75 protein-coding genes are annotated in these 82,446 nt (G+C 72.5%); 35 read left to right on the top strand and 40 right to left on the bottom strand.

The window, feature by feature from the left end:
• Positions 1 to 12: 12 nt before the first annotated feature.
• Both ACFRCG_RS22625 and ACFRCG_RS22620 read right to left on the bottom strand, forming a co-directional pair.
• A complete protein-coding gene (locus ACFRCG_RS22625) occupies positions 13 to 591 on the bottom strand; it encodes a S1 RNA-binding domain-containing protein (RefSeq protein WP_380034068.1) in 579 nt (192 codons plus the stop codon).
• 125 nt (positions 592 to 716) lie between these two features.
• Entirely contained in the window at positions 717 to 2,402 is a 1,686-nt protein-coding gene (locus tag ACFRCG_RS22620) for an ABC-F family ATP-binding cassette domain-containing protein (RefSeq protein ID WP_380034066.1), read from the bottom strand.
• Positions 2,403 to 2,722: 320 nt separating this feature from the next.
• On the opposite strand from ACFRCG_RS22620, the gene ACFRCG_RS22615 reads away from it, so the two are divergent.
• On the top strand, positions 2,723 to 3,934 hold the full coding sequence (locus ACFRCG_RS22615; protein ID WP_380034064.1) for an LLM class flavin-dependent oxidoreductase: 1,212 nt from the start codon (positions 2,723 to 2,725) through the stop codon (positions 3,932 to 3,934).
• Positions 3,931 to 4,764: an SDR family NAD(P)-dependent oxidoreductase gene (locus ACFRCG_RS22610; protein WP_380034062.1), complete on the top strand. Its 834-nt coding sequence runs from the start codon at positions 3,931 to 3,933 to the stop codon at positions 4,762 to 4,764. Before ACFRCG_RS22615 ends, ACFRCG_RS22610 begins: the two co-directional genes overlap by 4 nt.
• A 734-nt stretch (positions 4,765 to 5,498) precedes the next feature.
• On the opposite strand, the gene ACFRCG_RS22605 is transcribed toward ACFRCG_RS22610, so the two are convergent.
• Positions 5,499 to 6,314 carry a histidine phosphatase family protein gene (locus ACFRCG_RS22605; protein ID WP_380034061.1) on the bottom strand — a complete coding sequence of 272 codons (816 nt, stop codon included), beginning with the start codon at positions 6,312 to 6,314 and terminating at the stop codon, positions 5,499 to 5,501.
• Positions 6,315 to 6,524: 210 nt separating this feature from the next.
• Between ACFRCG_RS22605 and ACFRCG_RS22600 the strand changes: the two genes are divergently transcribed.
• The 3 genes from ACFRCG_RS22600 (at position 6,525) to ACFRCG_RS22590 (ending at position 8,886) form a co-directional block, all read left to right on the top strand.
• On the top strand, positions 6,525 to 7,403 hold the full coding sequence (locus ACFRCG_RS22600) for a RimK family alpha-L-glutamate ligase (protein WP_380034059.1): 879 nt from the start codon (positions 6,525 to 6,527) through the stop codon (positions 7,401 to 7,403).
• A 172-nt stretch (positions 7,404 to 7,575) separates the two neighbouring features.
• Entirely contained in the window at positions 7,576 to 7,968 is a 393-nt protein-coding gene (locus tag ACFRCG_RS22595) for a hypothetical protein (protein ID WP_380034057.1), read from the top strand.
• A gap of 66 nt (positions 7,969 to 8,034) precedes the next feature.
• Complete coding sequence (locus ACFRCG_RS22590) at positions 8,035 to 8,886, top strand: hypothetical protein (RefSeq protein ID WP_380034055.1); 852 nt, start codon at positions 8,035 to 8,037, stop codon at positions 8,884 to 8,886.
• 41 nt (positions 8,887 to 8,927) lie between these two features.
• Here the strand turns inward: ACFRCG_RS22590 and ACFRCG_RS22585 are convergent, their stop codons facing one another.
• The 3 genes from ACFRCG_RS22585 to ACFRCG_RS22575 form a co-directional block, all read right to left on the bottom strand.
• On the bottom strand, positions 8,928 to 9,506 hold the full coding sequence (locus tag ACFRCG_RS22585; RefSeq protein WP_380034053.1) for a dihydrofolate reductase family protein: 579 nt from the start codon (positions 9,504 to 9,506) through the stop codon (positions 8,928 to 8,930).
• Positions 9,507 to 9,612: 106 nt separating this feature from the next.
• Positions 9,613 to 10,656: a phosphotransferase gene (locus tag ACFRCG_RS22580; RefSeq protein WP_380034051.1), complete on the bottom strand. Its 1,044-nt coding sequence runs from the start codon at positions 10,654 to 10,656 to the stop codon at positions 9,613 to 9,615.
• Between the two features lie 64 nt (positions 10,657 to 10,720).
• The gene (locus tag ACFRCG_RS22575) at positions 10,721 to 11,215 is read right to left on the bottom strand and encodes a hypothetical protein (RefSeq protein WP_380034049.1); all 495 of its coding nucleotides are present in this window, start codon (positions 11,213 to 11,215) and stop codon (positions 10,721 to 10,723) included.
• A gap of 264 nt (positions 11,216 to 11,479) precedes the next feature.
• On the opposite strand from ACFRCG_RS22575, the gene ACFRCG_RS22570 reads away from it, so the two are divergent.
• The gene (locus ACFRCG_RS22570) at positions 11,480 to 12,790 is read left to right on the top strand and encodes an MFS transporter (RefSeq protein WP_380034047.1); all 1,311 of its coding nucleotides are present in this window, start codon (positions 11,480 to 11,482) and stop codon (positions 12,788 to 12,790) included.
• 171 nt (positions 12,791 to 12,961) lie between these two features.
• Positions 12,962 to 14,317: an NAD(P)/FAD-dependent oxidoreductase gene (locus ACFRCG_RS22565; RefSeq protein WP_380034045.1), complete on the top strand. Its 1,356-nt coding sequence runs from the start codon at positions 12,962 to 12,964 to the stop codon at positions 14,315 to 14,317.
• A gap of 31 nt (positions 14,318 to 14,348) precedes the next feature.
• On the opposite strand, the gene ACFRCG_RS22560 is transcribed toward ACFRCG_RS22565, so the two are convergent.
• The gene (locus tag ACFRCG_RS22560) at positions 14,349 to 14,768 is read right to left on the bottom strand and encodes an SRPBCC family protein (protein WP_380034043.1); all 420 of its coding nucleotides are present in this window, start codon (positions 14,766 to 14,768) and stop codon (positions 14,349 to 14,351) included.
• 164 nt (positions 14,769 to 14,932) lie between these two features.
• Here ACFRCG_RS22560 and ACFRCG_RS22555 point away from each other — a divergent pair, with 164 nt between their 5' ends.
• The gene (locus ACFRCG_RS22555; RefSeq protein ID WP_380034041.1) at positions 14,933 to 16,069 is read left to right on the top strand and encodes a methyltransferase domain-containing protein; all 1,137 of its coding nucleotides are present in this window, start codon (positions 14,933 to 14,935) and stop codon (positions 16,067 to 16,069) included.
• A gap of 40 nt (positions 16,070 to 16,109) precedes the next feature.
• Here ACFRCG_RS22555 and ACFRCG_RS22550 read toward each other — a convergent pair whose 3' ends face one another.
• Both ACFRCG_RS22550 and ACFRCG_RS22545 read right to left on the bottom strand, forming a co-directional pair.
• The gene (locus ACFRCG_RS22550) at positions 16,110 to 16,808 is read right to left on the bottom strand and encodes a hypothetical protein (RefSeq protein WP_380034039.1); all 699 of its coding nucleotides are present in this window, start codon (positions 16,806 to 16,808) and stop codon (positions 16,110 to 16,112) included.
• Positions 16,809 to 16,970: 162 nt separating this feature from the next.
• Positions 16,971 to 17,747 carry an SDR family oxidoreductase gene (locus ACFRCG_RS22545; protein ID WP_380034037.1) on the bottom strand — a complete coding sequence of 259 codons (777 nt, stop codon included), beginning with the start codon at positions 17,745 to 17,747 and terminating at the stop codon, positions 16,971 to 16,973.
• A gap of 160 nt (positions 17,748 to 17,907) precedes the next feature.
• Between ACFRCG_RS22545 and ACFRCG_RS22540 the strand changes: the two genes are divergently transcribed.
• A complete protein-coding gene (locus tag ACFRCG_RS22540; protein ID WP_380034035.1) occupies positions 17,908 to 18,750 on the top strand; it encodes a helix-turn-helix transcriptional regulator in 843 nt (280 codons plus the stop codon).
• Between the two features lie 40 nt (positions 18,751 to 18,790).
• Here ACFRCG_RS22540 and ACFRCG_RS22535 read toward each other — a convergent pair whose 3' ends face one another.
• Positions 18,791 to 19,960, bottom strand: a complete 1,170-nt coding sequence (locus tag ACFRCG_RS22535; RefSeq protein WP_380034033.1) for a winged helix DNA-binding domain-containing protein — start codon at positions 19,958 to 19,960, stop codon at positions 18,791 to 18,793.
• A 255-nt stretch (positions 19,961 to 20,215) separates the two neighbouring features.
• Between ACFRCG_RS22535 and ACFRCG_RS22530 the strand changes: the two genes are divergently transcribed.
• On the top strand, positions 20,216 to 20,653 hold the full coding sequence (locus ACFRCG_RS22530; RefSeq protein WP_380034031.1) for a hypothetical protein: 438 nt from the start codon (positions 20,216 to 20,218) through the stop codon (positions 20,651 to 20,653).
• Here ACFRCG_RS22530 and ACFRCG_RS22525 read toward each other — a convergent pair.
• The 4 genes from ACFRCG_RS22525 to ACFRCG_RS22510 all read right to left on the bottom strand — a co-directional run bounded on the left by ACFRCG_RS22525 (position 20,590) and on the right by ACFRCG_RS22510 (position 25,570).
• Positions 20,590 to 21,948, bottom strand: a complete 1,359-nt coding sequence (locus tag ACFRCG_RS22525; RefSeq protein WP_380034030.1) for an acyltransferase — start codon at positions 21,946 to 21,948, stop codon at positions 20,590 to 20,592. The two genes, ACFRCG_RS22530 and ACFRCG_RS22525, sit on opposite strands and share 64 nt — an antisense overlap.
• A gap of 324 nt (positions 21,949 to 22,272) precedes the next feature.
• The gene (locus ACFRCG_RS22520) at positions 22,273 to 23,322 is read right to left on the bottom strand and encodes a hypothetical protein (protein WP_380034028.1); all 1,050 of its coding nucleotides are present in this window, start codon (positions 23,320 to 23,322) and stop codon (positions 22,273 to 22,275) included.
• Positions 23,319 to 24,971 (bottom strand): prenyltransferase/squalene oxidase repeat-containing protein, encoded by a 1,653-nt coding sequence (locus ACFRCG_RS22515; RefSeq protein WP_380034026.1) that lies wholly within the window; start codon positions 24,969 to 24,971, stop codon positions 23,319 to 23,321. Before ACFRCG_RS22515 ends, ACFRCG_RS22520 begins: the two co-directional genes overlap by 4 nt.
• Before the next feature lie 305 nt (positions 24,972 to 25,276).
• Positions 25,277 to 25,570 carry a YciI family protein gene (locus ACFRCG_RS22510; protein ID WP_380034024.1) on the bottom strand — a complete coding sequence of 98 codons (294 nt, stop codon included), beginning with the start codon at positions 25,568 to 25,570 and terminating at the stop codon, positions 25,277 to 25,279.
• A 465-nt stretch (positions 25,571 to 26,035) separates the two neighbouring features.
• Between ACFRCG_RS22510 and ACFRCG_RS22505 the strand changes: the two genes are divergently transcribed.
• Positions 26,036 to 26,308 carry a hypothetical protein gene (locus tag ACFRCG_RS22505; protein ID WP_380034022.1) on the top strand — a complete coding sequence of 91 codons (273 nt, stop codon included), beginning with the start codon at positions 26,036 to 26,038 and terminating at the stop codon, positions 26,306 to 26,308.
• 129 nt (positions 26,309 to 26,437) lie between these two features.
• Positions 26,438 to 26,971 carry a DinB family protein gene (locus ACFRCG_RS22500; RefSeq protein WP_380034020.1) on the top strand — a complete coding sequence of 178 codons (534 nt, stop codon included), beginning with the start codon at positions 26,438 to 26,440 and terminating at the stop codon, positions 26,969 to 26,971.
• Here the strand turns inward: ACFRCG_RS22500 and lipB are convergent.
• Positions 26,949 to 27,731, bottom strand: coding sequence for a lipoyl(octanoyl) transferase LipB (gene lipB / locus ACFRCG_RS22495; RefSeq protein ID WP_380034018.1), 783 nt, complete (start codon positions 27,729 to 27,731; stop codon positions 26,949 to 26,951). The two genes, ACFRCG_RS22500 and lipB, sit on opposite strands and share 23 nt — an antisense overlap.
• 45 nt (positions 27,732 to 27,776) lie before the next feature.
• Positions 27,777 to 28,466, bottom strand: a complete 690-nt coding sequence (locus tag ACFRCG_RS22490; protein ID WP_380034016.1) for a class I SAM-dependent methyltransferase — start codon at positions 28,464 to 28,466, stop codon at positions 27,777 to 27,779.
• A gap of 282 nt (positions 28,467 to 28,748) precedes the next feature.
• Between ACFRCG_RS22490 and ACFRCG_RS22485 the strand changes: the two genes are divergently transcribed.
• The 5 genes from ACFRCG_RS22485 (at position 28,749) to ACFRCG_RS22465 (ending at position 36,707) form a co-directional block, all read left to right on the top strand.
• Positions 28,749 to 29,552 carry an enoyl-CoA hydratase gene (locus ACFRCG_RS22485; protein WP_380034014.1) on the top strand — a complete coding sequence of 268 codons (804 nt, stop codon included), beginning with the start codon at positions 28,749 to 28,751 and terminating at the stop codon, positions 29,550 to 29,552.
• A 280-nt stretch (positions 29,553 to 29,832) separates the two neighbouring features.
• Entirely contained in the window at positions 29,833 to 32,796 is a 2,964-nt protein-coding gene (locus tag ACFRCG_RS22480) for an AAA family ATPase (protein ID WP_380034012.1), read from the top strand.
• 382 nt (positions 32,797 to 33,178) lie between these two features.
• The gene (locus tag ACFRCG_RS22475) at positions 33,179 to 34,102 is read left to right on the top strand and encodes a hypothetical protein (RefSeq protein WP_380034011.1); all 924 of its coding nucleotides are present in this window, start codon (positions 33,179 to 33,181) and stop codon (positions 34,100 to 34,102) included.
• Positions 34,103 to 34,365: 263 nt separating this feature from the next.
• Positions 34,366 to 35,115, top strand: coding sequence for a response regulator transcription factor (locus ACFRCG_RS22470; protein ID WP_380034009.1), 750 nt, complete (start codon positions 34,366 to 34,368; stop codon positions 35,113 to 35,115).
• On the top strand, positions 35,112 to 36,707 hold the full coding sequence (locus ACFRCG_RS22465) for a sensor histidine kinase (protein WP_380034007.1): 1,596 nt from the start codon (positions 35,112 to 35,114) through the stop codon (positions 36,705 to 36,707). The genes ACFRCG_RS22470 and ACFRCG_RS22465 overlap by 4 nt, the downstream gene beginning before the upstream one ends.
• A gap of 610 nt (positions 36,708 to 37,317) precedes the next feature.
• On the opposite strand, the gene ACFRCG_RS22460 is transcribed toward ACFRCG_RS22465, so the two are convergent.
• From ACFRCG_RS22460 to ACFRCG_RS22450, 3 genes are all read right to left on the bottom strand, one after another.
• A complete protein-coding gene (locus tag ACFRCG_RS22460; RefSeq protein ID WP_380034005.1) occupies positions 37,318 to 37,962 on the bottom strand; it encodes a response regulator transcription factor in 645 nt (214 codons plus the stop codon).
• A 56-nt stretch (positions 37,963 to 38,018) separates the two neighbouring features.
• Entirely contained in the window at positions 38,019 to 39,311 is a 1,293-nt protein-coding gene (locus ACFRCG_RS22455; protein ID WP_380034003.1) for a sensor histidine kinase, read from the bottom strand.
• Positions 39,312 to 39,506: 195 nt separating this feature from the next.
• Positions 39,507 to 40,814 carry an aminotransferase class I/II-fold pyridoxal phosphate-dependent enzyme gene (locus tag ACFRCG_RS22450; RefSeq protein ID WP_380034001.1) on the bottom strand — a complete coding sequence of 436 codons (1,308 nt, stop codon included), beginning with the start codon at positions 40,812 to 40,814 and terminating at the stop codon, positions 39,507 to 39,509.
• A 117-nt stretch (positions 40,815 to 40,931) separates the two neighbouring features.
• On the opposite strand from ACFRCG_RS22450, the gene ACFRCG_RS22445 reads away from it, so the two are divergent.
• Complete coding sequence (locus ACFRCG_RS22445) at positions 40,932 to 41,591, top strand: pyridoxamine 5'-phosphate oxidase family protein (protein WP_380033999.1); 660 nt, start codon at positions 40,932 to 40,934, stop codon at positions 41,589 to 41,591.
• A gap of 40 nt (positions 41,592 to 41,631) precedes the next feature.
• On the opposite strand, the gene ACFRCG_RS22440 is transcribed toward ACFRCG_RS22445, so the two are convergent.
• From ACFRCG_RS22440 to ACFRCG_RS22415, 6 genes are all read right to left on the bottom strand, one after another.
• Positions 41,632 to 42,309, bottom strand: coding sequence for an ABC transporter (locus ACFRCG_RS22440; RefSeq protein ID WP_380033997.1), 678 nt, complete (start codon positions 42,307 to 42,309; stop codon positions 41,632 to 41,634).
• A complete protein-coding gene (locus tag ACFRCG_RS22435; protein WP_380033995.1) occupies positions 42,306 to 43,133 on the bottom strand; it encodes an ATP-binding cassette domain-containing protein in 828 nt (275 codons plus the stop codon). The genes ACFRCG_RS22440 and ACFRCG_RS22435 overlap by 4 nt, the downstream gene beginning before the upstream one ends.
• Positions 43,134 to 43,308: 175 nt before the next feature.
• Positions 43,309 to 44,703: an alpha/beta hydrolase gene (locus tag ACFRCG_RS22430; RefSeq protein ID WP_380034072.1), complete on the bottom strand. Its 1,395-nt coding sequence runs from the start codon at positions 44,701 to 44,703 to the stop codon at positions 43,309 to 43,311.
• A 522-nt stretch (positions 44,704 to 45,225) separates the two neighbouring features.
• A complete protein-coding gene (locus ACFRCG_RS22425) occupies positions 45,226 to 45,987 on the bottom strand; it encodes a group II truncated hemoglobin (protein WP_380033993.1) in 762 nt (253 codons plus the stop codon).
• A gap of 561 nt (positions 45,988 to 46,548) precedes the next feature.
• A complete protein-coding gene (locus ACFRCG_RS22420; protein WP_380033991.1) occupies positions 46,549 to 48,219 on the bottom strand; it encodes an amidohydrolase in 1,671 nt (556 codons plus the stop codon).
• A complete protein-coding gene (locus ACFRCG_RS22415) occupies positions 48,216 to 49,757 on the bottom strand; it encodes an APC family permease (RefSeq protein WP_380033989.1) in 1,542 nt (513 codons plus the stop codon). Before ACFRCG_RS22415 ends, ACFRCG_RS22420 begins: the two co-directional genes overlap by 4 nt.
• A gap of 254 nt (positions 49,758 to 50,011) precedes the next feature.
• On the opposite strand from ACFRCG_RS22415, the gene ACFRCG_RS22410 reads away from it, so the two are divergent.
• Positions 50,012 to 50,644, top strand: coding sequence for a TetR/AcrR family transcriptional regulator (locus ACFRCG_RS22410; protein WP_380033987.1), 633 nt, complete (start codon positions 50,012 to 50,014; stop codon positions 50,642 to 50,644).
• Positions 50,645 to 50,853: 209 nt separating this feature from the next.
• Positions 50,854 to 51,528: a lysophospholipid acyltransferase family protein gene (locus tag ACFRCG_RS22405; protein ID WP_380033985.1), complete on the top strand. Its 675-nt coding sequence runs from the start codon at positions 50,854 to 50,856 to the stop codon at positions 51,526 to 51,528.
• Between the two features lie 167 nt (positions 51,529 to 51,695).
• Here the strand turns inward: ACFRCG_RS22405 and ACFRCG_RS22400 are convergent, their stop codons facing one another.
• The gene (locus ACFRCG_RS22400) at positions 51,696 to 52,568 is read right to left on the bottom strand and encodes a spermidine synthase (RefSeq protein ID WP_380033983.1); all 873 of its coding nucleotides are present in this window, start codon (positions 52,566 to 52,568) and stop codon (positions 51,696 to 51,698) included.
• Positions 52,569 to 52,729: 161 nt separating this feature from the next.
• Here ACFRCG_RS22400 and ACFRCG_RS22395 point away from each other — a divergent pair, with 161 nt between their 5' ends.
• The 3 genes from ACFRCG_RS22395 (at position 52,730) to ACFRCG_RS22385 (ending at position 54,945) form a co-directional block, all read left to right on the top strand.
• Positions 52,730 to 53,386: an MBL fold metallo-hydrolase gene (locus ACFRCG_RS22395; RefSeq protein WP_380033981.1), complete on the top strand. Its 657-nt coding sequence runs from the start codon at positions 52,730 to 52,732 to the stop codon at positions 53,384 to 53,386.
• Positions 53,387 to 53,469: 83 nt separating this feature from the next.
• Positions 53,470 to 53,859 carry a hypothetical protein gene (locus ACFRCG_RS22390; RefSeq protein WP_126640013.1) on the top strand — a complete coding sequence of 130 codons (390 nt, stop codon included), beginning with the start codon at positions 53,470 to 53,472 and terminating at the stop codon, positions 53,857 to 53,859.
• Between the two features lie 96 nt (positions 53,860 to 53,955).
• Positions 53,956 to 54,945, top strand: coding sequence for a hypothetical protein (locus ACFRCG_RS22385; protein ID WP_380033979.1), 990 nt, complete (start codon positions 53,956 to 53,958; stop codon positions 54,943 to 54,945).
• Here the strand turns inward: ACFRCG_RS22385 and ACFRCG_RS22380 are convergent.
• Positions 54,911 to 56,053, bottom strand: coding sequence for a winged helix DNA-binding domain-containing protein (locus ACFRCG_RS22380; protein WP_380033977.1), 1,143 nt, complete (start codon positions 56,051 to 56,053; stop codon positions 54,911 to 54,913). The genes ACFRCG_RS22385 and ACFRCG_RS22380 overlap by 35 nt on opposite strands.
• A 115-nt stretch (positions 56,054 to 56,168) precedes the next feature.
• Between ACFRCG_RS22380 and ACFRCG_RS22375 the strand changes: the two genes are divergently transcribed.
• From ACFRCG_RS22375 to ACFRCG_RS22365, 3 genes are all read left to right on the top strand, one after another.
• The gene (locus ACFRCG_RS22375) at positions 56,169 to 56,753 is read left to right on the top strand and encodes a TetR/AcrR family transcriptional regulator (protein WP_380033975.1); all 585 of its coding nucleotides are present in this window, start codon (positions 56,169 to 56,171) and stop codon (positions 56,751 to 56,753) included.
• Between the two features lie 147 nt (positions 56,754 to 56,900).
• Positions 56,901 to 58,400, top strand: coding sequence for an MFS transporter (locus ACFRCG_RS22370; RefSeq protein ID WP_380033971.1), 1,500 nt, complete (start codon positions 56,901 to 56,903; stop codon positions 58,398 to 58,400).
• A 72-nt stretch (positions 58,401 to 58,472) separates the two neighbouring features.
• Entirely contained in the window at positions 58,473 to 59,234 is a 762-nt protein-coding gene (locus tag ACFRCG_RS22365) for an SDR family NAD(P)-dependent oxidoreductase (RefSeq protein WP_380033969.1), read from the top strand.
• A 102-nt stretch (positions 59,235 to 59,336) separates the two neighbouring features.
• Here the strand turns inward: ACFRCG_RS22365 and ACFRCG_RS22360 are convergent, their stop codons facing one another.
• Positions 59,337 to 59,957, bottom strand: coding sequence for a TetR family transcriptional regulator (locus ACFRCG_RS22360; RefSeq protein ID WP_380033967.1), 621 nt, complete (start codon positions 59,955 to 59,957; stop codon positions 59,337 to 59,339).
• Positions 59,958 to 60,090: 133 nt separating this feature from the next.
• Between ACFRCG_RS22360 and ACFRCG_RS22355 the strand changes: the two genes are divergently transcribed.
• Entirely contained in the window at positions 60,091 to 61,041 is a 951-nt protein-coding gene (locus ACFRCG_RS22355; protein WP_380033965.1) for a zinc-binding dehydrogenase, read from the top strand.
• Positions 61,042 to 61,129: 88 nt separating this feature from the next.
• Here the strand turns inward: ACFRCG_RS22355 and ACFRCG_RS22350 are convergent, their stop codons facing one another.
• Complete coding sequence (locus tag ACFRCG_RS22350) at positions 61,130 to 61,942, bottom strand: alpha/beta fold hydrolase (protein WP_380033963.1); 813 nt, start codon at positions 61,940 to 61,942, stop codon at positions 61,130 to 61,132.
• Positions 61,943 to 61,968: 26 nt separating this feature from the next.
• The gene (locus ACFRCG_RS22345) at positions 61,969 to 62,832 is read right to left on the bottom strand and encodes a helix-turn-helix domain-containing protein (protein ID WP_380033961.1); all 864 of its coding nucleotides are present in this window, start codon (positions 62,830 to 62,832) and stop codon (positions 61,969 to 61,971) included.
• A gap of 145 nt (positions 62,833 to 62,977) precedes the next feature.
• Between ACFRCG_RS22345 and ACFRCG_RS22340 the strand changes: the two genes are divergently transcribed.
• Positions 62,978 to 63,454: a VOC family protein gene (locus ACFRCG_RS22340; protein ID WP_380033959.1), complete on the top strand. Its 477-nt coding sequence runs from the start codon at positions 62,978 to 62,980 to the stop codon at positions 63,452 to 63,454.
• A gap of 8 nt (positions 63,455 to 63,462) precedes the next feature.
• On the opposite strand, the gene ACFRCG_RS22335 is transcribed toward ACFRCG_RS22340, so the two are convergent.
• The gene (locus tag ACFRCG_RS22335) at positions 63,463 to 63,996 is read right to left on the bottom strand and encodes a DUF6817 domain-containing protein (RefSeq protein ID WP_380033957.1); all 534 of its coding nucleotides are present in this window, start codon (positions 63,994 to 63,996) and stop codon (positions 63,463 to 63,465) included.
• A 252-nt stretch (positions 63,997 to 64,248) separates the two neighbouring features.
• On the opposite strand from ACFRCG_RS22335, the gene ACFRCG_RS22330 reads away from it, so the two are divergent.
• Positions 64,249 to 64,794 carry a hypothetical protein gene (locus ACFRCG_RS22330; RefSeq protein ID WP_380033956.1) on the top strand — a complete coding sequence of 182 codons (546 nt, stop codon included), beginning with the start codon at positions 64,249 to 64,251 and terminating at the stop codon, positions 64,792 to 64,794.
• Positions 64,795 to 65,004: 210 nt separating this feature from the next.
• On the opposite strand, the gene ACFRCG_RS22325 is transcribed toward ACFRCG_RS22330, so the two are convergent.
• The 3 genes from ACFRCG_RS22325 to ACFRCG_RS22315 all read right to left on the bottom strand — a co-directional run bounded on the left by ACFRCG_RS22325 (position 65,005) and on the right by ACFRCG_RS22315 (position 67,532).
• Positions 65,005 to 65,427, bottom strand: a complete 423-nt coding sequence (locus ACFRCG_RS22325; protein WP_380033954.1) for a hypothetical protein — start codon at positions 65,425 to 65,427, stop codon at positions 65,005 to 65,007.
• A gap of 171 nt (positions 65,428 to 65,598) precedes the next feature.
• Positions 65,599 to 66,270: a response regulator gene (locus ACFRCG_RS22320; protein ID WP_380001489.1), complete on the bottom strand. Its 672-nt coding sequence runs from the start codon at positions 66,268 to 66,270 to the stop codon at positions 65,599 to 65,601.
• Positions 66,267 to 67,532 carry a sensor histidine kinase gene (locus ACFRCG_RS22315; protein WP_380033952.1) on the bottom strand — a complete coding sequence of 422 codons (1,266 nt, stop codon included), beginning with the start codon at positions 67,530 to 67,532 and terminating at the stop codon, positions 66,267 to 66,269. The genes ACFRCG_RS22320 and ACFRCG_RS22315 overlap by 4 nt, the downstream gene beginning before the upstream one ends.
• A 254-nt stretch (positions 67,533 to 67,786) precedes the next feature.
• On the opposite strand from ACFRCG_RS22315, the gene ACFRCG_RS22310 reads away from it, so the two are divergent.
• On the top strand, positions 67,787 to 68,170 hold the full coding sequence (locus ACFRCG_RS22310) for a type II toxin-antitoxin system PemK/MazF family toxin (RefSeq protein WP_380033950.1): 384 nt from the start codon (positions 67,787 to 67,789) through the stop codon (positions 68,168 to 68,170).
• A 25-nt stretch (positions 68,171 to 68,195) separates the two neighbouring features.
• Here ACFRCG_RS22310 and ACFRCG_RS22305 read toward each other — a convergent pair whose 3' ends face one another.
• Positions 68,196 to 69,059, bottom strand: coding sequence for a helix-turn-helix domain-containing protein (locus ACFRCG_RS22305; RefSeq protein ID WP_380033948.1), 864 nt, complete (start codon positions 69,057 to 69,059; stop codon positions 68,196 to 68,198).
• Between the two features lie 131 nt (positions 69,060 to 69,190).
• On the opposite strand from ACFRCG_RS22305, the gene ACFRCG_RS22300 reads away from it, so the two are divergent.
• Positions 69,191 to 70,489 carry a cytochrome P450 gene (locus tag ACFRCG_RS22300; RefSeq protein ID WP_380033946.1) on the top strand — a complete coding sequence of 433 codons (1,299 nt, stop codon included), beginning with the start codon at positions 69,191 to 69,193 and terminating at the stop codon, positions 70,487 to 70,489.
• 60 nt (positions 70,490 to 70,549) lie between these two features.
• Here ACFRCG_RS22300 and ACFRCG_RS22295 read toward each other — a convergent pair whose 3' ends face one another.
• Together ACFRCG_RS22295 and ACFRCG_RS22290 are read right to left on the bottom strand one after the other, a co-directional pair.
• Positions 70,550 to 71,968 carry an ATP-binding protein gene (locus ACFRCG_RS22295; RefSeq protein ID WP_380033944.1) on the bottom strand — a complete coding sequence of 473 codons (1,419 nt, stop codon included), beginning with the start codon at positions 71,966 to 71,968 and terminating at the stop codon, positions 70,550 to 70,552.
• Positions 71,965 to 73,692: an FAD-dependent oxidoreductase gene (locus ACFRCG_RS22290; RefSeq protein ID WP_380033943.1), complete on the bottom strand. Its 1,728-nt coding sequence runs from the start codon at positions 73,690 to 73,692 to the stop codon at positions 71,965 to 71,967. The genes ACFRCG_RS22295 and ACFRCG_RS22290 overlap by 4 nt, the downstream gene beginning before the upstream one ends.
• Before the next feature lie 208 nt (positions 73,693 to 73,900).
• Here ACFRCG_RS22290 and ACFRCG_RS22285 point away from each other — a divergent pair, with 208 nt between their 5' ends.
• The 3 genes from ACFRCG_RS22285 (at position 73,901) to ACFRCG_RS22275 (ending at position 76,126) form a co-directional block, all read left to right on the top strand.
• Complete coding sequence (locus tag ACFRCG_RS22285) at positions 73,901 to 74,098, top strand: hypothetical protein (RefSeq protein WP_380033941.1); 198 nt, start codon at positions 73,901 to 73,903, stop codon at positions 74,096 to 74,098.
• 106 nt (positions 74,099 to 74,204) lie between these two features.
• Positions 74,205 to 74,849 (top strand): ArsR/SmtB family transcription factor, encoded by a 645-nt coding sequence (locus tag ACFRCG_RS22280; RefSeq protein ID WP_380033940.1) that lies wholly within the window; start codon positions 74,205 to 74,207, stop codon positions 74,847 to 74,849.
• A complete protein-coding gene (locus ACFRCG_RS22275) occupies positions 74,846 to 76,126 on the top strand; it encodes an MFS transporter (protein WP_380033939.1) in 1,281 nt (426 codons plus the stop codon). Before ACFRCG_RS22280 ends, ACFRCG_RS22275 begins: the two co-directional genes overlap by 4 nt.
• 80 nt (positions 76,127 to 76,206) lie before the next feature.
• Here the strand turns inward: ACFRCG_RS22275 and ACFRCG_RS22270 are convergent, their stop codons facing one another.
• A complete protein-coding gene (locus ACFRCG_RS22270) occupies positions 76,207 to 77,517 on the bottom strand; it encodes a nitrate/nitrite transporter (RefSeq protein WP_380033937.1) in 1,311 nt (436 codons plus the stop codon).
• Between the two features lie 297 nt (positions 77,518 to 77,814).
• Here ACFRCG_RS22270 and ACFRCG_RS22265 point away from each other — a divergent pair, with 297 nt between their 5' ends.
• Positions 77,815 to 79,242, top strand: coding sequence for an FAD-binding oxidoreductase (locus ACFRCG_RS22265; RefSeq protein WP_380033935.1), 1,428 nt, complete (start codon positions 77,815 to 77,817; stop codon positions 79,240 to 79,242).
• Between the two features lie 51 nt (positions 79,243 to 79,293).
• On the opposite strand, the gene nirD is transcribed toward ACFRCG_RS22265, so the two are convergent.
• Both nirD and nirB read right to left on the bottom strand, forming a co-directional pair.
• Positions 79,294 to 79,653 carry a nitrite reductase small subunit NirD gene (nirD, locus tag ACFRCG_RS22260; RefSeq protein ID WP_380033934.1) on the bottom strand — a complete coding sequence of 120 codons (360 nt, stop codon included), beginning with the start codon at positions 79,651 to 79,653 and terminating at the stop codon, positions 79,294 to 79,296.
• A 56-nt stretch (positions 79,654 to 79,709) separates the two neighbouring features.
• Positions 79,710 to 82,220: a nitrite reductase large subunit NirB gene (gene nirB, locus ACFRCG_RS22255; RefSeq protein WP_380034070.1), complete on the bottom strand. Its 2,511-nt coding sequence runs from the start codon at positions 82,218 to 82,220 to the stop codon at positions 79,710 to 79,712.
• Positions 82,221 to 82,446: the final 226 nt, after the last annotated feature.

The following is an 82,446-nucleotide window of genomic DNA, read 5'->3' as shown; positions in this document are numbered from 1 at the left end:
CGCCCACGCGGGTCACCGGGGTTGTACGTCACCTGCCGACGGCGGGCCAAGGGCCGCGGGCAGCGTCAGCGCGACGCGACGGTGGGCCAGGTCCATGTCCAGGATTTCCACCCGCAACACGTCGCCTTCGCGGCGGATGGACTCCGGCGAATCGGCCGCGTGTTCCGGGAGTTCCACGTTGTGCAGCAGACCCTCGATGCCGTCGGCGATGCGGATGAACGCGCCGAACGGGACCACCTTGGTGACCGTACCCGACAGGATTCGGCCTCTGGTGTGGGTTGCCGCGAACTCTTGCCATGGGTCGGGCAGGAGTGACTTCAGCGACAGGGAGACGCGTTGTCGGTCGAGGTCGACGTCCAGGATTTCGACGCTCAGTTCGTCGCCGACCGAGACGATCTCCGAGGGGTGGGAAATGTGTTTCCAGGTGAGTTCGGCGACGCTGATCAAGCCGTCCACTCCGCCGATGTCGACGAAGACGCCGAAGTTCACAATCGCGGAGACGATGCCGGTCCTGATCTCGCCCCGGCGCAGACCGCGCAGGACGTGGAGCCGACTTGCCGCACTGACTTCTTCTCGGTTGTGGCCCGTCATACACCAGGCTCGCAGGGAATCATCACGTCCGGGACCGTATCCCGAGCAGGCGCGATTCGTCCACCGTCGACCGGGGCGGGCCGCGAACTGCCTTGCCCGCCCCGGGACTTGGTTGACCGTTCGACTCAGGTTCGGGCGCGTTCCACGCGGCCCTCGTCCCATACCGGGCCGTCCGTTTCGCGGACGTGGCCGTCCTGGCCGAAGACCATGAAGCGGTCGAACGACGAGGCGAACCAGCGGTCGTGGGTGACGGCCAGGACCGTGCCGTCGAAGGCCTCCAGGGCGTCCTGGAGGGCCTCCGCCGAGACCAGGTCCAGGTTGTCCGTCGGCTCGTCGAGCAGCAGCAGGTTGGCGCCGGAGAGTTCGAGCAACAGCACCTGGAATCGGGCCTGTTGGCCGCCGGACAGGGTGTCGAACGGCTGCTCCGCGCCATAGGCCAGCTCGTAGCGGTCGAGCACCCTGGCCGCGCCCTCCCGGCCCAGGCCGCCGCGGTGTTCGTCGCCCCGGCCGAGGATGTCGACCAGGGTCTTGCCCGCGAACTCCGGATGGTCGTGCGTCTGCGCGAACCACCCGGGCCGCACCCGCGCGCCGAGCCGGGCCCGACCCGTGTGCGCGACCGGCGCGATCACCGTGTCGCCGACCGGTTCGTGCTCGGCCTCCGGGTCCGTGCCACCGGCCGCGAGGAGCCGCAGGAAGTGCGACTTGCCCGAGCCGTTCGAGCCGAGCACCGCCACCCGGTCGCCGTACCAGATCTCCGTGTCGAACGGCTTCATCAGACCGGTCAGTTCCAGCGCTTCCGCGACCACCGCACGCTTGCCGGTGCGCGATCCGCGCAACCGCATCTTCACGTCCTGCTCGCGCGGGATGTTCTGCGGCGGGCCGATCTCCTCGAACTTGCGCAGTCGGGTCCGGGCCGCCTGCAACCGCGAGGCCAGGCCGTCGTTGTACGCCGCCTTGGTCTTGTACATCAGGACCAACGCCTTGAGCTTGGCGTGCTCTTCGTCCCACCGGCGGCCCAACTCCTCGAAGCGCTCGAACCGCGCACGCCGGGCCTCGTGGTAGGTGGCGAACGAACCCCCGTGGATCCAGACCGTGTTGCCCGCCGCGCCGAGTTCGATCGTGACGATGCGGTCGGCCGCGCGGGCCAGCAGTTCGCGGTCGTGCGATACCAGCAGAACCGACTTCTGGCTCTCCCGCAGCGACTGCTCCAGCCAGCGCTTGCCGGGTACGTCGAGGTAGTTGTCCGGCTCGTCGAGGATCAGCACCTGGTCAGGCCCGCGCAGCAGTGCCTCCAGGGCCAGCCGCTTCTGCTCGCCGCCGGACAGCGTGCGCACCTCGCGCCACTTGGCGACGTCGTAGGTCGTGCCGAGCGCCGCCTGGCAACACTGATCCCACGCCGGCTCGATGTCGTAGCCGCCGGCGTCCCCGAACTCGGCCAGCGCGCCGGCGTAGCGCATCTGGTGCTTCTCGTCGTCGTGCTCCATCAGCGCGAGTTCGGCGTCGTCGACGGCGCGCATCGCGTCGCGGATCCGCGGCGGGGCCAGCGAGACCAGCAGGTCGCGCACGGTGGACGCGTCCCGGATCCGGCCGACGAACTGCGGCATGATGCCGAGCCCGCCCGTGCGGGCCACCGCGCCGCCGTCCGGTTTCAGCTCGCCCGTGATGATTCGCAGCAGCGTGGTCTTGCCCGCGCCGTTCGCGCCGATCAGCGCCACGGTGCTGCCGTCGCCGACCCGGAAGCTCACGTCATCGAGCAGCACACGTCCATCCGGCAAGGTGAATGAGATGGCGTTGACATCGATGTAGCCCATGGCGTGCGCGCGTCCTTCGTCCTGCGGTCGGGTGGAGCGGTCGGGGGTGAGCGGTCGGAGTGGATCCGGGGTGACATCCCTTACTACCGGCTCGGCGCCGGACGGGCCAATACATTTCGGGCTCCGTCACCACCGTGGCGCCTCGGCGCGGCGCTCCGTACCCGATCGAGCGACCGACCGGCCCGCCGACCGGCGCCCGACTCGGAACACGCTTTTCGCATAGTGCGTCTCTTGCTTCGCGCATCGCGTCATGGAACGTTGACGGCCGATCGGTTTCCGGCCGATCGTCCGCTCCCACCCCGTCCAGTCAAGGAGTCGCAGTGGCGCACACGGAAGCGCAGCAGATCGCCCGGCAGGTGGCCCTCGGCGAGCGCGGTCCGCTGAAGTTCGGGGTGTTCCTGGCCCCGTTCCATCAGGCGGGACGCAATCCGACCCTGCTGCTCGAGCAGGATCTGGCCCTGGTCGAACATCTGGACCGGCTCGGCTACGCCGAGGCGTGGATCGGCGAGCACCACTCGGGCGGCTGGGAGATCGTCGCCTCCCCCGAACTGTTCATCGCGAGCGCCGCGGCCCGAACCCGGCACATCCGCCTCGGCACCGGCGTGGTCTCGCTGCCGTACCACCACCCGCTGCACGTCGCGGACCGCATGGTCCTGCTCGACCACCTCACCCGCGGCCGGGTCATGCTCGGCGTCGGCCCCGGCCAACTCGCCTCCGACGCGCACATGCTCGGCATCGACACCGCGCGCCAGCGGGCCATGATGGAGGAATCCCTGGAGGCGATCGTGGCCCTGCTCGCGGGCCGCGAGCCGGTGACCCGGGAGAGCGACTGGTTCACCCTGCGCGACGCCCGGCTGCAACTGCGGCCGTACACCCACCCGTCGTTCGAAATCGCCGTCGCCGCGACCTTCTCCCCCGCCGGACCGCGCACCGCCGGCCGATTCAGCGCGGGCATGCTCTCGATCGCCGCGAGCCAGGAGGGCGGCTTCGACGCGCTCGGCTCGCACTGGGGCATCGCGAACGAGGTGGCCGCGCGCCACGGGCGGACCATGGACCGGTCCGCGTGGCGGCTGATGGGCATGATGCACATCGCCGAGACCGAGGAGCAGGCGCGCCGCGAGGTCGCGTACGGCCTCGAAGGCATCCAGAACTACCAGGCCAAGGTGCTGCCGGTCCCGCTCGACGCGGACACCCCGCTCGCGCGGCGCATCGATCGGGGCAACGAGACGGGTTCGTTCATCTGCGGCACGCCGGAGATGGCGATTCGGCAGATCGAGCGGTTGTGGCAGAAGTCCGGCGGTTTCGGCACCTACCTGTTCATGGGCGCCGACTTCGCCGACCCGGCGGCGACCAGGCGGTCGTACGAACTGATCGCGCGCGAGGTGATCCCGTACTTCACCGGCGCCGCACACGGCCCGATCGCGTCGCAGGACTGGCAGGTCGGCCTGTCCGAGACCTGGCGGGACCAGACGGCGCAGGCGGTCGGCGGGGCCGTGAAGGACTACGAGAGCACGAAGGGGGCCTCGACGTGAGCGGGCGGACGAACGGAGCCGGGCCGGCCGGCGGGGGTCGGATCGAGGGCAGGGTCGCGTTGGTGACCGGCGCCGCGGCGGGTATCGGGCGGGCCGTCGCGCGGCGGTTCGTGGCCGAGGGGGCCGTGGTGGTGGCCGGGGACGTGGACGCGGACGCACTGGCCACCCTCGCCGAGGAGTTGGGCCCGGAGCGCTGCCGCACCCGGCTGTGCGACGTGACCGTCGAGGACGACGTGGCCGCGCTGGTACGGACCGCCGTGGACGATTTCGGCGGCCTGGACATCGCGGTGGCCAACGCGGGCGGCGGCACCGCGGCCGAACTGGTCGACCACGACTACGCGGCCTGGCGCCGGGTCGTCGACCTGTGCCTGAACGGCGCGTTCCTGACCGTCAAACATGCCGGCCGCGCGATGCGGGCCCGGCCCGGCGGGGGCGGCTCGATCGTCACCATGGCCTCGCTCAACGCGGTCCAGCCCGGCCGGGGCATGGCCGCGTACTGCGCGGCCAAGGCCGGCGTGGTCGCGCTGACCGAGGTGGCGGCGCTGGAGTTGGGGCCGGCGGGCATCCGGGTGAACGCGGTGGCGCCGGGCCTGATCCGCACGCAGGCCACCGCCGGCATGTGGCATGTCCCGGGCGTGGTCGAGGAGTACGTGGCCAACGCCCCGCTGGGCCGCTTCGCCGAACCGGAGGAGGTGGCCGCCGTGGTCCTGTTCCTGGCCTCGGACGAGGCGGGCTTCGTCTCGGGCAGCACGTACGGGGTGGACGGCGGCGCCCGGACCCGCCGCTACCCGGACCTGATCGCGGCACTGGAGCGGCTGTCGGGGACGTGAGCCGGGGTGGGGGCGGGCCGGGCCCGGCGAAGGCCGAGCGAGCGTCGACCGGGAGCCGATCGAGGACGGGCCGGGAGCCGATCGCGCGCCGGCCGGGGGCCGTTCCGACCGGCGCGCACCCTCCCCACCACATCCGCGATCAAGCGGCTGATCAGGGACGAAACGGATCCCGGGGGTTCCCGTTCCGGTTGCTGACGCAGCGTCAAGTTTCTGTTCGGTAATGGCGCTATCGCCTTCGAATGGTCGTCCGCGCGATCGGTTGGCAGCCTGGTCCGGCCGGGTTCGACCTCTTCGATCCGAGGCGGTTTTCCGGCCTCGAACCCGGGCAACCAAAGGGCACCGAACGGGAGCGGGAGGGGACCTGACACCCCCGATGCGCGACGGCGCACCCCCCACCCCGTGGGTATGAAGGGCGCCGGCGGCCGGGTCCACTCCCCCGTGCCCGGCCGTCGGCCGCCGGGTCGAGCGTGGTGACGAGTACCGCGCTCGGCGGCACCGGCGGCGCCCACCGCGAACGCCCCGGCGCAGGCGAACGAGGGTTCTCCGGGCCGGGGACGACGGTCGCACGAGATACTTTCGACGTGCACACACGGCACGGGTGGCACCGGCCGCACGGGCGCTAGGACGACGGCGATTCCGCGACGAAACCGCGCACCCCGACGCACCCGCTCGGCGCGCACCCGCGCCGGCCCATATCGGGCCTCACGTTGCCACCCGGAACGGCCCGACCGCCCTCAGTGCACGTCGATCCCCCGGAGATGCCGCATGTCGTTGTAGCGGATCCCCCGCAGTCGCCCGTCCCTGACCCGCCAGCGGGAAATGGACGCGTTGCCCACCGGGTCGGTCCGTACCAACCGGTCGACGTCGGTCTCGGTCAGCCCCTCCAGGACATAACGCAGCATCAGGACGGTCGAGTCGTGCCCCACGATCAGCACATGCGCGCCCGGCGCCTCGTGCCGGAGGTCGGTCAGCAGCGTGCGCAGCCGCAGCGCGACATCGGCCAACGATTCGCCGCCGGGCGGACGGTAGTACAGGTCGCCGACCCGCCGCCGCCGTTCGGCCTCGTGCGGGTAGAGCCGTTCGATGGCGGCGGCCGTACGCAGCTCCAGCACGCCCATCTCCCGGTCGCGCAACCGCTCGTCGCGTCGGGGCGGGGGCAACAGCAGGCCCACTCGGGCGGCTTCGCGGGCGATGATCCGCATCGTCGAGCGGGCCCGGCGATACGGCGAGACCAGAACCACGTCCGGGGTCTCCCCCCTGAGCGCGAGCCGCCGCCCGACAGCGCCGGCCTGGTCCTCACCGCGCGCGCTGAGCGCGACGTCGGCGTCGCGCCCGACCACCGACGGGTCGAACTCACCGTCCCCGTCCGGCTCCTTCGCCTCCCACCCGTCCGCCGGATCCGCCGCGACGCCGGCCGACCGGGCGGCGGCGGAGCGAGCGGCGGAGCGGGCCGCCGCCGCGGCGAAGGCGGCGTTCGCCGTGCTTTCGCCGTGACGTACGGCGACGATCTCGGCCGGCCCGAAGGGCGCGGTGTCCGATGCGCTGACCACATTCCCCCCAAAGCCTTGTTCCTCTCATCGTTCTCACCCCCGGCGCGGCCCCGAAACGCGCCGACCCGCCGAACGACCACACCGCGGCGCCGATCATCGCCCACGACTCCCGCCCCCTTCCGGCCCGAGCACGCGCCCGGCCGAGTCATCCCACGAAACACCGCCCGACTTGTGTGATCATCGATCAGGGTGTCCGGATAATCTGACGCCATGATCGAACCCCGCGTCGCCCTCGTCACCTGTGCCGAGCTGCCCGACCTCGACCCGGACGACCGTCTGCTCATCGCCCCGCTGGCCGCGCACGGCATCCGCGCCGAGGGCGCCGTGTGGAGCGACCCGACGGTCGACTGGGACGCCTACGACCTCGTGGTGCTGCGCTCGGTGTGGGACTACCCGCCGCACCACAAGGCGTTCGTGGAGTGGGCCGCGAGCGTGCCGCGCCTGGCCAACCCGGCGGCGGTCGTGACCTGGAACACCGACAAGACCTACCTGCGCGACCTCGCCCGGGCCGGCCTGCCCGTGGTCGAGACGATGTGGCTGGAGCCCGACTCGACCGTCACACTGCCCACCTCCGGGGTACACGTGGTCAAGCCGGCGATAAGCGCCGGGTCGCGCGACACCGAGCGCTACGACCTGGCCTCCCCGGAGGAACGCGCGCTCGCCGCCGGGCACGCCACCGCCCTGCTCGCCGACGGCCGCACCGTCATGGTCCAGCCCTACCTGGCGGCCGTCGACACCGTCGGTGAGACCGCGCTCGTCTACTTCGACGGCGTCTTCAGCCACGCCGTCCGCAAGGGCCCCATCCTCGACGGCAACGGCGGCGAGTTGATCGACGGCCTGTACAAGGCCGAGACGATCGAGCCGCGCGAGCCCTCCGCCGCCGAACTCGCGGTCGGGGCCCGGGTCCTGACCGAGATCCCGATCTCCCCGCTGCTCTACGCGCGCGTCGACCTGGTTCCCGCCGACGACGGCACGCCGACCCTGCTGGAACTGGAGCTGACCGAGCCGTCCCTGTTCCTGTCCCACGCCGAAGGCGCCCCCGACCGCCTGGCCGCCGCGATCGTGGCCGCCCTGCACACATACGCGTAGCCGCGGCGCACCGCCCGCGCGTAGCCGCGGTCGGCGCGTGCCACGGGCCCGGCCGCGCCGGTCGGGCCCGCCGAAAATCCGTCGCCGCGCGCCCCCGGCCTGCGTAGCGTCGGGACCGGCGGTCGAGGTCACCGCCCGAACCCGACGCACGCGGCGACGGAAAGGCGGCGTGATGGATCGGCGGACGCCGCAGGAGCGCAAACGCCTGAGCTACCTGAAGGACCGGCGCAACGGTTACGGCGAGAACGACAAGAGCAGTCGGCGCAACATCCGCCGCAACAAGGCGGCGGTCCGCAGCGCCAACCGCCGCCACGAGCACCTGGTGCTCACCGCCCTGGCCGGCGTGCGCGACGCCGGCGGGGCCGAGGCCGTCGCGGATCGCCTTTACGTCAAGCGCCCCAAGCGGTGGCGCAAGTGGCCGGACCAACCGCTCGCCGAGGCGGTCGAGTACGTCCTCGAACGCCGCGTCCGGCTCGGCATCGACGACGACGGCCGAGCCCGTCGCCGGATCCACCGCATCCACCGCCGCCTCGACCACCCGAACCGACCGGCTCCCACCGCATAAGCGCGCCGGCCGCCGCCCGGCCTGTCGCAACCCGTACGCCCGCGTCGATCGAGGGACGATGGCGCCATGAAGCGCGACATTTCCCTTGAATGGGACAGTGCCCCGGGTGCCGACCTCCGCACCGCGACAGAGGTGTACGCCGCCGCCGGGCTCCCTGCGCCGACGGCGCCCGCCGACGCCACCACCTCCGCCGACCCGGGCGATCCCGGCGACCGCATCGGCACGGTCCGCGCGCGCCGTGGCGGGCGGCTGCTCGGCTGGGTGAGCCTGTACGGGAACGGCGAGGCGGGTGTCACCGCCCAGGGCGAGCGCGCCGACCGGCTCGCCAGGCGGCTGGTCCACGGCTCCTACGGCGCGGATCCCGGTGCCACCGGCGAGGAGCGGGCCGCATTCGTGTCGATGTACCGCCGCGCCGCCCGACGGGCCCGCGCCGGCGGCGCGTCGATGCTGCACTGGAGCGGTACCGACACCGGCCCGGAAGGCGACGCCGCCCGCGCCCTCGGCGCCCGCGCCACCGGCGAGATCGCCCGGATCTGGACCGTGGACCCGCGCGGCTGGTGGGCCCCGGGCGGCCTGCCCGCGATCCGCGCCCGTACCCTCCCGCCGCCGCTCGTGGGGCTGATCGGCGAGGGCGCCGAACTCACCGTCGACGTCGCCGACGACCTGGCGTACCTCAACGCCGGCGAGGCGATCACCGCCCCCGGCGTCGCCCCCGACATCCTCGGCGCGCTGGTGGCCGCGCTGGTGGACCTGCTGCGCCGGGAGCGGCCCGACGTCCGCGAGTTGGCCGTGTTCGAATTCGACGGCGACACCGAGGGCGCCGTCCGCCTGGCCCTACCCCTCGCCGGCCTGCGCATCGCACACCGCGTGGTGGACTTCGAACTCCCGCTCACCCAGCCGCCCGACCCGACGTCCTGACCACCCGGCGATCGCACCGCGCCCCACCGACGCCTTCGCCCTCACGTGCGACTGTACGTCGCCACCGACGTCCCCCCGGCAAGCACCGTCCCACCCGTGCGGGTGAACGCGTGCGCCCCGAACACGCCCGACATCATGGGTATCCCGCTGCCGATCAGGACCGGATAGGTCTTGATCACCAGCTCGTCGATCTCGTCGATCAGACCGCCCGCCAGGCGCCCCCCGCCGGCCAGCCAGATGCCCTTGCCGGTCGGTTCGGCCTTCAACTCGCGCACCTTGGCGACCGGGTCGCCGGCGATCAGGGTCACCGCGGGGTCGAGGGTCTCGGTGATCGTCTCGGTGACCACATAGGTCCGGAGATGGCCGTACGGGTTGGGAAATCCCTCCCGAATACCGGGCTCGTAGGTGCCCCGACCCATCACGACCGTGTCGAAGTGCCGGAACTCCGTGTCCGGAGCGACCCCCACGTGCGGGGCGAGGTGCGTCGGCAACGTCTCCGGATACTCGGCGACCAGGTGTGCCACCACATCCTGCCCGACCGGGAAGAAGTCGTAGCCGCCGTCCTTGTCGGCGATGAAGCCGTCGATGGTGGAGGCGATGAAGTAGGTGAGCTTTCGCATGCGGTCTCTTTCCGTGGCGCGTTCCGAGCCGGACGACGGCTCGGCAAGATGACTACAGTTATAGTACTTCAGCTGTAGTGGTGCAAGCGGGAACCGGGAAATCGCCTCACCAGGGGCGCGAGTCCGGACCGGGCAGCGGACGCAGCCCCGGCCAGGACGCCAACAGCCGGCCGCGCAACTCCCTTGCCAACAGCCCGAGTTCGTGCAACGGCTCGGTCGCGGTATCGGCCACCACGCCGAGCCGGTGCACCAGCCGCTCGCGGGCCGAGATGTAGCCCCATTCGAAGTCCTGCACCGGGACCCGGTCCAGGTGGTCCACGCTGTCCCGGTGCGCCCGCTCGACCAGTGCGTCGCCCCGGATCAGCCAGCCCGCACAGGCGTCGGCGACGGACGCCTCCGGGTCCAGGTCGCGGCCGGTGTGCGCCCGCCAGGTCGCCGCGTAGACCGCCTCCACCTCGCCCGCCTGCGGTCCGGGCAGCGACATCGCGCACCAGCACGTGGGGAACCCGATCCGCAGATAGGCCAATTCGACCAGCCCGTCGCCCAGCGCGGCCTGCTCGAAGTCGACGAACCGCACCCCGTCGACGGTCCGCAGGTCGTTGCCCGGACACGGATCGCCGTGCAACAGCGCATACCGACCGGTCGGGTCGAGCCGGGTCAGCAGCGCGGCCAACTCGGCGGCCACGCCCGCGGGGATCGGTACGTCCAGCGTCGCGGCCAACCGCAGGAACGACTCGGCGTCGGCGGCGGTCGGCGCCCGCCAGGGCGGCAACGCGCCCGCGTCCGCCGGCCCGGTGAGCGCGTGCAACCGGGCCAACGCCTCGGCGTAGCCGGGCAGCCAGTCGTCGGTCCGCCCGAGGTCGTCCAGATACTCCAGCACCATCACGCACGCGTCGGGATCGGTGGCCAGTACCCGAGGCCCGACCGGCCCCCGCTCGGCCAGCCGCAACCCGGCCACCTCGCGGGCGAAGCGCGCCGACGCGCCGTCCCGGTTGTCGCCTCCGTCGGTGATCCGCTTGACGATCGCCCGCTCGCCGCCGAACTCCACCCGCCACACCCGCGAACGCGGGCTGCTGTCCAGCAACTTCACCCGCTTCGGCGCACCCAGGCTCGTCCGCAATTCGTCACCGATCGGCACCCTGAATCTCATGGGTCACACACCTACCCAGGCAACACCGCTCACGCAACCCGACCCGACCACCGCCGGGCCGGCCTCACGGATAGTCGAAGAACCGGATCCACCAGGTCGGCGCGTCCTCGACCGTGTAGTGGTCGGCGAGCCGGCTCGCCCCGTCGTACGTGGTCCGCAACAGGTCCTCCGGCACGACGGTGTAGCCGAGGTCGTCGAGCGCGGCGGCGACCCGTTCCGTCTCCTCCGGCGCCACGTACGCGGGCGCCGCGCCGACGGGATGGTCGTCCGGCGCGTCGACCCCGATCACCGCCAGGTCGCCGAAGTTGCTCACCACCAGGGTGATCCGCCCGGTCCCGGACAACGCGCTCGCGGGCACCACGATCGCCCCGTGCCGACTCGCCGCACCCGCCTCGCCCTCGACCGGGCACCGACAGTCGAAGTCCGCGTCCAGGCGCGCCACGAGCCGGTCGAACCGCTCGCGCGCGGCGTCGGGGTCGTAGTCCGCCGGGGCGGTCAGGTGCTCCGGGTCGTCCAGGGCACGCAACAGCGCCCAGGCGTGCTCGTCGTCCAGTGTCATCCTCAGCCGATCCGTATCCGATGCGCGGCGCCTGCCCGTACCCGACTCCCGAACCGCGCACACCCGCGCACACCCGGGCCCACCCGACCGCTCGGCCGCCGCCCATATCCACCCGGAGCCGCCGGTGCGATGATCTTCCTCCGCAGCGGTATACACCCCACCCGAACCGGTTCGCGAACGCCCCGCCCGGGGCGGGCCGGGCCCGTGCGGCACGCTGTGGATCCGTGCACCTCGTCCGACCCCCGATCTGGTGGTGAATCCGGCATGACCGCCCTGGACCCGGCCATACCCGAGTCGGCCCGTCCCGAGTCGGCCGATCCCGTGTCCGCCGACCCCGAGCGGGTCGACCGCTCAAACCTGCAACGGCGGACCGTCCGTACCCTGATCGCCGCGCAGGTCGTCGGCGGCGTGGGCATGGGCTCGGCGCTGACCGTCGGCGGGCTGCTGGCCGAGGACCTGTCCGGGTCCAAGAGCTGGTCCGGCGTGGCCACCACCGCGATCACCCTGGGCGCGGCGTTGTTCGCGCTCCCGATGTCGCGCGCCGCGACCCGGTACGGGCGTCGCGTCGCGCTCACCGCCGGGTGGGCGGTCGCGGCGGTCGCGGCCGGCGGGGTGATCCTGGCGGCGGTGCTCGGGTGGTTCCCGCTGCTGATCGCCGCGCTGCTCGTGTTCGGCGCGGGGACGGCCGCCAATCTCCAGTCGCGCTACGCGGCGACCGACCTCGCCGACGACGCCGGACGGGCCCGGGCGTTGTCGGTCGTGGTCTGGTCGACCACCGTCGGCGCGGTCCTGGGCCCCAACCTGAACGAGCCGGGCGCGGTGGTCGGGCGCGCCCTGGACCTGCCGGAGCTGGCCGGCCCGTTCCTGTTCTCGATCGTCTCGTTCGCCGGCGCCGGGATCATCCTGTGGGTGGCGCTGCGCCCGGACCCGCTGCTCGTCGCGCGCGCCGACCTGGGCGACCGGGTGCCGCCCCGGGCCGGCCTGCGCGGGGCGTTCGCGGTGATCCGCCGAGCGCCGCGCGCGCTGCTCGGCCTGGCGACGGTGGCGTTCGGGCACGTGGTGATGGTGTCGGTGATGGCGATGACACCCGTACACATGAAGGACCACGGCACCGCGTTGACCCTGGTCGGGCTGACGATCAGCCTGCATATCGCCGGCATGTACGCGTTGTCCCCCGTCGTCGGCTGGGCGGCGGACCGGTTCGGCCGGATCCCGGTGATCCTGGGCGGCCAGTTCGTGCTGCTGCTCGCGGTGTTCACGGCCGGCACCTCGGGCCACTCCACGTGGCGCACCATGGTCGGCCTGATCCTGCTCGGCCTCGGCTGGTCGTGCTGCCTGGTGGCGGGCTCGGCGCTGCTCGCCGAGTCGGTGCCGGCGGGTGAGCGGCCGGGCGTGCAGGGCGTGTCGGACCTGCTGATGAACCTGGCCGGCGCGGCGGGCGGCGCGGTCTCCGGATCGGTCCTGGGCATGGCCGGCTACGGCGGCCTCAACCTGGTCGCGGGCCTGCTCACCGCCCCGGTCCTGTGCGTGGCGGCCGGCTTCGCGCTCGGTCGTGGTCGCCGCCGAACCGCCTGAGCCCGCCCTCACCGCCGCGCGCCGGCGCTCTTCCCGGCCCGTCGCCGCCCGCCGCCGCTCCCCCCGGATGGCCCGTCCCGCTCGTGGCCTCCCCCGCTCGGCCATATGTTTGGACAAAATGTGCCAAATGGTCGCGGGTTTCCTGCCCGGGCCTTCCCGGAAGGGGCAGCCATGGTGCAGCGGGTGGTCGTCGTCGGAGCGGGGTTCGCGGGGTTCGAGACGGTGCGCAGGCTGGAGCGCTCCCTCGGCCCCCGCGAGGCCGAGATCGTGCTGGTCAGTCCGATGGACTACATGGTGTACCGCCCGCTGCTGCCGCAGGTCGCGGCCGGGGTGTTGTCCTCGCGCACCACGGCGGTGCCGCTGCACCGGATGTTCGACCGCACGCACGTGCTCCCCGGCGGCGTGATCGGCGTGGACCTGGCCGCGAAGGTCTGCGTGGTGCGCAAGATCTCCGGCGACATCGGCAACGAGCACTACGACAAGCTGGTCCTGGCCCCGGGCAGCGTCACCCGCACCTTCGACATCCCCGGCCTGACCACCTACGGCCACGGCATGAAGAACCTGGCCGAGGCGGTGTATCTGCGCGACCACGTGATCGCCCAGTTGGAGATCGCCAACTCCAGCACCGATCCGGCCGAGCGCGCCTCGCGCTGCCAGTTCATCGTGGTCGGCGGCGGCTACGCGGGTGTGGAGACCGCCGCGTGCCTGGAGATGTTGACCACCAAGGCGCTGCGGCACTTCCCGCGCCTGGACCCCGCGCAGGTGCGCTGGATGATCGTCGACATCGCGCCGCGCCTGCTGCCGGAACTCGGCGAGAACCTGGGCAAGGCCACCCTGCAGATGCTGGCCAAGCGCGGCGTGGACGTGCGGCTCGGGGTCAGCGTGCAGGAGATCACCGAGGACTCGGTCACCTTGACGACGGGTGAGAAGTTGCCGTGCCGCACGCTGGTCTGGACGGCGGGCGTCACCGCGAGCCCGCTGGTCGGCACGCTGGGCACCGAGTTGGTGCGCGGCCGGCTGGCGGTCGCCGCCGATCTGGCCGTGCCCGGGCATCCGGACGTGTTCGCGCTCGGCGACGCCGCGGCCGTACCGGACCTGGACAAGGGCGACGGCGCGATCTGCCCGCCCACCGCGCAGTACGCGCACCGCCAGGCCAAGATCGCCGCCGCCAACGTGGTCGCCACGCTGCGCGGTCAGCCGCTGAGCCCGTTCCGGCACAGGGACCTGGGGTTGGTCGTCGACCTCGGCGGCACCCAGGCGGTGGCCCGCCCGCTCGGCTACGAGATGCGCGGCCTGCCCGCGCAGGCGATCACGCGCGGCTACCACCTGCTGACGGTGCCGTCGATCCGGGCCCGCACCCGGGTGTTGTCCAACTGGATCCAGCACGCCTTCGCCGGCGACGACCTGGTCCGGCTCGGCTTCATGTCCGACCAGGACGGCCGGATGGGCAACCTGGAGAAGACCGACGCGTACCTGTCCGGCGACGAGATCACCGCGCGCACCGGCTCGCGCGCCGCGCACCCGTAGGCGAGGCCGCGGTGCCCGGCGCGCGCCCCGATCAGGCGTCGCGTTCGGCGCGCTCCTTCAGGCCCTCCGCCTCCATCCGCAGATAGCGCCGGGTCAGATTGCCCGCGACCAGGCCGATCAGTGGGGTGAGCAGGCCGCTCTGGCGCAGGATCAGCTCCACCGTGACGCCCTGGTCGACCCGGATGCGGTGGTCGGCGAGGGTGGTCACCCCGCCGCCGCGCGACGTCCAGGTGAACGATCGCCCCGGTTCGCATTCGGTGACCACCCACTGCGTGGCGGGCAGCCGGGGCTGCTTGACCCGCACCCGGCTGCCGACGCCGAACGGCTCCCGGTCCAGTCGGCGCACCTCGCTCATGGACGCGGTCCAGGTGGGCCAGCGCTCGACGTCCACCAGGATCTCCCAGACCCGCTCGGCCGTCGCCTCGACGCGAATGCTCTCGTGGTAGGTCATCGTGTCCCCATTCCACCGGCGAACGCGCCGGTCATCGTCGGCCCATGGTCCACACGAGGGGGCGGTGGGACAAGAGGGACGCGTGGGGATCCGGGGGGCGCGCGTTGCGCGGGCCGGGCGCCGTGCGGGGTGCCGACGGGCGCCGAGCTGGGTACACGGGGGCCATGAACGACGAGCGCACGTCTGCCCGGCTGCGGAACGCGCTGGTGGAGCGATTGCGGCTGGGCGGGAGTGTACGCACCGAGGCGGTCGCGAGTGCGATGGCCTCGGTGCCGCGCGAGGTGTTCATGCCCGGCGGCACCTCGCCGGCGCGTGCGTACGAGGACCGCGTGGTGGTGTTGTCGATCGACGCGCGCGGGTTGCCGGACAGTACGGTCAGCCAACCGGCGATGATCGCGCTGATGCTCGAACAGCTGGCCGTGCGGTCCGGGATGCGGGTGTTGGAGATCGGCACGGGCAGCGGCTACAACGCGGCGCTGCTGGCGCGTCTGGTCGGGGCGACGGGCGAGGTGGTCAGCGTCGAGGTGTCCGCCGAGTTGGCGGGCGCGGCGGCGCGGCGGTTGGCCGGGCTCGGGATACCTGTGGACGTGCGGGCCGGGGACGGCTGGGCCGGCGTCGCGGACCGGGCGCCGTTCGACCGGATCGAGGCCACGGTGGGTGTGCCGGATCTGCCGCCGGCGTGGGTGGAGCAGTTGGCCCCGGGCGGGGTGCTGGTCGCGCCGATGTGGTTGCGGCCCGGGTTGGAGTTGGCGGTCGCCTGGGAGCGGACCGGGGGCGCGGCGCTGACCAGCGTGTCGGTCGCACGCTGCGGATTCCTCCAGTTGCGCGGGCCGCACGCCGGTCCGGGGCGCACCCACGCGCTGACCGGCGATCTCGCGGTGATCGGCGAGGATCTGCCGCCGGCCGCGTTGGACGTGTTGCGCGACCTGATCGATCACGGCGCGGTGGACGCGGGTCCGGTGCTCGGCCCGGTGGACGCGCGGCTGACCGGGTTCGCGCTGGCCGAGCCGCGTTCGGTGTTGTTCCTGGGGCATCCGGGAGACGGCACGACGTGGGGGTTGTTCGACCCGGAGCGGCCCGCGCTGGCGGTGTTGATGCGTGATCGCATCCTGGTCTACGGCGATCGGGACGCGGCGGTCGATTTGTACTACGGGGTGGCGGGCGCGCCGGTGGTGGACGCCGAGCGGCTGCGGGTCGAGGCGGTTCCGGCGGGTACCGCCTTCCCGCCCGCACCGCGCCCGGACGGGCCGTCGTGGACGGTGGAGCGAGAGCGGTACCACTACCGGCTGACCGAGATGTAGGCCCCGCGCGCCGGGCGGCCCGGGGGGCGAGGTGTCGCGGCTACTGCCGCGGGAGTGCGCGAACGACCTGGCCGAAGCGGGCGGATCCGGTCAGGCTCGCGTGTTCGGGGCCCTTCCACTCGACCTCCAGCTCTTCCAGGATGCCCTCGTGCCACCAGAACATCCCGGTGGACAGGGGCTGTTGGTCCCGGGCCAGGCTCTGCGCGGTCTTCAGTACGAATCCGGCCATGCCCACCGTGCGCTGCGAATCGAGCGGCAGCGCGAGCAGACCGTTGTCCACCGGCGCGCACACCAGGGCGCCGGCGCGCAGCGGGTCGCCGATCGCCTCGCCGAGGCGGAACAGTTGCGCCGAGCCGGGCCAGCTCTGGCCGAGCAGCGAGTGCAGCGTGGCTCCGGGGGAGATCTCCATCGGCGTGCCGCCGTAGCCCTCCATCCGGAGGTTGGTCGCGCCCTGGAGCCACACGTCCTCGACGGCCATGCCCCAGTGCTGCACCATCGGCGTCTCGATCGTGACCGCGGTGCCGTCCGGCCCCTTCACGCACGCCACGGCGACGATCTCGCCGCGCACACCCAGCGGCCACACCATGCCCTGCGCACCCAGGTGCGGGCCGGGGCGGCTGATCATCAGCCGCAGATCCTGCCTGATCCGCTCCGGCGGCGCGCTCATCAGGACACCGCGCACGTCCTGTCCCCAGGCGGTGTTCTGCTGATTACGCGACTGGCGACGAAACAACGCCACGAAAAACTCCTAGCAAGGGGGTGCCGACCGGCCCTGACAAGTCATAGTCAACACCCGCCCCTCGACGCAACATCACCCGCACGCCCCCGCCCGTGGCCGAGGCGATGGCGGACCGCGGGGCGGGTCCCTTTCCGCCGGCCGTGGGTGGTGCGGTGGGCGGGGTCAGGCCTGGTGGGTGGGGAGGATGACGAGTTGGCGCAGGTTGATGTGGCGGGGGCGGGTTGTGGTGTAGACGATCAGGTCGGCCACGTCGGTCGGGGACAGGGCGCCGATCGTGTCGAACATGGCGCCGAGTTGGCCGGCCTCGCCGAGGGCGGCGTTGTCGATGTGCGAGCCGAGTTCGGTGTCGGTCAGGCCGGGCTCGATGTTGGTGACCCGGACGTCGCGCGGGCCCAGTTCGCTGCGCAGGGACGCCGACAGGTGGGTGAGCGCGGCCTTGGTCGCGCCGTAGACGGCGTAGTTCGGGAAGGTCACGTGTGCGCCGATGGAGGAGACGTCGACCAGGTCCGCGGTGCCGCCGTCGGCCGCCGCGGCGACCAGGTCGGCGGTGAACGCCCGGATGATCCGCAGCGCGCCGGTGACGTTGGTGTCGATCATCCGGGTCCACTCGTCGATCCGGCCGTCGTCGAGCGGGTTGGGCAGCATCACCCCGGCCGCGTTGACGACCAGGTCGACGCGGCCCAGCTCGGTCCGGATCCGGGCCGCGCCCGCGTCCACCGAGTCCTGGTCGGTGACGTCGACCGCGACGGCGAGCGCCGTACCCCCGCCGGCCTCGATCTCGGCGGCGAGGTCCTTCAACCGGTCCTCCCGGCGGGCGAGCAGGGCGACCCGCGCGCCGTTCGCGGCGAGCTGCCGCGCGGTCTCGGCGCCGATGCCGCTGGCGGCCCCGGTGACGACGGCGGTGCGGCCGGCGAGTGTGCTGGGTGCGGTGTGGTTCACGGGGTCTCCCTGGTTGATCCGTACTGCGTGACCTGCTGACTCGGATCACTGTGCCGCCGGGCCGCGCGGACACCCAGAGCACACGTTTACCTGGGTCCGGCCGTACCACCTTCGCGCCCGGTCGCCGCGTCGGCCGAGGGCCCGGCAGTAGAGTCCGAACATGAACACGACGTCCGCCGACACGTCCTTCGAGCAGCTGGGCGGGTTTCTGCGCGCCTGCCGCGCCCGGATCGGGCCCGAGGAGGTCGGCCTGCCCGTGTTCGGCCGCAAGCGCCGGGTGGCGGGGTTGCGGCGCGAGGAGGTGGCGCAGCTCGCCGGTGTGAGCGTCGACTACTACGTGCGCCTGGAGCAGGGCCGCGGGCAGCACGTCTCGGACGCCGTGCTGGACGCGATCGGGCGGGCGCTGCGGCTGGATCCGACCGAGTACGCGCACATGTGGGATCTGGCCCGGCCGACCCGGGTGAGTGTGCGCCGACCGGCGCCCTCGACCGCGCGGCCGGGCGTACAGGTGCTCCTGGACCGGATCGACGCGCCGGCGTTCGTGCTGGGCCGCTGCATGGACGTGGTGGCGTGGAACACGCTCGCCGACGCGCTGATGGGGCTGAGCGCGATGGCGCCGCACGCGCGGAACATGGCGCGGCACGCGTTCCTGGCCCCCGACGCGCACACCTTCTACCCCGAGTGGGAGCAGGTCGCCGCCGACACCGTCGGGTATCTGCGCCTGGACGCCGCACGGCACCCCGGGGACACCCGGATGGCCGCCCTCGTCGAGGAGTTGTCCGCCGGCAACCCGCGCTTCCGCCCGCTGTGGGACGCCCACCAGGTGGCCGAGAAGACGCACGGCACCAAACGCCTGCGCCCCGCCGGCGGCGATCTTGTGGACATCACCTACGAGACGTTGTCCCTGCCCGGGGATCCGGATCTGCTGCTCGTCGTCTACACCACCGGCCCGCGTGCCGAGCCGGTCCGCGCGCGGGCGGGCGCGGCGCTCGGGCGGGTCTGACCGCCGGCTCCGGCCCGACCCCGCCCGCCCCGGCGCCGACCTACGCGCTCAGTTCGCGATCCAGGGGGACGCGGAATCTCGGGGTGATGTGGGCGCCCGCCAACCACGAGGTGTGCCGGGCCACTTCGGCCTCGATCGCCTTGGTCGCCTCGGGGTCGAGGTCGACCAGGGCGCGCCAGACGAGGTCGCCGTCGGGGCGGGTGGACCAGCCGCCGACCACGCGGCCGTTCCACCAGACGGTCGGGCCGATGTTGCCCATGCGGTCGAACAGGTGCTCGCGCAGAGCGGGGGTGATGTACCAGTCGCGCGCCTTCCAGCCCATCGGGGTGGCGTCGAGTGCGGGCAGCAGGGCCGCCCACGGCTCCGGGGCCGGCTCGGGCTCCTCGTCGCCGGGCAGCACCCAGCCGGTCGTGCCGTCGTCCAGCCCCACCTCGACGGCCCGGACCGCGGCCAAAGCGTGCCGCACGTCGGCCTTCGTCCAGCCCGTCCACCACTTGAGGTCGTCGGCCGTGCCCGGCCCGAACGCGGCCAGCCAGCCGCGCACCAACTCGGCCTTCGCCTCGGTTTTTCCGATCTCGGGCAACGGCGGCATGGTCGTGTAGCGGAAGCGGCTGGAGAGCCACGACCCCTGCGGTTCGGCCCGGACGATCCGACCCTCGCAGGAGAGGGTGAACAACAAGCGTGTGGACACCCCCTGGTTCGCCTCGTACGGCTTGCCCACCGCGACCCGGATCTGGGTACGCAACAGCGGTACCCGCGCGCCCAGTTCGATCGCGGTGGCCTCGCCCATCCCGGCCAGCGCGGCCACCGTGTCCGCCTCGACCCGCTCCAGCCACGCCTCGTCGTAGCCGCCGGACGCGAGGAACTGCAGCAGCACCCGGCGCTGCGTGACCGCGACCGCGTCGGTGCTGGAACGCTGGACCACGTGGACGAGTTCGCGCGGGACCACGTAGACGGTGCGCCGCATGCCGGGCATCCGCACCAGGCTGCGGTCGGTGTACAACGCCCGCCGGACCTCGGCGACGGACGGTTCGGCCAGGCGCGCGCAGGTGGAGACGTACACCGTCGCCGGGTCGGTGGCGTGCAGCAGGAGCACGGACCGGACCGCGTCCTCCGCGTGCGCGGCGCGCGCGCCGGCCGCCAGTCGGTGCCGAGTGCCCAAACGCGCTCGTCGCTGGTCGTCGGTGATCCGTGGCAACGCAGAGGTCATGCGCCGACCATAGGGGTCCGGTGTGACATGTGGCCGGGAATCGTACGGCGCGGCGATTCCGGATCGCCTTACCGTGACGGGGTCGGGACACGAAAGAATCAAGCGTCGAGTTTTTCCGGTATCACCGCACGTCCGTGTGAAGGAGTCACCATGCCGTCTGCGGGGTCGTCCCGATTCGATTGGCGTCGCCTGACGCCCGCCCGTCGGGCGCCGAGCGCGGGAGGTCCGCCCCCACCGAAATCCGGGAACGGTCTGGTGATCGGGGCGGTGATCGTCGGGGTGATCGTGATCCTGGTGTGGTGGGTGCTCTCCGGCGACGACGACAAGAACGACAAGAAGAAGAACGCGTCGAGCACCGTGTCGCCGGGCACGTCCGGGTCGGCGCACCCGTCGGCGAGCGGGACGGCCGTGCCCTCGCCCACCTCGACGGTGAAGATGGCGGTGATCGCGCGCCAGGCGATCGGCCTGGAAATACGCGAGAAGCCGGGCAAGGGCAAGACCATCACCGAGGTCACCGCGGGCACCCAACTGACCGCGACCTGCCGGGCCAAGGGCGTTGCCCCCGTCTACGGCTGGCGTGGCGGCAAGAGCGACCAGTGGGTGCTGGTGACCACGAGCCAGGGCGCGGGTTACGCGCCCGAGGCGTGGTTGGAGACCACGGGGTCGGTGAAGGACCTGCTGCCCATGTGCTGAGCGTGCGCACGTCGGTGTGGGTCGGCCGGTGTCGAGCGCCGTACGGTCACCGACGCCGGCCGGTCGCCGCGCATGCGCTCGCGGCCGATCACCCAGGGGGCGACCGGGGTTCGCCCGACCAGCCAGGCGAACCCGGCCGACCCGGTGGCGACCACCACCACGAGCACGATGGTGTCCACCGCCGGCGACCACGGCAACGCGGCGGCGAATCCGCTCAGTTCCAGCAGCCGCAGGATCATCGGGTGCACGAGGTAGACGCCGAAGGCCAGTTGCGCCCCCAGCGCGGCGGCCCGCCGGCCGGGCACGGGTCGGCGGGCCCGTTCCCAGCGGCCGGCCAGGGCGTACAGCGCGATCACCGCGACCGGGCCCCACAGCAGGCTCACCGGCTGGGTGGCCATCGACGCGGTCGCGGTGTCCCGGCCGCCGGCGACGGTGTGCCGGTACCACAGCCAGGTCAGCGCGAGCATGCCGAGCGTGCCGGCCCACACGGTCCGGGTGTGCCCGACGATCCACGCGTGGAAGGCGTCCAGGTGCACCGCGGCCAGCGCGCCGGACAGCACGAAGAACCCGTAGGTCGGCAACAACATCCCGCCGTGCGTGCGGTACCACTCCAGCGGGCCGCTCAGCGGCGTGGGGTGGAACAGCACCACCAGCGCGGCCAGTTGCACCGCGGCGCTGACCACGAGCAGCGGCAGATGCCGGCCGGTGGTGACCCGGACCAGCTTGAGCAGGAGCGGGAACAACACCGCGATCTGGAGCGAGACGAGCAGGAAGTACAGGTGGTACCAGGACCCGCCCCAGACGATGCCGCCGCGCAGATCGCCCAGCGCGCCGGGCAGGTCGTCGCGGATGCGCGCGTGGTCGCCCAGTGCCCAGTAGGCGGTGGACCACAGCAGATACGGCGCGCCGAGCAGCTTGAAGCGCCTGCCGAGGAAGGCGCCCACGCGCAGCGGCCGGTGGTACGCGCTGTGGAAGAGCACGAAGGTGCTGACGAAGAAGAACACCGCGCGGGTCGCGTGCAGGACCAGCTGGGTGAAGGCGGGGCCCTCACCGGGGAACGGGTAGGTCACGCCGATGACATGCACCACGATCACGCACAGGAAGGCGATGTCGCGGATCAGGTCGACCCGGTGCAGGTGGGGCCGGCGGCCGGTCGCGGGCCGATCGGTCCGGGCCGTCGGGCCGGCCGGTTCGGCGGGCGGGTGTGGATCGGCCGGCTCGGCCGGCGGGCGCGCGGCGGGGGTCGGGCGGGCGGGTCGGGCGCGCTTGTCGAAGGTGCCGAAGGAGACTGACATCACCGGACGCCTGCCCCGACCACGCCGATCCGCTCACCGCCCGTCCGATGTTTTCCCCGGGGCGCGACCGGCGGTCGCGCCCTCCCCACCGGGTGCGAGCCGGATCGAACCGCAGGACGCGGGGTGCCACAACGCGGAAAGTCCATGTAGGCAGCATGGACGTGCTTCATGAGTGAATGATTAAAGCCGTCCGAGGGTGACCTTGACGTTGCGTCAGGTTCGGGCAAAGCCCGCCGGCGCGCCGCGAGGGCCGGGCGCGCCGGGGTGTGACCACCGGTATCGGTGCGGGTGGGGCGGTCGGCGCCGCGTTCGGGCGGTCGCCGGTCAGCCGCCCGGGGTCGGATCCGGGACGAACACGGCCCGGTCCCGGTGGAAGGTCATGGTGCCGGCGGTGGAGCCGTCCCAGCCCAGGCCGCCGGGTTCGTAGCGCTTGCTGACGGTGGCCCACCACAGGTTGGACGTCATCACGTGGCCGACCTCGTCGAGATAGGCGCGCATCCCCGGCTCCCCGCCGTGCGGGCCGGCCATGATCCGGTCGCGCAGGTCGAGGAACTTGCGTTCGGTGGCGTCGATCAGGCCGCAGATCTTGTTCATCGCCCCTTCGAGGTCGAGCCCTTCGGCCTCGCCGAGGTAATAGACCAGGTTCACCCGGTCGTCCATGACCAGCTCCTTGCGATAGGAGACCAGGTCGTTGATCAGCGTGTAGCCGTCGATCGCGGTGTCGTGGACGGCCACCATGTCGGCGGTCCGAAACGCCTCCTGGGACAGCGCCACGCCGGGCACGCCCTCCTCGGCGAACCCGAACAACCAGCGCACCCCCAGGCTGTGCCGGCGGTCGTCCATGTACGTGTCGTAGTCGGATATCCCGGCGTCGCGCCAGCTCTCCAACTCGGTGGTGAACCCGTGTGCGAAGTCTTCCATGTAGGAGACGAATCGGATCCAGCGCGCGGGCGGCATACGCTCGCGCAGCCAGGAGAAGTCCTCGCGCAGGGGCGTCGAGCCGTCCCCCCAGCCGAGCAGGTCGGCCATGAAACGGCCGAAGACGTTGCGGGTGGCGAACGAACTGCCGCCCAGGCCCGCCTTGTCCACGAGACTGTTCTCGATGCCGATCAGATAGTTCATCACCTTGGCCGTGGTCAGCGCGAGTTCGTAGTCGGCGTGCGGAACCGACAACGACACCAGCAGCGTTCCGTCCACGTTCTTGTCTATCCGGGCGGCGTCGCCCGCGTACGCGAAGCCGAGGTGGCGGTGGGCCCACCAGCGGGACTCGCGCATCAACCGGTCCGTTTCCGGATGGAACGTCATCGGCAACAGGTTCGCGAGCTTCGGCAGGTGGAAGCTGATCGGGAGGTCGACGACGGTCGGTGTGCTCACGCCGGGCTCCTTTCGCCGGTCTGCGTCGGGGTATTCCTGCCCCCACCGCGCGATCCGGCGGAACCGGGCGCGGGGGCACGCAGGGCTGAGGGGTACGCCGACTGCGCGCCGGGGCCCCGCGGGGCGCTCGGGCGGCGCGTCCGGGCGGCCAACCGACTGCCCAGGTGGCCGAGGGCCAGCAGGGTGAAGTGGTCGGCCAGGCTGGGGATCGCGTACAGGAACGGCCGGGTGCCCAGCATGTCCGGCACCGAGTCGATCCCGCCGTCGGCGCGTTGTGTGCTCAGCAGGTACTCGACGCCGCGCGTCGCGGGGTGGGGGTCGGCCTGGCGGCACAGCGCGATCAGCGCGTACGCCGTGCTGATCGCGTCGCTGGGGTCGCCGGGTTGTTGGCCCCAGCCGCCGTCGCGGTTCTGCCCCTCGCGCACCGCGGTCAGCGCCCGCTTGACGGTGGCCCGGTAGGCGTCGGGACCGCACGCGTCGGTGGCGAGCAGGGCGCGGAAGATCGCGTGGTAGCGGCTGCGGCTCCAGTCCGGTTCGAAGGTGCCGTCGACACGCTGCGCGGAGGCCAGGAACCGGCGTGCGGCGGTGATGCGTTGCACGTGCCGGGGCGCGCGTACGCTCAGCGCGTTGACCGCGGCCGCGGTCATGCACGCCTCCGAGGGCGCTCCCGCGATGTACGTGGGGAACCCGCCGTCGGCACCCTGGTAGGACCACAGGGCGCGTAAGCCGCAGTCGATCGTGCGCCGGTAGCGCAGCGGGTCGGTGGCGTGCAGGAACTCGATCGCCACCGAGGTGTCGTCGACGTCGGCGAGCGCCGCGGCGTCGGTGTACGACCAGCCGCCGTCCACCCGTTGGCGGGCCGCCAGGTGGTCGCCGATCCGGCGGCGGACCTCCATCGGGGCGCCCGACGCGTCCAGCGCGACACCCGCGGTGATTGCGCACCAGGTGTCCGTGTCGGTCACGAACGGCACCCCGCCGTCCACCCGTTGGTGGACCAGCGCCTTGGCCACGCCGTTGACCAGCACACCGTCCAGGTGCGGCCGCCCGACCAGCGCGTGCAGCACCAGGAGGTGCACGAGCAGATTGCCCTCCCAGACTCCCGACACCTGCTGGGTGTCCACGAGCAGGCGCACCTCGGACTCGGCGATCTCGTCGCCGTGACCGGTCAGATCGGCCGACGCGACCTTGAGCGCGATGGTCTGCACGTGCGCCCACGGGTGCAGGTTCCCGGTGTCGAACGCGCTCGGGTCGAACGTACGCCGAAGCACGCTCCGGGGTGGGCCGAGCAGGGTCAGCACCGTTTCGAGCAGGACCCGCTTGCGCGCGTTCAGAAACGCCGGCGCCCGCTGCAGGAAGCGGTCGAGCAGGGCGTCCGCGCCGTGCTCGGCGAGGCCGTCTGGATGGCGTAAAGCGATCGTCGCGAGCAGTCGATCGAGCGGTTCGAAGTCGTCGAGGCGATCGGCGAGGAACCGGGCGACCCGACGGTGGTGGTCGGATTCGATCCCGGTGCGCTCCAGCAGGCGCAGCAGCAGCGCCGATTCGAGCACGCGACTGCGGCACGGGCTGCGCACCGCCCCGTCGGGCTGCACCGAATCCGCGACCCGGCGACGCAGCCGCGCGGTGGCCACGGGGAGCTCCGGCACGAACATGTCCGCAGGCCACCCCGGCATCCGGGTATCTCGCACGCGCATCGGTCAACGCCTCCCCCATACGTCCTGTCGCAAGCTGTGCCGTTGTGTCGGTAGGGCGCCGAGCGGGGGTTGGGGTGACGAGATCGGGGTACTCGGCGCGGAATGCACGCCCCGGCGGATGAGCGCCCGGCGCCCGGTCCGGGTGTGTTCCCAACACGAAATCACCCGAAGGTGTGAATGCGGAAGCCTGTACTCGTTTGTTGTCTGAATTGGTGAGTAATCGCCATCAAATGTGCTGGAAATGAACGGCTATTGACGGCACTTCAGGCGGCCGGGAGCAGTCCTTCGAGCCCGGGAGCGGTCCTGGAAGGCGCGAATTCGACAACGTCGTAGGTGGCCGCGCCCGCCTTCCGGAACGGGTCCTCCGCGAGCACGGCGTCGAGCGCGGTCCGGTCGTCGGCGCGGGCCAGGATCACCCCGCCGGTGCGCGGGACACGACGCCCGGAGGCGAGCAGGGTGCCGTCCGCGTAGTACCGGTCGAGCCATTCGAGATGGCCGGGCATGAGCGCGTCGATGTCCTCGACGGGGACGACGTAGGTCAGCGTGATCACGAACATGACTCGATCGTAGGGCGTGGCGGGGAGCCGGGTGCGCGCTACCGCGGAAGAGGGTGGGGCGGGATTCGGGCGGACCGCGCGGGAGGGGCGGCGGGGCGAGGTGGGGCATATTGCGGTGCATTCCGGGGTGTTTCGACATGGTGGCGGCGATTCGGGACGCGGGGTGGAAGTTCCGCGTGAGGACGGGAATGTCGGGCGGGGCGTGCGGGTTGCCGGGGGCGGTCGGTGAGATCGGTGCCCCCGGGCCCACTCATGGCCACCGCGGACTACCGTTCGGCTGGAGCCGCGGTGAGCCTTTCGCCGCGAGGCGGCCCGTCTCACCGACCGTCGACGCGAGCGGTCCCCGTCGGGTTCGGTCGGCACGACGAAGGTCGCGGTACCGGGCGCGCGGGGCTCGACTTTGGTCGATCGGGATTGGCCGCTCGGCCGTTTCGAAGATCAAGAGGCGTCGATAGCGTGACACCCATGCGCAAGTTCCTGGACATTTTCGGATTGTTCCTGGTCCTCCAGGGCGTCGGTGGGATCGTTCACCACTTCGTCGGTTGGTTCCGAGCCTGGGGTCTGCTCGCCCGACAAACCTTTTTTCACGGCTATCAGCTGCCGGCGAGCTTCGCCCTGATCGTGCTCGGGTTCGTGGTGTGGATGCTCGGAGAAACGCTTTTTCCCACCGAGGAGGAGAAGCAGAAAAAGGCGTCCTCGAAATCCGCCGTCGAGGATGTACGGCGGAAGGAGGGCTGATAAAGGGGTCGACTCGCGTGGCGGGTGTGATCCGGTGGGCGGGAGGTGGCGGCGCACCGAGCGCGCGGGCGCGGGGGCTTCGAGGGAAACGCCTTGTTGGAGCGGGGGTGCGTGGGCCATCCTCGGCGCATGATCATTCCCGAGACCAAGAGTTGGACGTGGGTTCTCGACACGTCCTGTCCCGACTGCGGCCTGGACACCCCGGCCGTTCCGCTCGACCGGATCCCCGCGCTGACCCGCGCGAACGCCGCCGCGTGGCACGAATTGCTCGTCTCCGGCGGCGACGAGCTGCGGAATCGGCCGAATCCGGACACGTGGTCCCCGCTCGAATACGCGTGCCATGTCAACGACGTCTTCGTGCTGTTCGACGAGCGGCTACGGCTGATGTTGACCCGCGACGCCCCGGACTTCGCGAACTGGGACCAGGACGCGACGGCGATCGAGTCGCGCTACGCCGAGCAGGACCCCGTACGCGTCGCGGCCGATCTCGCGGCGGCGGGCGGCACATTGGCCGACGCGTTCGCGGCGGTGGCCGACGACCAGTGGTCGCGTACCGGCAACCGCAGCGACGGCACGGTCTTCACGGTGGAGTCCTTCGCCCGCTACTTCATCCACGACCCGGTCCACCACCTGTGGGACGTCACGGGCGTGCGGGCGGGTTGAGCCGCCGAAACCCGCGCGGGAGGTCCGCCTCCGTGTGCGGGGCGGGCGGGCTCGTCGGGGGACGCCGGGTGAGTTCGCGCAGCAGGGCCTCTGCCACCGCGTCGCGGACCGCCGCCTCGCTCGGGGCGGCGCGGCCGGCCTCGGCGGCGAGTTCGGCCAGCGAGGTCATCGTCGTGTCCGGGAGCGCACACGCGGTGAACGTGGTGAACGCGCTCAGGTCGGGGTCGATGTTGAGCGCGAAGCCGTGGCTGCTGACGCCCCGTCGGATCCGCATCCCGATCGACGCGAGCTTGCGGTGGTCCGGTGTCCAGATCCCGACCAGGCTCGGCGCACCCGCCGGGGTCTCGCGCCGTACCGCCGGGAAGCCCAGCGCGTCGAGCGCGGCGAGCAGGCCGTTCTCCACCCGCCGCACCAGGTCGCCCGGGCCCAGCGCGCGGACGTTCACCACCAGGTAGCCGATCAGCTGCCCCGGCCCGTGGTAGGTGGCGTGTCCGCCCCGGTCCACCTCGACCAGCGGGATCGGCGAGGCCGGGTCCGGCAGGTCCGCGGCGGGGGTGCGCGCGCTGTAGGTGATCACCGGGGGGTGGGTGAGCAGGAACAGCCGGTCCGGTGCGCGGCCTTGTTGCCGCTCGGCGACCCAGCGCGCCATCTCGGTCTGGGCGAAAGGGTAGGCGAGCCGACCCAGGTCGACCCGGACGGGCGCGCCGTCCTCGCGTGCCTGCGGCGACGCCGGTATGCCGTCCGCCGTATCGATCGACATCCGTGGTCTCCGATCGTTGCCAGTCGTGGGTCGGCCGGACAGGGCCTAGGAGCGACGGCGCCAGCGCATCGCGGTCGCGTCGGCCAGGTCGATGAAGTCGGCGTCGGGGAAGACCTCGGCGTAGCGCTCGCGGTACTGCGCGCGGGTGAGGTAGTGGTGGGACATCAGGTGGTCCAGCCAGGCCGTGCCGGTGCGGAAGCGGTACAGCCACCAGGCGTCCCGGACGCGCAGCCGGCGCAGGTCCCGGGCCAGTTCGCGGACGGCGAGGAGCACGTGTTGCCGGCGCGTCACGGCGGGCTCGGTGGCCACGTCGTCGACCAGGACGAGTTCGCCGCCGGGGCGGACCAGCGACCCGAGATGGGTGAGCGCGGCGGTCAGGTCCGGGAGGTGGTGCAGCGTGCCGATGCTCAGGACCAGGTCGAAGCCTTCGGCGTGGTGTACGTCCAGCAGCGAGGCGACCTCGTAGCGGACCCGCTCGTGCGGCCGGCGGACCCTCGCGACCTCGATCAGCGGCGCGCTCACGTCGGCGGCCACCACCTCGGCATAGGAGCCGGCCAGGGCGAGCGCGTGCCGGCCGGAGCCGCACCCGGCGTCCAGGGCACGCTCGCCGGCGAGTTCGAGATCGGCCAGCCACGCGCCGAGAGGGTCACACAGTCCGGCATATCGGTCGTAGTCGCCCGCGAACGCGTCGAACGATCGGGGATCGGCCTTGAGCGGTTTCATTGACTTGGTCAAGAATGGCTTGCGTGTCCCGAACCACGTACGGGTTCCGAACCGGCCATGGGCCCCGATCCGGGCACGCACCGCCGACCGGATCCGCGCCCCGAACCACCGACGCGCCACCGGACGTTCGTCCTCGACCGGCGTGCGGACGCTCGCCCGATCGGCGACCGGACGCGCCACGCCGATCGTCGGCGTCGGGATCGGATCCGCGCTCTTCGGCACCACGGTCGCCCGGCCGGACGCCGTGCGACTCGCAGTCCTTCGCCCCTCCATCATGCCGAGGATGACGCCCCCATGTCTTTCGTACTCGTCGACAAGCCCCGCCCCCACGTCACGCTCATCACCCTCAATCGACCGGACCGCATGAACGCCATGGCCTTCGACGTCATGGTCCCCTTCCGTGAGGCTCTGGAAGCAGTGAGTTCCGACAACGATACGCGTGTCGTCATATTGACCGGTGCGGGGAGGGGGTTCTGTTCCGGTGCGGATCTGGAGAATTCCGGACGCATCCCCGGGATCGAGGGCCTGACCCGGACGAGCATCGCGCGTCGGTCGATGGAGATCCTGGACGACGTGATCCTCGGGCTGCGCAGGCTGCACCAACCGGTGATCGGCGCGATCAACGGCCCCGCGATCGGCGGCGGGTTCTGCCTCGCCACCGCCACCGACATCCGCATCGCCTCCGACACGGCCTGCTTCCGGGCCGCCGGCATCAACAACGGACTGACCGCGAGCGAGCTCGGAATCAGCTATTTGCTCCCCCGGGCGATCGGGTCGTCTCGGGCATTCGAGATCATGTTGTCCGGGCGGGACGTGGACGCGACCGAGGCCGAGCGGATCGGACTGGTGTCGCGCGTGGTGCCGGGCGAGAAATTGCTCGACGACGCGTATCAACTCGCCGAGCGCATCATCGGGTTCAGCCGAGTGGGGGTGGAGGTGACGAAGCGGTTGCTGTGGTCGGGTCTGGAGGCCGGCAGCATGCACTCGCACATGGATCACGAGGGGCACGCCCAGTTGTACGTCCGGCTGACGACGGAGAACTTCGAGGAGGCCATTCGGGCGCGCCGGGACGGGCGGCGACCGGAGTACCGGGATTGAGGCGGGGATCGAGGCCGGATCGAGGCAGGGTTCGAGGCGCCGAAGGGCGATCGCGTCGAGGAGTCGGTGGATGTACGGCCGAGCGCGGGTGTGAGATCGACCCCATGTCGGTGTCACATGTCGGTAATTGGTTGGTGCGGACTTCACACGTTGAGTGAATGTTGAACATGTGTTGACCGGGAACGGGCAAGCTCAGGCTCATAGTGCGGCGGCCCGGTCGGATCCGGCGGGGCCGCCGGGCACACCACGGGGGTGTGAGCGAGAAGCGAGGAGATTTTCCGTGCCACACGGAAGGAACGACGAACTGGCCGCCGTCACGGCACTGCTGCAACGGACGCGCGCCGGTGACGGCGGAGCCGTCGTGCTGCGCGGCGCCGCGGGGACGGGCAAGACGACGCTCCTGGCCGAGGCGGTGTGGGCGGCCAAGGGGATGACCGTCCTGCGGACGAGCGGCCCGCGCGGCGGCGGCGCCCTCCCCTACACCGGCCTGCGCCAACTCCTCGCCACGCTGCACCCGCGCATCGGCCGGCTGCCGCACACCAGGGCCCAGGCATTGCGCACCGCCCTCGGCCTGGCCCCCGGCGCCGCCGACCGCACCGTGGTCGCCGCCGCCGCGTGCTCCCTGATCGCCATCGCCGCCCGCGAACAGCCGATCCTGGTCCTGGTCGACGACGCCCACTGGCTCGACGCGGCCTCGGCCGCGGTGGTGGCGTACATCGCCGCCCGCGCGGAGGGGTTGCCGATCGCGGTGCTGCGCGCCACGCGGGACGGGGCGGGCGCCGCGGCGGAGGACGCCGAGTCGGGTCCGGGAGTCGCCGGAGCGGACGACGCCGCGGGGGTCGGGCTCGCCGAAGCGGATGGGCAGCGGTCGGAGCGGGCCGAAGCGGGGGCGTCCGGCGGGGCGTTCCGAATGGGTGCAGCCGAGCGGGTGACCGACTCGGGGGCGCACGACGCGACGAAGACCGCCGGGGACGACCCGGCCGCCACACGAGGGGCCGAGCACGTGGCCGCCGCGGAGTCCGCGGCCGGTCCGGCCGGTTCGCGGGACGCGGGCACGGACGAGGCGACTCGTGCGGCCGAACAGACGATCGACGTCGAAGCCACGACCACCCACGACGGGGCCGCCCGGGCCACGTGTGACGCGGGTAGCACGTCCCGAGTGGCGGCGGAGGCCACCCGGGACGAACTGCCCGAGGACGCCCGGCAGGCGAGCGGGGCGGTGCGGGACGACGACGCCGGGACGCGGACCCGCGACCGGGAGGGTGACGTCGAGGCGGGCGCGCGTGACGCGGCCCGGGGTCGCGACGGCGACTTCCTCGTGGGTGCGGGCGACGGGGCGGCGGCCACGGATGGTCGGCGGGACGAAGCGGCCGACGGCGTGTTCGCGGCGTCGGCCGCGCGGCGTACGGCGAACGGGTCCCGTTCGGGTGCCGGCTTCGGGGCGAACGAGGCTGCCGGGCCGAAGGCTTCGGGTTCCGGCTCCGGTGTCGGTGGGCCGTCGGGGCGGGCCACCGGTACCGACGTCTTCTGGGGTGGCGGTCTCGATGCCGGCACGGACGCGGACGCCCGGGGCACGGGCGGCGGCACCGGTACCGGTGTCGGCAACGACCGCCGGCCCGAGTCCGCGCGGGCCACGCGGTCGGGCGTCGACCGTGACCACGATCGGGTGACGGCGGGTACCTCGTCCGGGTCGACGGTCCGCGGCGGCGAGCGATCGGGTGCCGGCCGCGTCGCGCACGGCGGCGGGCCGGCGGTCGGCCTGCCCGAGGAGGCGCGCCGACTGCTCGCGTTGGCCGCGCTCGAACCGGCCGCCGACCTCGACCAGTTGGCCGTCGCCGGACGGCGCATCGGCATCGGGCGCGGCGCACGCCTCGCCCTCCTGCGGGCCGACCTCGTCGACACCACCGAGCACCGGGTGCGCTTTCGCAACGCGTCGGCGCGCGAGGAGGTACGCCGTTCGCTCAGCGCCGCGGAGCGCCGCTCCCTGCACGGAGCACTGGTCTACGCCGCGAGCGGAGCCCTCGCGTACCGGCGTCCGTGGCATCTGGCCGCGCTGGCCACCGGGCCCGACGCCGATCTCGCCGCGGCCCTGGAGGCGGGCGCGGGTCGTACCCGCCGCGAGCTGGGCGCCGGTGCCGCCGCGGCGACGTGGGAGCAGGCCGCCCGGCTCACCGCCGACCGCCCGACCGCCCGGCGCCGCTTCGTCGCCGCCGCCTACGCCGCGTGGGAGGCCGGCTTCCCGGTCCGCGCCCGCACCCTGCTCGACACCGCCGACGCCACCGATGTCGAGGGTGTCGCCGACGAGGGCTCGTCGGCGCACTCCTCCGGTACCGCGATCCGGCTCCGCGCCGCCCTCCGGCACGCGGAAGGGCATCGTTCCGAGGCGGGCGCGCTGCTCCTGGACGCGGCCCATGGCCGCGCCGCCCTCCTGCTCGCCGCGACCGGCGCCGCGTGGGAGGCGGGCGACCGCGCCCGCACCAGCCAGGCCCGGACCGCCCTGGCCGCGCTCCCCCTCGCCTCCGACGACCCGCTGCGCACGGTGGTCGCCGCGCTCGGGGCCGACGGCGTCTCCCCCGCGATGGTCGCCCCGGCCACCCGGGCCCGGCTGTACGGCCTGGGCATCGCGCTCTGGGAGGTGACCCCGCTCGCGGTCCACGCGGCGGCGACCGACCAGGCGGCGTACGAGGTCCTGCTCGACGAGGCCGCCGTGCTGCGCACCCACGGCGCGCGGGGCGCACTCGCCGCGGCGCTGATGCCGCTGGCCGTCGCGGGCGCGCTGTCCGGCCGCGCGGTCGAGGCCGAGACCCACGCCGCCGAGGGCCTGCGCCTGGCCCGCTCCACCGGCCAGGGCACGCTGGCCGCCTGGTTCCTGGCCGCGCTGTCCATGGCCGCGACCACCCAGGGCCGCATCGCCGAGGCCCGCGACGGCGCCTGGCAGGCCCTGCGGTTGACCGGCACGCAGGGCCTGACCCCGGTCGGCGCCTACGCCCTGTACGCCCTCGCCGTCGTCGAACGCGCCGAGGGCCGCACCGAGGCCGCCTGCGAACTCCTGGCCACCGCCCTGGCCGCCCCCGCCGGCGCCCTGATGGAGGTGCGCATCCGCGCCGAGCTGGCCACCGCCGGTCCCAACCGCACCGGCCTCGCCGCCCTGCCCCCACGCCCCACCCACCCCCAACTCCCGGCCCTGACCCTGACCGGCCGCATCCCCAGAACCCCCCAACTGGCCGCCGGCAACGGCGCCTGAGCCCGCCCCGCTCGGCGGTCCGGGAACGGCCGCATCGATCGGGCGGGGGAACGGCTGATGCGGATCGTCGAGAAGAGCGTGGCTCGGCACCGCGCCGGCACACCCCGCGTGGCCACCGGCCGACCATCGCGCGGTCGTGTGCCCGAGGGGCGAGCCCGCGTCTCGGCGACCCGCCGCGCCGCCTCCCACCACGCCGGCGATCCGCTCGTAGGGTGGGTGGCGCGGCGATTTCGCGCGACCATGATCACGCCCGGTCCCGAGGAGAGCGAGAGCCAGGCATGCGCGACGCGACAGCGACGTCTCGCCGGACTTCGCGGCGAGTTCCGTGCGCCGGGTGCGGCGGGGCGGACTTGTTCGCCGGCCACGTGGGTAGATCGTCGGCGTGAGCGAACGAGGCGCGATCGAGGACTGGGACACCCGGCTGGGTTGGATGCGCGCGCTCGTTTCGGACGACGAGGTCGCCCATCGCCGCGCGCTGGACCGGTATCTGCTGGTGACGCGCGACATGCGCGAGGCGCGCGAGGCCTACGACACCATCGTGTTGCGGGTGCCCCGCTCGGTCTCCGCCGAGGAGGGCGCGTGGCGGCGATTTCGAGACGCGTGGCTGCTCACTCCCGACGCCGCGCTGCTCGCCGACTCGCCCCCGCCCGCCGAGGTCCCCGACTGGGGTGGGTTGCCGTACGCGCTGACGTATCTCGAATGGGAGGCCCGATTCCCCGCCGAGTGGACCCGGCACGCCAAGGTCTGGAGCAGCAAGCAGCGCCTGATCCGGCTGCTCGCCGTCCCCGGCCACCACGGCCCGGCCCGGGCCCGGCTGCTCGACCTGGTCGAACTCGTCGTCTACCGGCGCCACCGCTGCAAGGACCGCGACTACTCGCGGATCGCCCGCGTGATCGACGGCGACGACCTGCGCGCCCGGCTGGAGAAGGCCCGCGTCTCGGGTGAGTCGTGGACCCGCGACCAGGCGGGCCACGTGTTGTGGCTGCTGCGCAACCCGCAGGTCCCGATCAACCGGACGAACTGGTTCCGGTGGATGTCCGCCAAGGCCGACGCGGACGACCCGCTCGACATCGGGACGGAAGGCTTCATCGGACATCCGGAGCAATCGCGACACCGCGAACACCCGGAACACCCGGAACACTCGGAACACTCGGAACACCACGAACGTCCGAAGCACCCCGGACGCTCGGAAGACCCCGAACACCCGAACACCCCGCCCCCGAACGCGCCTTCGGACCCGCCCCCGAACCCGCCCGACACCCCGCCGAACCCTCCGCCCGCCACCCCTCCCCCCACACACAGCTGACGCACCGTCATTCCCGGTACACGGAGCGGCTTCCCGCCATAGGTTGTGCTGCAACATCGGCAACAACCATTCGGGGGCGACATGGGTCGAGCCGACCCACGCGCGACGCGCCGCGTCGTGATCCGCGACGAAGGTGCGTCCACCGGGACCACCCCGCGAACACCGACCCCGGGCAACCACCCCTATCCGCACCCGAATTCGTCCCCTCATCCGTACCCGGAGCCCCGTGAATCGGGGACTCCCGAAACGGAGGCCGCGATCCGGTGACCGAGGCTCCCGCAACCCCCACCCCGACCCCACCCCCCACCCCACCCCACGTCCTGGTCGTCGACGACGACCCCTCCATCCGCCGGGCCCTGGAACGCGGCCTGCGCCTGGCCGGCTATCACGTCACCCTCGCCGCCGACGGCACCCGCGCGCTGGACCTGATCGAGCCGGCCGTGCCCGCCGCCGCGCCACAGGTCGTGGTCCTGGACGTGGCCATGCCGGGGATCAGCGGCATCGAGGTGTGCACCGAACTGCGCGCCCGAGGCGCCGCGACCCCCGTCCTGATGTTGTCCGCACGCGACGAGACCGCCGATCGCATCGCGGGCCTGGAGAGCGGCGCGGACGACTACCTGGTGAAACCCTTCGATCTGCGCGAACTCGACCTGCGGTTACGGGCGTTGCTGCGGCGCAGACCGCCCGGGCCGGTGGGCGACGCGCCGCTGCGGGTCGGCCCGGTCACGGTGGACGTGTCCGCGCACATCGCCTCCTGTGCCGGCGTCCGGCTCGACCTGACCCGTCGCGAGTTCGCCCTCCTGGAGGTCTTCACCCGCAACCCCGGCCTGGTGCTGACCCGCGATCAACTCCTGGACCGGGTCTGGGGTTACGACTTCGACGTACGCACCGACGTGGTCGACACCTTCGTCAGCTATCTGCGCCGCAAGCTGGAGGCGGACGGTCGGCCGCGCGTGTTGCACACCGTTCGCGGCGTGGGCTTCGTACTTCGGGCCGGCGGCGGTCCCGGATGAAGCTCTCCACCCGCGTCGCGCTGTCGGTCGCCGTCCTGGTGCCCCTGCTCGTGCTGGGCGCAGGCACCCTCGTGGTGCACTGGGTCCGGGCCGATCTGTTGGCACGTCAGGACCAGCAGCTCCAGCAGCGCGCCGAGCGGTTGACCCCACCCGCCCGCGCACTGTTGCGGACCGACCTGGACGTGCGCCAACAGGCCCTCCGCACCCGCCAGTACCGCGTGCTCAGCATGGCGCTCGACGTCGGCGTGCGGGTGGACACCCCGGACGGGCCGCTGATGGTCGGTCCGCAACCGCCGCAGACCACGACGCTGCCCACCCGTGCGCCGAACCCGGTGACCGTACACGCCGGTCGGCTCTCGTGGCGGATGGTCACCCGGCCGCTGCCGACCGGGCCGATGTACGTGTTCCTGCCCTCGGGCGAACCCGAGGCGCAGGCCGCGCTGTTGCGTCGGCGGGTCTATGTGGTGACCGTGTTCGCCGTCCCGCTGTCCGCACTCGCCGGGCTGGCCGCCGGGACCGCGGCCACCCGGTCGCTGCGCGCGCTGCGCCGGCGCGCGGCCCGGCTGGATCCGGACGACGGCGCGCACGAGGCGGTACACGTGTCGTCGGGCGTGGTCGAGGTGGACGAACTCGGCCGCACCCTCGACGACGTGCTCGGCCGATACGCCGAGCAGACCGCGCGCACCCGCGAGGCCCTGGAGACCGCGCGCTCGTTCGCGGCGACCGTCGACCACGAGCTGCGCGGCCCGCTGACCGGGATGCGCACCGACCTGGAGGTGCTGACCACCTATCCGGACCTGGCCGCGGCCGAACGTGCGGACGTGCTCGCCGACCTGTGGGTGGGCCACGAGCGGGTGTTGTCCGTCCTGGCCGCGCTGCGCGCCCTCGCCCAGGGCGACCTGGTGGACGCGACGGCGTTCGAGGCGGTGGAACTGGGCGAGGTGGCGCACGCGTCGGCCCGGGGCGCGCCCGCCCACCGGCCCGGCGTCGAACTCCCGGTGGAGATACGGGTGGAGGCGCCGCACGAGGTGGTGGTGTACGGACTCGCCGCGGGGCTGCGGCTGTTGGTGGACAACCTGGTGGGCAACGCACTCGTGCACGGCGCGAGCCGGGTCCTGGTGAAGGTGCTTCCCGGGTTGGACTGCGGCGTGGTGTGCGTGGACGACGACGGGCCCGGGATCGCGCCGGAGTTGCGCGACGTGGTGTTCGAGCGTTTCCATCGCGGCCCCGGCAGCGGCGGCGCCGGGCTGGGTCTGACCCTGGTCGCCCAGCAGGTGGCGCTGCACGGCGGGCGGGTCACGGTAGGCGTGCCGCCGAGCGGCCGAGGCACCCGGATCGAAGTTGTCCTCCCCCTGCGCGCCGACCCGACCGCCGCCCGCGAACGCGCCTGGCTCGGCGTCCTGGGCCGCATGCGGAACCAAAGCCGAACGGCGGGCCGGGAGAAACCCGAACCCGCGCCCCCACCCCGCGCCGCTCTCCCCGCCCCCACCGTGCCGAGATCCCGATCCGCATCTCGATCCGGAACGGGATCCGCCGTGAATTCCCGCTCTCCGGCGGCCCATTCACAGGAAACCCACAAGGAACGCCCCTAGCCTCCTGCTACGCCGTGCCCGCCCGGGGTGGGGCGGGCCCGGCGTTTCGGGGAGGCCGCGGATGCCTGAACCCCACCGCAGGCGAGGAACGTTCCTCGCCGCCTCGACAACCTCGGGGGCGTGGTGCACCTCGCCCCCCGCGTATGCGGCAACGCCCGGTGGCGGCGGCCACCGGACGACCGCGCAGCCCTCGTGGCACACCGCGCGAGACCGACCTCGGGGCGGTCTCGCGCGGTGTGCCGAACGAGCGGTGAGTCCGGCCGGGTGAGTCGCGGCCTGGCGCTGCCCGGGACGGCGGCGTGCATGCTCGCGGCGGTGATCTCGACCGTCATCGGACTGACCGCGTGCGGCGACGCGACCCAAGGTGGTCCGGGCACGCTCGAGTTGGGGACCACGGGGCCCGCGGCCGCCCCCCGATCCGCCCCGCCGTCCACGTTCGCCTCGCTCGTGTCCGGCCCACGGTACGTCGTTCGCCCCGCACACACGGCGGCGCAGATCCCGACACCCTGAACCTACGGACGGTCCCGTGGGCCGGTGTGGGACGCACGGATCCCGGAGGGGGAGATCCGCGCGTCCCACACCGGCCCTGCCGCAACCCGTGCGGCGACGGTCACAGCTGCAGGTACCGCAACACCGCCATCACCCGTCGGTGATCGGTGTCCGAGGGCGGCAGATCCAGTTTGGTGAAGATGTTGCCGACGTGCTTCTCCACCGCCCGCTCGGTCACCACCATCTTCTTCGCGATCGCCGCGTTGGTGCGTCCCTCGGCCATCAGGCCCAGGACCTCGTGCTCGCGCGGGGTCAGCGTGTTCAGCCCGCCGCTGCGCAGGCCCGCGCCGAACAACTGGGTGACCACCTCGGGGTCCAGCGCGGTGCCACCGGCCGCGACCCGCTCCAGCGCGTCGGTGAAGTCCCGGGTGTCCACCACCCGTTCCTTGAGCAGGTAACCCACCCCCGCCGCGTTGCCGCCGAGCAGTTGGGCGGCGTAGCGGGTCTCGATGTACTGCGAGAAGACCAGCACACCGATGCCGGGATGCTCGCGCCGGATGTCGAGCGCGGCCCGCAGCCCCTCGTCGGTATGCGTGGGCGGCATCCGGATGTCGACCACGCACACATCGGGTTGGTGCTCGGCCACGGCCGCCCGCAGCGCGTCGGCGTCGGGAACGGCCGCGGCCACCTCGTGGTCGCGGTCGAGAAGCAGTTGGACGAGGCCGTCCCGCAGGATGGCGGCGTCCTCGGCGATGACGATGCGCATGGGCCCGATCGTCCCATGCCCGGGCCGGCCCCCCGGCCGGCGGCCCGGCGACCGGCTCAGCCACGGATCGGCAGGTCCACCGTCACCTGGGTCGGCCCGCCGATCGGGCTGTCGATGCGCAGGACGCCGTCCACCGTGCGGGCCCGCTCGACCAGTCCGGTGAGGCCGCTGCCCTTGCCCCCGTGCGCGCCGCCGCGCCCGTTGTCGGTGACCGACAACCGCAGCAGGCCCTCGCGCACACTCACGTCCACGATCGCGGCGGTCGCGCCCGAGTGGTGCGCGACGTTGGTGAGCAGCTCGGCGGCGCAGAAGTACGCGATGGTCTCGATCGTGGCGGGCGGCCGGACCGGGATGTCGGTGCGCACCTCCACCGGCACCGTGCTGCACGCCGCCAGGGTGGCCAGCGCGGCGTCCAGGCCCTGGTCGAGCACCGGCGGGTGGATCCCTCGGGCGAGGTCGCGCAGTTCCACGATCGCCTCCCGGGCGTTGCCGAGCGCGCTGTCCACGAGGGTGCGGGCGCGGTCCACGTCCATCGGGCGCTCGGCGTCCTCGGCGTCGAGCTTCTCCCTGGCCAGGCTCAGGTTCATCGCGAGCGCCACGAGTCGGGCCTGGGCGCCGTCGTGCAGGTCGCGCTCGATCCGGCGCAGCGTGGCGGCCGAGTCGTCGACGGCGATCGCGCGGGTCTCCTCCAGGTCGGCCATGCGCTGGGCGGACTTGCTGGGTCCGAGCAGGGCGGGGATGAGGAGGCGGTCGAGCAGTACGACGCCTCGGACCGCCCACGGCGCGAGCAGCAGGATCAGCGCGCCCACCACGGACACGACCAGTTGCAGCGGCAGGGTGTCGAAGTACAGGTCGTTGATCTGGATCCCCGAGTGGTGCACGACGCCGTCGGAGTCGGTGACGTGCGGGTCGAAGGCGGCCATGAGCACCGGGTAGACCAGCAGGGCCAGGCCGTTGCCCCAGAAGATGCCGGTGACCATCACGATGAGCAGGCCCAGCGGGAGCTTGAGCACGGTGTACGCGACCGCCCGCCAGCCCTCGGCGTTGCCGAGCGCGGATCCGAGCAGCCCGAGCGGTCCGGGCCGGCGCCGGAAGGGGCTCGGCGGCGGTACCCGGACCCCGAGCATGCCCCGGGCCAGGCCGCGGTGCACGCCGCCCCACGCGCGGGCGCCCATCACGAGCAGGGCGAGGAGGGGCAGGCCGATCAGGGTGACCGTCAGGGCGATCCCGAACGCGGCGAGCGTGAAGGCGACGCCGAATCCGAACACCGCGAGCGGGAAGGTGAGGATGGCGTAGCCGAACTCGGCCCATGTTCGTCGAGTGAACGGGGCCTTCAGGAAGGTGGGCATCGGCATCCTCGGAGTGCTGCGGACGTGACGGTGGAGTGTGCCCATGCTCTCCGGCACGGGGACGCGGATGCGAGGGTGACAGCCCCCGACGTCACGGTTCGGTTTGCCCCACCTCCCATCTCGGACATTGTGCCGCGTGGATCCGCGGCGACCGGCCGCCGCGTCCCCGGGGGCCTCGCCGCGCCGGGTCTTCGTTCACCGCCCCGGGCGGGCCGCTCCCGTGTGTACCGCCTCGGCGACCGCGTCGGCCAGCGGGCCGGTCTCCTCGGCGGTGAGCGTGGCCACGGTGATCCGCAGGCCGGGCGGCGAGGTGATCCGGTAGCGCGCGCCGGGAGCCACGACCCACCCCCGGGCGAGCAGGCCGGCGACGGCGGCGGTCTCGTCCCGGACCTCGATCCACACGTTGATCCCGGTGTCGCCCACCGCCCGCACGCCCCGCTCGCGCAGTGCCTCGATCAGCCCGGTCCGGCGCACCCGGTACGCCTCCCGGGCGACGCGGATGTGTGCGGCGACCTCGGCGGAGGTCCACGCGTGGGCGACCGCGTGCTGGAGCGCGTGGCTGATCCAGCCGGGGCCGAGCCGCTGCCGGCCGATGATCCGGTCGATGGTGATCGCGTCGCCGGCCAGCATGGCGCAGCGCAGGTCGGGCCCGTACGCCTTGGAGGCCGAGCGGATGTGTGCCCAGTGGGCGGTGACGCCGGCGAGGGTGTGCAGGTCGCGGTCGGAGATGTCGTTGCCGTGGTCGTCCTCCAGGAGCACCACCCGCGGGTGTGCGGCCAGGATCGAGCGCAGCGCGGCGGCGCGGTGGGCGGACACCGAGGCGCCGGTGGGGTTGTGCGCGCGGGCGGTGACCACGAACGCGCGGGCGCCGGCGCGCAGCGCGTCCTCTGTCGCGGCGGGGTCGGGTCCCTGGTCGTCGACGGGGATCGGGCGGGGGGTGAGGTTGAGCGCGCCGAGCAGGTCGAGCAGGTTGCTCCAGCCCGGGTCCTCGACCGCGACCAGGTCGCCGGGGCGCAGGTGTGCGGTGAGCGAGCGCTCGATGCCGTCGAGCGCGCCGGAGGTGGCGGCCAGGTGGTCGGTGGGCACGCCCGCCGCGTCGAGCACGGCGCGGGCGGCGTCCTCGAACGGCGGGTACAGCGCGCCGTGCACGTACAGGGGTCGCCAGTGGCTCGGCTCGGGGAAGACCGGCGAGGGCAGTAGCGCGGGGTCGGGCTCGCCGCTCGCCAGGTCGCGCGCGCCGGGCGGCACGTTCGGGCCCAGGGTGTTGCGCTGGGTGGTGGCCGGGCGGGCCCGGATGCGGGTGCCGGCCCGGCCGTGGGTCTCCACGATGCCGCGCTCGCGCAGGGTGCGGTAGGCGGCGGCGACGGTGTTCGCGTTCACGCCGAGTTCGGCCGCGAGCGTGCGCACGGGCGGCAGGGCGTCGCCGGGGGCGATCTCGCGCGCGTGCAGGTCGCGCTCGACGGATGCGGCGATGTCGGCGGCGGTACGACCGGTGGTGGCCATGCTTCTCCTGCGTCCTGGGCACATTCCGGGAGGAGGTTATGCCGTTGACAGCCTCCCCAGGTCCGGCTTTATTGTACTACTCCAAAGAGCACTTTGAACTAGTACAAAGGATTCGTGATGGCCGAGTACCCCGTCACCGCCGCCACCGCCCCGAAGCGTCACCGCGACCGCATGCGCTACGACGTCGACGTGGTGCACGCGATCCTGGACGCCGGCTTCATGGCGCACGTCTCGTTCACCGTCGACGGCCGGCCCCAGCTGATCCCGCTCGCGTTCGGACGCGACGGGGAGCGCCTGTACCTGCACACCTCCAGCGGCGGCCGACTCGCCCTCGCGGCCCGGGCGAGCGGCGCCGAGGGGGTGCCGGTGGCGATCTCGGTCACCCACGTCGACTCGGTGGTGCTCTCCCGCTCGGCGATGCACCACTCGGTGGACTACCGCTGCGTGATCGCGCACGGTCCGCTCGTGCACGTCACCGACACCGACGAACAGCTGCACGCCTACCGGGTGATCATCGACCACCTGGTGCCGGGCCGCGCCGACGACGTACGCGCGCCGAGCCCGAAGGAGAACGCGCAGACCACGGTGCTGCGCCTGGACCTGGACCAGGTGGCCGCGAAGGTCCGCGACCACGGCCTGGCCGAGGACCCCGACGACCTCGACCTCCCCTACTACGCGGGCGTGGTCCCCCTCACCACCACCCGGGGCCCCATCCGCCCCGACCGCGCCGACCAGGACGTCCCGCCCTACCTGGCCACCTGGCTGGGAGCCTCCTGAGTGGTGACGGTGCGGGTGGACGCCGCCGAATGACGCCCCGTCAGTCGTGTTCCACCCGGGCGGCCATGCGGCAGGTCAGGGCGATGGCGACAACGAATACGCCTGCGGTGACGGCCAGTTGGGTGGTGGGGAGGGTGATTTCGTCGTTTGTGGCGGCGTCGGTGAGCACCTTCAGCACCCGGGCCGCCGGGCTGCCGGGGGTGACCAGGGCGGCGAGGGTGAGCAGCGCCGCGAGCGGGACGGCGTACGCGGCTCGGCGCAGCACCGGGCGGTTCGTCAGCGCGCCGATCGCGACGCCGGCCAGGATGGTGACGAACTGGGCCATCGCGCCGGCGGCGAGCGCCTCGCCGCGACCGACGCCGTGCGTGGCGTGGTTGGCGATGTGATCCGTGCCGGTGGCGAGCGCGCCGGTGCAGATCGCGGCGAGCAGGCAGGTCAGGGTCAACGCGACGAGCAGCCCGGCCAGGTGCGCGCGCCCGGGCCCGACCGCCGCCGAGGCGGTGTGCCGGGCCGCCGCGGGCTCGACCGTGACGGCCACGCGCGTCAGCCACACCGCGGCCGGCATGATCGCGGCCGCCGCCCACGCGAACGAGGACAGCAGCGGATCGCCACCGGCCACCCCGATACCCATCACCGCGGCGTAGAGCAGGACCGGCGGCACCCACCGATACGAGAGCAGCAGCAGCGCCGCCTGATAGCGCACCACGGCGGAGATCACGCGCCGTCTCCTTCCCGGTGGACCGCTCGGACGCTGATCCCGGGCACGGCGGTGAGCAGATGCCGCAGCAGCGCGTCGGAGTGCGCGGTGCTGCTGTGCAGGCGCACCACGCCGGGCCTGCTCTGCTCGCGGACCGGATCGCCCGGGAGTCGGTCCAGTTCGGGGCTCGGCCCGGTGTCTATGTCGATCAGCACCCGGATCGCCTGGGCCTCGGGAATCGCCGCGACGACCGCGCCCGCCTCGACCCGATACGTCTCGTACACCTGGTCGGCGAGCCGCCGGGGGTCGTGGTCGACGAAGACCGCGGTGGCGCCCGCCTCGATGCGCTCGACCACGCAGCCGTCCAGGACCTCGCGCGAGGGTTGGTCGAGCCCGGTCCACGCCTCGTCCAGGACCAGCAGATCCGGTTCGGCCAGGAACGCCTGGGCCACCGCCACCTTTTGGCAGGTGCCCTTGGACAACCCGCGCAGCGGCGCGCGTATCTTGTCGGCGAAGCCGAGGCGTTCGGCCCATTCGTCCGCGCGGCGCCGGCTCTCCCGGCCGGTGAGGCCGTGCAGTCGGCCCAGGTGGGTCAGGTATCGCCGGGCGGTGAGCGGCAGTTCGGGCGGGAAACGCTCGGGGACGTAGGCGGCCGTGCCGCGTTCGGTGACGCTGCCGGTGGTCGGCTCGCACACGCCGGCCAGCACCCGCAGCAGGGTGGACTTGCCGCCGCCGTTGCCGCCCTCGACCCGGATCAGCGCGCCGCGCGGCAGATGCAGGTCCACCGCGCGCAACACCCACGGACCGCGCAGGCCGTACCGCTTGCCGACACCCGTCAGGTGCACCGCCGCCCCCTTCGCCGTACCTCGGCAGCAGACCTTACGGCAGCACGGGGGCCGGCACATCCCGCGGCCGGCCCGGCAGCGGGGCCGACTGCCTCGACCGGCAGGGCCGGACACGCGAACGGGCCCGTCGCCGAGGCGACGGGCCCGTCCCTGGTGAACTCCGGTGCGCGGTGCCCTACAGGGCGGTCTTGGAGACCTTCGGGGCGTCCGCCTTCAGCTTGGCCTCGGCCGCGTTGGGGACCGGGTCCGGCTGCTTCCGGCAAACCGCGTCGGCCGGTCCGTGGCCGTTGCCCTTCGGGGTCTTCCCGGTGATCAGGTACTCGTTCAGGTAGTCGTCCAGGCAGGTGCTGCCGCTGAGCGAGATGCCGTGGTTGCGCCCGCCCTGCTCGACCACGAGGGCCGAGTCGCGCAGCAGGCGGTGCATGGTGACGCCACCCTCGTACGGGGTCGCGGCGTCGTTGGTCGCCTGGAACAGCAGCGTCTTGGGCAGCTTGTCGTTGGCGACGTTCACCGGCTTGAGGCTGCTGGTGGGCCAGAACGCGCACGCCGCGTTGAACCAGACGTTGTTCCAGGTCAGGAACGGCGCCTTGGCGTAGGTCTTGACCGCGTCCCGGTGCCAGGTGGCCCAGTCCTTCGGCCACGCCGCGTCCCGGCACTGGGTGGCCAGGTAGCCGCTGTTGATGTTGTCGTTGCCGGGACTGGCCGCCGCCAGGTCCTCGTAGGCGGTACGCAGCGGACCGGTGACGTGGTCGACCGCGTAGCCCGAGAAGCCCTCGGCCAACTCGGCCCAGTAGGCGTCGTTGTAGCCGCCCTGCGCGAACGCGTCCTCGAGTTCGGAGGCGCCGACGACACCCTCCGCCGGCGTCTTGGCCAGCGCCCCGCGCATCGTGTACCAGGCCTTCTCGACCTGGGCCGGGTCGGTGCCCAGGCGGTAGTTCGCGTCGTACTTGGCGACCCAGGCGAAGAACGCCTTCATGTTGGCGTCGAACGCCACGTCCTGGGTGAGCTGGCCGCCGTACCAGACGCTGTCCCTGCTCGGGTCGACGATGCTGTCCAGCACCAGGCGCTTGACCCGGCTCGGGAACAGCTTGGCGTAGACCGAACCGAGGTAGGTGCCGTACGAGTAGCCGAAGTAGCTGATCTGCTTGGCGCCCAGCGCGGCGCGGATCGAGTCCATGTCCGCGGCCTGGGCCGGCGTGTTCATGTACTTCAGGAAGTCGCCGTACTTGTCACCGCACGCCTTGGCGAAGGTGTACACCCGCTTGATGTTGGCGAATTCGTCGCCGAAGTCGTCGGGGACGGTGTTCGGACGCACCGGGTTGTTGAAGCCCGGGACGCAGTCCAGGTGCGGCTCGCTCGCGCCGGCGCCGCGGGGGTCGAAGCCGATCACGTCGAACTGCGCGGCCACCTCGGGGCGCAGGTTCTTCGCGACGTAGCCGGCCAGACCGCGGCCGGGCGCGCCGGGACCGCCGGGGTTGACCAGGAGCGGACCGAGCGACTTGGCGGCGGTGTGCGGAATCCGCGAGACCGCGATCGTGATCTTCTGCCCGTCGGGACGGCTGTGGTCCATCGGGACCTGCAACGAACCGCATTCCAGCTTCGGATAATTCGAGCTGCCGCAGCTCTTCCAGGCGATGGGGGTGGACGCGGACTCGGCCGAGGGTGCCGGGGAGTCGTCCGCCAGGGCCGGTGGGGCGAGGGTCAGGAGCCCGCCCACCAGCGTCGTGGCGGCTGCGAACGCGACGAGAGTGTGTCTCTTCACGTGGGTGTTCCTCCATGTGACGGAGCTGTCACGAGTGACATCGACGCCGCAGATGCTGCCGTGCGAAGGACCGATGCGACGAGGGGACGGTCGGTACGGAACGGAAATCCTTGCCAAGGGGAGTGGTTACCGTTACCCAAATTTTGGGTTTGAACCGTGATACGTCCGTTTGGCCGCTTATATCGGCAATCTGATGGGCAGTCAGCTATCCGCGGACCGTAACCGACGCGCGTAGCGGCGGAGTCGGGTCGGCTCCCGTCCGGGTTCGGGTCGGGCCCTCGTCGGGCCCGAACCGCGATCCCGTCGGCCGCGCGCCGGCCGGGCGTGTGCTCAGCCCCGATACGGCGGCGTCCGGCCCCAGTCCCAGCGCGGCATGGGTGTTTCGGGCAGCGGCGGCGGGTTGGGGCCGGAGTAGATGATCGCCATCCGGGTGCCCCACTCCAGGTAGTACGCCAGCACGCCCCGGAACTCCGGGTCGGCGGGCAGTTCCACGTCGTCGGCCGTCTCCAGGAGCAGGGCCACCCAGCGCCGCCGCTGCGTCTCGCTGATTCCCCGGCCCAGATGCTTCGAGGCCATGTGCCGGTGCCCGCCCAACTCGGTGCTGTAGCGCGCCGGGCCGCCGAACACCTCGGCCAGCCATGCCGCGACGTGCTCCGCGTGGTGCGCGTCCATGTCGGCGAACACCGGGGCCAGGATCTCGTCCTTGGCCACCCGGTCGTAGAACGTGGTGAACAACTTCTCGAACGCGGGCGCGCCGCCGGCCCACTCGTACAGCGTCGGCGTCGACCCACCCCGGCCGACCACCTCGGTCACCGCGTAGTGCCGCATCTCCTCGATCGCGGCCACGTACGGCCGGATCGCGGCGAAGAAGGCGGCGAAGTGCGGCCCCTTGCGGAAGCCGTTCAGGTGCTCGTCGGCCGAGGTCCAGCGAATCCGCAGGATGTACGCGGACGGCTCCTGCGCACATCGGCTCAACTCGTAGTCCACACACTCCGGCGCGGCGGCCAGCGACACGGCCGCGCGGGCGTAGGCCGCCTCGAATTCACCGGACTCCGCCTCGGCGATCGTGTAGCGGATGTATTCGACGATCATGAACGGTCCCCCATGCCAGGCGCTTCTTCGATCGCGTCAACCATAGGCAGCATCACCGGCGCGGTGATCATCGACGCGGCCCGATTTCGCCGACCGCGTAAGGGCGTAGGCACCCGTGAAGCGCCGAAACCCGTCCCCCGATCCCGCCGGGCGCGACGCGGCGGGATCGGGACGGACGGGTCCCGGGCCGGCCCGGGTTGGCGGGCCGACTGCGGGGTGCGGCGGATCGGACGATGCGCCCCGCAGAGTTCGGCGACGATCTTTTCATACTTACTCGACGCCGCGCCGGTTGCTCCCACACCGGGTTTGCGGCACCTGCCTTCGGGTGCCGCGGCGCGGTCGATACCGGCACAGCCACGGCAAAGGATGCACTATCCGAAACTCCCCATCCAACCGGTGTGATCGGGAGGGTGGTCATCCCCGCACCGACGTCTCCCACAGCAGTGCCACCGTCCGCGACCACGCGTCGGCGGCCGCCTCCGGCCGATACGTGTCGCGCTCGTCGCGGAATCCCCTCACCCACGTGAGTGACAAACCCCTGCCCAAGCCCGCGTCCCCGCCCTACCCCCCGAACACCCGCTCCCCGCCCACGAACGTCTCCACCACCCGCGTCGAGCCGATCTCCCCCGCCGCCCCCGCGAACGGATCGCGATCCAACACCACCAGGTCCGCGTGGTTGCCCACCACGATGCTCCCGGTGTCGTCCAGGTGGTTCACATACGCGCTGCCCGCCGTGTACGCCGCCAGCGCCGCGTGCAGATCCAACCGCTGCTCCGGGAAGAACACCGGGGAGTCCGACCCGAGCACCCGCCGGTTCACCGCCACGTGGATCCCGTGCAGCGGATCGGGGCTGGACACCGGCCAGTCGCTGCCCGCGACCAATGTCGCGCCGCTGCGCGCCAGTTCGCCGAACGGGTACTGCCACGCGGCCCGCTCCGGGCCCAGGAAGGGAATGGTCAGCGTGTCCATCTGCGGCTCGTGCGCGGCCCACAGCGGCTGCATGTTGGCGCTCGCCCCGAGTGCGCGAAAGCGCGGGATGTCGTCCGGGTGCACCACCTGGAGGTGGGCGAGGTGCGGCCGAGTGTCCTTCCAGCCGTTCGCCGCCCGCATCGCCGCGACCGCGTCCAGCGCCTCGCGCACCGCGCGGTCGCCCAGCGCGTGGAAGTGCACCTGGAAGTCGTGCGCGTCCAGGGCCGTCACGTAGCCGCGCAGCGCCTCCGGTTCGATGAAGCTGATCCCGCTGTTGTCCGAGGCGCAGCCGCACGAGGTCAGGTACGGGCTGAGCATCGCGGCGGTGAAGTTCTCCGCGATCCCGTCCTGCATGATCTTCACCGTCCGACAGGACAGCCGCCCCCGGGTGCCCGCCGCTCGCCGCGCGAGCAGGTCCTCGATCTGCTCCGCCCCACGATCGCGCTCCCACCACAACGAACCGACCACCCGGGCAGTGAGTTGCCCACGATCCACCGCCGTCAGGTACGCGGAGGTGGCGTCGGTGATGTTCGCGTGCGCACCCAGGAGCGCGTCCTGCCACGCGGTGACGCCGAGCGAGTGCAGGACCGCCTGTGCCCGCAGCAGCCCGGCGACCTGGTCCTCGGCGGTCGACGGCGGCAGCAACCGGCCGACCAGGTTCGCCGCCCCCTCCTGGAGCACGCCGGTCGGCTCGCCGTCCGCGTCGCGCTCGATCCGCCCGTCGGCCGGGTCGGCGGTGTCGCGGGTGATGCCCGCGAGGCGCAGCGCGAGGCTGTTCGCCCAGGCGCCGTGGTGGTCGCGGTTGGGCAGGTACACCGGCCGGTCGGGGACGATGTCGTCGAGCATCGACCGGTGCGGCAGGCCGCCGGGGAAGGCCTCCATGGACCAGCCGCCGCCGGTGATCCACTCGACGTCGGCGTCGGCCTCGGCGTACTCCCGGATCACCCGCCGGTAGTCGGCGAGCGTCTCGTACTCGGACAGGTCGCACTGCCCCATCTCCATGCCGGCGCCCACGGGGTGCACGTGTGCGTCCTGGAAGCCGGGGATCAGCAGCCGACCCGCGAGGTCCACCACCTCGGTGCGGGTCCCGATCAGCTCGCGCACCTCGTCGTGCCCGACCGCGACGACGCGCCCGTCCCGCACGGCGACCGAACTCGCCCGTCCGCGCGCACCGTCGACGACGTACACCGGCCCACCGGTGAAGACCAGGTCGGCGGCCACCGAGACCGACGCCGGGCGAGTGATGACGGTGGTGGTGCTCATGCGTGTCCCCTGGCCTTGAATGCGTCGAAGTCGGCGGCGTCGTTGTAGCGGTCCATCGGCAGTTCGATCGCGTCACCGTCGGTGCCGCGACCGGTCTCGAAATAGGGCGACTTGCGTACGTACTTGGCGTAGGCCGCGAAGCCCAGACCGGTGAGGATCACCGCCATCGGTACCGAGAACATGAACCAGCCGTTGTCGGGGCTGAGTTCGAAACCGTCGCTCATGGTCAGGTAGTCGTAGGAGAGGTACGCCCCGACCCCGAGCAGCGCGAGGCCGCTGAGCGCGGGGATGACCACCGCCCGCACCCCCTCGCGCGGATCGGCGCGCAGCGTCGGCCCGAAGCGCACGGCGCACGCGATCGCGGTGAGGCCGTAGTAGAAGGCGACGATCAGGCCGATCGAGTTGACCGCGGCCAGGATCATGTCGTTGAGCTTGGGGATGCCGATCGCCAGGACGGCGGTGCCGGCGGCGATCGCCATGATCAGCACCGTGCCGATGGCGGGCGAACCGAACGTCGGGTGGATCCGGGTCCACACCTTGCCGAGCGTCTGGTCCCGGCCCATCGCCAGCATGCCGCGCGCGGTCGGGATGACCCCGGACTGGAGCGAGGCGACCGCGGAGAAGATCAGCGCCAGCAGCGGCAGGCTTGCCCACGGATCGGCGGCGAGATGGGCGCCGAGGAAGGTCAGGCCCTGCGGTCCGTTCTCGGTCATCTCGGGCACGGTCATCACCCGCTGGAAGGCGATCGCGCCGAGCAGGAACATGCCGAGCATCACGAACAGCGCGATCAGTCCGCCCCGGGCCGAGTCCTCGGGGTTCTCGGTCTCCTCGGTGACGCTGAAGGCCGCGTCCCAGCCCCAGAAGAAGAAGACCGCGAGCACCAGGCCCTGCGCGAAGTGCGGCACGGAGTCGATCTCGAACGGGTTGAACCAGGAGAACGAGAACGGCTGCTCGCCGACGGCGATCGCCCAACAGCAGAAGATCAGCAGCACGCCGTACTCGAAGACGAGCAGGAAGGTCTGAAGCCGGGTGGCCTGGTGCACGCCGGTGACCGCGAGCACGGTGACCACCACGAGTACGACCAGCCCCAGCACCGTGCTGAGCTTGGTCGAGTTCGGGTCCAGGGCCAGCCCGACGAACTCGTGCCACCCGGCCCGGTTGGCGAACTGGAGCAGCACCGAGCCGGTGATCGCGCTGGTGTAGGCGAGGAAGATGACCGACCCGGCCAGGGCGACCCAGCCGGTGAGGAAGCCGGACCACGGGCCGATCGACTTGCCGACCCAGACATAGCCGCTGCCGCAGTTGGGCTCGACCCGGTTGAGGCGGGCGTACGCGCCGGCGATGCCGAGCATGGGCAGGAACGCGATCAGGATGATCACCGGGGTGCTCGACCCGACGGTGGCGGCCAGGCTGCCCATGCCGACGCCGATGCTGGTGGTGGCGGCCGTGCTGGACGCGGCGACCGCGACACCGTCGACGACGCCGAGCGACTTGCGCAGCGCGGGTGGGCCGTCGTCCCGGGGCAGGTTCGTTGACATCGGCGCTCCAAGGAGGACAAAAGCTGATGGAGGGGTGGACGCCGATGAAACAGCTTGCGTCAGAATTACGTCAATGGTGTTGACGTAAGGTGGATCCCCGTGGCGGGCACGTCCCCGGAGGAGCAATGGACCCGACAGTCGAGACGAATACATCGAACAGGGCAAAGCAAACACAATCGAACAGCGCGGAGCAACCATCTCGGACAAATCGCGTCATAGGTGAGCGTCGGCGCCGCAGGCCGACCAAGTCCGGAGTGGTTTTGTCCGAGGATGTCATCATCGAGTGTGCTGTACGGCTGATCGGCCACCACGGCGCGGAGGCGCTGACCGTCCGCAGACTCGGCGCCGCCCTGGGGTGTGACCCGACCGCCGTCTACCGTTACTTCCGCAGCACCGACGACCTGCTCCTGGGCATCGCCGACTTCCTGATCGGCGAGACGTTGGCGGGCTACCGGCCCGGCCCGGACTGGGTGGCGTCGCTGCGCGAACTGGGCCTGCGGGTCCGGGACGGCCAGCTGAGGCATCCGCGCGTGGCCACCATCGCCGCCGCGCGGGTCACCCGGCGGCACAACGAGTTCCGGGCGGTGGAGCTGGGCGTCTCCCTGTTGCTCTCGGCCGGCTTCTCCCCCGCCGACGCGGCCCGCTATTACCACGTGTTCATCGACACCGTGCTGGCCCACGCGGCTCTGGAGGCGTCCTATGCCACGCTCGCCCCCGAGGTGCGCGAGGCCGACGACCGGTCGTGGGAGGAGACGTACCGGATGTTGCCCGCCGCCGACTACCCGGCCATCGGCGCGGTACGTCCGCACCTGGCGGCGGGGATGTCGGGCAGTCCCTTCGAGGACGTGCTGGACCTGCTGCTCGAATCGCTCGCCCGTCGGGTGTGAATCGGTCCGCGCCGGCCCGGCCGCGCGCGCCGTCCCCTTCGCCGCCTCCGCCGTTCGGCGAAAACGCCGGCGGAAAGTGCCACCACCCGTACCGTGACCACCAGCCGACCCTGTGTCAACAGCACAGGTGGGTACACGCGTCGTGAGGGTGCCGCAGACTCGATAAGGTGGCGCGTGTTTTCAGACCTCACCACTCCCACGGGGGATCCGTGCTGATCGACAAGTTCATGCATGGCGTCGTGGCTCCCACCGCGAAGGCGATCTACCGCCCGCGCACCGAGGGCCGCGAGAATGTTCCGATGACCGGCCCGGTCATCATCGCCAGCAACCACCTGTCGTTCGTTGACAGCGTCGCGATCCCCGTGGTGATGCCACGCAAGGTGTCGTTCCTCGCCAAGGCCGAATACTTCGACGGCCCCGGGCTCAAGGGCCGGGTCAGCAAGGCCTTCTTCACCGGCATCGGCGCCGTCCCCGTGCCCCGCGGTGCACACAGCGCGGCGAAGGCCGCGCTGGAGACGGCCCTTTCGGTACTGGAGCGCGGCGACGCGTTCGGCATCTACCCCGAGGGCACCCGCTCGCGCGACGGCCGGCTGTACCGGGGCCGGACGGGCGTCGCGTGGCTGGCCCTGGCCGCGCGGTGCCCGGTCGTCCCGGTCGGGATCATCGGCACCGACCGAATCCAGCCGATCGGCTCGAACATCCCCAAGCTGTCCCCGCGCGCGCTCGCCCGCTTCGGCGAACCGCTCGACTTCTCGCGCCACTACGGGCGGACCGACGTGGCCCGGGCCCGGCGCGAGATCACCGACGAGATCATGGAAGCGATCCAAAAGTTGTCCGGGCAGGACTACGCGGGCGTCTACAACGAGACTCCCGCCGAGGTCTGAGCCGACGCACGCCCCGCGCCCTCCCGATCCGGGTGGGCACGGGGCGCTGCGGGCGGGCGATCGACAGGCCGGTATACGCCTCGGCACCTCCCCCACCGACTACCGCCGCGAGCGACGGCGGCTTCCGGGCCTGAGCGGCTCCCGGGCCGGCCCGTGAACCGGATCCCTCACCCGATCCGGAACGTCCCCCCGGGCGGCGCCGGCGACGCCGTGGCCGTCTCGTCGGTGACCGGTGCCCCGTCCCGCGAGAACACCCGCGCCTCGATGCCGGACAACACCCGGGCCGGCATCTCGTCGCCCGCGGTCCGACGGGCCAGCGAGGACACCGGCAGCGGCGCCGTGGACGCGACCACGACAAGGTTGCCGAAGCGCCTGCCGCGCAGCACACCCGGCTCGGCCATCAGCGCCACCTCGGGGAACACCGAGCGCAGGGTGGCCACTTGCGCCCGGGCGAAGTCGAGGTCGCCGCCGTCGGCGATGTTGGCCGCGTACACTCCGCCCTGCCGCAGCACCCTGGCCACCTCAACGGCGAACTCGCGCGAGGTCAGGTGCGCGGGTACCTGCGCGCCGCCGAAGACGTCGGCGATGATCAGATCGGCCGAGTCGTCGGGTCGCGCGGTCAACTCCTCGCGGGCGTCGCCCGTACGGACGTCCACCGCCGCCCCGGCCGGCAGCGGCAGGTGTTCCAGGACCAGGGCCACCAGTTCGCCGTCGAGCTCGGCGACCGTCTGCAACGAGCCGGGCCGGGTGGCCGCGATGTAGCGGGGCAGGGTCAGCCCACCGCCGCCCAGGTGCAGCGCGGCGAGCGGTTCGCCCGGCGCGGCGGCCAGGTCGACGACATGCCCGAGCCGTCGGGTGTACTCGAATTCCAGGTGCTCGGGTTCGTCGAGATCCACGTACGACTGCGGCGAATCGTTCAATGTGAGCAACCACGCGCGGGGCCGGTCGATGTCGGGCATCAGCAACGCCGCGCCGAGATCGGTCGCCCGCCCCACCGGGATCGGCTCCGGGGCTTCCTGCTGATCCTGATCGTCGTACATGGATCGATTCTCTCGCAGCCGGGGTACCCTTCCCGCCGCGTGTCGGCCCCGCACTTGGCATGATCGACGACGGGCGCGGCAACAAGCGCCGGGGACGTATCACGATCGCGGCACCGACCGCGCGACCCACAGCAGACCCACCGACCCGGGAGGGCACAGCCATGCGATTCACCAAGCTCGGTCACGCGTGTGTACGTCTGGCCACGGCGCACGGCACCGTCGTGATCGACCCGGGGGCGCTCAGCGACCCCGACGCGATGGTCGGCGCGGACGTCGTCCTGATCACCCACGAGCACTTCGACCACGTGGTGCCCGAAACGCTACGGGCCGCCGCGGCGGCGAACCCGGATCTGGAGGTGTGGACCAACCCGGCCGTGGCCGCGCGATTCCCCGACCTGGCCGGGCGGATCCACCCGGTCACCCATGGCGACACGTTCGAGATCGGCGGCGCGCAGGGCGTGTCGGTGCACGTGTACGGCGAAAAGCACGCGGTGATCCACCGCGACATCGAGGTCATCGACAACGTCGGCTTCCTGATCGCGGGCGAGGTCTTCCACCCGGGTGACGCGCTCACCGTTCCGGAGGAGACCACGCCCACTCTCCTGGTCCCGGCCGGCGGGCCCTGGCTCGCGCTCCGCGACGCGGCCGACTTCATCCGGGAGGTGGATCCGGTCCGGGCCCTGCTGATCCACGACGGCGTGTTCAACGACACCGGGCTGGCCATGACCGAGCGCCTGCTGGGGCAACTCGCGGGCACCGACGGCCGCTCCGTACGACGCCCCGTCGACGGCGAGGGCATCGAGCTCGCGACGGGCTGACCCGAGCCCGATCGGCGTACCCGCTTCGTCGCGGCGCCGTCACACTCTGGTACCCGCCCGGGCCCGCCACTACCGTGACGAATATGACCGCCGACGACGGCAGACCCGAGAACCAATGGCCGGTACCCCCGCCGTGGATGTGGGGTTGCCCGGAGTGTGTGCGCCTGTACCACCGGATGAAACGGGTCCAGGAGGAGACCGACGAGCGACGCCGGAGCGGCGATCGCGGCGTCGATCACGACCCGCTGGACAGCATGATCGGATCCCGGATCCGCCTGGCCCGGCACCTGGTCACGGGCCACCGTGAGCATCTGCCGGACTGGACCCCGGGTTGCGAACGTTGCGCCTGGCACCATCGCATCCTGGACGCCGGCCCCGAACCCCACCATCCGGGCGGCGCCGCCGCGATGGTGGCCGCGGAGCATCGGGCCTTCCACCTGTTCGTCCCGCCCCGGGTGGTCGGGCTGATGTAGGCACCCGTCGCCGCGCCGTCCACCGGGGCCGCCGTAGGGTCGTGGGGTCACGGTGGGCGGGTCGCGGGTGGGGAGAGATCGACGGAGCACGGGCGCGTGGATCGGGGACGGGCCGCCGGGGACCGGGCCGAGGTGGAACCGGTCCTGGCGGGCGGGCACTTCGGGGCGGCGGGGCGGCGGCGGCGCGACGCCGCCGAGGCGTGGCGGTTGCGGGAGCACACCGCGCGACTGGTCGCCCTGGACACCCGGTTCGGTGCCGGGGAGCTGCTCGGGCCGGCGGTCCGCGCGGCCGACGCGGCGAGGCGGGCCGTTCCGGGCGCGGCCCCGTCCCGGGACCGGCTCGCCGCCGTGGCGGAGGCGGATCAGCTCGCCGGGTGGGCGGCCTACGACGCCGACCGGCACCCGCTCGCCCGACGGCTCACCACGCGGGCGGTACGGACCGCGCGCCTGGCGGGCGACCGCTCCGCCGAGCACTTCGCGCTGTCCCAGCTCGCGATGCAGGCCATCCACCTGCGCCGGCCCGACGTGGCGCTGCGCATCTGCGACGACGTGTTGCGGGACGAACTGCCGCCCGGCGTGCGCACGTTGTTCGTAATGCGCCGGGCCCGCGCGGTCAACCAGTACGGCGAGCACGCCGCGGCTCGCCGACTGATCGCCGAGACGTACGGCCGGTATCTCCAAGGTCCCGGCACCCGCGATCCGGCCTGGGCGTGGTGGCTGGACGCCGCCGAGATCACCTGGCACCACGCGATGACGCACGCCGACAACGGGGATTGGACGCGCGCGATCCCCCTGTTCGAGCAGGCCGCCGCGGGGCGGATCCCGGGCAGCCGCACCGCGCACAACGACCACGCGTACCTGCTGCACGCCTTCGCCCACACCCGCGCCTGGTCCGACGCCGCCGACCTGCTGACCACGCGCGTATTGCCGGCGCAGCCGGGCGTCTCGTCGGCCCGGATCACCCACCTCCTGGCCGACACCGCCCGGCTGTCGCACGTCCCGGGCCGCCGGTCGGCCGGCCGCGACCTGGCCCACGAACTGCGGGTCGGGCTCAGCCGAAGCGCACCTCGGTCGGGTGCGGTGTGACGAACGCGAGCAGCCGGGCCGCCTCCGCCTCCAGCGCCTCGCGCGAGGCGGCGTCGATCGGCCGGAACGGTCGCAGTTCGAGAACCAGCGGCGTCCCGGAGGCGGCGCCGGCGGCGACCGAACCGGCCGTCACCGGCTTGCCGCCTCGGGTGAGCCGCCAGATGCCCGCGACGAAACCGTCCACCAGGAACGTGGCGCGGACGATGCCGTTGACCGTGAACAGCCGCTTGCGGTCCGGCTCGGAGATGATCCGCGCACGTTCCGCGTGGGACAGCAGCGCGTTGTCGAACTCCGGCAGGAAGCGCGGCGGTACGGGCGTGTCCTCGGCCGGCAGCGGCGCGTCGGGGAGGTCGTACAACACCCGGCCCGCCTCGTCGCGGTGGACCACCAGGTTCGGCCGCAGCCGCTCGACCACCTCGCGCAGCCGGCCGAGGCCGGACCAGGCCTGCACGTCGGCAACGGTGGCCGGGCCGAACGCCGCCAGGTAGCGCAACACCATCGCGTCGGGCGCGGTGTCCGTACCGAGCGGGCGGCCGAGCCAGTGCTCGGCGGTGGTGCACGCGGACTGCCCGCCGCGCCCCCACAACGCGCGCGGCGGCACCTGGACCAGCGCCGCCTGACCGCGCAGCGCGTGCGCCAGCGCCGCCGGGTTCTCGTCGGGGAACCGTTCGCCGAGCGCGAGCCCGAGTTCCTTGGCGGTGAGCGCCCGCTCGACCATCAACTCGCGGCCGGCAGCGACGAGTTCGCCGACGTCGATGGTGGACTCGCCCAGCCCGTGCTGGGAGTTGCGGTACAGGTCCGCGTCGTAGATCGGCTGCACCACCGGCCGCAGCGCGAGGCAGTCGGCGGCCGTCACGAGGTGCACCGTGCCGCGCATCAGTCCGACCCGGACCACCCGACGATCGGTCAGCGCGTCGGCCAGGTCGGCGGGAGCGAACTCGGCGAGCCGGGTCCACAGCCCGACGTAGGGCGGATGCGGGGCCTGTGCCTGCATGCCGACCAGGTGGGTGATCGCCGCCTCGGCCGAGATCGACTGCCGCCGCGCCAACAACTGGCGTTCGAGCAGGGCGCGGTTGAGCCGACGGACGCTGAGTGTGGTGATCTCCATGCGCGCAGACTAGAAGCGAATGCGGTCGAAAGCTTGCCGCAATGTCCTCAGTGGCCGGCCCGTCGAGCGAATGCTTTCTTGACCACTCATTCTCGAATGCCCTAGAGTCACATCCGTGGCCAGGACCAAGGAATTCGATCCCGACGCCGCCTTGCAGTCCGCGCTCGAACTGTTTTGGGAGCGCGGCTACGAGGCGACCTCCATGGCGGACCTCGTGGCGCGCCTCGGCATCGCCCGGGCGAGCATCTACGCGACGTTCGGCAACAAGCACGACCTCTACCTCGCGGCGCTCGACCGCTACCGCGAGGCGCGCAACCCCGAGCTGTTCGAGGAGTTGTCCCAGCCTGGTCCGGTACTGCCGGCCGTACGGGCGCTGGTCGAGCGGTTCGCCCGTCAGGCGTCCGAGGAGCCGACCCGGCTGCGCGGTTGTTTCCTGACCAACACCGCCGCCGAACTGGCCGCGCACGACGCGGGCGCGGCGCGGATCGTCGAGTGGGGCTGGAATCAGATGGAGACCAATCTGACCCTCGCGCTCACCCGCGCCAGGGCCCAGGGCGAGCTGGGTCCGGACCGGGATCCGCAGGCCCTGGCCCGCTTCCTGCTGGTGGTCCTCCAGGGGATGCGCGTGGTCGGCAAGGCCGGCTCCGACGCGCACCGCCTGCGCGACGCGACGCGGCAGGCGCTGAGCCTGCTCGACTGATCCGGCGGGGCGCTCGCAGTCTCGTCGACACCGGGCGGACCCGCCCGCCGTGACGCACTCCGTCCCGCGATGCGGTGTGCCCTGCATCCTGCCCTCAATCAAGAACGATCGATCCGAAAAGACTGTCGGCAGCAAGGGGGAATCGGCGTGACGAGCATCGGGATCGGCAACAAACCCGACCGCGCGCTCGGCGGCTCGACCGACCGCGCGCCCGGTGCCGGGGGTGGCGGGGCCTCGACCGCCGGCGCCTTCGCGCTGCTCGGCACCGTGCAGGCCACGCTGATCTTCACGATCACCATCATCGGCGTGCCGCTGCCCGACATCGGCCGCGAGTTCGGTCTCGGTTCGGCCGATCTGGTGTTGCTCAGCGCCGCCTACGGGCTGCCGTTCAGCGGGTTGTTGCTGTTCGGCGGGCGGCTCGCGGACCGGTACGGCGGGCGCCCGATGTTCACCGCGGGCCTGGTCGTCTTCGGCCTGACCTCGGCGGTCGCCGCGTTCGCCCCGGGCTTCTCGGTTCTGGTCGCGGTGCGCTTCGGGCAGGGGCTCGGGGCGGCGCTCACCGCGCCCGCCGCGATGGCCGTGCTGCGCGCGGTACATCCCGAACCGGGCGCCTACCGGCGGGCGATGGCGACCTGGGGCGGCCTGTCCGTTTTGGGCGCCGCCACCGGCAACCTGGCCTCGGGCGTGCTCACCACGTGGGTGTCCTGGCGCTGGATGTTCGCCGTACCGGTCGCCGTCGCCGCGCTCGGTCTGGTGCTCACGCCCTCGCGGCTGCCCCGCCCGTCCGGGGCGGCGGCGCGGCGGCGCCCCGGCCTCGATCCGCTCGGCGCGGTCCTGGCCACGATCGGCATCACGCTCGCGGGCTACGGGCTGACCGTCACCGGCGAGCACGCCTGGACGTCGACCGTCGTCCTCCTCCCGCTCGGCGCCGGCGTGATCCTGCTCGCCGCGTTCCTGGCGGTCGAGCGCCGGGTGGCCGATCCGCTGCTGCCCCCGGGCTTCGTTCGTGATCGGCGCCGGATCCTCGGCCTGGTCGGGGTGTTGCTCGCGGCCACCGGTACGGGTTTGATCAGCTTCCTGATCTCGCTCTACCTCCAGCAGGAACACGGCTGGTCGCCGCTCGCGACGGCCGGCGCGTTCGTCCCGTTCACCGTCGCCCTGATCGGGGCGGGCCGGGCGGCCGGGCCGCTGATCGGGCGGTACGGTCCGGTCCGCGCCACCGTGGCCGGGCTGGTCGTGGGCGCCGCCGGGTTGCTCCTGCTCGCCCGGATCGACCACCCGAGCCGCTACGCCGTCGACCTGCTGCCCGGCCTGGTACTGCTCCCGATCGGCGCCGCGCTCGTGTTCGCGGGCACCGCCGTGCTGACCACCAGGGACGTACCCGCCCACCGGGCGGGCCTGGCCGGCGGCGTCCTCAACACCGCGATGGAACTCGGCCCCACCGTCGGCCTGGCCGCGCTGATGTCGGTGGCCGCCACGCGCACCGACCCGATCCGCGGTTACGCCTGGGCCTTCGGCACCGCCGGGGTCGTCTTCCTGCTGACCGCGGTGGCGGCGGCGGTCCTGGTCCGGGACGGGGGTCCGGACCGGGACCGGGGCCGGCAGCGGGACGGCGAGCAGGCCCGAGACCCCGACCGCGCCCCGTAGTCCACCACCGAATCCGACCATCCCCACCAAACCACCATCACCGCACCACCACACACCTCGGGAGACACCACCATGTCCGCACGTTTCACCGCCAAGACCGTCCTCGTCACCGGCGCCGGCTCCGGTGCCGGCCGGGCGATCGCGCTCGCCTTCGCCCGCGAGGGTGCCGCGGTCGTGGTCGCGGGCCGCGGCGCCGCGCCGCTGGAGGAGACCGTCCGGCTGATCGAGGCCGACGGCGGGCGCGGCGCGGCCGTCACCGCCGACGTGACCGACTCGGCGAGCGTGGCCGCGCTCGTCGCCCGCACCGTCGAACTCTTCGGCGGCCTCGACGTCGCGGTCAACAACGCCGGCGCGATCGTCGGCGTGGGCCCGCTCGCCGACCTCGACGAGGCCGACTTCCGGGCCACCCTCGACATCAACGTCACCGGCACGTGGTTGTCCATGAAGCACGAGATCGGCCACATGCGGGCCAACGGCGGCGGCGCGATCGTCAACATCTCGTCCAACCTCGGCGCGCACGGCCGACTGGCCAACCTCGGCGCCTACGTCACCTCGAAGGCCGCGGTCAGCGCACTCACCCGCAACGCCGCCCTCGACCACATCGGCGACGGCGTGCGCATCAACGCGGTCAGCCCCGGCCCGCTGGACACCTCGATGTCGCTGCGCAGCGGCGAGACCGAGGCCGAGCGGTCGGACCGGATGAAGGCGCAGAACCCGTCCGGCCGGGTCGGCGACCTCGCCGAACTCGCCGCCGCCGTGTTGTACCTGGCCTCGGACGAGGCGGGCTTCGCGGTGGGCACCGACCTGGTCCTGGACGGCGGCGCCACCGCCTGACCGGCGGATTCACCCGCGGGCGCCCAGCTCCCGGCCCGGCCGCCGTCCTCCGACGCGCGCCCGGGCCGGCTCGGCGTCTCGATGCCGGCGATCCCCCCGGGTTCAGGCGGAGGTCGTCGGGATCGCCAGTTCCAGACTCGCCGGGACCGCCGCGAAGGCCCGCTCCAGATGTCCGGCCAACCCCGGCCCGGCGCCCCGCGCGGTCCACTCCCGCTGCGCCCAGTGCCACGCCCCGAGCATCGTGTCGAGCGGCAGATGCAACAGGATCCGCTCCGGCGCGTTCGGACCGAGCCGGTCGGCGAGCGTATCCACGACCGCGTCGGTGGTGTCCGCGCAAAAGCGCAGGCTGAGCGCGTTCAGCGCGGGGGTGGCGTCGGCGATCCGCCGGCTGGCGGCGAAGCGGTCCGCCCAGTCCGCCGGCATGGCGCCGAGGGTCTCCGTGAGGGCGTCCTGATAGATCGTCAGGACGCGCCCCGCCAACGGGCGTTCGGCCAGGTCGGCGAGATAGGCGGTCCACAGCTCGCGCTCGGGGGCGAGGGCCACGTCCTCCTTGGACGCGAAGGTGCGAAAGAACGTGCGCTTGGAGACCTCCACCGCGCCGACGATCTCGTCGAGCGTCGTCGCGTCGAAGCCCTTGGTGGTGAACAACTCCAGGGCGGCCGCGGCCAACGCCTGCCGCGTGCGCAGCTTCTTGCGTTCCCGCAGCGGCAGTTCGGTGGTCATGATCCCACTCTACCCACACATGCCCATCGGTTGCCAAAGCCTCTTGTAAGCAAATGCCACTCAGTGGCACAGTGGCCGCGACGAGCCCTATCCCGGGCTCGGCAGTCCAGCCCGCACCAGTCTCGGAGCCACCATGCGCGCCCTTGTCATAGATCACGCCGTCGCGTCCCACCTCGCCCTCGCCGAGGTCCCCGACCCCGAGCCCGCGCCGGACGAGGCGCTGATTCGGGTCCGGTCGATCTCGATCAACGCGGGTGAGGTGCTCTTCGTCGTGCCGTCCGGGGCGAACGGCACGATCCCCGGCTGGGACGCGGCCGGCGTCGTGGAGCGCGCCGCCGCGGACGGGTCGGGCCCCGCGGTGGGCACCCCCGTGACCACGCTCGGCGGGGACGGCGCCTGGGCCGAACTGCGTGCCGTGCCGACGCGACAGTTGGGCGTGGTGCCCGCCGACCTGCCCATGGCGTCGGCCGCCGCACTACCCGTGGCGGCCCTGTCCGCCCTGCGCGCCCTGCGCCGGATGGGCCCGATCCTGGGTCGGCGCGTGCTGATCACCGGCGCGGGCGGCGGGGTGGGCCGGTTCGCCGTACAACTGGCCGCGCGCGGCGGCGCCGAGGTGGTCGCGGCCACCGGGGATCCGGCCCGGGTGGACGAACTGCGGGCGCTGGGCGCGGCCGAGGTGCTGACGGGCGGCCTGCCGTACGAGACGGCCCCCGTGTACGGCGTCCTGGACAACGTCGGCGGGCCGCACCTGACCGCCGCCCACGACCTGTTGGCCTCCGGCGGCACGCTCGTCGCGCTCGGCCATTCCACGGGCGAGGGCGAGCAGTTCGCGTTCGGCGCGCTGTTCGGCGACGCGGGCCGGCACAACCGCTCGATCGTCACCTATTTCCTGCTCGACGACCTCGCGGGCATCGACGCCGACCTCGCCTGGCTCGCCGCCCGAACCGCACACGGCGACCTCGACCCACAGATCGCGTGGCGCGGCTCCTGGACCGACATCGCGGAGGCGGCGACGCTGCTGAGCGACCGCAAACTCGGCGGCAAGGCGGTGTTGACCGTGACCGACGACTCCACGGCGGGGTGAGCAGACGCACATCGCGCGGGCCCCGCCGGGACGGGGCGAACCGTGTGGTCCCCCGCCCGGCAGGGCCCGCCCCGTCCGGATCGATCCGTCAGGCCACGTCCAGTACCTCGAACAACGCGTCGGCGAATTCGTCCGGGCGCATGATGTGGCCCACGTGGTCGGCCGGGAATTCGGTGAGTGGAAGATCCAGGCGCTCGGCGAGCACCGAGGCGGTGCGATACAGCGGGGTGTGTGCTCCCTCGTCGCCGGCCACCAGGCGCAGCGGCGCGCCGCGCAGTGCGGCGAGGTCGGCGTCGTAACGGGCGAAGGACCGGATTTCGTAGGCCAGGTTGAAGTCCACGTTGGCGAACACCCGGTCGAGCATCTCGCGCGCCGAGTCGGACAGTTCGGCCGGTTCCACGGGCGGGACGGACACGTCGAACAGCCGGATCAACTCCGCCGTCGCGGCCTCCCGTCCGCTGCGCAGGAAGAGGTCGTGGATCTCGTCGAAGGTCTCGCGCCAGTGCTTCGCATCGGGCAGCACACCGGGCAGGAACGGCTCGTGGGCGACCAACAGGCGGACCTGGTCGGGGTGTCGGGCCAGCAGGTCGAGCCCGATCGTGGCCCCGGTCCCGTTGCCGAAGACGGTCGCCGGTTCGTCGGTGAGGGCGGCCAGGAGGCGGTGCGCGTCGTCGGCGTGCTCCTCGATGCGCTGCTCGGTGGGCGGTTCGGTGAGTCGGCTGTGCGAGTTGCCGCGCCGGTCGTAGGTGACGACGGTGTGATGGGCCGCGAGTCGTTCGGCCAGGGTCGTGTACAGACCGGTGTCCGCGTTGCCGCCGCTGATCAGCAGCAGCACGGGCCCCGACCCGTGCACCTGGTAGTACAACTCGGCCCCGGGTACGGCCAGGGTGGCGGAATCCATGAGTTCTGCCTTCCCGTCGGAAGTCGCTACCCCTCCAAGCTACGGACCCCGAGTACGGCGTGTCCGCCGAATCCGGCTTCCGTTCCCACCCGGCCGGCCATGTGCGCGATCGTCTCGGCGTCGACGGGCGTGCCCACCAGCACCGTCGCGTCCGGCGCCTCGGCCGGTGTCAGCAGGGACATCGCGAACCGCGGCGACACGCCGCGGATCGGCCGGATCGCCACCGTCCTGGGCGCGAACACCCCGACCGCCCGGCAGTTCCACCATGCCGCCAAATCCGGTCGCGCCGAGCGCAGTTCGGCGGCGATCTCGGCGCCGCGCGGCTGTTCGGCGCGGGTGCGCAGGTGGCGCACCAGGTCGAGGGCGAGCGCCTCGTGCGCGGGGAAGCGCGCACGATACGCGGAGTCGGTCAGCAACATCGACAACAGGTTGCGGCGCCCGGTGGGCACCTCGGCCGGGTCCGGCGCGATCACCCGCCAGGCGTGGTTCCAGGCCACCAAGTCCAACGCGGGATCCAACACCAGCGCCGGACTGATCGGCCAGCCCTCGACCATCGCCCGCAGTGCGTCGACCGGCAGCGGGCCCGGTCCGGCCGGCACGTGGAAGCCGGCCAGTTCCAGGACGTGCCGGTGGGCGTCGGCGTCCAGGCGCAGCGTGCGCGCCACCGCCTCCAGCACGTGCCGCGAGGTGTCCACCCGGCCCTGCTCCAGCCACGTGTACCAGGCCACGCCCACCCCCGACAGCGCGGCGACCTCCTCGCGGCGCAACCCGGGGGTGCGGCGGCGCGGCGAGCGGGGCAGCCCGACGTCCTCGGGGGCGAGCAGTTCGCGGTGCGCGCGCAGGAACGCGCCCAACTCGTGCCGGTGACCGTGCTCGTCCCGAATGCCCATCGACCCAGCCTATGACCGCCGCTCACCGTACGAGCCGGAGCCTGGCTCGACGCCGGCGGCGGCGCGAGGGTGGCGGACGTACCGACGCACACCGCCGGGCGGCACCGCCGAGGGCCGCCGGCCATCCGCAAAGGAACCGTTCCCGATGACCGACACACCCGTCACCACCCCCGCGTGGACCGAGGGCGCGCCCACCGACCCCACCGCGGACATCATGTGGCGCCGCTCCAACGACTCATCCACGCTGACCACGCCGCGCGCGTTCATCCGCGTCTTCGTCGAGCCCGGCGGCCTGGAGGCGGCCGCCGGGTTCTACGAGGAACTCCAGGGCGTGGAGCGCGACATGTGGTTCACCTTCCGCGAGTTCGGCATCGCCCTCGCCGCGGTCGGCGGCTTCCTGCTGATCGAGGGCGAGCCGGCCACGGTGGAGCGGTTCCGCTCCACCACCGGCACCCTGCTGGTGCCCGAACTGGCGCCCTACCTCGACCGCCTGGCCGCGGCCGGGGCCGAGATCACCGAGCCGCCGCGCCGCGTCCCGACCGGATCCGGGTTCACCGCGCGGCACTCCGACGGCACCGTGGTGGAGTACGTCGAGCACCGTCCGACGGCGGACGGCCGCTGATTCGTCCGCTACCGGGTGTGCGCGGCGCGGTCGCCGAGCACCCGCTCGCACTCGTCTTGGGCGGCGGCGCTGAGCAGGGGGCGAAAACCCGCCAACAGGTCCCGGAGGTCCGCGCCGTAGCGGTCGCGGGCCTCCGGGCTGACCCGGACGATGTCGAGTTCGTTGGCCGCGGTCAGTTCGGCGAAGTCGCGGCGTTCGGCCTCGGCGGGCAGGTAGGTCCGGCCGGTGAAGCGGTCCCGGAACGGGCCGTCGACCAGGGTGGGGTGGCCGGCGGCCCGGTCGCAGCTCGCGTAGAAGTAGACGATGCGCTCGGCGTCCACCCCGATCCGGCCGGCCAGTTCCGCGCGGCGGTCCAGCGGGAGCAGTTGGGGGGCGAAGCCGTCCGTGCCGTAGAACGCGTGACACAGGCCGGCCGTACGCAGTACCGGTCGCGCGCCCCAGGAGTCGAGCAGCGCCTCGACCCGGGTCAGGTGGGCCAGCAGGGTTCCGCCGGGATGTTCGATGCGGTCCGCGCCGAGCATCCGGATGTAGTCGACGATCATGTGCACCCCTTGCCATGTAATGGGTCGGCGCCGGCTGTCCGGTGGCCGCCCGATGACCTCGGGGCAAACGATAGCGCTGACGGACCGTCAGATCACAGCACCGCGGTCATACACATTGCGAGGGGGCTCCCGGGTCGCGTCCCACGACGCCTCGGACGATCGACCTGCCGGGAATGCCTGCGCGGGCGTCCGCTTTGTGGATAGGGATGGATCGGAAGCGGTAACGAACGAACGAGTACGGAGATCTGCATCGTGGGACCCGATCAGTTCTGTCTGGTGTTGTTGCGACGCATGGGCGATTACCAGCCCGATCTGGTCGCCGATGCCGTCCGCGAGTTGGAGTTCACCCGGGCCCGGATGCGCGAGGTGAACGCGCAGTGGCAGCGCATGGTGCGCAGCCGGGCGGTCGGCGGCCCCGGGCGCGCCTATCGGGCCGCACTCGGCGAACCGCACGGACGCACCCAACGAGCGATCGGGGATCTCACCGCCGAGGCGCAGTGGTGGACGTTGCCGCTGTGGCCGGAGTTGCGTTTCGAGGTCCTGACCGGCCCCGACGGGCGGGTCTGGCAGGAGTGGCTGGTCCGCGCCGACCCCGCCACGACCCCGCCCGCCGAGACGGTGGCGGACCTGCGCCCCTGGGACTTCGTGATCGCGGACGTCGCCGCGGCCTTCCCGGCCCTGCGCCACACCGAGGGCTCCGCGCCCGGTCGCTGGGCGAGCGTGATCACCGAGAACGGCGTCGAGCACCGCGTCGACTTCACCTGGGGCCTGCTCCAGAACGTCACCCGCCTCGACTGAGCGGGTGCCCCGCCGCGCCGGCGCCGGCGCGTGTCTTCGAACTCCCGTCGGGCTCCGCGGCGTGAGCGCGGCGGGGAGCCCGCAGGGCGGATGCCGTGCATCGGCGTGCCGGAGAAGCGGGTGCACAGTGGTTCCATTCGCCTGTTTCTCCGGGGCGGCGAGGTGCGGTGCCGGGCGTCGTGGAGCTCGGCGGGAGTTCGAAGACACGCGCTAGAGGCGCGGGAGGCGCATCCGGGTGAGGCGGCCGCCCTCCACGGGGGCGGCGTCCGTGGTGCGCACGGCCAGGGAGCGGTAGGTGCCGGGGACCGTGGCCACCCAGAAGCGGTCGGCGAAGATCGTCGCGGGGGCCTGGAGCACGAAGCGGCCTCGGCGGAACTCGACCCGCGGCGGCACACCGTCGTCGGGCAGCACGCCCCACGCCAGCGCCCAGGCCGGCTCGCGGCGGGCCGAGCGCAGCGCGCCGCGCAGCAGCGTCGGCGCCAGGGTGGACCCGGCCACCGCCACGTCGATCAGGCGGTAGCCCGCGTATACCTCCAGCGCCGGGCGGCCCCGCGAGCCCCGGCCCACGCGCATCGTGCAGTCGCTGAGCCGCAGATACAGTTCGGCGGTCGTGTGCTGCATAACGTCGCTCATGGCGCCCCCGTTCGAAGCCCCCGACGGGTCAGTCCCCTCGGGCCACACCAGGATTCGCCTTCGGGGTACTTCGCCGCATCGGCTGTACGAACCGTTTCCGCATCACCGTCTACTCCCCCTGTAGGACGGAGTTTGCGCTCGTGACTCCCCCGAACGAGCGAGGCGCGCGATTCAGGCGGCGCCCGGCACGGCCAGCCCGGTCTCGTAGGCACAGATCACCGCGTGCACCCGGTCGCGCAGGCCGAGCTTGCCCAGGATGCTGCTGACGTGCGTCTTGACCGTATGTTCGCTGACCACGAGGGCCTCGGCGATCTCCGCGTTGGACATCCCGAGGGCCAGACAGCGCATCGTCTCCCGCTCGCGCGTGGTCAACACGGCCAACCGCTCGGAGGGTTGGGGCTGCTGCTCCGTACGGGGTAGTCGGCGCGTGTAGTCGGCGATCAGTCGCCGGGTCACCGACGGCGCGAGCAGCGCCTCGCCGCTCGCCACCATGCGCACCGCGTGCACCAGGTCGTCGCGTCGTACGTCCTTGAGCAGGAACCCGGCCGCGCCCGCGTAGAGCGCGTCGTAGACGTACTCGTCGACGTCGAACGTGGTCAGCATGACGATCCGACACGCCGGCGCCTCGGCGGAGACCACCCGGGCCGCCTCGATGCCGTCCATCCGCGGCATCCGGATGTCCAGGAGCAGTACATCGGGCCGGTGCGCGCGCACCGCCTCGATCGCCGCCACCCCGTCGCCCGCCTCGGCCACCACCGAGATGTCGGACTGCGCGTCCAGGATCATCGCGAAGCCGCTGCGCACCAGTCCCTGGTCGTCGGCGACCACCACCTTGATCGTCATCGCACCATCCGCGTCACGTCGAGCGGGATGCGCAGCGCGACCTCGAACCCGGGCCCGGTCACCCGCGGTCCGACCACCACACTGCCCCCGCACGCGCTGGCCCGCTCCCGGATGCCGATCAGCCCGTGGCCCCCGCCCGGACGCGGCCGACCGCCCCGCCCGTCGTCGGTGATGGTGATCCCCATCGTCTCCTCACCCCATTCGAGTCGTACGGTCACCGTCGTGGCCCGCGCGTGCCGAACCGCGTTGGTCAGCGCCTCCTGGACCACACGGTACGCGGCGATCTCCGCGTCGGAGCGCAGCGGTCGACGCTCGCCGACGCTCTCGTACACCACCTTCAGATCGGTCCGCCCGACCTCGGCGACCAGGTCGGCGATATTGGCCACGGTGGGCTGCGGCGCCCGGGCCCCGGCCTCCGCGTCGTCCTTGAGCGTGCCCAGGATGCGCCGGAGTTGGACCATCGCGTCGCGCCCGGCGTCGGCGATCGCGTCGAACGCCGCCTCCGCGCGGGCCGGATCGCTGCGCACCACCACCGGCCCGGCCTCCGCCTGCACGGTCATCAGGCTCACCGCGTGCGCCAGGATGTCGTGCATGTCGCGGGCGATCCTGGCCCGTTCGCGGGCGGCGGCCCGGGCCACCTCGGCGTCGGCGCGGCGGATCTCCAGGTCGCGCTCGTGCTCCAGGCGCCGGGTGCGCTCCTCGATCTCGGCGATGTAGGCGGTGCGGTGCCGGGTGGCCAGCCCGAAGGCGGCGGCGGCGGTCATGGTCAGGATGTCCAAGGTCGCCTGTTGCGGCGGCTGGCCCTTGACGAATTCCACCATCAGCGTGATCGGCAGGGTGAGCACCGCGACGGCGATCCGCTCCCAGCGCCGCCCGAGCGAGAAGACCGTGTAGATGGCGATCGTCATGCCGAACTGGAAGGACTGGCCCGGCCGATGGTGCAGCGAGGCCGGCACCGCGAACAGCGCGACCACGCACGCGACCACGAACGGTTGTCTGCGCCGCCAGATCAGCGGGATCGCGGTCCCGCTGAGCAGGAGGAACCCGAGCCGGTACGGCGAGCGCAGGTAGATCAGGAACGGCAGCGACACCAGGAACTGCACCAGCAGCGCGATCATGACGTCGAGCAGTCGCGGATCGATCCGCCGCATCAGGTCGCGGGTGTGCCGGGCTCGATCGCGGACGTGCCGGTCGGCGTCGCGCGCGGCGAGGTGATCGACGCAGGGGTGATCGGCGTCGTGCGCGGCGAGGTGGTCGGACATACGGCGTACTCCTGGGTGGGCGTCCCCGACAGTGTCGCGGTTGCGCGTTCGGCGGCGCTTCGCTCTCGCGGGGGATCTGCCCACCCGGAGTGGGGGGCGCGGCGGGGCCGCTCCGGTAACGATCGAATCCGTGCGCCGGCGGCGAACGCGCGCCCGGTTGGCGGTTCGGGTGCGGTCGCGTCTGGTACGACTGGGGGCATGGCTACCGGCAACCGCTTCGTCCCCGACGGCGACCGTTCGACGCCGGCGGCCCGGTGCGGCCGGCCGGCGGGTGCGGTCGCGCGCACTTTCGGCCGCCGAAAGAGAGCGGGGGCGCGGCCGTGCGGCCACTGAGGCGGGGTCAGGTGTGGACGATTCCCACCGTCGGCCGTGAACGCACCTTCATGATCGTGCAGAACGACCACGTCGCCGCGCTGCATCCGGGCGCGGCGTTGTGCGCGCTGGTGGACACGATCGGCGACCGCCGCGAGTCGCTGGTCACGGTGCGGATCACCAGCCCGGTCGAGGGTGTGGTGCTCGCTCCGGACCTGTATACGTCACGGCATCACCGCTTCGAGCAGGGCACGTATCTGGGCGACGTCGGGCCGGAGGAAATGGAGCAGGTGGACGTGGCGTTGCGGGCCGTTCTGGGGTTGTGAACAGGCGGGGCGCCTGGTGGGCCGGTCAAGGAAGGGTCGGGCCGGCGGCCGACAGGCGCTCCGCCGCGGCGCGCAACTCGGTGATGTAGACGCGGCGTTCGCTCGGGCCGACGGCGGGCCGCAGCGGGCCGATCTGGAGTTCGTGGGTGGGCCGACCGTGCGCGTCCCGTACCGGCGCGGCCAGATGGCTCAGCGGCAGCGTGCGATCCGAGGTCAACTCCGCGTCGGTGTAGGCGTGTGCGCTGATCGCGGCGAGTTGGTCGAGCACCCGGGCGCGCAGTTCGGCCCGTCCGGGGTGCTCGTCCAACAGGCCCACCACGTCCCGCAGTACGGGCAACAGCTCGGCCGAGTCGCGGCGCGGTCGCCACGCGGCCACGCCGTGCGCGCGGACCGTGTCCAGCACCGGGGCCGACTCGGGTGCGCGTGCGAGCCAGGCGGTACGTTCGGCAGCCGGCCGCCAGGGCATCACCGCGGCGCCGGCGGGCGGGCGCAGCGGCAACCGGGTGCCCACCTCGATCCCGGCCGGCATCCGACCCGGTCCCGGCTCGACCGCGACGAAGACCACCTGATCGACGCCGACCAGTGACAGGGCCACCCCGCATCCGACCCGCGTCGCGAGTTCGGCCAACACCTCCGCCGCGGCGGCCGGCAGCCCCACCCGGGCCCGGACCGCGTCGGCGACGGCGAGCAGTCCGACGCCGAGCGTGTACAGCCGATCCGGCCCGCGCAGCACCCAGCCGGGCGCCTCCAGGGCGGCGAGCACCGCGGTCGCGGTGGACCGGTTCAGGTCGAGCCGGGCCGCCACCTCGGACACGCTCAACCCGCGCGGCGCGGCGGCCAGCAACTCGACGACGGCCACGACCCGTTCGGTGGGCGGTGACGCGGCCATGGGCACCCCTTGCTCCGGTCGGACGGCATCCCTAGAGTCTACGAATATACGTCACCCTGACGACGAATATTCGTCAGTCCATCGCACCGACGGGCTGCCGTCGTCGCCGGGGCTTCGGCCGAGGAGGCTGGATGACCCGAGGAATCGAGGCCGACGAAACGGCGGGGGCCGCGCGGGCGGCGACCGCGCCCGGCGCCCCGGCACGGCCACGCACCCCCGCACCCGTCGACCCGTTCGACCCCCGCGCGCCCTTCGACATCGAAGGCCACGACTTCGCCTTCGACGACATCCCCGACCTGCACGGCGTGCTCGCCGCCGCGCGGGCGCGCAAGCCGTACGCCGTCGTGCCGTTCCTGGGGACCAGGGCGCTGCTGTTGCTGACCCACGACCTGGTGAGCGCCGCGTTCAGGGACGAGGAGGCGTTTCCCGCGTCCGCGATCTACGCCGCCACCACCGAACCCGTGCTCGGCCACACCATCCAGTGCATGCGCGGCGCGGAGCACCGGATCAACCGCAAGCTCGTGGTGCCCGCCTTTCGGCGTCGGGTGGTCACCGAGCAGGTCGAGGCGATCCTGGAACCGCTCGCCCACGAGCTGGTCGACGGTTTCGCGGCGCGCGGCGAGGCCGATCTGGTCGCCGAGTTCACCCACGGCTACCCGGTCCGGGTGATCACCCGGCTGCTCGGACTGCCGATGGACGACGAGGACCGCTTCCGGCGCTGGGCGGTCGACCTGTTCCACTTCCCGATGGCGCCGGAGGCGGCCGCGCGCGCGTCCCGCGAGTTCACCGCGTACGTGACGCCGATCGTCGCGCGTCGGCGGCGGGATCCCGGCGACGACCTGCTCTCCACCCTCGCGCACACCGAGGCGGAGGGGCGTCGGCTCACCGACGAGGAGATCCTGTCCTTCCTGCGGCTGCTCTTCCCGGCCGGCGCCGACACCACGTATCTGGGCCTGGGCAACGCCCTGTTCGCCCTGCTCACCCATCCCGAGCAGTTGTCCCGGACACTCGCGGACCCGGATACCGAACTCGAGTGGGTGGTCGAGGAGGCGCTGCGCTGGGAGCCGCCGGTGGGCCTGCTGCCGAGGATGTGCCCCACTCCGGTATCCGACTGGCAGGGCCTCGGCCTCGACATCCCGGCGCAGACCCCGCTGATCTTCGCGATCACCGCCGCGAATCGGGACCCGGCCCGCCATCGCGATCCCGACGTGTTCGACCTCGGCCGCCGGGCGCGCGCCACGCTCGCCTTCGGCGACGGGCCGCACGTATGCCTGGGCACGTGGTTGGCGCTCGCCGAGATCCGAGCCGCCCTGAAGGTTCTCCTCGAACGCCTGCCGGCACTGCGACTCACCGCACCAGCCCGGGTGCGCGGCCTGCTCGGCACGGCGCTACGCGGCCCGGAGTCCCTACCGGTGCGATTCGGGCGCTGAACCGGCGCGCACCCGTGCCCTGTCGGCCGGCAACAGGCGACGTGGTGCGGCCGGCGTGCGCTATCGCGGCAGGGTGATGCGGAAGGTGGTGCGGCCCGGTTCGGAGTCGACGGTGAGCGTGCCGTCGTGGCGTTGCACGATGATGCGGTACGAGATGTCGAGGCCCAGGCCGGTGCCCTCGCCCAGGGCCTTGGTGGTGAAGAACGGTTCGAAGATCCGGTCCTGGATGTCGGGCGCTATGCCGGGGCCGCTGTCCTCGATCTCGACCACCACCGACGCGGTGTCGGCGCGGGCGCGCAGGGTCAGCGTGCCCTTGCCGCCCATCGCGTCGGCGGCGTTGTCGATCAGGTTGGTCCACACCTGGTTCAACTCGGCCGGATACGCCTGGATCCTGGGCAGGTCCTCGGCGTACTCGCGCTCGACCCGGATGTCGCGCAGCGGGCCGGCCAGCATGGCCACCGTGCTGTCCAGGCCCTTGCGCAGGTCGGTCTCCTGGTACGGGGCCCGGTCCATCTGGGTGTACTGCCCGGCGGCGGCGAGCAGATCGGTGATCCGGCCCAGCGCGTCGGCGACCTCGTCGAGCAGCGCCTCGCCCTCGAGGTTGGCCGCGAGCCAGGTCAGTCCGGGGCGCGCCGCCGCCCCGAGCGCCGCGCCCGCGTCCCGGGCCCAGTCCTCGTACAGGCCGACGCTGACGAACGACGGCGCCGTCTCGTACGCGTCCGGCAGGTCCAAGTCCTCGAAGATCTCCGCCACTTCGTCGGTCCGGTCGGCGAACTCCAGCGGGCGCAGCCGAGGCGGCTCCACCTCCCGCCGGGCCAACACCTCGGCCTGGAGCCGGTCCAGCGCCTCCAGCGCGTCGACGGCGGCGCCGCAGCGGGCCAGTTCGGCCCGGGCCCGGCGCAACTCCCCCAGCCGGGTACGCAGGTTCGCCGCGGCCCGCTCGGCCGCCGCGGCCGGGTTGCCCAGTTCGTGGGTGAGCCCGGCGGTGAGCGTGCCGAGCGCGACCATGCGCTCGCGCTGCCCGACCGCCGAACCGGTCCGGCGCCCGCCCAGGAACATGCCCGCGACCAGGTGCGCGGCCATCGGGAACCACTCGGTGAAGGCCTGCGCCAACTGGGCGGCCGGCAGCACGAAGAAGGTCGAATCGACGTGTGTGCGCGCGGTATTGCCGTACGCGTGCACCGCCGGGGTCGCGCCCTCGCCGTCCAGGGCCAGTGCCGCGCCGACGTAGGCGCCGCGCATCGACGAGCGGTGCACCTCCAACTCGCCGCCGCGCACCGTGCGGTTCATCGTGACCTCGCCGGTGAGCAGCACGAAGAAGCACTCGCCGGGATCGCCCTCGTGGTAGAGCGTGGTGTTCGCCGGGAACGCCTTGACCTTGCCGTGCGCGCACAGCCAGTTCAGGTGTTCGTCGGGCAACTTCTCGAACAGGAACAGGGTGCGCAGTTCCTCCGGCGGCAACACGTCGCACACGCTCATCGTGATCCCTCCGTCGCCGGGGTGCGGGTGTCGGCCGGGGTCGGCGCGTCGCCCGGCTTCCGGGTGTCCAGGGTGTCCAGATAGCGGTGCACGAGCATCACCGTCATCGCGCCCTCCCCGACCGCCGAGGCGACCCGCTTGACCGAGGCCGCGCGCGAGTCGCCGGCGGCGAACACCCCGGGCACCGCCGTCTCCTGGACGAACGGCGGGCGGCTCCAGCCGTCGAGTTCGCCGTCGCAGTCGTCGAGCAGTTCGCCGCCGGTGAGGATGTAGCCGTCCCGGTCGCGCCGCACGCCGCTGCCGTCCAGCCACCCGGTGCGCGGGCTGGCGCCGATGAAGACGAACAACCACGACGCGGGCACGGTCTCCTCCGTGCCCGAGTCCCGGTCGCGCAGGGTGAGTTCGCGCAGGCGCCCGGTGCCGTGCGCCCGGGAGACCTCGGTACGGACCCGGACCTCGACGTTGGGGATCTGCTCCAACTGCTCGATCAGGTAGTGCGACATGGACGCCTCCAGACCCGCGCCGCGCACCAGGATGATCACCCGGCGGGCGTAGCGGGAGAAGAACACCGCCGCCTGCCCGGCCGAGTTGGCCGCGCCGACGATGTACACGTCCTGGTCGCGGGTGTCGGGCCCGGTGGTCAGGGCGGCGCCGTAGTACACGCCGCGGTCGGTCAAATCGGCCAGGCCCGGCGCGTCCAGGGTGCGGTAGGACACCCCGGTGGCGAGCACGACCGCGTGTCCGCGGGCGACGACGTCGCCGTCGCAGGAGATGGTGCGCACGTCGCCGTCCACGTGCAGGCCGGTCACGTCGCGCGTACTGACTATCTCCGCGCCGAACTTGAGCGCCTGCCGGCGGGCGCGGCCGATGAACTGCGAGCCGGAGATGCCGTCGGGGAAGCCGAGGTAGTTCTCGATCCGCGAACTCTGCCCGGCCTGTCCCCCGGTGGCCTGGCGCTCCACGAGCAGCGTGCGCAGCCCCTCGCTCGCCGCGTACACCGCGGCCCCCAGCCCGGCCGGGCCGCCGCCGACGATCACCACGTCGTACAGGTCGTCGGACGCGGTCACCGACAGGCCCACGTACTCGGCCAGTTCGCCCTTGGACGGGCCGCGCAGCACGGTCGAGTCGGGGGCGATCACCACCGGCACGTCGGCCTCGGTGGTGCCGGTCTCGCGCAGCAGCCGGCGCGCCTCGGCCTGGCCGACGTCGTACCAGCGGTACGGCACGCCGTTGTTGGCGAGGAAGTCGCGCAGCTCGAACGACGGCGCGGAAAAGCGCGCGCCGATCACCGTGGCCCAGCTCTCGTCCGGCACCGGCGCGGTCTCCCACGCGGTGATCAGCGAGTCGAGCACGGGGTAGAGCCGTTCCTCCGGTGGATCCCACGGCTTGAGCAGGTAATGGTCGATGTCGACGTCGTTGATCGCCCGGATCGCGGCCCCGGTGTCCGCGTAGGCGGTGAGCAGCACCCGTTTCGCGCGTGGGTACCGGTGTGCGGCCTGTTCCAGGAAGGCCACGCCGTCCATCTGCGGCATGCGCTGGTCGGCGATCAGCACCGCGACCTGCTCGCCGCGCTCGTGCAGCTCGGCCAGCGCCTCCAGGGCCTGTGCACCGGATTCGGCGCGGACGATCCGGTGCCGATCGCCGTACTGTCGCCGCAGGTCGCGGGCCACCGCACGGGAAACGGCCGGGTCGTCGTCGACGGTCAGCAGGACGGGCTTGTCCACGGTGTTCCTCACGGGCCTGGAGTGGTGCACAAAAGGGGACCACTGCCCGGTACCGGCCTCGACCATGCGCCGGGCAGCGCGTGCGCCACGTTATCCCGTATCCGAAATCCGCAGCCGGGGAGTTCGGGGCCGGCCCCGGCGGCGACACCTTCGGCGAAGTCGGGCGCTTTGCCTGTCGGTCCACCACGAAGATGCCTAACGTGGCGCTATGTCCGAGAATCGACGCCGCCCGCAGCGCGAGACCGTACAGGCCCTCGTCGGGGTGACGGTGATCGTGATCGGCCTGCTGGTGACCCTCGTCCTGCACCTGACCCACGACTCGCACGCCCCGGAGCCCAGCCCGAGCCCGCTCCCGACCGCCACCGCACCGCCGGCGTCCCGGTCGGCGGCGGCGGCCGGACATTAGCCCCGGCGTCGAGGCAGCCGGTGCCGGCCCAAAATTCACAGAGACTTCTCTGCAAAAGATGCAGAGAACCCTTTGCAGAGAACTCTCTGCGTAATACCGTGGACATGTGAACGACTCCCGCCGGCGGATCGACGCCCGCAGCCTGCGCGCCCTCGCCCACCCCCTACGCATGCGCCTGCTCGAAATGTTGCGCCTCGACGGCCCCTCGACCGGGACCCACCTGGCCGCCCGCGTCGGCGAGAGCACCGGGACGGTCAGCTGGCACCTGCGCCACCTCGCCGAACACGACTTCATCGAGGACGTGCCCGAGCGCGGCACCCGGCGCGAGCGCTGGTGGCGTGCCGTGGTCGACCCGCGCGACCTGCACACCAGCGAGTTTCGCCAGGACCCCGAGGCCCGGGGCGCGCTCGACGTCTACATGCGCGAGTCCTTCCGGCAGCAGGGCGAACGCCTGCTCGAGTCGTTCACCGACGCCGACGAGATGGGCCCCGAGTGGGTGCGCGCCCGCACCGTCTCGGACTGGAGCGGCGTGCGCCTGACCGCCGAACAGCTGGCCGACCTCAACCGCCGGGTCGTCGAACTGGTCCACGAGGCCACCCGCGGCCCGGAGCAACCGGGCGCCGCCACGGTCGTACTCCAGTACCAGTCCTTCCCGCGCCGGCCGAAGGACGCCACGGCGTCGGCCGATCCGAGCGAAACCACCGAAGCCGAAGCCGATCCCCCCTCCGAACCCGACGAGGACCCCTCATGAGCGGCCTGCTGCACCGCCACCGCGACTTCCGCCTGCTGTGGTTCGGCGAGACCACCGGCAAGTTCGGCGCGTCCGTGACCGGTGTGGCGATGCCGCTGATCGCGATCTCGACCCTGGACGCGAGCACCTTCGAGATCGGCCTGCTCGGCGCGGCGGCCTGGCTGCCGTGGTTGCTGATCGGTCTGCCGGTCGGCGTCTGGGTGGACCGGATGGCCCGCCGCCCGATCATGCTCGCCGCCGCCGCGACCTCGTGTGCCCTGTTCCTGGCGGTACCCCTGGCACACCGGGCGGGCCTGCTGAGTATCGGTGTGCTGCTCGCCATCACGCTGGCGACGGGGGTGTCCGCGGTGTTCTTCCAGACCGCGTACACCGCCTACCTGCCCGGCATCCTGCTCCCCGCCGACCAGGCCGAGGGCAACAGCAAGCTGCACGGCAGCGCGTCCGCGGCGCAGATCGCCGGGGTCGGCGCGGGCGGCCTGATCGCGCAGCTCGCGGGCGCCGTGAACGGCATGTTCGTCAACGCCGGCACGTTCCTGACCTCGTTCGTCTGCCTGTTCCGCATCCGCCACCGCGAGCCCGAGTCGAAGCCGGCGCCCGAGGAGCGCACCGAGCGCTCGCTGATCGGCGAGATCGGCGAGGGCCTGCGCCTGGTCGCGCACGACCCCTGGCTGCGCGTGTTCGCCCTCTTCGGCGGCGTGTCCAACCTGGGTCTGGTCGGCCTCCAGTCGCTGCAACTGGTGTTCCTGATCCGCACGGTCGGCGTCGACGAGGGCCTGGCCGGCGCGCTGATCGCGGGCGGCGCCGTCGGCGGCGTGGCGGGCGCGTTCGTCTCCCGCAGGGTGTCCTCCCGGATCGGCACCGCCCGTGCGTTCCTCGTCTTCGAGCCCGGCGTGTCGAGCCTGGTCCTGCTCATCCCCCTGACCACCGCCGGCCCGGGTCTGACCGTGTTCGTCTGCGGCTCGTTCGCGATGTCGGCGGGGGTGGTGGCGAGCAATGTGATCAAGTCGAGCTTCCAACAGCGATACTGCCCACCGCGGTTGCTCGGCCGGATCACCGCGAGCATGCAGTTCGTCAACTACGGCACCATCCCGCTCGGCGCGGTCCTGGCCGGCGCGCTGGGTTCGGCGTTCGGGGTCCGTCCCGCCCTGTGGGTGATGGCCGCGGTCATTTCGGCCTCCGGCCTGATCCTGATCCTGTCCCCGGTGGGCCGCTGCCGCGACCTGCCGACCACCGTGCGAGCCGTCGCCGTGTCCAAGGCGCCGCGCACGGTGGCCTGACCCGCCGGCGCGGACCGACGGGGCGGCCGACACCGGGAGTTCCCGGCGTTCGACCGCCCCGCGGTGGCACGGGATCCGGATCAGATCCGCACGGACCGACGCCCCGCCGATCGCAGGTACACCGCCCAGGTCAGCAGCAGGCAAAACGCGTAGTAACCCAGGAACGCCAGATAGGCGGCGTCCCCGCGCCCGGAATTCAGAAACGACTCGCGAAACGCGATGTTGACCAGCACCCCGCCCAACGCGCCGACCGCTCCCGCGATCCCCATCAACGCCCCCGAAGCGCGCCGCGCGGCCGGTCCCGGACCGAGCCTGGCCGCGAAAATCGCGGGGATCATCTTGTACGCCGAGCCGTTGCCCAAACCGCTGAAGACGAACAGCAGCACGAATCCGGTCAGGAACAGAGCGAGCGATTCCTGCCGCGAGGCGAGGTAGACCACGAACGCGGCGCCGGCCATCGCGACGAAATTCCAGAACGTCACCCGCGCCCCGCCCCACCGGTCGGCGAGCAATCCGCCGACCGGACGCACCAGCGACCCGAGCAGCGGTCCGAGAAAGGTCAGACAGGCGGCCTTGACCGGCGTCGCGAACTCGGCGTGGAACTGCACCTGCAATACCTGCCCGAAGGCGAAACCGAATCCGATGAACGACCCGAACGTGCCGATATACAGCAGCGACATCACCCACGTGTGCGGATCCCGGGTCACCTCCCGCATCGCGCCCTTGTCGTTGCGCAAGGACGGGAGGTTGTCCATGTACCGCGCGGAGAGCACCGCGGCGAGCACGATCAGCGGGATGTACACCGCGAGCAGCAGCCGAGGATGCTCGGCGCCGGCCGTGGCCAGCACGGCCAGCCCGACCAGTTGCACGGCGGGCACTCCGAGGTTGCCGCCACCGGCGTTGACCCCCAGTGCCCACCCCTTCAACCGCTGCGGGTAGAACGCGTTGATATTGGCCATCGACGAGGCGAAGTTGCCGCCCCCGACGCCGGCCACCGCCGAGACCAAAAGCAGCGTGCGATACGAGACACCGGGCTCCAGAACGATCGCGATGGAAATCGTCGGCGCCAGCAACAACAGCGCGCTCGCCACGGTCCAGTTCCGCCCGCCGAAACGAGCGACGGCGAAGGTGTAGGGAATCCGCATCGCCGCGCCGACGAGCGTCGGTACGGCGGTCAGCGTGAACTTCCGCGCGGGGTCGAACCCGTACTCGGGCCCGAGGAAGAGCACGATGACCGACCACAAACTCCATACGGAGAAGCCGATATGCTCCGACAGCACCGAGAACACCAGGTTGCGCCGGGCGATTCGAGCGCCCACCCGATCCCAGAACGCCTCGTCCTCGGGCCGCCAGTCGTCGAGCGGCCGATCGCTCCGGGCCGGTGCGCTCACGGTTGTCGTCGTTGTCGTCACGGGAACCTACCTGTCCGGAAGGGCATAAGAACCGACGTCCCGTGACGGTAGAAACCCCAGGTTTCCGCACAGCGCGCCCGCCGCCTCAACGACGCTACATCTCGCTCAACACCCCGATGCCGGACTGTGAGAATCCGTCGAGCGAGTGTCGCGGATCGGCCGGCGCCCGCGGCCCGCGCCCGCCTACCTGACACTCACCCGACTACTTGACGGCCACTCGGCCGGTTTCGGGAGAGAGTGGGACGCGCACCGGCCGCCCGAGATCAGGAGTCACCCGTGACCGCGACCAACGCCCCCTCCCCCTCCCCCGAGCACGACCCGGAGTTCGCCGTCGCGGTCAAGGCCCTGAACACGCACCTGTCCGGCGCCGCGCTCACCCCCGAGGACCCCGGCTACGACACCGAACGCACCGGATTCCAGACGGCCTTCCGACAGCGACCGGCGCTGATCGTGGCCGCCACCCGCGCCGAGGACGTGCGGCTCGCCGTCGAATTCGCCCGCACACACGCGCTGCGCGTGTCGGTCCAGGCCACCGGACACGCGCCCGCCGACGCCGCGCCCGGGGGCCTGTTGATCTCCACCCGCCGGATGGCCGAGGTACGCGTCGACCCGACCGCCCGGACCGCGTGGGCCCAGGCCGGCGCCCGCTGGGAGGCCGTGGTGGCCGCGAGCACCCCGCACGGGCTTGCCCCGCTCAACGGCTCGGCGCCGCACGTCGGCGTGGTCGCCTACACCCTCGGCGGCGGCCTGAGCCTGCTCGCCCGGGAGTACGGCTACGCGGCCGACCACGTCCGCGCCATCGACGTCGTCACCGCCGACGCCACGCTGCGCCACGTCACCGCCGAGAGCGACCCGGACCTGTTCTGGGCGCTGCGCGGCGGGCGGGACAACTTCGGCATCGTCACCTCGATCGAGGTCGACCTGGTGCCGGTGGCGCGGGTGTACGGGGGCTCGCTGATCTTCGACGCCGACCTGGTCGAGGCGGCGACCGCGGCGTATCTGGCCTGGACCGCGACCGTCCCGGAGGAGTTGACCTCCTCGCTCCTGTTCATCGGCCTGCCCGACATCGAGCAGGTGCCGCCGCCGCTGCGGGGCCGGCACACCGCGGCGATCAAGATCGTGTACAGCGGCGACGCCGCCGCCGGGGAGCGCCTGGTGGCCCCCCTGCGGGCGATCGGCCCGCGCCTGGTGGACAACCTGGCCGATCTGCCGTACGCCGACTCGCACACGATCCACGCCGACCCGACCTACCCGCACGCCTACCTCGGCGACAACGTCCTGGTCCGCGACCTGGACGCCGCCGTGGTGGGCGAGGTGTACGCACTGACCGGTCCGAACGCGCCGATGATGGTCGTGCACGAGGTGCGCCACCTCGGCGGCGCGCTGTCCCGGCAGCCCTCGGTACCCAACGCGGTCGGCGGGCGCGACGCGGGCTACATCGTGCGCGTGGTGGCGATGGTCGAGGGCCCGGGGCCGGACGCCGCGCGCGCGTTGCTGGCCGACGTGCACGCCGTGCTCGACCCGCTGTCCGTCGGGCGCAACCTCAACTTCGTCTACGGCGACGGCGTCCCCAGCGACCCGGACAAGGTCGCGTCGATGTACGACCCGCGGAGTTGGACCCGACTGCGCGAACTCAAGGCGGCGCACGACCCGGGCAACCTCTTCACCGGCAACCACAACATCGCGCCCGCCGACGCGTCGTGACACCGAGCCGCCGGGCGAGGGTGCGGCGTCGCGCCCTCGCCCGGCGGCGATTCAGGAACGGGCCCGCACCCGCCAGGTCGGCAGCGCCGCCGGGGTCCCGTCCGGCGTGGTCGGCTCGTCCAGGCACTCGCCCGTGCGCAGGTCGAACGCCTGCTGGTACATCGGCGACGTGACGATCGGCACCTCGCCGCGCCGACCCACGATGCCGCGCGACATGACGTAGGCGCCGCTGAACGGGTCGCGGTTGCCCAGCGCGTACAACTCGCCCGCGCGCGTACGGAAGACGGCGACCTGCTCGCCCTCGATCAGCGCCGCCACGCCCCGCCCCGGAGTCAACCGGTCGTACGGGCAGATCGTGACCCACCCGGTCCCGGCGGCGATCTCGACCGTGGTCCCGGTCGTACCCGTCACCCGCGCACCTCCCCCGTCTCGAACACCACGGATCCGCCCCACTCCCGCCCGGCCGCTCATCGCCCGCGCACCTCCAACCTCTCGAACAACACCGGCTTGATCTGCTCGCGCTCCGCGGTGAACCGCACGGTCGGGTCCGGCACGCCCGGCGCGTTGGCGAACGACACGAAGCGGCGCACCCGTTCCGGGTCGGCCAGCGTCGCGGCCCATTCGTCCTCGTACGTCTCCACGTGCCGGCCCATCAACTCGTCCAGGTCGGCGCAGATCCCCAGCGCGTCGTCCATGACCACCGCGCGGACGTGGTCGAGGCCGCCCTCGATCCGGGTCAGCCACGACGCGGTGCGCTCCAGGCGCTCGGCGGTGCGGATGTAGAACATCAGGAAGCGGTCGATGGTGCGGATCAGCGTGTCGTGGTCGAGGTCGCTCGCGAGCAGTTCGGCGTGGCGCGGGGTGGTGCCGCCGTTGCCGCCGACGTACAGGTTCCAGCCCTCGGCGGTGGCGATCACCCCGAAGTCCTTGCTCCGCGCCTCCGCGCACTCCCGGGTGCAGCCGCTCACCGCGGACTTGAGCTTGTGCGGCGAGCGCAGGCCCCGGTAGCGCAGTTCCAACTCGATCGCGAGCGCCACCGAGTCCTGCACGCCGTAGCGGCACCAGGTCTGCCCCACACACGACTTCACCGTGCGCAACGCCTTGCCGTACGCGTGGCCCGACTCGAATCCGGCCGCCACCAGCCGCTGCCAGATGCTCGGGAGCTGGTCGACGGTGGCGCCGAACATGTCGATGCGCTGACCGCCGGTGATCTTGGTGTAAAGACCGAAATCCCGGGCGATCTCACCGATCGTGATCAGCCCCTCGGGGGTGACCTCGCCGCCGGGGATGCGCGGCACCACCGAATAGGAGCCGTTGCGCTGGAGGTTGGCCAGGAAGTGGTCGTTGGTGTCCTGCAGCGCGGCCTGTTCGCCGTCCAGGATGTGCCCGCCGGACAGGCTCGCCAGGATCGAGCCGACGGCGGGTTTGCAGATCTCGCAGCCGTCCGCGTCGGGCCCCTCGGCGCTGCCGTGTTCGTCGATCAGCCGGGCGAAGCCGCCGATCCCCTTGACCCGGACGATCTCGTACAACTCGGCCCGGGTGTAGCGGGCGAAGTGCTCGCACAACCCGCGCCGGGTCTCGATGCCGGCCGCCGCCAGTTCCTCCGTGACGATCGTACCGATCAGTTTCACACAACCGCCGCAGCCGGTACCGGCCTTGGTGCACCGTTTGACGCCGGGTACGTCGACCACGTCGTGCTCGGTGACCGCGGCTCGGATGGTGCCCTTGGCGACGCCGTGGCAGGAGCAGACCACGGCCGTGTCGGGCAGCGCGAGTGGCACCCGCGGGCCGGCGGCGGCGGGCAGTACCAGCTGTTCGGGCGGGACCGGGAGCGGGCTGCCGGTGAGCGGGCGCAGCCGGGCGTACGCGTCGGCGTCGCCGACCAGGACGCCGCCGAGCAGCCGGCCGTCGGCGCCGATCACCAGCTTCTTGTAGACGCCGGCGAGCGGATCCGAGTACAGCACCTCCACGCAGTCCTCGGCGACCCCGTGCGCGTCGCCGAAGCCGGCCACGTCCACACCGAGCAGCTTGAGGCTGGTGGACAGGTCGGCGCCGGTGAACGTGCGGTCCGGGTCGGACGGGCCGGCGACGAGTTGCCGGGCGGCCACCTCGGCCATCGCATAGCCCGGCGCGACCAGGCCGTACACCCGCCCGTCGACGGCCAGCGCGCATTCCCCGATGGCCAGCACGTGCGGGTCGTCGGTGCGACAGTACTCGTCCACCACGATCCCGCCGCGTTCGCCGACCGCCAGCCCGGCCGCGCGGGCGAGCTGGTCGCGGGGGCGCACCCCGGCGGAGAAGACCACCAGGTCGGTGGCCAGTTCGGTGCCGTCGGACAGCACCATGCCGGCCACCCGACCCCCTCGGTCCACGATCGTTCGGGTGCCGGCGCCGGTGTGTACCGTCACGCCCAGGTCCTGGATCTTGCGGCGCAACACCCGGCCGCCGCCGTCGTCGATCTGCAACGCCATCAGGCGCGGCGCGAACTCCACCACGTGGGTGTCCAGGCCCATCGCGGTCAGCGCCCCGGCGGCCTCCAGGCCGAGCAGCCCGCCGCCGACCACCACGCCGATCCGGGCCCGCTCGGCGGCGGCCTTGATCGCCTCCAGGTCCTCGATGGTGCGGTAGACGAAGCAGCCGGGGGTGTCGTGTCCGGGCACGGGCGGTACGAACGGGTAGGAGCCGGTGGCCAGGACGAGCGTGTCGTAGCCGACGGTGTGGCCTGCCCCGGTGGTCACCGTGCGGGCGGCGCGGTCGATCGTCTCGACCGGGTCGCCGAGCCGGATGTCGATTCCGTGCTCGGCGGCGAACCCCTCGCCGCACAGGGACAACTCCTCGGCCGTGGTGCCGGAGAACCACGAGGTCAGGTGCACCCGGTCGTAGGCGCGCCTGGGTTCCTCGGCCAACACCGTGATGCGCAGCCCCGGCGGTCGCGGCTCGGCCTCGGTCAGCGCTTCGAGGAAGCGCTGACCGACCATGCCGTGGCCGACCAGGACCACGTGCGTCTGTTGGGCGTCGGTCACGGATGGACTCCTTCGAGGCGGGGCGGGCGACTGCTGCTCACCGAAGCGTCCCGAGTCGCTGTTACGGGTCCTGGTCCCCGATGTTGCGCGAGCGGTACGGCCGGCTCACCCGGGGCGCCGGCGACGGTGAGAAGCCCGACACGATCGGGTGCCATTCGGGCACGCGGCCTTACCCCGGGGT

This window comes from Embleya sp. NPDC056575 (genome assembly GCF_042793325.1).
GTDB lineage: Bacteria > Actinomycetota > Actinomycetes > Streptomycetales > Streptomycetaceae > Embleya.
This window is presented reverse-complemented; position numbering and strand designations above follow the sequence as displayed.

What these genes read in the sequence shown, in the direction of transcription:
- ACFRCG_RS22625 (WP_380034068.1), bottom strand. Translation starts at nt 591, where the DNA reads ATGACGGGCCACAACCGAGAAGAAGTCAGTGCGGCAAGTCGGCTCCAC.
- ACFRCG_RS22620 (WP_380034066.1), bottom strand. Translation starts at nt 2,402, where the DNA reads ATGGGCTACATCGATGTCAACGCCATCTCATTCACCTTGCCGGATGGA.
- ACFRCG_RS22600 (WP_380034059.1), top strand. Translation starts at nt 6,525, where the DNA reads ATGATCGAACCCCGCGTCGCCCTCGTCACCTGTGCCGAGCTGCCCGAC.
- ACFRCG_RS22595 (WP_380034057.1), top strand. Translation starts at nt 7,576, where the DNA reads ATGGATCGGCGGACGCCGCAGGAGCGCAAACGCCTGAGCTACCTGAAG.
- ACFRCG_RS22590 (WP_380034055.1), top strand. Translation starts at nt 8,035, where the DNA reads ATGAAGCGCGACATTTCCCTTGAATGGGACAGTGCCCCGGGTGCCGAC.
- ACFRCG_RS22585 (WP_380034053.1), bottom strand. Translation starts at nt 9,506, where the DNA reads ATGCGAAAGCTCACCTACTTCATCGCCTCCACCATCGACGGCTTCATC.
- ACFRCG_RS22580 (WP_380034051.1), bottom strand. Translation starts at nt 10,656, where the DNA reads ATGAGATTCAGGGTGCCGATCGGTGACGAATTGCGGACGAGCCTGGGT.
- ACFRCG_RS22575 (WP_380034049.1), bottom strand. Translation starts at nt 11,215, where the DNA reads ATGACACTGGACGACGAGCACGCCTGGGCGCTGTTGCGTGCCCTGGAC.
- ACFRCG_RS22570 (WP_380034047.1), top strand. Translation starts at nt 11,480, where the DNA reads ATGACCGCCCTGGACCCGGCCATACCCGAGTCGGCCCGTCCCGAGTCG.
- ACFRCG_RS22565 (WP_380034045.1), top strand. Translation starts at nt 12,962, where the DNA reads ATGGTGCAGCGGGTGGTCGTCGTCGGAGCGGGGTTCGCGGGGTTCGAG.
- ACFRCG_RS22560 (WP_380034043.1), bottom strand. Translation starts at nt 14,768, where the DNA reads ATGACCTACCACGAGAGCATTCGCGTCGAGGCGACGGCCGAGCGGGTC.
- ACFRCG_RS22555 (WP_380034041.1), top strand. Translation starts at nt 14,933, where the DNA reads ATGAACGACGAGCGCACGTCTGCCCGGCTGCGGAACGCGCTGGTGGAG.
- ACFRCG_RS22540 (WP_380034035.1), top strand. Translation starts at nt 17,908, where the DNA reads ATGAACACGACGTCCGCCGACACGTCCTTCGAGCAGCTGGGCGGGTTT.
- ACFRCG_RS22535 (WP_380034033.1), bottom strand. Translation starts at nt 19,960, where the DNA reads ATGACCTCTGCGTTGCCACGGATCACCGACGACCAGCGACGAGCGCGT.
- ACFRCG_RS22525 (WP_380034030.1), bottom strand. Translation starts at nt 21,948, where the DNA reads ATGTCAGTCTCCTTCGGCACCTTCGACAAGCGCGCCCGACCCGCCCGC.
- ACFRCG_RS22515 (WP_380034026.1), bottom strand. Translation starts at nt 24,971, where the DNA reads ATGTTCGTGCCGGAGCTCCCCGTGGCCACCGCGCGGCTGCGTCGCCGG.
- ACFRCG_RS22510 (WP_380034024.1), bottom strand. Translation starts at nt 25,570, where the DNA reads ATGTTCGTGATCACGCTGACCTACGTCGTCCCCGTCGAGGACATCGAC.
- ACFRCG_RS22505 (WP_380034022.1), top strand. Translation starts at nt 26,036, where the DNA reads ATGCGCAAGTTCCTGGACATTTTCGGATTGTTCCTGGTCCTCCAGGGC.
- ACFRCG_RS22500 (WP_380034020.1), top strand. Translation starts at nt 26,438, where the DNA reads ATGATCATTCCCGAGACCAAGAGTTGGACGTGGGTTCTCGACACGTCC.
- lipB (WP_380034018.1), bottom strand. Translation starts at nt 27,731, where the DNA reads ATGTCGATCGATACGGCGGACGGCATACCGGCGTCGCCGCAGGCACGC.
- ACFRCG_RS22485 (WP_380034014.1), top strand. Translation starts at nt 28,749, where the DNA reads ATGTCTTTCGTACTCGTCGACAAGCCCCGCCCCCACGTCACGCTCATC.
- ACFRCG_RS22465 (WP_380034007.1), top strand. Translation starts at nt 35,112, where the DNA reads ATGAAGCTCTCCACCCGCGTCGCGCTGTCGGTCGCCGTCCTGGTGCCC.
- ACFRCG_RS22460 (WP_380034005.1), bottom strand. Translation starts at nt 37,962, where the DNA reads ATGCGCATCGTCATCGCCGAGGACGCCGCCATCCTGCGGGACGGCCTC.
- ACFRCG_RS22455 (WP_380034003.1), bottom strand. Translation starts at nt 39,311, where the DNA reads ATGCCCACCTTCCTGAAGGCCCCGTTCACTCGACGAACATGGGCCGAG.
- ACFRCG_RS22450 (WP_380034001.1), bottom strand. Translation starts at nt 40,814, where the DNA reads ATGGCCACCACCGGTCGTACCGCCGCCGACATCGCCGCATCCGTCGAG.
- ACFRCG_RS22445 (WP_380033999.1), top strand. Translation starts at nt 40,932, where the DNA reads ATGGCCGAGTACCCCGTCACCGCCGCCACCGCCCCGAAGCGTCACCGC.
- ACFRCG_RS22430 (WP_380034072.1), bottom strand. Translation starts at nt 44,703, where the DNA reads ATGGACCACAGCCGTCCCGACGGGCAGAAGATCACGATCGCGGTCTCG.
- ACFRCG_RS22425 (WP_380033993.1), bottom strand. Translation starts at nt 45,987, where the DNA reads ATGATCGTCGAATACATCCGCTACACGATCGCCGAGGCGGAGTCCGGT.
- ACFRCG_RS22420 (WP_380033991.1), bottom strand. Translation starts at nt 48,219, where the DNA reads ATGAGCACCACCACCGTCATCACTCGCCCGGCGTCGGTCTCGGTGGCC.
- ACFRCG_RS22415 (WP_380033989.1), bottom strand. Translation starts at nt 49,757, where the DNA reads ATGTCAACGAACCTGCCCCGGGACGACGGCCCACCCGCGCTGCGCAAG.
- ACFRCG_RS22400 (WP_380033983.1), bottom strand. Translation starts at nt 52,568, where the DNA reads ATGTACGACGATCAGGATCAGCAGGAAGCCCCGGAGCCGATCCCGGTG.
- ACFRCG_RS22395 (WP_380033981.1), top strand. Translation starts at nt 52,730, where the DNA reads ATGCGATTCACCAAGCTCGGTCACGCGTGTGTACGTCTGGCCACGGCG.
- ACFRCG_RS22390 (WP_126640013.1), top strand. Translation starts at nt 53,470, where the DNA reads ATGACCGCCGACGACGGCAGACCCGAGAACCAATGGCCGGTACCCCCG.
- ACFRCG_RS22380 (WP_380033977.1), bottom strand. Translation starts at nt 56,053, where the DNA reads ATGGAGATCACCACACTCAGCGTCCGTCGGCTCAACCGCGCCCTGCTC.
- ACFRCG_RS22365 (WP_380033969.1), top strand. Translation starts at nt 58,473, where the DNA reads ATGTCCGCACGTTTCACCGCCAAGACCGTCCTCGTCACCGGCGCCGGC.
- ACFRCG_RS22360 (WP_380033967.1), bottom strand. Translation starts at nt 59,957, where the DNA reads ATGACCACCGAACTGCCGCTGCGGGAACGCAAGAAGCTGCGCACGCGG.
- ACFRCG_RS22355 (WP_380033965.1), top strand. Translation starts at nt 60,091, where the DNA reads ATGCGCGCCCTTGTCATAGATCACGCCGTCGCGTCCCACCTCGCCCTC.
- ACFRCG_RS22350 (WP_380033963.1), bottom strand. Translation starts at nt 61,942, where the DNA reads ATGGATTCCGCCACCCTGGCCGTACCCGGGGCCGAGTTGTACTACCAG.
- ACFRCG_RS22345 (WP_380033961.1), bottom strand. Translation starts at nt 62,832, where the DNA reads ATGGGCATTCGGGACGAGCACGGTCACCGGCACGAGTTGGGCGCGTTC.
- ACFRCG_RS22340 (WP_380033959.1), top strand. Translation starts at nt 62,978, where the DNA reads ATGACCGACACACCCGTCACCACCCCCGCGTGGACCGAGGGCGCGCCC.
- ACFRCG_RS22335 (WP_380033957.1), bottom strand. Translation starts at nt 63,996, where the DNA reads ATGATCGTCGACTACATCCGGATGCTCGGCGCGGACCGCATCGAACAT.
- ACFRCG_RS22325 (WP_380033954.1), bottom strand. Translation starts at nt 65,427, where the DNA reads ATGAGCGACGTTATGCAGCACACGACCGCCGAACTGTATCTGCGGCTC.
- ACFRCG_RS22320 (WP_380001489.1), bottom strand. Translation starts at nt 66,270, where the DNA reads ATGACGATCAAGGTGGTGGTCGCCGACGACCAGGGACTGGTGCGCAGC.
- ACFRCG_RS22315 (WP_380033952.1), bottom strand. Translation starts at nt 67,532, where the DNA reads ATGTCCGACCACCTCGCCGCGCACGACGCCGATCACCCCTGCGTCGAT.
- ACFRCG_RS22305 (WP_380033948.1), bottom strand. Translation starts at nt 69,059, where the DNA reads ATGGCCGCGTCACCGCCCACCGAACGGGTCGTGGCCGTCGTCGAGTTG.
- ACFRCG_RS22300 (WP_380033946.1), top strand. Translation starts at nt 69,191, where the DNA reads ATGACCCGAGGAATCGAGGCCGACGAAACGGCGGGGGCCGCGCGGGCG.
- ACFRCG_RS22295 (WP_380033944.1), bottom strand. Translation starts at nt 71,968, where the DNA reads ATGAGCGTGTGCGACGTGTTGCCGCCGGAGGAACTGCGCACCCTGTTC.
- ACFRCG_RS22285 (WP_380033941.1), top strand. Translation starts at nt 73,901, where the DNA reads ATGTCCGAGAATCGACGCCGCCCGCAGCGCGAGACCGTACAGGCCCTC.
- ACFRCG_RS22275 (WP_380033939.1), top strand. Translation starts at nt 74,846, where the DNA reads ATGAGCGGCCTGCTGCACCGCCACCGCGACTTCCGCCTGCTGTGGTTC.
- nirB (WP_380034070.1), bottom strand. Translation starts at nt 82,220, where the DNA reads ATGGTCGGTCAGCGCTTCCTCGAAGCGCTGACCGAGGCCGAGCCGCGA.